102 protein-coding genes, 3 tRNA genes and 1 pseudogene (2 of these 106 cut by a window edge) are annotated in these 115,343 nt (G+C 61.9%); 75 read left to right on the forward strand and 31 right to left on the reverse strand.

Translation table 11 applies throughout. The features are described from left to right. Positions 1-493 carry the 3' portion of a phosphoribosylanthranilate isomerase gene (locus I6E60_RS02665; protein ID WP_197122760.1) on the forward strand. Its footprint begins 125 nt before the window's first position, so the window shows 493 of its 618 coding nt (coding positions 126-618); its start codon lies off the left edge, out of view; its stop codon occupies positions 491-493. Positions 494-536: 43 nt separating this feature from the next. Here I6E60_RS02665 and I6E60_RS02670 read toward each other — a convergent pair whose 3' ends face one another. Continuing rightward, on the reverse strand, positions 537-914 hold the full coding sequence (locus I6E60_RS02670) for a CrcB family protein (protein ID WP_197122762.1): 378 nt from the start codon (positions 912-914) through the stop codon (positions 537-539). Continuing rightward, the gene (locus I6E60_RS02675) at positions 911-1,306 is read right to left on the reverse strand and encodes a CrcB family protein (protein ID WP_197122764.1); all 396 of its coding nucleotides are present in this window, start codon (positions 1,304-1,306) and stop codon (positions 911-913) included. Before I6E60_RS02675 ends, I6E60_RS02670 begins: the two co-directional genes overlap by 4 nt. A gap of 105 nt (positions 1,307-1,411) precedes the next feature. Here I6E60_RS02675 and I6E60_RS02680 point away from each other — a divergent pair, with 105 nt between their 5' ends. Next, positions 1,412-2,053: a hypothetical protein gene (locus I6E60_RS02680; protein ID WP_197178748.1), complete on the forward strand. Its 642-nt coding sequence runs from the start codon at positions 1,412-1,414 to the stop codon at positions 2,051-2,053. 47 nt (positions 2,054-2,100) lie between these two features. Further along, a complete protein-coding gene (locus tag I6E60_RS02685) occupies positions 2,101-2,886 on the forward strand; it encodes a MerR family transcriptional regulator (RefSeq protein ID WP_197178750.1) in 786 nt (261 codons plus the stop codon). A 79-nt stretch (positions 2,887-2,965) separates the two neighbouring features. Here the strand turns inward: I6E60_RS02685 and I6E60_RS02690 are convergent, their stop codons facing one another. After that, positions 2,966-3,616: a YitT family protein gene (locus I6E60_RS02690; RefSeq protein WP_197122770.1), complete on the reverse strand. Its 651-nt coding sequence runs from the start codon at positions 3,614-3,616 to the stop codon at positions 2,966-2,968. A 61-nt stretch (positions 3,617-3,677) separates the two neighbouring features. On the opposite strand from I6E60_RS02690, the gene I6E60_RS02695 reads away from it, so the two are divergent. The 8 genes from I6E60_RS02695 (at position 3,678) to I6E60_RS02730 (ending at position 16,782) form a co-directional block, all read left to right on the forward strand. Continuing rightward, complete coding sequence (locus I6E60_RS02695; RefSeq protein ID WP_197122772.1) at positions 3,678-5,099, forward strand: PLP-dependent aminotransferase family protein; 1,422 nt, start codon at positions 3,678-3,680, stop codon at positions 5,097-5,099. A 158-nt stretch (positions 5,100-5,257) separates the two neighbouring features. Continuing rightward, complete coding sequence (locus I6E60_RS02700; RefSeq protein WP_197178752.1) at positions 5,258-8,413, forward strand: efflux RND transporter permease subunit; 3,156 nt, start codon at positions 5,258-5,260, stop codon at positions 8,411-8,413. A 103-nt stretch (positions 8,414-8,516) separates the two neighbouring features. After that, the gene (locus tag I6E60_RS02705) at positions 8,517-8,741 is read left to right on the forward strand and encodes a hypothetical protein (RefSeq protein WP_197178755.1); all 225 of its coding nucleotides are present in this window, start codon (positions 8,517-8,519) and stop codon (positions 8,739-8,741) included. Between the two features lie 356 nt (positions 8,742-9,097). Next, positions 9,098-11,482, forward strand: a complete 2,385-nt coding sequence (locus tag I6E60_RS02710; RefSeq protein ID WP_197178756.1) for a DEAD/DEAH box helicase — start codon at positions 9,098-9,100, stop codon at positions 11,480-11,482. A 321-nt stretch (positions 11,483-11,803) separates the two neighbouring features. Continuing rightward, positions 11,804-12,508, forward strand: coding sequence for a hypothetical protein (locus I6E60_RS02715; protein ID WP_197178757.1), 705 nt, complete (start codon positions 11,804-11,806; stop codon positions 12,506-12,508). A gap of 126 nt (positions 12,509-12,634) precedes the next feature. Further along, the gene (locus tag I6E60_RS02720) at positions 12,635-13,768 is read left to right on the forward strand and encodes a YbhN family protein (RefSeq protein WP_197178758.1); all 1,134 of its coding nucleotides are present in this window, start codon (positions 12,635-12,637) and stop codon (positions 13,766-13,768) included. Beyond that, entirely contained in the window at positions 13,765-16,329 is a 2,565-nt protein-coding gene (mgtA, locus tag I6E60_RS02725) for a magnesium-translocating P-type ATPase (protein WP_197178759.1), read from the forward strand. The genes I6E60_RS02720 and mgtA overlap by 4 nt, the downstream gene beginning before the upstream one ends. Positions 16,330-16,365: 36 nt before the next feature. Further along, entirely contained in the window at positions 16,366-16,782 is a 417-nt protein-coding gene (locus I6E60_RS02730; protein WP_197178760.1) for a PGPGW domain-containing protein, read from the forward strand. A gap of 101 nt (positions 16,783-16,883) precedes the next feature. Here the strand turns inward: I6E60_RS02730 and I6E60_RS02735 are convergent, their stop codons facing one another. After that, entirely contained in the window at positions 16,884-17,441 is a 558-nt protein-coding gene (locus tag I6E60_RS02735; protein WP_197122786.1) for an NUDIX hydrolase, read from the reverse strand. 152 nt (positions 17,442-17,593) lie between these two features. Between I6E60_RS02735 and kynA the strand changes: the two genes are divergently transcribed. The 5 genes from kynA (at position 17,594) to I6E60_RS02760 (ending at position 26,150) form a co-directional block, all read left to right on the forward strand. Beyond that, on the forward strand, positions 17,594-18,451 hold the full coding sequence (gene kynA, locus I6E60_RS02740; protein WP_197122787.1) for a tryptophan 2,3-dioxygenase: 858 nt from the start codon (positions 17,594-17,596) through the stop codon (positions 18,449-18,451). Further along, on the forward strand, positions 18,448-19,605 hold the full coding sequence (locus I6E60_RS02745; protein WP_197178761.1) for an amidohydrolase family protein: 1,158 nt from the start codon (positions 18,448-18,450) through the stop codon (positions 19,603-19,605). Before kynA ends, I6E60_RS02745 begins: the two co-directional genes overlap by 4 nt. Beyond that, positions 19,602-20,867, forward strand: a complete 1,266-nt coding sequence (locus I6E60_RS02750) for a kynureninase (RefSeq protein WP_197178763.1) — start codon at positions 19,602-19,604, stop codon at positions 20,865-20,867. The genes I6E60_RS02745 and I6E60_RS02750 overlap by 4 nt, the downstream gene beginning before the upstream one ends. Before the next feature lie 6 nt (positions 20,868-20,873). Next, positions 20,874-21,692, forward strand: coding sequence for a PaaX family transcriptional regulator C-terminal domain-containing protein (locus tag I6E60_RS02755; RefSeq protein WP_197178765.1), 819 nt, complete (start codon positions 20,874-20,876; stop codon positions 21,690-21,692). 198 nt (positions 21,693-21,890) lie between these two features. Then, positions 21,891-26,150: an ExeM/NucH family extracellular endonuclease gene (locus I6E60_RS02760; protein ID WP_197178766.1), complete on the forward strand. Its 4,260-nt coding sequence runs from the start codon at positions 21,891-21,893 to the stop codon at positions 26,148-26,150. A 137-nt stretch (positions 26,151-26,287) separates the two neighbouring features. Here the strand turns inward: I6E60_RS02760 and I6E60_RS02765 are convergent, their stop codons facing one another. Continuing rightward, positions 26,288-26,812, reverse strand: a complete 525-nt coding sequence (locus tag I6E60_RS02765; RefSeq protein ID WP_197178767.1) for a hypothetical protein — start codon at positions 26,810-26,812, stop codon at positions 26,288-26,290. Between the two features lie 230 nt (positions 26,813-27,042). On the opposite strand from I6E60_RS02765, the gene cysK reads away from it, so the two are divergent. The 5 genes from cysK (at position 27,043) to I6E60_RS02790 (ending at position 32,396) form a co-directional block, all read left to right on the forward strand. After that, entirely contained in the window at positions 27,043-27,981 is a 939-nt protein-coding gene (cysK, locus tag I6E60_RS02770) for a cysteine synthase A (protein ID WP_197122793.1), read from the forward strand. 70 nt (positions 27,982-28,051) lie between these two features. Then, a complete protein-coding gene (gene cysE, locus I6E60_RS02775; protein WP_197122795.1) occupies positions 28,052-28,621 on the forward strand; it encodes a serine O-acetyltransferase in 570 nt (189 codons plus the stop codon). A 200-nt stretch (positions 28,622-28,821) separates the two neighbouring features. Continuing rightward, positions 28,822-30,153 carry an ABC transporter substrate-binding protein gene (locus tag I6E60_RS02780; RefSeq protein ID WP_197178768.1) on the forward strand — a complete coding sequence of 444 codons (1,332 nt, stop codon included), beginning with the start codon at positions 28,822-28,824 and terminating at the stop codon, positions 30,151-30,153. Positions 30,154-30,300: 147 nt separating this feature from the next. Further along, complete coding sequence (locus I6E60_RS02785; RefSeq protein ID WP_197122800.1) at positions 30,301-31,434, forward strand: carbohydrate ABC transporter permease; 1,134 nt, start codon at positions 30,301-30,303, stop codon at positions 31,432-31,434. Then, the gene (locus I6E60_RS02790) at positions 31,431-32,396 is read left to right on the forward strand and encodes a carbohydrate ABC transporter permease (protein ID WP_197136983.1); all 966 of its coding nucleotides are present in this window, start codon (positions 31,431-31,433) and stop codon (positions 32,394-32,396) included. Before I6E60_RS02785 ends, I6E60_RS02790 begins: the two co-directional genes overlap by 4 nt. A 69-nt stretch (positions 32,397-32,465) precedes the next feature. Here I6E60_RS02790 and I6E60_RS02795 read toward each other — a convergent pair whose 3' ends face one another. Continuing rightward, positions 32,466-33,344, reverse strand: a complete 879-nt coding sequence (locus I6E60_RS02795; RefSeq protein ID WP_197122804.1) for a DMT family transporter — start codon at positions 33,342-33,344, stop codon at positions 32,466-32,468. A 62-nt stretch (positions 33,345-33,406) separates the two neighbouring features. On the opposite strand from I6E60_RS02795, the gene recQ reads away from it, so the two are divergent. Next, positions 33,407-35,482, forward strand: a complete 2,076-nt coding sequence (gene recQ, locus I6E60_RS02800) for a DNA helicase RecQ (RefSeq protein ID WP_197178769.1) — start codon at positions 33,407-33,409, stop codon at positions 35,480-35,482. On the opposite strand, the gene I6E60_RS02805 is transcribed toward recQ, so the two are convergent. Further along, positions 35,479-36,840: a cell wall metabolism sensor histidine kinase WalK gene (locus I6E60_RS02805; protein ID WP_197178771.1), complete on the reverse strand. Its 1,362-nt coding sequence runs from the start codon at positions 36,838-36,840 to the stop codon at positions 35,479-35,481. The genes recQ and I6E60_RS02805 overlap by 4 nt on opposite strands. Continuing rightward, entirely contained in the window at positions 36,837-37,529 is a 693-nt protein-coding gene (locus tag I6E60_RS02810; protein ID WP_197122810.1) for a response regulator transcription factor, read from the reverse strand. Before I6E60_RS02810 ends, I6E60_RS02805 begins: the two co-directional genes overlap by 4 nt. Before the next feature lie 118 nt (positions 37,530-37,647). On the opposite strand from I6E60_RS02810, the gene I6E60_RS02815 reads away from it, so the two are divergent. The 10 genes from I6E60_RS02815 to I6E60_RS02860 all read left to right on the forward strand — a co-directional run bounded on the left by I6E60_RS02815 (position 37,648) and on the right by I6E60_RS02860 (position 47,888). Continuing rightward, positions 37,648-38,334 carry a DUF2202 domain-containing protein gene (locus I6E60_RS02815; RefSeq protein WP_197178773.1) on the forward strand — a complete coding sequence of 229 codons (687 nt, stop codon included), beginning with the start codon at positions 37,648-37,650 and terminating at the stop codon, positions 38,332-38,334. Between the two features lie 96 nt (positions 38,335-38,430). Then, on the forward strand, positions 38,431-38,925 hold the full coding sequence (locus I6E60_RS02820) for a helix-turn-helix domain-containing protein (RefSeq protein WP_197178775.1): 495 nt from the start codon (positions 38,431-38,433) through the stop codon (positions 38,923-38,925). 37 nt (positions 38,926-38,962) lie between these two features. Beyond that, positions 38,963-39,916: a siderophore-interacting protein gene (locus I6E60_RS02825; RefSeq protein WP_197122813.1), complete on the forward strand. Its 954-nt coding sequence runs from the start codon at positions 38,963-38,965 to the stop codon at positions 39,914-39,916. 21 nt (positions 39,917-39,937) lie between these two features. Next, the gene (locus I6E60_RS02830) at positions 39,938-40,975 is read left to right on the forward strand and encodes an iron ABC transporter permease (protein ID WP_197178777.1); all 1,038 of its coding nucleotides are present in this window, start codon (positions 39,938-39,940) and stop codon (positions 40,973-40,975) included. Next, positions 40,972-41,964, forward strand: a complete 993-nt coding sequence (locus tag I6E60_RS02835) for an iron chelate uptake ABC transporter family permease subunit (protein WP_197178779.1) — start codon at positions 40,972-40,974, stop codon at positions 41,962-41,964. Before I6E60_RS02830 ends, I6E60_RS02835 begins: the two co-directional genes overlap by 4 nt. Continuing rightward, positions 41,961-42,773 (forward strand): ABC transporter ATP-binding protein, encoded by an 813-nt coding sequence (locus I6E60_RS02840; RefSeq protein WP_197178781.1) that lies wholly within the window; start codon positions 41,961-41,963, stop codon positions 42,771-42,773. The genes I6E60_RS02835 and I6E60_RS02840 overlap by 4 nt, the downstream gene beginning before the upstream one ends. Positions 42,774-42,849: 76 nt before the next feature. After that, positions 42,850-43,860, forward strand: a complete 1,011-nt coding sequence (locus I6E60_RS02845) for an iron-siderophore ABC transporter substrate-binding protein (RefSeq protein ID WP_197178783.1) — start codon at positions 42,850-42,852, stop codon at positions 43,858-43,860. Positions 43,861-44,117: 257 nt separating this feature from the next. Continuing rightward, the gene (locus I6E60_RS02850) at positions 44,118-45,149 is read left to right on the forward strand and encodes an ABC transporter substrate-binding protein (RefSeq protein ID WP_197178785.1); all 1,032 of its coding nucleotides are present in this window, start codon (positions 44,118-44,120) and stop codon (positions 45,147-45,149) included. Positions 45,150-45,585: 436 nt separating this feature from the next. Continuing rightward, positions 45,586-46,689 (forward strand): ABC transporter substrate-binding protein, encoded by a 1,104-nt coding sequence (locus I6E60_RS02855; RefSeq protein ID WP_197178787.1) that lies wholly within the window; start codon positions 45,586-45,588, stop codon positions 46,687-46,689. Positions 46,690-46,820: 131 nt separating this feature from the next. After that, entirely contained in the window at positions 46,821-47,888 is a 1,068-nt protein-coding gene (locus tag I6E60_RS02860; RefSeq protein WP_197122823.1) for an ABC transporter substrate-binding protein, read from the forward strand. Between the two features lie 80 nt (positions 47,889-47,968). Here the strand turns inward: I6E60_RS02860 and trxA are convergent, their stop codons facing one another. Further along, a complete protein-coding gene (gene trxA, locus I6E60_RS02865; protein WP_197122825.1) occupies positions 47,969-48,370 on the reverse strand; it encodes a thioredoxin in 402 nt (133 codons plus the stop codon). Between the two features lie 230 nt (positions 48,371-48,600). Between trxA and I6E60_RS02870 the strand changes: the two genes are divergently transcribed. Further along, positions 48,601-50,727: an acyl-CoA dehydrogenase gene (locus I6E60_RS02870; protein WP_197178789.1), complete on the forward strand. Its 2,127-nt coding sequence runs from the start codon at positions 48,601-48,603 to the stop codon at positions 50,725-50,727. A gap of 104 nt (positions 50,728-50,831) precedes the next feature. Here I6E60_RS02870 and I6E60_RS02875 read toward each other — a convergent pair. The 9 genes and pseudogenes from I6E60_RS02875 to I6E60_RS02910 all read right to left on the reverse strand — a co-directional run bounded on the left by I6E60_RS02875 (position 50,832) and on the right by I6E60_RS02910 (position 57,935). Further along, positions 50,832-51,737: pseudogene (locus tag I6E60_RS02875) on the reverse strand (formylglycine-generating enzyme family protein). Positions 51,738-51,952: 215 nt separating this feature from the next. Next, complete coding sequence (locus tag I6E60_RS02880; protein ID WP_197122829.1) at positions 51,953-52,411, reverse strand: hypothetical protein; 459 nt, start codon at positions 52,409-52,411, stop codon at positions 51,953-51,955. A gap of 93 nt (positions 52,412-52,504) precedes the next feature. Further along, a complete protein-coding gene (locus I6E60_RS02885; protein WP_197178791.1) occupies positions 52,505-53,248 on the reverse strand; it encodes a hypothetical protein in 744 nt (247 codons plus the stop codon). A 5-nt stretch (positions 53,249-53,253) separates the two neighbouring features. Continuing rightward, entirely contained in the window at positions 53,254-54,885 is a 1,632-nt protein-coding gene (locus tag I6E60_RS02890; protein WP_197122833.1) for an MFS transporter, read from the reverse strand. Further along, positions 54,885-55,679: a tryptophan-rich sensory protein gene (locus tag I6E60_RS02895; protein WP_197122835.1), complete on the reverse strand. Its 795-nt coding sequence runs from the start codon at positions 55,677-55,679 to the stop codon at positions 54,885-54,887. Before I6E60_RS02895 ends, I6E60_RS02890 begins: the two co-directional genes overlap by 1 nt. A 214-nt stretch (positions 55,680-55,893) precedes the next feature. Beyond that, positions 55,894-56,025, reverse strand: coding sequence for a hypothetical protein (locus tag I6E60_RS14515; RefSeq protein ID WP_255529110.1), 132 nt, complete (start codon positions 56,023-56,025; stop codon positions 55,894-55,896). A gap of 48 nt (positions 56,026-56,073) precedes the next feature. Next, a complete protein-coding gene (locus I6E60_RS02900; protein WP_231601107.1) occupies positions 56,074-57,105 on the reverse strand; it encodes a formylglycine-generating enzyme family protein in 1,032 nt (343 codons plus the stop codon). A gap of 39 nt (positions 57,106-57,144) precedes the next feature. Further along, a complete protein-coding gene (locus I6E60_RS02905; RefSeq protein ID WP_197178794.1) occupies positions 57,145-57,555 on the reverse strand; it encodes a hypothetical protein in 411 nt (136 codons plus the stop codon). Positions 57,556-57,722: 167 nt separating this feature from the next. Continuing rightward, complete coding sequence (locus tag I6E60_RS02910; protein ID WP_197178796.1) at positions 57,723-57,935, reverse strand: hypothetical protein; 213 nt, start codon at positions 57,933-57,935, stop codon at positions 57,723-57,725. Positions 57,936-58,049: 114 nt separating this feature from the next. Here I6E60_RS02910 and I6E60_RS02915 point away from each other — a divergent pair, with 114 nt between their 5' ends. After that, a complete protein-coding gene (locus I6E60_RS02915) occupies positions 58,050-58,349 on the forward strand; it encodes a hypothetical protein (RefSeq protein ID WP_197178798.1) in 300 nt (99 codons plus the stop codon). A gap of 129 nt (positions 58,350-58,478) precedes the next feature. On the opposite strand, the gene I6E60_RS02920 is transcribed toward I6E60_RS02915, so the two are convergent. Continuing rightward, positions 58,479-59,153 (reverse strand): LuxR C-terminal-related transcriptional regulator, encoded by a 675-nt coding sequence (locus tag I6E60_RS02920; protein WP_197178800.1) that lies wholly within the window; start codon positions 59,151-59,153, stop codon positions 58,479-58,481. A gap of 235 nt (positions 59,154-59,388) precedes the next feature. Between I6E60_RS02920 and I6E60_RS02925 the strand changes: the two genes are divergently transcribed. From I6E60_RS02925 to I6E60_RS02940, 4 genes are read left to right on the forward strand one after another with little or no spacing between them, the layout of a single operon-like run. Continuing rightward, positions 59,389-60,339, forward strand: coding sequence for a hypothetical protein (locus I6E60_RS02925; protein ID WP_197178802.1), 951 nt, complete (start codon positions 59,389-59,391; stop codon positions 60,337-60,339). Positions 60,340-60,393: 54 nt separating this feature from the next. After that, on the forward strand, positions 60,394-61,566 hold the full coding sequence (locus I6E60_RS02930) for a hypothetical protein (protein ID WP_197122845.1): 1,173 nt from the start codon (positions 60,394-60,396) through the stop codon (positions 61,564-61,566). Between the two features lie 10 nt (positions 61,567-61,576). After that, the gene (locus tag I6E60_RS02935) at positions 61,577-62,026 is read left to right on the forward strand and encodes a hypothetical protein (protein WP_197122847.1); all 450 of its coding nucleotides are present in this window, start codon (positions 61,577-61,579) and stop codon (positions 62,024-62,026) included. After that, positions 62,023-62,289 carry a hypothetical protein gene (locus tag I6E60_RS02940; RefSeq protein WP_197122849.1) on the forward strand — a complete coding sequence of 89 codons (267 nt, stop codon included), beginning with the start codon at positions 62,023-62,025 and terminating at the stop codon, positions 62,287-62,289. Before I6E60_RS02935 ends, I6E60_RS02940 begins: the two co-directional genes overlap by 4 nt. A gap of 342 nt (positions 62,290-62,631) precedes the next feature. On the opposite strand, the gene I6E60_RS14520 is transcribed toward I6E60_RS02940, so the two are convergent. After that, positions 62,632-62,760: a hypothetical protein gene (locus I6E60_RS14520; protein WP_255529111.1), complete on the reverse strand. Its 129-nt coding sequence runs from the start codon at positions 62,758-62,760 to the stop codon at positions 62,632-62,634. Positions 62,761-63,120: 360 nt separating this feature from the next. Here I6E60_RS14520 and I6E60_RS02945 point away from each other — a divergent pair, with 360 nt between their 5' ends. The 10 genes from I6E60_RS02945 to I6E60_RS02990 are packed head-to-tail and all read left to right on the forward strand — an operon-like array spanning position 63,121 to position 75,487. Then, complete coding sequence (locus I6E60_RS02945; protein WP_197178804.1) at positions 63,121-65,316, forward strand: hypothetical protein; 2,196 nt, start codon at positions 63,121-63,123, stop codon at positions 65,314-65,316. A gap of 59 nt (positions 65,317-65,375) precedes the next feature. Further along, entirely contained in the window at positions 65,376-66,779 is a 1,404-nt protein-coding gene (locus I6E60_RS14625; RefSeq protein WP_197122853.1) for a polymorphic toxin type 4 domain-containing protein, read from the forward strand. Then, positions 66,776-67,333, forward strand: a complete 558-nt coding sequence (locus I6E60_RS02955; protein WP_197122855.1) for a hypothetical protein — start codon at positions 66,776-66,778, stop codon at positions 67,331-67,333. The genes I6E60_RS14625 and I6E60_RS02955 overlap by 4 nt, the downstream gene beginning before the upstream one ends. Continuing rightward, a complete protein-coding gene (locus I6E60_RS02960; RefSeq protein WP_197178806.1) occupies positions 67,330-67,860 on the forward strand; it encodes a hypothetical protein in 531 nt (176 codons plus the stop codon). Before I6E60_RS02955 ends, I6E60_RS02960 begins: the two co-directional genes overlap by 4 nt. After that, the gene (locus tag I6E60_RS02965; RefSeq protein ID WP_197178808.1) at positions 67,844-69,724 is read left to right on the forward strand and encodes a hypothetical protein; all 1,881 of its coding nucleotides are present in this window, start codon (positions 67,844-67,846) and stop codon (positions 69,722-69,724) included. Before I6E60_RS02960 ends, I6E60_RS02965 begins: the two co-directional genes overlap by 17 nt. Beyond that, positions 69,724-70,089 (forward strand): hypothetical protein, encoded by a 366-nt coding sequence (locus I6E60_RS02970; protein WP_197122861.1) that lies wholly within the window; start codon positions 69,724-69,726, stop codon positions 70,087-70,089. The genes I6E60_RS02965 and I6E60_RS02970 overlap by 1 nt, the downstream gene beginning before the upstream one ends. A gap of 3 nt (positions 70,090-70,092) precedes the next feature. Beyond that, complete coding sequence (locus tag I6E60_RS02975) at positions 70,093-70,539, forward strand: hypothetical protein (protein WP_197178810.1); 447 nt, start codon at positions 70,093-70,095, stop codon at positions 70,537-70,539. After that, complete coding sequence (locus tag I6E60_RS02980; protein ID WP_197122865.1) at positions 70,532-71,920, forward strand: hypothetical protein; 1,389 nt, start codon at positions 70,532-70,534, stop codon at positions 71,918-71,920. The genes I6E60_RS02975 and I6E60_RS02980 overlap by 8 nt, the downstream gene beginning before the upstream one ends. Further along, on the forward strand, positions 71,920-74,208 hold the full coding sequence (locus I6E60_RS02985) for a hypothetical protein (RefSeq protein ID WP_197178812.1): 2,289 nt from the start codon (positions 71,920-71,922) through the stop codon (positions 74,206-74,208). The genes I6E60_RS02980 and I6E60_RS02985 overlap by 1 nt, the downstream gene beginning before the upstream one ends. A gap of 10 nt (positions 74,209-74,218) precedes the next feature. After that, positions 74,219-75,487, forward strand: coding sequence for a hypothetical protein (locus tag I6E60_RS02990; protein ID WP_197122869.1), 1,269 nt, complete (start codon positions 74,219-74,221; stop codon positions 75,485-75,487). A gap of 151 nt (positions 75,488-75,638) precedes the next feature. Here the strand turns inward: I6E60_RS02990 and I6E60_RS02995 are convergent. The 3 genes from I6E60_RS02995 to I6E60_RS03005 form a co-directional block, all read right to left on the reverse strand. After that, a tRNA-Phe gene (locus I6E60_RS02995) sits at positions 75,639-75,711 on the reverse strand. A gap of 79 nt (positions 75,712-75,790) precedes the next feature. Continuing rightward, positions 75,791-75,864, reverse strand: a tRNA-Asp gene (locus I6E60_RS03000). Positions 75,865-75,888: 24 nt separating this feature from the next. Next, positions 75,889-75,964, reverse strand: a tRNA-Glu gene (locus tag I6E60_RS03005). A 258-nt stretch (positions 75,965-76,222) separates the two neighbouring features. Between I6E60_RS03005 and I6E60_RS03010 the strand changes: the two genes are divergently transcribed. From I6E60_RS03010 to I6E60_RS03020, 3 genes are all read left to right on the forward strand, one after another. Then, a complete protein-coding gene (locus tag I6E60_RS03010) occupies positions 76,223-77,497 on the forward strand; it encodes a M23 family metallopeptidase (RefSeq protein ID WP_197122871.1) in 1,275 nt (424 codons plus the stop codon). Positions 77,498-77,658: 161 nt separating this feature from the next. Continuing rightward, a complete protein-coding gene (locus I6E60_RS03015) occupies positions 77,659-78,990 on the forward strand; it encodes a M23 family metallopeptidase (protein WP_231601108.1) in 1,332 nt (443 codons plus the stop codon). 51 nt (positions 78,991-79,041) lie between these two features. Next, positions 79,042-79,860, forward strand: a complete 819-nt coding sequence (locus I6E60_RS03020; RefSeq protein WP_197178814.1) for an SDR family NAD(P)-dependent oxidoreductase — start codon at positions 79,042-79,044, stop codon at positions 79,858-79,860. Between the two features lie 120 nt (positions 79,861-79,980). On the opposite strand, the gene I6E60_RS03025 is transcribed toward I6E60_RS03020, so the two are convergent. After that, positions 79,981-80,472, reverse strand: coding sequence for an inorganic diphosphatase (locus I6E60_RS03025; protein ID WP_197178816.1), 492 nt, complete (start codon positions 80,470-80,472; stop codon positions 79,981-79,983). A gap of 48 nt (positions 80,473-80,520) precedes the next feature. Here I6E60_RS03025 and tilS point away from each other — a divergent pair, with 48 nt between their 5' ends. From tilS to I6E60_RS03105, 16 genes are all read left to right on the forward strand, one after another. After that, complete coding sequence (gene tilS / locus I6E60_RS03030; RefSeq protein WP_197178818.1) at positions 80,521-81,564, forward strand: tRNA lysidine(34) synthetase TilS; 1,044 nt, start codon at positions 80,521-80,523, stop codon at positions 81,562-81,564. Then, positions 81,554-82,105 carry a hypoxanthine phosphoribosyltransferase gene (gene hpt / locus I6E60_RS03035; RefSeq protein ID WP_129072323.1) on the forward strand — a complete coding sequence of 184 codons (552 nt, stop codon included), beginning with the start codon at positions 81,554-81,556 and terminating at the stop codon, positions 82,103-82,105. The genes tilS and hpt overlap by 11 nt, the downstream gene beginning before the upstream one ends. Before the next feature lie 10 nt (positions 82,106-82,115). Beyond that, positions 82,116-83,549 carry a serine hydrolase gene (locus tag I6E60_RS03040; RefSeq protein WP_197178820.1) on the forward strand — a complete coding sequence of 478 codons (1,434 nt, stop codon included), beginning with the start codon at positions 82,116-82,118 and terminating at the stop codon, positions 83,547-83,549. A 127-nt stretch (positions 83,550-83,676) separates the two neighbouring features. Continuing rightward, positions 83,677-85,677, forward strand: a complete 2,001-nt coding sequence (ftsH, locus tag I6E60_RS03045) for an ATP-dependent zinc metalloprotease FtsH (protein WP_197122877.1) — start codon at positions 83,677-83,679, stop codon at positions 85,675-85,677. Positions 85,678-85,684: 7 nt separating this feature from the next. Then, positions 85,685-86,269: a GTP cyclohydrolase I FolE gene (folE, locus tag I6E60_RS03050; RefSeq protein WP_197122878.1), complete on the forward strand. Its 585-nt coding sequence runs from the start codon at positions 85,685-85,687 to the stop codon at positions 86,267-86,269. Between the two features lie 10 nt (positions 86,270-86,279). Then, on the forward strand, positions 86,280-87,089 hold the full coding sequence (folP, locus tag I6E60_RS03055; RefSeq protein WP_307784363.1) for a dihydropteroate synthase: 810 nt from the start codon (positions 86,280-86,282) through the stop codon (positions 87,087-87,089). Beyond that, positions 87,086-87,505, forward strand: a complete 420-nt coding sequence (gene folB, locus I6E60_RS03060; protein WP_231601109.1) for a dihydroneopterin aldolase — start codon at positions 87,086-87,088, stop codon at positions 87,503-87,505. Before folP ends, folB begins: the two co-directional genes overlap by 4 nt. Then, positions 87,502-88,032 (forward strand): 2-amino-4-hydroxy-6-hydroxymethyldihydropteridine diphosphokinase, encoded by a 531-nt coding sequence (folK, locus tag I6E60_RS03065; protein WP_197122879.1) that lies wholly within the window; start codon positions 87,502-87,504, stop codon positions 88,030-88,032. The genes folB and folK overlap by 4 nt, the downstream gene beginning before the upstream one ends. Next, on the forward strand, positions 88,026-88,514 hold the full coding sequence (locus I6E60_RS03070; RefSeq protein ID WP_197178822.1) for a DUF3180 domain-containing protein: 489 nt from the start codon (positions 88,026-88,028) through the stop codon (positions 88,512-88,514). The genes folK and I6E60_RS03070 overlap by 7 nt, the downstream gene beginning before the upstream one ends. After that, positions 88,511-88,996, forward strand: coding sequence for a PH domain-containing protein (locus I6E60_RS03075; protein WP_197122882.1), 486 nt, complete (start codon positions 88,511-88,513; stop codon positions 88,994-88,996). Before I6E60_RS03070 ends, I6E60_RS03075 begins: the two co-directional genes overlap by 4 nt. Next, the gene (locus I6E60_RS03080) at positions 88,993-90,660 is read left to right on the forward strand and encodes a PH domain-containing protein (RefSeq protein WP_307841773.1); all 1,668 of its coding nucleotides are present in this window, start codon (positions 88,993-88,995) and stop codon (positions 90,658-90,660) included. The genes I6E60_RS03075 and I6E60_RS03080 overlap by 4 nt, the downstream gene beginning before the upstream one ends. After that, positions 90,660-91,409 (forward strand): Rossmann-like and DUF2520 domain-containing protein, encoded by a 750-nt coding sequence (locus I6E60_RS03085; protein ID WP_197122884.1) that lies wholly within the window; start codon positions 90,660-90,662, stop codon positions 91,407-91,409. The genes I6E60_RS03080 and I6E60_RS03085 overlap by 1 nt, the downstream gene beginning before the upstream one ends. Next, on the forward strand, positions 91,406-92,275 hold the full coding sequence (gene panC, locus I6E60_RS03090; protein ID WP_197178824.1) for a pantoate--beta-alanine ligase: 870 nt from the start codon (positions 91,406-91,408) through the stop codon (positions 92,273-92,275). The genes I6E60_RS03085 and panC overlap by 4 nt, the downstream gene beginning before the upstream one ends. 58 nt (positions 92,276-92,333) lie before the next feature. Continuing rightward, entirely contained in the window at positions 92,334-93,833 is a 1,500-nt protein-coding gene (lysS, locus tag I6E60_RS03095) for a lysine--tRNA ligase (RefSeq protein WP_197122888.1), read from the forward strand. 8 nt (positions 93,834-93,841) lie between these two features. After that, on the forward strand, positions 93,842-94,000 hold the full coding sequence (locus I6E60_RS03100) for a hypothetical protein (RefSeq protein ID WP_197178826.1): 159 nt from the start codon (positions 93,842-93,844) through the stop codon (positions 93,998-94,000). A 98-nt stretch (positions 94,001-94,098) separates the two neighbouring features. Next, positions 94,099-94,287, forward strand: coding sequence for a hypothetical protein (locus tag I6E60_RS03105; RefSeq protein ID WP_197122892.1), 189 nt, complete (start codon positions 94,099-94,101; stop codon positions 94,285-94,287). 96 nt (positions 94,288-94,383) lie between these two features. Here I6E60_RS03105 and I6E60_RS03110 read toward each other — a convergent pair whose 3' ends face one another. Further along, positions 94,384-95,406: a LacI family DNA-binding transcriptional regulator gene (locus I6E60_RS03110; protein ID WP_197122894.1), complete on the reverse strand. Its 1,023-nt coding sequence runs from the start codon at positions 95,404-95,406 to the stop codon at positions 94,384-94,386. Between the two features lie 235 nt (positions 95,407-95,641). On the opposite strand from I6E60_RS03110, the gene I6E60_RS03115 reads away from it, so the two are divergent. The 5 genes from I6E60_RS03115 to I6E60_RS03135 all read left to right on the forward strand — a co-directional run bounded on the left by I6E60_RS03115 (position 95,642) and on the right by I6E60_RS03135 (position 103,062). Next, positions 95,642-97,681, forward strand: a complete 2,040-nt coding sequence (locus I6E60_RS03115) for a beta-galactosidase (RefSeq protein ID WP_197178828.1) — start codon at positions 95,642-95,644, stop codon at positions 97,679-97,681. After that, positions 97,678-98,610 (forward strand): carbohydrate ABC transporter permease, encoded by a 933-nt coding sequence (locus tag I6E60_RS03120; protein WP_197122897.1) that lies wholly within the window; start codon positions 97,678-97,680, stop codon positions 98,608-98,610. Before I6E60_RS03115 ends, I6E60_RS03120 begins: the two co-directional genes overlap by 4 nt. Beyond that, positions 98,610-99,488 carry a carbohydrate ABC transporter permease gene (locus I6E60_RS03125; RefSeq protein ID WP_197122899.1) on the forward strand — a complete coding sequence of 293 codons (879 nt, stop codon included), beginning with the start codon at positions 98,610-98,612 and terminating at the stop codon, positions 99,486-99,488. The genes I6E60_RS03120 and I6E60_RS03125 overlap by 1 nt, the downstream gene beginning before the upstream one ends. Positions 99,489-99,563: 75 nt before the next feature. Further along, positions 99,564-100,898, forward strand: a complete 1,335-nt coding sequence (locus I6E60_RS03130; protein WP_197178830.1) for an ABC transporter substrate-binding protein — start codon at positions 99,564-99,566, stop codon at positions 100,896-100,898. Continuing rightward, a complete protein-coding gene (locus I6E60_RS03135; protein WP_197178832.1) occupies positions 100,882-103,062 on the forward strand; it encodes an alpha-galactosidase in 2,181 nt (726 codons plus the stop codon). Before I6E60_RS03130 ends, I6E60_RS03135 begins: the two co-directional genes overlap by 17 nt. 5 nt (positions 103,063-103,067) lie before the next feature. On the opposite strand, the gene I6E60_RS03140 is transcribed toward I6E60_RS03135, so the two are convergent. Genes I6E60_RS03140 through I6E60_RS03165 form a run of 6 tightly spaced genes read right to left on the reverse strand, consistent with a single transcriptional unit; the run spans position 103,068 to position 111,419 of the window. Beyond that, positions 103,068-104,024 (reverse strand): pirin family protein, encoded by a 957-nt coding sequence (locus I6E60_RS03140; RefSeq protein ID WP_197122905.1) that lies wholly within the window; start codon positions 104,022-104,024, stop codon positions 103,068-103,070. Between the two features lie 24 nt (positions 104,025-104,048). Beyond that, on the reverse strand, positions 104,049-105,209 hold the full coding sequence (locus I6E60_RS14525; RefSeq protein WP_307841774.1) for a peptidase C39 family protein: 1,161 nt from the start codon (positions 105,207-105,209) through the stop codon (positions 104,049-104,051). Between the two features lie 41 nt (positions 105,210-105,250). Further along, positions 105,251-106,903, reverse strand: coding sequence for an ABC transporter ATP-binding protein (locus I6E60_RS03150; RefSeq protein WP_231601110.1), 1,653 nt, complete (start codon positions 106,901-106,903; stop codon positions 105,251-105,253). Continuing rightward, positions 106,900-107,757, reverse strand: a complete 858-nt coding sequence (locus I6E60_RS03155) for an ABC transporter permease (protein ID WP_197122907.1) — start codon at positions 107,755-107,757, stop codon at positions 106,900-106,902. The genes I6E60_RS03150 and I6E60_RS03155 overlap by 4 nt, the downstream gene beginning before the upstream one ends. Then, the gene (locus tag I6E60_RS03160) at positions 107,754-108,743 is read right to left on the reverse strand and encodes an ABC transporter permease (RefSeq protein WP_197178834.1); all 990 of its coding nucleotides are present in this window, start codon (positions 108,741-108,743) and stop codon (positions 107,754-107,756) included. Before I6E60_RS03160 ends, I6E60_RS03155 begins: the two co-directional genes overlap by 4 nt. A gap of 3 nt (positions 108,744-108,746) precedes the next feature. After that, the gene (locus I6E60_RS03165) at positions 108,747-111,419 is read right to left on the reverse strand and encodes an ABC transporter substrate-binding protein (RefSeq protein WP_197178836.1); all 2,673 of its coding nucleotides are present in this window, start codon (positions 111,417-111,419) and stop codon (positions 108,747-108,749) included. Positions 111,420-111,542: 123 nt separating this feature from the next. Here I6E60_RS03165 and I6E60_RS03170 point away from each other — a divergent pair, with 123 nt between their 5' ends. From I6E60_RS03170 to I6E60_RS03180, 3 genes are all read left to right on the forward strand, one after another. Further along, positions 111,543-112,610 (forward strand): hypothetical protein, encoded by a 1,068-nt coding sequence (locus I6E60_RS03170; RefSeq protein ID WP_197122913.1) that lies wholly within the window; start codon positions 111,543-111,545, stop codon positions 112,608-112,610. A gap of 52 nt (positions 112,611-112,662) precedes the next feature. Further along, positions 112,663-113,826 (forward strand): hypothetical protein, encoded by a 1,164-nt coding sequence (locus tag I6E60_RS03175; protein WP_231601111.1) that lies wholly within the window; start codon positions 112,663-112,665, stop codon positions 113,824-113,826. Positions 113,827-113,954: 128 nt separating this feature from the next. After that, positions 113,955-115,343 carry the 5' portion of an ATP-dependent Clp protease ATP-binding subunit gene (locus I6E60_RS03180; protein ID WP_197122917.1) on the forward strand. 1,089 nt of this gene lie beyond the right edge of the window, so only the first 1,389 of its 2,478 coding nucleotides appear in the window; its start codon is at positions 113,955-113,957; its stop codon lies off the right edge, out of view.

The raw sequence follows: 115,343 nt of genomic DNA on the forward strand, positions 1-115,343 counted from the left end.
CGAGCACGCGCGTTCTCTCATCGCGGGCTTACCGTCCACGCTCGAAACGGTGGGCGTCTTTCGCAACCAACCGATCGAGACGGTGCTCCGCACCGCGCAGGCGGCCGGTATCTCCACAGTGCAGTTGCACGGTGACGAAACTGAAGCAGAGTTTGACCGGCTGCGGGCAGAGGGCTTCGGCACCATCCGCGCCCTGTCTATCGATGATTATCGCCAGCTCAGCCGTGACGGAGTGCTGCGCGCCGACGACCGATTGCTGATCGACGCGGTGACGCCGGGCGGCGGAGCAGCGTTTGATCCCACGCTGCTGTCGGATGCTGCGCCTGACGGCTTCTGGATTCTGGCCGGTGGCCTCACCCCGCAGAATGTGGCCGAGCTTGTCGGCATCATGCAGCCGGGAGGCGTTGACGTGTCGAGCGGCGTCGAAGTGAGCCGAGGCGTGAAGGATCCCGCACTGATTCATGCTTTCGTGGCGGCTGTTCGCGCCGTCTGAACGGCGGGGTAAACCCCACTGGCGACGCAGCCGAGCGACGAGGCTAAGTCGCGAGCGCGATGAGGCCGAAGTAGGTCGCGGCGGCGACGCCGATGCCGAGGACGAGGTTGGCGGCAACGCTAGCGATGGCGGTCTGGAGCCGCTTCATGGTGGCGATCTGCATTGTTTCAACGCTGAGGGTGCTGAAGGTGGTGAGTCCGCCGCAGAGTCCGGTGAGCAGCACGAGCTCGAGGTTGGCGTCGATCGTGCCAATGTGCGCCATGCCAGCCAAGGTGCCGCCGAGGGCAGAGCCGATGATGTTGACGACGAGCACGGCCCACGGGAACCGCTTGTTCGGAACAAACGCGCGTGCGGTGAGGTAGCGCAAGACGGCCCCGGCGGCTCCGGCGCCCAGGATCGCAAACACCACGCCCGCGGTCATTCGTTCACCAAGTCAGGACGGCGTGCGCGAGCGAAACCGAGGCGCAGGCCCAGTGCGGCCGCGGCGAGTCCGAGCACCATGGTGGCGGCGAGGTAGATGAGGGCAGGGATGAGCTGGTCGGCACCAATGAGTTGCACGACGGCGACGGCAAGTGCGGAGAAGGTAGTGAAGGAACCGAGAAGACCGGCGCCTAAGCCGGCACGGGCCCAGACCGGGGCTGGTGTCCACAGCTCGGCAACGACGAGTGCCAGCACGAAACTGCCGACGATATTGGCGATCAGGGTGGAGAGGGGAAACAGCCCATCGTCGGTGGCAAAGGCAAGATCGAGGGCGAACCGCATTCCGGTGCCGATGGCACCGCCTACGGCAACAGCAGCGATTTCACGGATCATGCGCTGCCTTCCAAATGCCAGTTCTCGGGTCTGTACTGCCTATACAGTCACCCTATGGCAAGCGGGCGCTGCCCCGCGCCCCGCGCGCAGTCCTAGACTGAAGCCATGACCCGAACTGCTGCGCGCCGCCGCCGTTGGCCGTGGATCGTGCTCGCCGTAGTTGTGGTGTTGCTCGTGCCCATCGCTATCATCGTCGTGCCGATTCTCACGCACGAGAGCGCGGGTCAATCGAACCAAGAACTCACCGCCGGCGAATGGCCGCTCTCTGTCACCGCCGAGGGGGATGACGGGCGAACCCGCACGCTCAGCGTCGCCGGTGAAAACGGCGAACCCATCGACACCGAAGCACTCGTTCGTGACGAAAGGGTGGTCGTGACGGGAACCGGCTACGACGGCACGCAGGGTGTGTACGTTGCCGTGTGCGTCATCCCAGAAACGTCTGCCGACAAGCCGGGGCCGTGCATCGGTGGCGTGCCGAGCCAGCAGCAAGAGAACGTGGCCGAGGGCACTGTGCAGTGGGCTCCGAGCAACTGGATCAACGCGGATTGGGCGTGGCGACTCTTCGGCGCTCGCAGCTATGACGACACCGCGACCGGCACCTTTACGGCCTACCTTGAGCTCGGCGACCCGCAAGGCGAAGACGCTGACTGCATCACGAACGAGTGCGGCATCTTCACCCGCAACGACCACACGGCGCTCAATGACCGGGTGCAGGATGTCTACGTTCCGGTGAAATTCACCGAATAGCGCCGCGCGCTTGACATTGACGTAACGTCAACCTCTACCGTCGAGGTATGGCACACGACACCCCACCGCTCGCCGAGCGTTCGATCAACGGCGTCGCCCGCCTCACCGGCACGACATCGCGCACGCTGCGGCACTACGACGACATCGGGCTGCTCACACCAAGCCGGGTCGGCACCAATGGCTACCGCTATTACGGCGCGGATGCTCTCGCTCGCCTTCAGCGCATTCTGCTGTTGCGCGAACTGGGGCTCGGCCTTCCGGCCATTGCCGAGGTTCTCGCCGGGCAGCTGGACGACACGGCTGCGCTCAGAGACCATGTGCGCCTGCTCGAAGGCGAGAAGCAGCGAATCGATCGGCTCATTGCGTCGGTGAGCACCACCATCCATAAACTCACAGAAGGAGAGCCACTCATGGCGGAAGAAATGTTCGACGGATTCGACCACGCCGCCCATAAGGACGAAGTCGAGCAGCGCTGGGGCGCTGACTCGTATGCGGCGAGTAACACCTGGTGGAAGGCGATGAGTGCGGCCGACCAAACAGCGTTCGTTGCGGCACAGAAACAGTTGGCGGCCGACTGGGCCACTGCTGCCGAGCGCGGCGATGACCCCGAGAGCGACGCCGCTCAGGTGCTCGCGCAGCGTCAGTTCGACGCGCTTGTCGGTATCCCCGGCACTCCGAGCGAAGGAAAAGCGGGGCCGCCCCAGGAGTATTACCTCGGGCTTGCCGACCTGTATGTCGCTGATCCCCGCTTCGCTCGCAATTACGGCGGGCAGGCGGGTGCCGAGTTCGTGCGCGCGGCCATGGTTGCATTTGCGGCCGCACGCTGGAGCTAGTCCGCGCCGCTGATCTGTCGCACGCGGGTGGGTTGCGGGCGGGTTGCGGGGGTGCTCGCGCTGCGCGGGTGCGGCGCCGCTACGGAACGGTGACGTCGGGGATCGGCTCCGGCGTCTCGACGCTCTCGCCAGAGACGGCGGCCGGCACCATGAGGCGCGGAATCGTGAAGTGCACAATCGGCCCGATCAAGAGCGCGAACGCGAGCGTGCCCCAACCGAGGTTGCCGCCGAGGATCGCGCCGATCGTGAGCACGACAAGCTCGATGCTGCTGCGCACGATCCAAATTTTGCCGCCGTAGCGGTGGTGGATGCCGGTCATGAGGCCATCGCGCGGGCCGGGCCCAAAGCGTGCTCCGAGGTAGAGGCCCGTGGCAATGCCGAGCAAGAGCAAGCCCGCGACGAACACGAGGATGCGCAGGGCAAGTCCCTCAATCTCCGGCAGCATCCACAATCCGAGTTGGGCACTGGGGCCCACGAGCGCCACGTTGAAGACGGTGCCGATGCCGGGCTTCTGGCGGATCGGGATCCACAGCAGCAACACGATCAGGCCAATGATGTTGGTCACAAAGCCAAAGGGGATGCCGGTGCTGAGCGAGACGCCCTGCCCGAGGACGTCCCACGGGGCGACCCCGACCTCGGCGCGAATCATCAGCGCGATGGCGAAGCCGTAAAAGAAGAGGCCGGTGCCGAGCTGAACGATGCGTCGTGTCATGGTGAGGCGAGGAGTCATGTAAGTATCCAATTACGGAATTGGACTCGGAACAAGAGGCCAATCGCGGTATTGTGGCCTCATGAATAGCCTTTCTGCCCGCGCATTGGTTGTGATGATGGGCGAGTGGCGTGCGAGTGGATCGAACGCTGCCTATCTGGCCGTCTCTGACCGCATCCGCCTCCTCATCATGGATGGCCGCATTCTGACCTCGACGCGCCTGCCAGCCGAGCGCGAGTTGGCGCTCGCTCTCGGGGTGAGCCGCACCACGGTGACGGCGGCCTATTCGGCGCTCCGCGAGGGCGGTTACGTCGAGAGCACGCGTGGCTCAGGCAGTGTTGCTCAGTTGCCGCATCGCGCAAGCCTGATCCCTGATTCCGCTGCCCCGCAGATGCTCGATTTCAGCAAGTCGACCATTTCGGCCGCTCCCGAGGTGATTGAGGCATCCCGCCGTGCTGCCGAACAACTGCCGGCCTACCTGGGGGAGTCTGGCTTCGACCCGGTAGGGATCCCGGCGCTGCGTGAGGCCATTGCCCAACGCTATGCCGACCGCGGCCTGCCGACGAGCCCCGACCAGATCATGGTGACGCTCGGCGCACAGCACGCCATCGCGCTGATTTCGCGCACCCTCATGTCACGCGGTGACCGCGCCCTCATGGAAAACCCGAGCTACCCGCACGCCCTCGATGCGCTCCGGGCGGCTGGCGCGCGACTCGTGCCGGTCGGTGTTTCGACCGAAACCGGTTGGGATGCCATCGCCGTTGAGCAGGCTATCCAGCGCACGAGCCCCTCGCTTGCGTACCTCATGCCCGACTTTCACAACCCGACCGGTCAGTCGATGCCCGAAGAGCTGCGCGAAAAAATACTGACCCTCGCGGAACGCCACGGCACCGCAGTCATCGCCGACGAGACAATGGCCGAACTCGATCTGGATGGCAACGGCGTCCGGCTGCCCTTCGCCGCTCACGGCAACGCGATCTCGGTGGGTTCGGTCGGCAAGACAGTGTGGGGTGGGCTGCGCACAGGGTGGATCCGCGCCGACCACGCCACCATCCGCCAGCTCGTTCGTGCTCGCTCCGCCGGTGACCTTGGCACCCCGCTGCTCGAACAGCTCGTCGTCACCAACATTCTTGAGAGCTATCCGGCGATTCTGGATGCTCGGCGCACGTCTCTTCGGGCCGGCCGCGAGCACCTCTCCACCCTCCTCGCCGAGCAACTGCCGTCCTGGCAGGTGCCGCACACCCCCGGCGGAATGACCGCGTGGATCAATCTCGGCCAACCCGTCAGCTCGCAGCTCGTGCTCGCCGCCCGCAACGAAGGGCTCGTGATCGCGGCTGGTCCGCGGTTCGGCATGGATGGCGCCTTCGAACGCTTCCTGCGCATTCCGTTCAGCGGGGGCGCGGCCGACCTGGAACAGGGCGTCTCGGCGCTCGCCGCAGCGTGGTCGACGGTGATGCGGCATCCGTTCTCGCCAGCGAGCAGTGAATTCGCAAACGTCGTCTAAGTTGCACGACGGAGAGAGCGTCATTTCGGCTTCGCACCTTTAACGTAGATGTAATCTCGCGAGAGTACGCGGAATACTCAGCGTGCTGAGAGAATTGACCTAACCAAGAAGTGGTTTTTGCGACCGCGCCCGCGTTTAACAGCAACGAAAGTTCCCTCGTGCATCTGCTTTCTGTCTTCTCCCTGCGTAACCGCGCTCTCATCGCGCTCGTGACGATCGTTATCGGAATCTTCGGTGGCGTTGCTTTGACGTCGCTCAAGCAAGAGCTCATTCCGTCGCTGTCGTTGCCGCAGATCTTCATCGTCTCGACCTACCCGGGCGCATCTCCGGCGGTTGTTGATAAGGACTTGGCTGGCCCGCTTGAGGCCGCCATCCAGGGCGTCGAGGGGCTTGAGTCGACGACCGCAACCTCGAACTCGAACTTCGCCAACATTTCGGCATCCTTCGAATACGGCACCAACATCGCCACTGCTGAGCAGAAGATTCAGCTCGCCATCAACCGCATCTCCGGCCAGCTTCCTGACTCCGCCGACACTCAAGTTTTCACCTTCAACTTCACCGATCTTCCGGTCGTGCAGATCGCAGTCTCGAGCGATCTCGACCCTCTTGAGCTCTCCAGCAAGCTCGAAGCATCCACTCTGGTTGAACTCAATAAGTTGGATGGCGTCAGTGACGCAAGCCTGCTGGGTACGTCTACTCAGCGCCTGGTTATCACTCCCGACCAAGACGAACTGTTCCTCAACGGGCTGAACAATCAGGACATCATTTCTGCGCTCGACGACAACGGCGTGCTGTTGCCAGCCGGTGAGATCACCGAAGACGGTCAGACCCTCACGGTGCAGGCCGGTCAGCGCATCACGACGGCAGACGGCATTGCCGAACTGCCGTTGCTCGGCGGTTCAAACACCGACGTCGTCACCATCTCAGACGTAGCGAAAGTCGACGTCATCGACGATCCCGCCACCGGAATCTCGCGCGTTGACGGGGAGCCTTCGCTCACGATCGCGATCACGAAGAGCCCCGCGGGCAACACCGTGGCTGTGTCCCAAGCCGTTCTCGAAGCGATCCCCGACCTTGAGAGTGCCCTCGGCAACAACACCAAGTTCACGGTCGTCTTCGACCAGGCACCCTTCATCCAAGAATCGATCGACAGCCTCACCACCGAGGGATTGCTCGGTCTTGTCTTCGCCGTGATCGTGATTCTGGTGTTCTTGCTGTCGATCCGATCGACGCTGGTGACCGCGATCTCGATTCCGGCATCCGTTCTCATCACCTTCATCGGTATGCAGGTCTCGGGTTACACGCTCAACATCATCACCCTCGGAGCCCTCACGATCTCGATTGGTCGAGTGGTGGATGACTCGATTGTGGTCATCGAGAACATCAAGAGACACGTCTCGATGGGGGAGCCGAAGCTTCAGGCGATCCAGACGGCTGTGAAGGAAGTTGCGGGAGCCATCACGGCCTCCACCGTGACGACCATTGCCGTGTTCTTGCCTCTTGCTCTTGTCGGCGACATCACGGGAGAGCTGTTCCGCCCGTTCGCGTTGACGACCGCCATCGCGCTCGCCGCATCACTCTTCGTATCGCTCACCATCGTGCCGGTGCTCGCCTACTGGTTCCTCGGCAACAAGGCTGTACCGCGCCACACCGAAGACGCTGTCGAGCACGCGCACGCAGCGGGTATGCCTCAGGAAGAGAAGACCAACGCCCTGCAGCGTGGCTACCTGCCAGTAATCAAGTGGACGCTTAAGCGCCCCGTTGCCACACTCATGACGGCTGTTCTCCTGCTCGGTGGAACAGTGGCACTCGTGCCGTTCATGAAGACCAACTTCATTGGCGACAGCGGACAAAACACTCTGACGGTCAACCAAACCCTGCCGCTCGGTGCAAGCCTCGAAGCTCGCGACGAAGCCGCCAAGAAGGTTGAAGCGGTTCTCATGGACCTCGACGGCATCGAGACTGTGCAGCTCTCCATCGGTTCTAGTGGTGGATCCCTAAGGGCCGCGTTCTCCGGCAGCGGTGCCAACGCGTTCTCGCTCACGACAGACCCCGACCTCGATCAGACCGAGCTGCAAGAAGACGTGCGCGACGCTGTCGCCGACATCGAGGATGCCGGCGAGATCACCCTTGCTGCCGCATCCAGTGGTTTCGCATCGAGTGACATCGAGATCAACCTCACCGCCACGAGCGATTCTGAACTGCGCGAAGCATCGGATGCCCTACTCGAGCAGGTGCGCGACCTCGACATCGTTGCCGAAGCCACCAGCAACCTGTCGGAACAGCAGCCATTCATCTCGATCGTTGTTGACCGCGACAAGGCCGCCGAAGTCGGGCTGAGCGAGATCGCAGTCGGTGGAATTGTGACCGGTGCGATGAACCCGAATGCGGTCGGTAGCGCCGTCATCGACGAATCGACGCTCTCGATTTACATTCTCAATGACCTCGCGCCCACCACGATTGAAGAGTTGGAAGACTTCGAGATCCCGGGTGCCACCGGACTCATCCCGCTGACGGATGTCGCCACAGTGTCCGTTGACGACGGCCCCGCGAGCATCACCTCGGTGAAGGGCGTACGCAGTGCGACCCTGAGCGTGACGCCGAGCAGCGACGACGTGGGAACGGCATCCGCTCTGGTTGCTGCCGCTGTTGACGAAGCAGAATTGCCCGCGGGCGCTTCGGCTGAACTGGGCGGCGTCGCTACTGAGCAGACGGATGCGTTCCAGCAGCTTGGCCTCGCGCTCCTGGTCGCAATTCTCATCGTGTACGTCGTGATGGTGGCAACCTTCAAGAGCCTCCGCCAGCCGTTGCTGCTGCTGGTCTCGGTGCCCTTCGCGGCAACCGGTGCCATTGCGCTTCAGGTAATCTCGGGCATCCCACTCGGTGTCGCCTCGCTCATCGGTGTGCTCATGCTCATCGGTATCGTCGTGACGAACGCGATCGTGCTCGTTGACCTCATCAACCAGTACCGCGTGAAGGGCATGCGTGCTCGCGAAGCCATCATCGAGGGTGCATCGCGTCGACTTCGCCCCATCCTGATGACCGCTGCGGCGACAATCTTCGCGCTCCTTCCCCTCGGCATCGGTGTCACGGGTCAGGGAGGCTTCATTTCGCAACCGCTCGCCATCATCGTGATCGGTGGACTCGTCTCCTCGACGGTCCTCACCCTCGTGGTGCTTCCCGTTCTCTACTACCTCGTTGAGGGAGCCAAGGAGCGTCGCGAAGACAAGAAGGCTGCCGGCACCGATCGCAAGAGTCGTCGCGCGGCGAAGAAAGCCGGTCGCGAGACTCCGGTGGTTGCCACCGCAGAGTAATCCGTGAGTGGTCTAGTTTCCCCACGCCGGTTCAGCTGCCGTGGGGAAACAGAATTTCTGTCACTATTGCAACTGGCTTGCCGCGGATAGAAACGGATCACTCATGCTCGACAACATGTCATCGTTCACGACTCTCGCCATACTGCTACCCGTTGTGCTGCTTCTTGTGGGGGTGCTGCTGGGTTACGGCATTATTCGAGCCGCCGTAGTCGGAGCACTGCGCGATCACCACAAGTGGCTCGAGCGTCGCGAGTCGAAGGTGAATTCGCAACCGCAGCCTGTTCAGCAGACTGACCTCCGGGACTTCCCTTACAACCACAACGTTTAGTGAGCCGGCGAAGCGGCCAGTAGCGGCATCCGCTCGAACCTCGCTATTAGGGCCTCGATCGAGTAACGTAGTCAAGTCGGCTCAAGACAGCGCGAAATCTCGCGTATGGGTTTGTAAGTCTTGCGGGCCGGTTTGCCAGTCCATCCAACTGGTGACAATCACACGAATGTATGTGACGGCCTCGGTCAAAGACTGCCCGGGTTCAGTAGTGCAGCGTACGAATGCTCAAGCTAATTAGAAGACAGCCAATCGGTTTCTAACCAATCGGTGTCTCGCTAACTAAATGGTGAGTGTTGGCGTGCGCGCGTGCTCCACGCACTAGATGTGTTCCATCTAAGAACAACCCGGAAAGAACTATGCCTAATTTCAATAAGCCTGCCACTGGTCGTGGCAACAAAAACTTCAACTCTGGAGCGCCCAAACGTGGCGGTTCACGCAGCGAAGGTCACCGCGGATTCCGTGCCGATGAGGGCGATGCCCCCAAGCGTCGCTGGAGCGCGGATGACCGTGCCGCTCGCACCGGAGACCGCAAGCCAGGCGGAGCCCGTGGCGGACGCGACGAGCGTCGCCCCGACTGGACTCCTCGCGAAAAGCCTGCCCGTGGTGGACGCCCCGAGGCCGGCGGCCGCGGAGATCGCCCCTCCTACGGTGACCGCCCGCAGCGCAACGAACGTGGCGCCTATGGTGACCGTCCCCAGCGCAGCAATGACCGTCCTTCCTATGGTGACCGCCCCGAGCGCGGCGGACGCCCTTCGTATGGCGACCGCAACGAGCGCCCGCAGCGCAGCAACGATCGCCCGTCTTACGGCGACCGTCCCGACCGTGGCGGCAACGCCGGTCGCAGCGAGCGTCCGTCGTACAACGATCGCAACTCGAGCGGTCGCAGCGAGCGTCCGTCGTACAACGATCGCAACTCGAGCGGTCGCAGCGAGCGTCCGTCGTACAACGATCGCAACTCGAGCGGTCGCAGCGAGCGTCCGTCGTACAACGATCGCAACTCGAGCGGTCGCAGCGAGCGTCCGTCGTACAACGATCGCAACTCGAGCGGCCGTAACGAGCGCCCCTCGTACAATGACCGCAATGCTGGAGGCCGTTCAGAGCGTCCCTCCTACGGTGACCGCCCCGACCGCGGTGGCCGTCCCTCCTACAACGATCGCACCGAGCGTCCGTCCTATAACGATCGCAACGCTGGCCGCACTGAGCGTCCCTCGTATGGTGACCGTGGCGCATCCGCTGGTCGCACCGAGCGCCCGTCGTACAACGACCGTGCTCAGCGCACCGAGCGCCCCGCGTACGGTGACCGTCCCGACCGCGGTTCACGCCCCGAGCGTTCCGAGCGTCCCGCCTACAACGAGCGCCCGCAGCGTTCAGAGCGTCCCTCGTATGGCGACCGCCCTGACCGTGGTTCGCGCCCGTCGTACAGCGACCGCAACGATCGCAATGACCGCCCGCAGCGTTCCGAGCCGCGCGAAAGCGCCTACTACCCGGCCCGCGATGGCAAGTCGTCGCACTCGCAGCAGGAAGACGTTGTACTTGAGCGTCTCGTAGCCAAGACCGTTACCGCCAGTGATGTTGAAGGCAAGTCCTTCATCGACCTCGGTATTGGATCGAACATTTCGCGTCAGCTCGCCTCCATGGGTGCAGAGTCGCCGTTCCCCATCCAGGCAGCAACCATCCCCGACGTTCTCGCCGGCAAGGATGTTCTCGGCCGCGGAAAGACTGGATCGGGCAAGACCATCGCTTTCGGTGCGCCTCTCGTTGAGCGCCTCATGGAAAACAATGGTGGCAAGGATCGTCAGATGGGCCGCAAGCCGCGCGCCCTCATCCTCGCTCCGACCCGTGAGCTTGCTCAGCAGATCGACCGCACCATTCAGCCCATCGCTCGCAGCGTTGGCCTGTTCACCACGACCATCGTGGGTGGCGTTCCTCAGTACAAGCAGGTTGCAGCCCTCACCCGTGGTGTCGATGTCATCATCGCGACCCCAGGCCGTGTTGAAGACCTCATCGAGCAGGGTCGTCTCGACCTCAGCCAGGTGAAGGTCACTGTTCTCGACGAAGCAGACCACATGTGCGACCTCGGGTTCCTCGAGCCTGTTCAGCGCATTCTGCGTGAGACCAGCGAGGGCGGCCAGAAGCTGCTGTTCTCGGCAACCCTCGATAAGGGTGTCGCCACTCTCGTCAAGGAATTCTTGGTTGACCCGGCCGTGCACGAGGTTGCTGGTGAAGACCAGGCTTCTTCCACGATCGACCACAAGGTTCTGCTCATCGAACAGCGCGACAAGCGTGCGATCATCAAGCAGCTTTCCGCCGGCACGGGCAAGACTCTCGTCTTCACCCGCACGCGTGCATTCGCTGAAGAGATGGCCGAATTCTTGAGCATGGGTGGCACCCCCGCCACGAGCCTTCACGGTGACCTCAACCAGTCGCGCCGTACCCGCAACCTGCAGATGCTCACGAGCGGCAAGGTCAACGTGCTCGTCGCGACCGACGTTGCAGCCCGCGGCATCCACGTGGATGACATCAGCCTCGTTATTCAGGCTGACGCTCCCGAGGAGTACAAGACGTACCTGCACCGCGCCGGCCGCACCGGTCGCGCAGGCAAGGCCGGAACCGTTGTCACGCTCATCCCGCGCAACCGTCGTCGCAAGATGGACGAACTCCTCGGCCGCGCCGAGATCGATGCAGAGTCGGTCGACGTAGCGCCTGGCGATTCGTTCGTCGACAAGCTGGCTGCGCTCTAACAAGCACCCCGCTCACTCGAGCATAAGAAAGCCCCGGATGCCCCACTCACGTGGTCGGCATCCGGGGCTTTCTGCATGCGCCCGCTGTGGTTGACGGGCGTGGCATCCCGTGGTTCTATGGAGCGCACGCGCTGTTGCGATTAAATCTCAAATAATAAGATTGTTGGGTAACCACAGATGTTTATTCGATCGCAACACACTTCTCGGATCGCGACCCCGGCGGGCGTTCTGCTCATCGCTGCCAGTTTTCTACTGTCGTCATGCTCGACCGGCCCAGTCGGGTTGGCGTCTTCAAGCATCGACATCGAGCCCTATGCACACGTGACCGCCACGCTCGACTTCGAGGCGGGCACCGTTGTTCTGCCGGTGGATGCCATTGACCGGGATGCGCCGCAGGTCGATGAACTCCGGCGTGAAGCGTCGCAGGTATTGACTGACGCGTGCCTCGCCGAGAGTGGGCTGCCTGGCTACAGCCGGTCAGAGACGGTGTCGATCGAAGAGGATCGGCTCTTTGGGCTGTGGAGCGTCCCGCTCGCTCAGGAGTACGGTTTCGAGATTGCGGCCCTCATCGACCAAGTGCCCCCGACTCCGACCGATGACGAGTTACGCTGCCTCGATGAATCCAAAGAAGAAATGAAAACACGCTTCAATCTGGATGACGGCTACTCGTTCGATGCGCAGGTCGCGGACGCTGCCTACGATGCCGCCTTCGCTTCGGAGCCAGGCCAAGCAGCGCTCGCTGTGGCCAAGGAGTGCATGGTTGGGCAGGGGCTAGAGTTCAGTGCCGACTCACCGATGCCTCAGTTCGACTACGAGTCGGATGGCGACAGCGCCGAGAACCGACGAATCGCCGTGATTCAGGCCACCTGCAATGTTGAGACCGGCGCGATCCAGACGCTGTACGACCTCACTGCTCGCTACCAGTCGGCACTCATGGATGCCAGCGAAGCCGAGGCCAAGGAAGCTGCTGAGGTTGTCGCGACGCGCATCGCTGGTTTTGAGGGTGTGATCGCAGCTCGCGAGTAGGCAACCTGTCGCCAGATCGGCGGCTTTAAGGTCGCTGAAGCTGGTCAACAATTGACCTTCCCACTGCGGAGTAATGTAGCGACTGAAACGGGCCACGCCGTTTCTCGCTACCAGAAGAGGTCTTCTGTGAATCCGCAGTCTGAGGGGGAAATCACTCCGGGGGCGATTTCTTCGCATCGTCGCGGGCTTCCCACTCATCGGGTGCCGCTGTGGTTGCGAATTGTTCTGACGGTGGCCGTTCTGGTTCCGGTGCTCTGGTTCTTTGTGATCCCGCAGTTCTCTGATGCCGAAGAATCATTTGAGGCGGTGAAGGATGTGTCGCCGTGGCTGATCGCCGGCGCTCTGCTTCTGCAAATCCTTTCGCTGGTGTCGTATAGCTCGTTGAGCGGCACTGTGCTCGGATGGGGAAAACTGCGGTTTCGCACCCTGCTCCGCATCGACCTATCGGACCTCGCCCTCAACCACACTCTGCCCGGGGGAGGCGCTACAGCGGCCGTCGCTAGGTTCCGTTTTCTGACGGCGGAGGGCATCCCGGCCAAACGCGCGCTCAGTGTTGCTGCAGTGCAGGTCGCGATCTCTAACGTGGCGCTCACGATGGTCTTCGGTGCGGGCATCGTTCTTGCTCTCGCGCAAATTCAGGGCGATACGAGCAACTATGTGCTCGCCGGTGTCGTCGTCGTAGTTCTGGTGGGTTCGCTGGTGGGCGGAGCGTGGCTCCTGATGGCCCGCACCGAGGGCGTGGCGCGGTTCGCCACGGTGCTCGAACACCGCTTCCCGTTCGTGGGCAATCGCCTCTCGGGGCTCGTGAGGTCCATCGCTGGCGATCTCCGCACCCTCGGCCATGACCGGCGCAGGCTCGTGTTGGCGGTGCTTTTTGCGCTCGGCAATTGGCTCTTTGACGCCGCTTCGCTGTGGGTGATGCTTGCTGCGTTCGGGCATCAGCTAGCTCTCGGCCCACTCCTGACCGTGTACGGAGTGGCGAGCATCATTGCGCTGCTGCCGCTGACTCCGGGCGGGATTGGTTTGGTCGAGGGAATCACGGTGCCCGCGCTGGTCGGGTTCGGGGTGCCACAGGCTGCCGCCCTGCTCGGAGTAATCGGATGGCGCGTGTTCGAGTACTGGCTACCCATCCCGGTGGGAGCTGGCGCCTACCTCTCGTTGCGCTTGAGCCGCCACCGTCGGGCCGCCCTCAAACACCGCGCTGCCAACAGCAAACCGCCCCGCACCGAGCACGACCGTAGCCTCAGGAACCCTTCATGACTGCAGCGTCAAACCAGAGCGTTTCCGATGGCAACGCGAGTGCCGCTGAGCCTGAGTCGGCATCCCCGTTTTGGGCTTCTGATGCGGAGAGCCTGCAAGCCAGTCTCGGCAGCAGTCCGGTTGGCTTGAGCTCAGAAGCAGCCGCCAGCATCCTCGAACGCGTAGGCCCCAACCGTCTCAACACTCGCGCCGAGGACTCAGTGTGGCGTCTGCTGGGCAGGCAATTCATTAGCCCCATCGAACTCATCCTGATTGCGGCGACCATCCTTTCTGGTGCTCTCGGCGACTGGACGGATGCGGCGATCATCTTGGTCATTCTGTTGTTGTCGGGCTTGCTCGGTTTCTCTCAGGAGCGCAACGCTGGTCGGGCAATGAATGTGCTGTTGGCCACCGTCGAGGTCTCCGCTGTGATCACACGAGATGGCACGAACGCGGATATCCCGGTCGGCGAGGTCGTGCCCGGAGACATTGCGATCGTCTCGGCTGGCGATCTCATCCCAGGCGATTGTCTTGTGCTGAGTTCGAATTCGTTGACCGTGGATGAATCCGCGTTGACGGGCGAAACGTTCCCATCCGAAAAAGTGCCGGGTATTGTTCCAGCCGGAACACCGCTGACGGGGCGCAGCAATGCGGCGTTCCTCGGCACCCACGTCTCCAGCGGCATGGGGACGCTGCTGGTGGTGCGCACGGGCGGCGCGACAGAGATCGCATCGATTTCCGACCGGCTCAATTCTCGGCCGCCGCAGAATGGGTTCGAACGTGGGATGACGTCGTTCGGCGTTCTGCTGACCAGACTGATGGTCGTTCTCGTCATCGTGATCTTCGCCATCAACCTCATCTTGCAGCGCCCGATCATTGACTCGGCGCTGTTCTCCCTCGCGCTCGCGGTCGGGCTGACGCCACAACTGTTGCCGGCGATTGTCAGCATCAGCCTTGCTCAGGGCGCGAAGATGATGGCGCGCACTCGAGTGATCGTGCGTCGTCTTGACGCTATTGAGGACTTCGGTTCGATGACGGTGTTGTGTTCAGACAAAACCGGAACGATGACCGCGGGCGAGATTGAGCTTGATAGCGCGATGGACCTCGAGGGTGCGACCAGTGTCTCCGTGGCGGATTTGGCCAGCCTCAACGCGGGACTGCAACTCGGGTGGAAGAACCCGATCGATGCTGCGATCGTCGCTGCGCATTCGGTTCCGGCGACGGCGATAGCGCTCGATGAGATTCCCTACGATTTTCTGCGCAAACGTCTCAGCGTGCTGGTGCGTCGCGGGCCAGCTGAGCAATCGATCCTGATTTCCAAGGGTGCACTCGATCCGATCCTCGGGGTTTGCACACACGCCGCAGTGGCGGCGGGCACGGTACCGATCGCAGAAGTGCTCGCGGGCATCCAGCAGCGCTTCGCCGAGTTAAGCGCCCAAGGCTTCCGGGTGTTGGGCATCGCGACTCGCCAATTCTCCGACCACGAAAAAGCCACGCCCGGCGATGAATCGGGGATGACCCTCGTTGGACTGCTGACGTTTGCGGATCCCGTGAAGCCGGATGCCGCAAGCACCTTGGCGGACTTGGGCGCCAGCGGGGTGTCGGTGCGGATGGTGACCGGAGACAACCGACTCGTGGCATCCCATGTTGCGCACCAGGTCGGGCTCGATGTCACGACCGTATTCACGGGGCACGATATCGATGCCCTTGATGATGCTGCGTTGGCCACCGCCGTTGTTCCGGTGAAGGTCTTTAGCGAGCTGAACCCGGTGCAGAAAGAGCGCATTGTGCGTGCGTTCCGGGCCGCGGGAGAGGTCGTCGGCTATCTCGGTGACGGCATCAATGATTCGCCGCCGCTGCACGCTGCCGATGTCGGCATCTCGGTGAACACTGCTGTTCCCGTTGCAAAACAGTCTGCGGCGATTGTGCTGCTCGACAAAGATCTGCGCGTGATTCTCGATGGGGTTCTTCAGGGGCGTCGCACGTTTGCGAACACCATGAAGTACATCTTCATGACCACGAGCGCCAATTTTGGCAACATGCTGAGCATGGCGATCGCGGCTCTCGTGTTGCCATTCCTGCCATTGCTGGCTGGCCAGATCTTGCTCATCAACTTGCTGACGGACTTACCGGCGACGTTCATCGCTACAGACTCTGTGGACAAGGCGCAATTGCGTCGACCGCAACGGTGGAACGTGAAGCTCATCCGCAACTACATGTTCGTCTTCGGAGCCCTCAGCTCGGTGTTCGATCTGGCAACGTTTGCGATTCTGCGGTGGGGCTTTGATGCTGAGGCGCCGGAGTTTCGCAGTGCCTGGTTCCTCGCTTCCATCCTCACCGAGGTTGGCGTGTTGTTTGTGCTCCGAACGCGCGGGCGGTTCTATCGCAGCAGGCCAAGTCGCTGGCTCGTGCTCTCCAGCATCGCTGTCGTGATCGTGGCAATCGCGATTCCTTACTCGCCAGTCGCGACGCTGCTGCAGCTGGTGCCCATCCCGTTTGAACTGCTGGTGTTGGTGATCCTCGTCGCTATCGCGTATGTCGTGACGACCGAATTAGTGAAGCGGATTTTCTGGCGTCGCTGAACGAATGACAGCGGCAGCCACTCGTAGAATCAACCTATGAGCCAGAAACGAACAGTCGCCGCGCGTGCAGGCGTGGCGGTAGGGCACGCGGCAAGTTCCGCTGCTCATGGAACGCGCGAGGCGATCCGCAAGAACCCCAAGGCAGACCGTGTCTATCGCACGACTGTCGGTGTCGTCGGCGGCACGACGGTCGCTCTTGGTGTGGTGTTGATCCCGTTGCCCGGGCCAGGTTCGCTCGTGGCCATTGGCGGGTTGGCTCTTCTCGGTACCGAATTTGAGATGGCAAAGAAAGCGAGCGGCAAAGCGAATGCCCTCGCCCGCAAGGCACTTGCCGCGGCCAACGAGAAGCGTCAACGGCGGGCGGCTGTGCGGGCTGCCGCCGATTCCGATACCGATTCCGATTCCGCTGCTGCTGTTGTTGGCGTCGGCGACCACGAAGTTTCCGGAGACTGAGCGCTCTCGTTCAGTGACCGTGGTGGTGTGCTCGCAGCACCGCAGCACCGCAGCACCGCAGCACCGCAGTACCGCAGTACCGCAGTACCGAAGCACCAGCGCTAATCGGCGCTTGGCTCGTTGGAGGCTCTGCCAGCGATGCTGTTCACAACAGCGGCGATTCTCGCCGGGAAGCTGCTGGGAACATTCTCGGGGAGAGCGTTCGTGGTGAACCACCGCACGTCTTCGCTTTCGTCGCTGGCCGCGAAGTCGACATCCGCGGCGGCGATCGCGACGAATCCCACATCCCAGTGGGCAGCACACGCGAAGCCGCCGTGTAACTCATGACGGTCGAGGTCGACGATCGCCTCGGAGCGCAGAGCGAGCTCGGCGATTCCGGACTCCTCGCGCGCTTCGCGCAGTGCGGCATCCGCGATCGAGGCGTCCTGTGGTTCGATGTGGCCGCCGAATTGCACCCAAAATTGTCCCTTGCGGTGAAAGCACAGCAGCACGCGCTCAAAGTCGGGGGAAAACACGAAGCAGGATGCGGTCACATGTTCTGGCCCGCCATCACGCGCGAGCGCATCCGAGCCACCCGCCCTGACAAAGGAGAGGTAAGACTCGCGGGCGGGTGAAGCGGGGAGTGCTGCAAGGCTGGTCAGGAAGTCGTCGACTATCACTCGGTCATTATCCGATACGTAGGTCTCGGTCCCGGTTTCGACCTCGGGGCGGCAACCGTGGGAGACCTCATGTGCACTCCTGCAGGGCAGTTGTGCAGAAACACGCGAACATAAGTGTGGCGGCCGTCGTAAAAGTGCAATAGGGTGTCGGCATGTCTGATAACCACAGCGAGCGTGCCCTGGAAGACGAGATTGTCACCGACTTTAGTAAGCGGATGTCGTACGGCTCGTATCTGGAACTCGACACGCTGCTGAGCGCGCAGACTCCGCAAAGCACTCCTGAGCATCACGATGAGATGTTGTTCATCATCCAGCATCAGACCACCGAACTGTGGCTCAAGCTCGTGATCCACGAACTCACCTCGGCCCGCGATCTCATCGCGAGCGACAACCTCTCTATTGCGCTCAAGCGCATTGCACGCGTCAAGCACATCCAGCGAACCCTCACCGAGCAGTGGTCGGTGCTCGCGACTCTCACGCCGAGTGAGTATTCGCAGTTCCGCGACTACTTGGGCAGCTCATCCGGATTCCAGTCCTACCAGTACCGTGCTGTCGAGTTTTTGCTCGGCAACAAGAACGCCGGCATGCTCAAAGTGTTCGAATCGCAGCCTGAAGCCCACGCCCTGCTCAGCAAGCTGCTCGCCGAGCCCAGCGTCTACGACGAGTTCTTGCGCTACCTCTCCCGCCACGGCTACGACATTCCCGACGCCGTGCTGGGCCGTGACGTGACTCGCGGTTACGAGCAAAACGACGAGCTTATCGACACCTTCCGCCACATTTACGACAACGAAAGCGAACACTGGCTCGCCTATGAAGCCTGCGAAGAGTTCGTCGACCTCGAAGACAACTTCCAACTGTGGCGCTTCCGTCACATGAAAACCGTCATGCGCATCATCGGTACGAAACGCGGCACGGGCGGCTCGAGCGGCGTCGGCTTTCTCCAGAAAGCGCTCGATCTCACCTTCTTCCCCGAACTCTTTGCCGTGCGCACCGAGATTGGCCGCTCGTGAGCGAACAACCAACCCCGCACGAGACTCCGGAGTCGGCGCTCGCCGTGGATTACGCCGTCGACGGCTACTGGCTGCGGGAATGGCACGGCCCCGCCACCGTTCGAGTGAGCCCCCACGGCATCCGAGTGATTGCGGATACCGCAAGCCCGACCGCACACCGTCTTCCGGGAGTGCTTCTTCCGGGCTTTCGCGACGCGCACGTTCACCTCGGATTGACTGAGCCGCGCGCTCTCATCGCTGGCGGCCTCGCCGCCGTCGACGACTTGGGTGGGCACCCTGAGCGTCTTCAGGAGTGGGCCGCCGACGATACGGTTCCGGAGCTGCACCATGCGGGAGCTTTTATCACCGCGCCTCACACGTACCCGGCGAACCGGGCCTGGGCGGCGACCCTCGCTGTCGCTGAAGTGCAGACCGGTGAGGAGGCGATGGCGGCCGTCGCGCAACAACTGGCCGCAGGGGCCACCTTCGTGAAAGTCGCGCTCAATGCTGAAGAGGGGCCCGTGATCGACGATGACACCTTGAGCGCCCTCGTCGAGTACGCCCACAGTCGGGGAACCGAAGTGGTCGTGCACGTGCAGGGAACTGGCCAAGCCCGGCGAGCATTCGCTGCCGGGGCCGACCGCCTGGCGCACACGCCGTGGACCGAGAAACTCAGCGATTCCCTGATCGAGGAGATGGCGCAGCCGAACTCCCGCTTTCTTGCTGGACGTCACTCGTGGATCAGCACCCTCGACATCCACGGTTATGGTCAGCGCGGCCGTGACTTCGCCACCGCCAGCGACAACCTGCAGCGCTTTCATGCCGCCGGCGGCATCATCCGCTATGGCACCGATCTGGGAAACGGCGACCTCCCGCCCGGCCTTAACCGCCGCGAACTGACCGCACTGCAGGATGCCGGCGTGCGCTACGACGCACTGCTGCGGGCGCTGTGCTTGCCCGGTTTCGGCAGCACCGTGAGCTACCTCCCCACCGTGCCGCGCGCGGATGCCGACCTCGCGTCGTGGCTCATGACCGCCACCGTGGTCACTGCGCGCGAGCTGCTTCACCCCAGTTTTGCGGAGGCCGCAGCCGCTGCGCACTCTGCTCGGAACAGCGACGATGTCGTCCCTGCCGCAACAACCCCCATCCCGACCACATGGAGGATCGACCTATGACCGAGATCACCGCATCAACCAGTGCGCACCCCGATGCTGGCGCACCCATCGACACGAGCGCCGCGGGTGCCGCGGCGCTCGATGCCGCTGACCCGCTGAAGCAGTACCCGGCCAAGTTCGTGCGATCAGCCGAAGTGCGGGCCTACCTCGACGGAAACTCGCTCGGGCGACCCACCATCGCGAGCGCAGCGCGGCTCGCCGAGTTCGTCGACGAGCAATGGGGCGGCCGTCTCATCCGTGGTTGGGATGAAGCGTGGTACGAACTCCCGCTAACGCTCGGCGACCGTCTCGGCGCTGCCACTCTCGGCGCTGCCCCCGGCCAGACCTTCATCGGCGACTCGACCACTGTCGTGCTCTACAAGCTGATTCGCGCGGGGCTGAGCGCGCGCCCCGAGCGCAGCGAGATCGTGATCGACACCGGCAACTTTCCGACCGATCGCTATCTGGTCGAGGGGATCGCCGCCGAGCTCGGCAAAACGCTGCGCTGGATCGATCCCGCGAGCGACGGGGGAGTCACCGCCGCCGAAGTAAAGGACGCGCTCAACGAGAACACGGCCCTTGTCGTGATCAGCCACGTCGCCTACCGCTCCGGCCACCTCGCCGATATGCCCGGCATCACCGCCCTCGCGCACGACGCAGGTGCGCTCGTGCTCTGGGATCTCTGTCACTCCGCCGGCGTCGTCGAAACCGAACTCGACGCGTGGGGTGTCGACCTTGCAGCCGGCTGCACGTATAAATACCTCAACGGAGGCCCGGGTTCCCCCGCCTTCGGCTACGTGCGCGCCGAGCACATCGAGGCCATGACCCAGCCGATCCAGGGGTGGATGGGCAGCAACAGCCCGTTCGAAATGGGCCCCGGCTACGCGCCGCACGACGGCATCCGTCGCTTCATCAGTGGCACGCCCTCGATCGTCGGCTCGCTCGCGATGCAAGACATGCTCGGGCTCATTGAAGAGGCGGGCATCCCCGCGATCCGTGCCAAGTCAATCGCCCTCACCGAGTACGCGCTCGCCCTCGTCGATGAACTGCTCGTGCCGCTCGGCGTCACCCTCAGCTCGCCCCGGGATGCCGCTGAACGAGGCAGCCACGTCACGATCGACCACGAGAGCTTCGCCGCTGTGAATGCCGAACTCTGGAAGCAGGGAATCATTCCTGACTTCCGTCGGCCCCACGGAATCCGTCTCGGGCTCTCGCCGCTCAGCACGACCTTCGCTGAAGTGCAGCTGGGCATCGAGGCCATTCACGAGCAGCTCACCAAGTAGCCGCCCATGATTCTGGATGACTTCGACTCCCGCCCCGGAAGTGCAACGGCCCTACTCCGAACCTTTGTGGGCTCACAGTTGCGTCAGCTGGGTGGCTGGATCTCGTCGGCGCATCTCGTGCGCATCATGGAGGCGCTGGGAGTATCGGCCAATGGCGCCCGCAGCGCCATCGCCCGCGTTAAATCAAAGGGCCTTCTTGTGCCCGAAATGGTCGACGGCCAGCAGGGCTACCGAGTGAACGCGGATGCCGTGCCGATGCTCGAGAGCGGCGATCGCCGCGTCTTTAGCTTTCGGCAGCAACGCGAAGATGATCCGTGGTGTCTGATCTCGTTCTCGATACCGGAGTCACGCCGCGACGAACGCCACCAGCTTCGTCGCAGACTCGGTTGGATCGGGTGTGGCACCGTCGCCACCGGCCTCTGGATTTGCCCGGCCCACCTCAAGCCAGAAGTGTTGCGCATTCTGGAAAACCTCGAACTGAGCGAGTGCGCGACGCTGTTTATTGCGGGCCGGCCCGAGACGACTCAGTCGTTTGCGGATGCCGTAGCCCAGTGGTGGGACCTCGATCGTTTGCGTGAATTGCACGACAGTTTTCTCGCCCAGCACTCCGCTCTGGTGGGTCCGGCGTCGACCGATGCCGAGGCGTTCGCGTGCTACATCCATGCTCTCGATCAGTGGCGTGTGATCCCGTACGTCGATCCGGGGCTGCCGGATTCGGCGCTGCCGGAGGATTGGCCGGGGCGAGCAAGCATCGATCTCTTCGGTCGCCTTTCGCGCACTTTGGCGGCGCGGGCGCACGCTTTTGCGCGTAATAGCGCTCACTGACGACGGCGTCGGCGTGTGCTCCGTGCGAGCAAACCCCCGAAGTGTTGGTGCGCGCATTTCGCACAAGAACAACGGGTTACGCGCACATGAGCATTTCGTTTAAAACCTTGGAATGAGCTGTGGGCGGGGCTATCGTCTCAGATACCCCTGTTATGGGGTAGACCGTAGATTTCACAATTCATAAGGGGACTGCCCGCTATGTATCCACGAAGCAGCAGGCCAACGCGGCTGACGATCGGGGCTCTTGCCACGTCGTGCGCCATCGCGTTGACCGCGATCACCGCTCCGGCCGCCCTAGCCGCCGAAGCAACAGCAACTATTGCCGACGTTCAAGGCACTTCAGCCGCGAGCACCATGGTCGGCGACACCGTCACCGTCGAGGGTGTTGTCACCGCTGACTACCGGGGAGCTTCTGGTTACCGCGGCATCGTCATCCAGACTCCCGGATCGGGTGGCGAGATCGATGCCACACCAGGCGCCTCCGATGGAATCTTCGTCTACCTCGGCAGCGCGAACCCCGCCGTTTCTCTCGGCGACAAGGTCACCGCGACCGGCGCCGTCGATGAGTACTACGGTCTGACCCAGCTTGGTTCCGTCTCGGCCGTCGAGCTGGTCACCGCCGCCGCCGACCTCGACCCGGCAGACGCCGTGCAGGCCTCCGCTCTCGATGCCAGCGTTGTTGGCGCCGACCGCGAATCCCTCGAGTCGATGCTCGTCACCCCCACCGGCGACTACCTCGTCAGCTCGAGCCACCAGCTCTACAATTTCGGTACCCTCTGGCTCAGCCCAGAAGAGCTCGCCGTCAAGAGCACCGAGACTACGGATGCCGGAGCCGACGCCGACGCGATCGCCGCCGCTAACCGTGCCAGCCGCATCTTCCTCGATGATGGCTACAGCATCCAGATCTCCAATGGTTCTCACCCCGGTGAGCAGCCCTACTTCTCGGCCGACACCGTTGTGCGCAACGGCGACACCGTCGAGTTTCCGGCCAACCCCTACGTTCTGAGCTATGGGTTCGACGACTGGCGTTTGCAGCCGACCATCGCGATCAACGACGCGAGCCCGGCGGAATACCTGCCCACGTTCGAGTCCACGAACCCGCGTGAAGAGTCGGCTCCCGTTGTGGGTGGAGACTTCAAGGTTTCGGCCTTCAACGTCTACAACTACTTCACCACACTGACGAGTGAAGACTCGGACGCCCGCGGCGCAGACACCGCTGAAGAGTTCGCGATCCAGCAGTCGAAGATCGTCGCCGCCATTAACTCGCTCGATGCGGATGTTGTTGGTCTCATGGAGATCGAGAACTCCATCAAGTTGGGTGGCGACCTCGACGAAGCGCTCATGGATCTCGTCGGTGCGCTCAACGCTGCTGCCGGAGCCGGAACGTGGGACTACGTTCGCACGCCCGCAGCGCTTGATGATGCCGCTATCACCGACTTCATCACGAACGCGATCATCTTCAAGCCGGCCGCTGTTACGCCAGTAGGCGACAGCTTCACGCAGGTTGACGAGACCGTCTGGGACATCGCGCGCGAGCCGATCGCTCAAACCTTCGAGTCCAACGGTGAACTGATCACCGTTGTCGCTAACCACTTCAAGTCAAAGGGTGGATCGGGAACCGAGCCGACCGACGGTCAGGGCTTCTTCAACACGGAGCGTGTGGAGCAGGCCAATGCCGTCAAGGACCTCGTTGACTCGATCTCAGCTGATGAAGCCAAGAGCGACCAGGTTGTGCTCGTTGGTGACTTCAATGCCTACTCCGAGGAAGACCCCATTCAGGTCTTCACCGAGGCCGGCTTCGTTGACACTCTCGCCGCCGAAGGCGACAACGAGTACACCTACACCTTCGATGGTGAACTCGGATCGCTCGACCACATCATCGTCTCGCCGTCGCTTGCTGAGCACGTGACCGATGCTGCCGTCTGGAACATCAATTCGCCTGAGTGGTCTGACCGCGGTTACGCTTACGCGGCAGCCGAGGCTGGCACGGTGTTCCGTTCGAGTGACCACGACCCGATCAGCATTGGCCTCAGCACTGAGGCAGCGCCGGTCGAGATCGAGATTCTCACCACGAACGACTTCCACGGTCGTATCGAAGCGGGCAGCGGAATCCCAGGCGCAGCGATGCTCGCGGGCATGGTTCGCTCGTGGGAGTCGCAGAACCCCAACACCACGTTTGTCGGTGCCGGTGACTTCCTTGGAGCCACGACGTTCACCTCGTTCATCCAGAACGACCAGCCCACGATCGATGTGCTCAACGAAATCGGGCTCGACACGAGCTCGTTCGGTAACCACGAGTTCGACCAGGGCCGTGCCGATGTCGACGACCGCATCTTGGATGCCGCCGACTGGCCGTACCTGGCAGCGAACCTCTACGACCGGGACACCAACGCTCCCGCGTACGACGAGTACTTCCTGCAGGACTTCGAGGGTGTCAACGTTGGCTTCATCGGTGCTATCACCGAAGACCTCAACGAATTGGTCAGCCCCGAGGGAATCGCATCGCTCGAAGTTCGTGGAGTGGTCGAAGAAGTGAACCGCGTTGCGGACTACCTCACTGACGGAGACGACGCCAACGGCGAAGCAGACGTTCTCGTTCTCCTCATCCACGAGGGTGCGGCATCCACCGACATCGCTAGCTCGATGGACGACTCAGCGTTTGGCCAGATCGTCACCGACGTGAGCCCGAAGATTCAGGCAATTGTCTCGGGCCACACCCACCTGGCCTACGACCACGAGATCGCGGTCGACGGCATGGATGACCCGCGCTTGGTGATTTCTGCCGGCCAGTACGGTTCGTACTACGGTCACTTTGACCTCACCGTCGACCCGGCAACGAAGGAGATTATTGACTTCGAGGCTGAGGTTCTGCCAATTGAGGGCTTCGAGCCGGATGCTGCAGTGCAGGCAATTGTCGACGACGCTACGGCCGCGGCCGCTGAGCTCGGCAACGCTACCGTCGGAGAGATCTCCGAGAGCATGTACCGTGCGGTGCAGACTCCCACGGCGGCAGCGCCGTTCCCCGAGAACCGCGGTGGAGAATCGACCCTCGGCAACTTCGTGGCGGATGTTCAGCTCTGGGCAGTATCTGATTCAGGTGCAGAGATCGCATTCATGAACCCCGGTGGTTTGCGTACCGACTTGGTTTACGAAGCATCGGGTGCTGGCGACGCCGACGGCGAAGTCACCTACCGTGAGGCTGCGAACGTGCAGCCATTCGGTAACACCCTCACGACGATGTCGTTGACCGGTGCTCAGATCAAGTCAGTGCTCGAAGAGCAGTGGCAGCCTGAGGGTGCCCAGCGTCCGTTCCTCAAGCTCGGCGTTTCGGAAGGGTTGACGTACTCGTACGACCCCACCGCTGCCCAAGGCGAGCGAGTGACCGCGATGTACCTCAATGGCACTTCGGTCGATCTCGCGGCCAGCTACACGGTGGTTGCTAACTCCTTCCTCGCGGCCGGTGGCGACAACTTCGCTACTCTCGCCGAGGGAACCGACCGTGCCGATAGTGGCCGCGTCGACCTGCAGTCCATGGTCGAGTGGTTCGAAGAGAACACGATCGCTGACCCGCCGCTAGAACAGCGCGCCATTGGGGCTGTTGTTTCGGCTCCGGATGCTGACGGCTACAACCCCGGGGACGACGTCACGCTCGACCTCTCGTCGCTCACCTTCAGCCGCGGCGGCTCAGACGCCACCACGGTCGAGGTTTCGGTTGATGGAGACGTGCTCGGTTCGGCAACGATCGACCGCACCATCGTCGACACCACGGATGAGCAGGGTCGCGCTAGCGTGACCGTCACGATCCCCGCTGGCGTACCTTCGGGCACGCTCGCGCTGACCGTCACGGTTCCGGGAACGGATACCGCTGTTGTGGTTCCGATCGAGGTCGCGACCACTGCTGAGGTCATCGAGAACACGAAGGCCCCGGGCATCCGCGGCAACGTGCAGGTGGGCAAGACAGTCAAGGCCACCAACGGCAACTGGAGCGTGAAGTCGCCCGACTACAGCTACCAGTGGCTGCGGGACGGTGCGCCGATCGCTGATGCGACCGATAGCCGCTACCGCATCACGACCGACGACATCGGAACCGAGCTGAGCGTGCAAGTCACGGCCAGCAAGGACGGTTACTCGGATGGTGTTGCTGAATCGGACGCACAATCGGTGGAGAAGATCTCCTCGAGTGTTCGCTCGAGCCTCTCCTCCTGGTTCGTGTGGGGCAACCGCTCCGTCACGGCGGATGCCAGCGTCTCGGTCGGCAAGGATGGCACGACCGCGGGCGAGGTGACCTTCTATGACGGTCGCACCGCTGTCGGCACGAGCACGGTGGACAAGCGCGGAAATGCCTCGCTGACGCTGCCGAAGCTCAGCCGTGGCATCCACTGGATCTCGGCCGAGTACTCCGGTAATGACCTCGTGGAGTCCAGCACAAGTTGGCCGCGACTGGTGTTCGTCTTCTAGGCGAATATCGGTAGCTAACCGAAGAACGCGAAGAGGGCCCCGCACAGCGCGGGGCCCTCTTTCGTTTGAGTCCTGCGGCTACACGATCACGGAGTAAACCCGCGCGATGCTGCGGGGGCGCAAGCTCTGAGCATTGGCTAGAGAAGCGACCGGAGGTGATCTGCGCCAGGACGATTCGGGCAGAGCGAGAGAAAAGCGCGTACGTCCGTCTTCTGGTTCGGGGCGAGGGCGGTGAGATGGAGGTAGCCATTGTCTGTGATTGCGCACTGGGCATAGAGGGCACCAACCTGGTCGATTCCACTCGACAGCACTGGTCCGGCGATCTCGGCAGCATCGAGTTGCGCTTGCGTGTACACCGTGCCGTGTTTGATCTCCATACACGAGACGACGGCGGGGCGGTATTCCCACACTTCTTCGAAGCTCGTGAACTCCATGGGAAGTTCTGTGCGAATCCCGGATGATTCATCTTCTACATAGCAGCGGTAGCTGAAGCTAACTTCCTCGTCCGCCGCGTCGGAAGGGGACGGAGTGGCACTACTCGACGGTGATGCTTCCGCGGTGGCGGCAGCGGTCGACTGCTCGGCAGAAGGTGGGGAGTCAGTCGCGCATCCACCAACGGTAAAGAGCAGGGCGGTCATGGCGATAGCGGTAGTGGGGCGCATTTCTCAATTATAGCGAGATTCATTCACGTATAGGTGCGGTGTGGCGAGCAAACGGATTTCGTTGCCAGGAGCCTGATCGGTAGCTCTGCCGGAGTGCTCTGCGAGTGCTTTCACCTCATGCCTGTTACAGAATTATGCAGATCGATGAAATAAATTTGGCCTGCTGATTGCTACTAACTATGGTGAGCAAGCTCCCATCGATCTCCAACCTGCGAAGGAACCCCTGAATCATGGCTAGTCGTATCTATAAGAACATCACCGAACTCGTCGGTAACACCCCGTTGGTTCAGCTCAACTCCGTCACAGACGGTGCTGGCGCTACCGTGCTGGCAAAGCTCGAATTTCAGAACCCTTCGGCCAGTGTGAAGGACCGTATCGGTGTCGCAATTATTGATGCGGCCGAGAAAGCTGGCGCGTTGAAGCCTGGCGGAACCATCGTTGAGGGCACCAGTGGCAACACCGGTATCGCGCTCGCCATGGTTGGTGCCGCCCGCGGTTACCGCGTAGTGCTCACGATGCCCGAGAGCATGAGCAAGGAGCGCCGCATGCTGCTGCGCGCGTTCGGTGCAGAACTCGTGTTGACTCCCGCCGGCGAAGGTATGCGTGGCGCCGTTGAGAAGGCCGCTGAGATCGTGGCCAACACTGAGGGTGCAGTCGCCGCTCAGCAGTTCGCCAACGCTGCAAACCCGGCTATTCACCGTGCCACCACGGGCCCTGAGATCTGGAACGACACCGACGGTGCCGTCGACATCTTCGTTGCGGGAATCGGAACCGGCGGAACCATCACCGGTGCTGGTGGTTACCTCAAGGAACAGAACCCCGAGATCAAAGTTGTTGCGGTTGAGCCCGAAGAGTCGGCCATCCTCAATGGCGGAGCTCCCGGCCCCCACAAGATTCAGGGAATCGGCGCCAACTTCGTGCCCGAAATTCTCGACCGCGATGTTTATGACGAGGTACTCGACGTCAACATCACCCAGTCCGTCACGATGGCTCGTCGCCTTGCAGCCGAAGAGGGAATCCTCGCAGGCATCTCCTCGGGTGCGACCGTCTACGCCGCAATCGAGTTGGCCAAGCGCCCCGAGAACGCCGGCAAGACCATTGTTGTCATCATCGCGAGCTTTGGCGAGCGTTACCTGTCGACCCTTCTCTACGAAGACCTTGTCGACTAGGGGCTTGTCGACTAAGACCGAGTCACCTCAACTCAACGCCGCTAACCACCACTAACGACGGATCCCTCTATTGTTTGCTCGAACTCGTGAAGACATTGCTGCCGTGCGCGAACGCGACCCCGCAGCCCGTGGTGCCTTCGAGATTTGGCTGACCTATTCGGGGATGCACGCCGTGTGGGGTTACCGCTTGAGTCACTGGTTGTGGACTGCGCGGGCATTCTTTCTTGCCCGCGTAGTCTCCCAATTCGTTCGCTTCTTGACCGGCGTCGAGATTCATCCTGGCGCGCAGATCGGCCGCCGCGTCATCATCGATCACGGCTCCGGAGTCGTCATTGGTGAGACCGCCATTGTCGGCGATGACGTTTTGATCTATCACGGCGTCACGCTTGGCGGCACGAGCTCGCAGGGCGGCAAGCGCCACCCGACGCTCGGCAACGAGATTGTCGTGGGCGCCGGCGCTGCGATCCTCGGCGACATCACGATCGGCTCTGGCTCGGTCGTGGGCGCCGGTGCCGTAGTGGTGGCGGATGCTCCCGCTGATTCTCTTCTCGTTGGCGCTCCCGCCGTGGCGCGCCCCAAGGGCGGCACGAAAGCGCCCAAAGACGGCTTCAACTACATCGATCCCGCGATTTACATTTAGCCCCGTCGAGGCAGAAATGTCTCATTCGCGTTGCGGTAGACAGCTCTGTAGCGCAAGCGCTTGCACAAATCGTTGATCGTCGCCTAGCGTGAGTCATGAACACGCTCTCTTGAGCTGCACTGAGTGAGCGAGTTCAGAGCTGCAGTTGTTCCCCCGCATACTGCTCGGTCTGCGGGCAAACCTCGACGAGGAGGATTTGTATGATTTCTCACAACTTTCGACGGGCCCTGCTGCCCATCGCCACGCTCGGCGTCGCCAGCATGGTTCTCACGGGCTGCGCATCTGGCGCTGGCGGCACAGGCGGCCCCGGTGATGCTGGTGAAGCGGATGGCGTAGTCACCATCTATGGCACCATCGCCGACACTGAGGCTGAACTTCTCGAAGAATCCTGGGCTGACTGGGAAGAAGCGAATGACATCGACATTCAGTACGAATCGAGCAAAGAGTTCGAAGCGCAGATCAGCATCCGCGCTCAGGGTGGCAACGCCCCTGACATCGCGATCTTCCCGCAGCCAGGTCTTCTCGCTGACCTCGCTTCGCGCGATTACATTCAGCCAGCGCCCGACAGCGTCGCCTCCAACGTCGCAGAATATTGGTCAGAGGACTGGGCTGCGTACGCCACCACGGGCGACACTCTCTACGGTGCGCCGCTCATGGCTAGCGTCAAGGGCTTCGTCTGGTATTCGCCTTCGCAATTCGAGGAGTGGGGCGTCGAAGTTCCCGAAACCTGGGACGAACTGCTCACGCTCACCCAGACAATCGCCGACGAAACCGGAACCGCACCCTGGTGTGCTGGCTTCGGTTCGGATGCCGCAACCGGTTGGCCAGGAACGGACTGGGTAGAAGACCTCGTTCTGCGCGAAGCGGGACCAGACGTCTACGACCAGTGGGTTTCGCACGAGATCCCGTTCAGTGATCCTGCGATCGTCTCGGCGTTCGATTCGGTGGGCGACATCCTCCTGAACCCGGATTACGTGAATGCTGGATTCGGCGACGTGAAGTCGATCAACTCCACCCCGTTTGGTGACCCGGCTCGCGCCCTCGGCGACGGCACCTGTGCCCTCCACCACCAGGCATCCTTCTTCGACGGGTTCATTCAGGACCCCAAGAACGGTAACGCCACGGTTGGACCGGATGCTGACATTTGGGCCTTCGTCACGCCCTCCGCTGAAGCGGGTGGCAACGCAGTCACCGGTGGTGGCGAAATCGTCGGAGCCTTCTCCAATGACGAAGACACCATCGCAGTACAGGAATACCTGTCGAGCCCCGAGTGGGCAAACTCTCGCGTAGCTCTGGGCGGCGTCATTAGCGCTAACAATGGCCTTGACCCGGCAAGCGCGAGCAGCCCCATCCTGCAGGAAGCCATCACGATTCTGCAGGACCCCGACACCACGTTCCGCTTTGACGCTTCCGACCTCATGCCGGGTGTTGTCGGTGCTGGATCGTTCTGGACCGGAATGGTCGACTGGGTCAACGGCAAGTCAACCGAAGAAGTGCTCTCGACCATTGATGCGTCATGGCCGTCTGAGTAACACCCTTCAACGGTGAGCGTGGGTTGGACGATTGTGCTTCCAGCCCACGCTTACTTTTCTCCCACTCGTGCCGACGCCTCGGTAGAGTCGAATCAGCAGAAATGCCAGTGAAGTGAAGAGTCCAGTGATGCACTCGAAAGGTCGCTAATGTCAGCTTTTCTCGCGTGGATAGCCACGCTCCCCGCGCTCGCTCAGATTCCCCTCGTGCTTCTGGCATTTTTCGTGGTCATCGCACTGCTGATCTTCTTCATCGAGATCGCTCCGCGCAGTGGCCGCAAGTACACGATCATCCGTGCCGCGGCCTGCGTGCTCATCCCCACCTTCATCTTCTTGACACTGGGCTCGGTGTATTGGGCAGCGGGCGCAGCAGCTGTTTTCGGTGGGCTCTTCTTCATCCTCGACTACCGCTCCAAGCAGGGCGCTGGCTACCTCTTCCAGCTCGTCGGCTTCATGAGCCCGGCGATCTTCTTGCTCGCTATTGGTCTCATCTACCCGACGATCCAGACCACCATCCAAGCCTTCATGAACAGCCGCGGAACCCGTTTCGTCGGCCTCGAAAACTTCATCTGGATCTTCACTCAAGACACCGGCATCCGCACCGTTCTCAACACGGTCGTGTGGGTGCTGATTGTTCCCACGGTCTCCACCATCTTTGGCCTCGCCTACGCGGTCTTCATCGACAAGTCGCGCGGCGAGAAGATTTTCAAAGTGCTCGTCTTCATGCCGATGGCTATCTCGTTCGTGGGCGCGAGCATCATCTGGCGTTTCGTCTATGCCGTGCGCCCCGCTGGCCAAGAGCAGATTGGTTTGCTCAACCAGATTGTGGTCTGGATGGGCGGGCAACCGGTCGACTGGATCTCCAACTCTCCATGGAACACTTTCTTTCTCATCGTCGTGCTGATTTGGATCCAGACCGGTTTCGCAATGGTGATCCTGTCGGCCGCGATCAAGGGTGTTCCCGCCGAGCAACTTGAGGCCGCGGAGCTCGACGGAACGAACGCGTGGCAACGGTTCATCAACGTGACCGTGCCGGGCATCCGCAGCTCGCTCGTTGTGGTGTTGACGACGATCTCGATCGCCTCGTTGAAAGTCTTCGACATTGTGCGCACCATGACGGCCGGTGCCAACGAGACGAGCGTTATTGCCAACGAAATGTATTCGCAGTGGCAGGGCTTCGAGGTGGGCAGATCTGCCGCCTTCGCGGTCGTGCTGTTCATCATGGTGCTGCCGATCGTTGTGTACAACGCGAGACAGATTGCTAAGCAGAGGGAGATCCGATGACCGCGACAGTGCCCGCGAAGCTTCCGCTGAACAAGAAGACTAAGAAGCAACTGGCCCGTGGTGAAAACGGCGCCGCTAAGCGCACTAAGAAGCGCCTCACGAGTCGCGGAGCCACGATTGCCGCACTAGTGATCGCGGTGCTGTGGACGACGCCGACGTTCGGGCTCTTCGTCTCTTCGCTTCGCCCGCCCGAGGAGATTCTGCGTAACGGCTGGTGGACGATCTTCCAGAACCCCGGCTTCACTCTCAACAACTACACCGAGGTGCTGGCGGCCGGAAACAGCCAGCTCAATCTGGCTGGCGCATTCATCAACTCGATCGCCATCACTCTGCCGGCCACGATCTTCCCACTCGTTATCGCGAGCCTGGCAGCGTATGCCTTCGCGTGGATCAAGTTCCCCGGTCGCAACTGGATGTTCATCGGCGTCTTCGCGCTACAGATCGTTCCCCTGCAGATGGCACTTGTTCCGCTGCTGAGCCTGTTCTCTCGTGGGCTGTCCATCGGTGACATCGAAATCTTCTCCAGTCTCAATGCCTCCAACTCGTATTCGCAGGTCTGGATTGCGCACACGATCTTCGCGCTGCCACTGGCCATCTTCTTGCTGCACAACTTCGTCTCCGAGATTCCTTCCGAGCTCATCGAAGCTGCGAGAGTGGATGGCGCGGGCCACGGCCAGGTCTTCTTCCGCATCGTGCTTCCGCTCACGATGCCGGCCATTGCGTCGTTCGCGATCTTCCAGTTCCTCTGGGTCTGGAACGACCTGCTCGTGGCGTTGGTGTTTGCCGACGGACGAGTGGCGCCGATGACGAAACTGCTCGCGGAAATCACCGGTAGCCGTGGTCAAGACTGGAACCTGCTTACCGCCGGCGCCTTCATCTCGATTCTCGTGCCGCTCATCGTGTTCTTCGCTCTGCAGCGCTACTTCGTGCGCGGATTGCTCGCGGGTTCGACGAAGGGGTAGTCCGGTCGACGCACACGCGTTGCCAACCAGGCGACGTGTGGCTGGCGCGCTAGCCGTGATGGCTGAGCGCTAGCCGCCCACTACGAGCAGGATGCTCGCAGCGATGCCCAGCGCAATGCCCACGTATTGCACGGGGGCGATGCGCTCGCGCAACACGATTGCTGCGAGTAGCACCGTGCCAGCGGGGTACAGGGCGGTCAGTACGGCGATGACCGAAAGGTCGCCGATGCGCACGCCCGTGATGATCGCCATGTTGGCGATTACGTCGAGGGTGCCGCCGATCATTGCGAAATAGAGTCCGCGGCGCCACAGGGGCGAGCGGGCGGGGGCTGGTGCTCCGGCTCGGCGGCGCTGAGCTAACGCCGCCAGGACAAAGAACAGCGTAAACATGAGTGCCGCATTGACGACGCGGTTGGCGATAACAGTGATGATGCCCGAGTCATCGGGGGCGGCATCCAGAATCACAAAGAAAAGCCCAATCGCACTGCCAGCCCCGACCGCCATCACGAGTGCCTTGGCGCTCGGTCGCACGGCACCTTTCTCGGGAACGAATCCGACGAGCACCACGGCAATAAGCGCGACAGGAATGGCGATGAGACCGAACGAGCCGAGTGATTCTCCGCGCAATAGGCCGACTGTCACGGGCACGATCGCCGACATGACCGCGGTCACCGGAGAGAGGATGCTCATGGGCCCGATCGCGAGGCAGGCGTAAAGCAGGCCGATCGCTATCGCACTATTGACACCGGCGACGAGTCCGTAGAGAACTGCTTCGGTCGACCACACATTCGAGATGAACGGAAAGATGAGCAGGAGCACAGCGAGTCCAGCAACAGCGCCGATGGCGGTGGCCAAAATGGGGCTAATGCGTTTGGCGGCGATGCCCCCGAAAAAGTCTGCGGCACCAAATGTGAGCGCGCTAGAGAGCCCGAGAAATACGGTGAACATGGTGCCTGTCGCTATGGGGACGAATCATGCCAATGGTAGTGGCTGCGCCTAGACTTCTCGGCATGGTGTCTGCCCAGTCTGTTCTTGAGTCCACGTTCGGTTACGACTCGTTCCGGGGGCAGCAGGGCGAGATTATCGACACCATCGTGCAGGGCCGTGACGCCCTCGTGCTCATGCCTACCGGCGGCGGCAAGTCGCTGTGTTACCAAATTCCGGCGCTCGTTCGCGAGGGCACTGGCGTTGTCATTTCGCCCCTCATTGCCCTGATGCAAGATCAAGTGGATGCCCTCGCCGCCGTCGGCGCGCGTGCCGAGTTTCTCAACTCCACCCAGTCCGCCGACGAGCGCACTCGCGTCGAAAACGCGTACCGAGCTGGCGAGCTGGATTTGCTCTACCTCGCGCCCGAGCGCCTCCGCGTCTCGTCCACCGTGTCACTGCTCAAGCAGGGCCAGATCGGGCTCTTCGCCATCGACGAGGCGCACTGTGTGTCGCAGTGGGGCCACGACTTTCGCCCCGACTACCTGCAGCTCGATGTGTTGCATGACCTGTGGCCGAGCGTCCCGCGCATCGCGCTCACCGCGACCGCGACCGAAGCCACTCGCAAAGAGATCGCCCAGCGACTGAAGCTCACTGACGCAACGCAGTATGTTTCTAGTTTTGACCGGCCCAACATCCAGTACCGCATTGAAGCGAAGGCGCAGCCGCTGCAGCAATTGCTCACGCTGCTGAACACAGAACATTCGGGCGATGCTGGAATCGTGTACTGCCTGTCACGCGCCTCGGTTGAGAAGACGGCGCAGTTCTTGGTCGAGAATGGCATCCCCGCGCTGCCGTATCACGCGGGTCTCGACTCCAAGATTCGCGCCAGCAACCAGAGCCGCTTCTTGCGCGAAGAGGGCATGGTCATGGTGGCCACGATCGCCTTCGGCATGGGCATCGACAAGCCCGACGTGCGTTTCGTGGCGCACCTCGACCTGCCCAAGAGTGTCGAGGGTTATTACCAAGAGACTGGGCGTGCCGGTCGTGACGGTCTGCCTGCGACCGCGTGGTTGGCCTACGGCTTGCAGGATGTCATGCAGCAGCGCCGCATGATCGATCAGTCGGGTGGCGACCTGGCTCACCGCCGCAATCTGAGCGCTCACCTTGATGCGATGCTCGCCCTGTGCGAAACCGTCGAGTGCCGTCGTGTGCAGCTGCTCGGCTACTTCGGCCAAGAGTCCACAGCGTGTGGCAATTGCGATACCTGCCTGTCTCCGCCCGAGTCGTGGGATGGCACGGTCGCGGCCCAAAAGCTAATGTCCACGATTGTGCGACTGGAGCGCGAGCGCAACCAAAAGTTTGGCGCTGGGCACCTGGTCGATATCCTCATTGGCAAGACCACGCCGCGCGTTACGCAGCAACGTCACGACGACCTCGCGACCTTCGGTATCGGTTCGGATGTCTCGGAGCAAGACTGGCGCTCGGTCGTGCGGCAACTACTCGCGCAGTCTCTGTTGACGGTGCAGGGGGAGTACGGCACCCTCGCGATCACGCCCGAAAGCGCGTCGGTGTTGAGTGGCGACCGCACCGTGAAGCTGCGCAAGGAAGCGCCGCGCAAGGCCCGCGGTTCGGGTGCCAGCGGCGGTGCCGCTAAGCGAAAGGTCATGACCGACCTGCCCGCCTCGGCGACCGACCTGTTCGAGAACCTGCGGTCCTGGCGTGCTGGTGTTGCGCGCGACAACGGCGTTCCCGCCTACGTAGTGTTCGCGGATGCCACGCTGCGCGGCATTGCCGTCACCAAACCAGAGTCGTTGGCCGAGCTGTCGGAGATCAGCGGTGTTGGCGAGAAGAAGCTCGAGACGTACGGCGCTGCCGTGCTCGCGGTTGTTGCGGGGGAATCGCCCGAGGTTGCTGCTGCGGCGCCGCCGGCTGCCGCTTCGCCGGCCTTTGCTGCTGCGCCCGCTGCTGGCGCGTCGACTTCCGCGCCGTCACGCCAATCTCGCCCAGCGGCATCTCGGCCTGCCACATCCAAGTCGACTGCTTCTCGACCGGCCCAGCGCCAAACGCCCGCTCCGGCAGCATCCGTTCCCGGCGACGAGAACGACATCCCGTTCTACTCGGATGACGACGCTCCCTACGACGGGCCGCCTGAGTTTTAGGCCGTTGCGAGGGGGAGCCGGATGATGATCCGGGTTCCTTCTCCGACAGCAGACTCGACTTCGGCGCTGCCTCCGTGCTGTGCGACAACCTCGCGCACGACCGCGAGGCCGATACCGGAACCGGAAACGTCGCGGGCTGCGGTGCCCCGCCAGAGCCGATCAAAAACGTAGGGCAGATCGTCCACGGGGATGCCGGGGCCGGTATCAGAAATCGTGAGTACCGCCTCGTCATCCTGCATGGCCAGCGCAACCGTCAGTGAGTCGTCGTCGCGGCAATAGCGCACAGCATTGGCAATAACGTTGCCGATCGCCTGATGAAGCCGGTCGGCATCGCCCTGCACAAACACTGGCTCGGGAAGATTGGTGATGACGTGAAGCCCGGCCGCTCGAAGTTGGGCGTCATGCAAGGCCAACTCTTCTTGGGAAATCTGAGCCAGATCCACTCGGCTCTCGTGGGGCAGAGCCCCGGCGGTTTCGGCGGCAGATAATTCGGCAAGGTCCGCAACGATGCGTCCGAGCCTGAGCGATTGATCATGCAGCGCAGCAAGCCTTTCGGCATCGGGGGCAATCAATCCGTCGCGAAGTTCTTCGAGGCCCGCTTGGAGCGCAGCGAGGGGAGTTCGTAATTCGTGGGCGACATCGGCGGTGAGATTGCGACGGTCCCGTTCTGAGCGCGCGACTTCATTAGCCATCCCGTTGAACGCGACGGCGAGTTCGCCGAGCTCTCCCGGAGCGTTGCCCGCGACCCGCGACGTGCGGTTGCCTGCGGTGAACGCGCGTGCGGCATCCGTCACTGTGTGGAGCGGGCCGACAAGAAACCGGGTGACAAGCCAGCTGGCTGCGAACGCGATAGCGAGGGCCACTAGCCCGGCAATCACAATCCATTTCCACGCTATATCGAGCACGCGAGACGAGGTCGCAGCGGAGAGCGCAACGCGCACAGTGCCCACCGATGCGCCATCAACGGTGATCTCGGCGACGCTGGCAGAGGAGCTCAGCGCCCCACCTCCGCCTGGCGAATTCTCGTTGGGAACTCCGCTCGAGATCACCGTCGTTCCGGCCGCATCCAGGATCACGAGGCGAGCGGATGCCGCTTCGCCGGTTCGAACGGCGCGGGCGAGGTCGGCATCATCCCAGCTTCCCGCACGCTGGTACGCCTCGGCCGCAGTAGTGGCGATGGAGTCGGCGACCTCTTGCCGATCGGCCTGTTCGCCGGCTTGCACTCCACGGTCGACTCCGATGAGGGCTGCGGCCGCGAGCACCAGCACGGTGGAGATGGCAACGGCAACGAAGGCGAGGAGAATGCGAGTGCCGAGGGCGCCGAGTCCCAAGAGATTAAGACCGGAGCCGCGGGTCATCGTCGCACCTCATCCCGAGTGAACCCCAAACGATAACCAACACCGAGCACGGTTTCGACGACCTGTGCCCCGTCAGCTCCGAGCTTGCGGCGAAGGTTCTTAATGTGGGAATCGATAGTGCGTTCGTAGCCTTCGTATTCGTAGCCACGCACCCGATTCACCAACTCGTAGCGGGAATAGACTCGGCCAGCGGCTGCGGCGATCGCAGACAATAGCCCCCACTCGGTGGGAGTCAGATCGAGTTCCACGTCATCCAACCACGCTCGGTGGGAGCCTTCATCAATTCGTAGTCGGTTGCCGCCGAAGGTAGCAATGTCGTTGTCATCACTCGAGCCACCGCGGCGGTTCAGCACCGCCTGAACGCGCAAAACAACTTCATGGGGGCTGAACGGCTTCGTGACATAGTCATCGGCCCCGAGCTCCAGACCACGGATGCGTTCCTCGGTGCTGCTTCGGGCGGTCAAGACAATCACAGGCAGCTTGCCGAGAGCCTTAATCTCACGAAGCAGGTCGGTGCCCTCGATATCGGGCAGTCCGAGATCGAGCAGCACGAGATCAGCTGAGGCAAACAACTTGAGCGCTTCGGCACCCGAGCCCGTCGTGAGCACCGAAAATCCGGCGCGTTCAAGATAGCGGCGGAGCACCTCGCGGATGTCCCGTTCATCTTCGACGACCAGCACAGTTGGCATACCTCACCTTATTCCACGACGCGAAAATGCAGTCTCCACACCGTCTCCACACGACTGCATCGTGACCTGCACATCGTGAGCGCACTGTGTACCTCTACACAAGGAACAGGAGCACCACATGCGCAAGGCAACCATCATCACCACCTCGATCATCGGCGGCGTACTCGCCGTCACTCTCGTAGCCGGCGCCAGTTTTGCTGTCGGCACGAAAATGGGCCGCGTCGCGACATCCGCGGGGTCTGGTCAAAGCAGCCACTCTCTGGAACGGTCAGATCGCACCATGGGTGAAGGCGCGAACTCGTCGCGATCGGAACGTGGCGGCCAAAACGGCCACGGAGCCGACGGCGAAGAGATGGGCGAAAGCACCCTCGACAGTGGAACGCTCACGAGCGAACAGGAGGCGACGCTCTCGCTGATGGCTGAGGAAGAGAAGGTCGCCCACGATGTGTACATCGCGTTCGGGGATCTTTATGGCGACAAAGTCTTCGACAACATCGCTAATGCTGAGAGCAACCACCTGTCAGCAGTGCAAACGCTACTCGAACGCTATGAGCTGGCCGACCCCACCGTTGGGCAAGCCGTGGGCGAATTCAATTCGGAGAGCATGCAGGAGCTCTACGATTCCCTACTCGCGCAAGGTGCACAGAGTCGAGATGACGCCTACGAAGCGGCTCGCACGGTCGAAGAGACCGATATCCGAGACCTTGCAGCCGCAGCGGATGACGCAACAGCCCCTGACGTCATCGCCGTCTACGAACGACTGCTCGCGGCATCCGAAAAGCACCTGGCTGCGTTTGGCGGTTGATGTCGGGAGGCTGGCGGGCTGCCGGCGGCGAGATGGCGTGCCTTTGGCGCGTTACTGGCGTAGCCCGCATCCACCACATCGTGGAGTATTGGTCACATGAACGAGACACGCATAGTTGACCTGCGCCGAGAGCGCGCTTGGACCCAAGAGAAGCTCGCCACCGAGTGCGGTGTCGGCATCCGCACCATCCAACGTTTGGAAGCCGGAAACGACGCCAGCCTCGAAACGCTGTCGCTCGTCGCCGATGCACTCGGAGCGCCGGTTCGGGATCTCTTCGCCACCATCGAGAGCGATGAGTTGAGTGGCCGCGTCGATTCATTCGAGTCGCGGACTCAGGATCAGCAGTCGTCGCGCAACCGGATGCTGGGGGCCTGGGTGTGGTTGTTCATCGGCGTGGGCGTAGTGGTCAGCATGTTCAGTTTCGCGATCAATACGCAGTTGTCGAGCATGGGCTTCGTCGCCTACTGGCTCGGCGGCACCCTCATCTTCATGGCTCTGAAGCGTCTTGTTCTCGAGCCGTACCTCGAGCGCAGGTTTCCACTTTCGCGCAGCACACGCGCTCGAAAACTGCAGAAGAGCCGCGAAATATAACCTGTGTGTCTCAGGTTAGGTATGCCATACTTAGGTAATGCTTACCTTGGAGCGCGAGACTGCAAAGGATGCCCGACCGGGCTATCGACCATTCGCCGCCCGCGTTGAGCGCATCCGTGAGCTTTCGCCCCACTTTAGGCGCGTCACCTTCACGGGCGCTGAGTTCGAGACCTTCGGCACTGACGGCTTTGACCAGCGAATCAAGATCGTTTTTCCGCTGCCGGGCATTGGCCTGAGCGACATCGGCGCGCACGATCCGCAGACCATCGCCGAGGGCACCTGGTACGCCCGCTGGCGTGCGCTGCCTGATGAGGCCCGCAACCCGTTTCGCACTTATACAATCCGTGCCGTGCGTCCCGAGCTCCGCGAGATCGACGTCGACATGGTCTTCCACGGCGCCAACGGCCCCGCCGGACACTGGCTCGCGAACGCAACAGCCGGTGACGAGGTCGTCATCGTCGGGCCTGACGCGGCGAGCATCCATTCGGGCATCGGTATTGACTGGCACCCTGGCCCCGCCCGCACCGTGCTTCTGGCCGGCGATGAAACATCTGCGCCCGCCATCTGCAACATCCTTGAACGCCTCGACCCCAGCGTGCAGGCTCACGCCTTCATCGAGATCCCGGATGCCGCAGACCAGCCGCCCCTGAACCTCACGAGCAACTGCCACCTCACGTGGCTTCCGCGGGGAACGCAGCCCGCAGGCTCCGCGCTCGACCCCGCCGTTCGGGCGTGGACGAAAGCCAACGCCGCACTCGTGTTGCCCGCACTCTCGCCAGCCGCGCAACCACTCGGTGATATCGACGTGGATACCGAGCTTCTCTGGGATTCGCCGGGGGAGGCATCCGGAAAGCACTTCTATGCCTGGCTTGCCGCCGAAGCCTGCACCATCAAACTGTTGCGCCGCTTTCTCGTGAGCGAGACCGGTGTTGACCGCAAGCAGGTTGCGTTCATGGGGTACTGGCGTCTCGGCAAGTCCGAAGCTCAGTAGCTCGCAGCACCGCCCCCGACCATGACCCAGACCGCCTCGGATTCGCGCGCACGGCTGAGCCTCCGCACTCAGCGCTGGATCGCTCTCGGCTCGGCCCTCGGTTTGCTCGCGATTGTGCTTGTGCTGAGTCTCGCGCTCGGCGCTCGCGGCGTGGAGTTTTCGCAAATCTGGCAGGCGCTTTTCGACCCCGAGGCGGGCAACAACGACCAACTGGTGATCCGTGAACTGCGGTTACCTCGCACCATTGTTGGTCTTCTCGCGGGCCTCTCGCTCGGTGTGGCCGGAGCGGTTATGCAGGGGGTGACCCGCAACCCGCTCGCCGACCCCGGCCTTCTCGGCGTCAACGCGGGCGCCTCACTCGCGGTTGTCTTCGCGATCAGCGTGCTGTCGATCACCAACCCCACCGGCTACATCTGGTTCGCCTTTGCCGGAGCCGCGGGCGCTGCCGCCACCGTCTATGCGGTCGGCTCCCTCGGCAGAGAAGGCGCAACGCCGGTCAAGCTCGTTCTTGCCGGAACAGCGGTCACCGCCGGCATCACCTCCGTCATCTCTCTCGTGCTCATCTCCGACACCGACACCCTGAACACCTTCCGGTTCTGGTCGGTCGGATCCCTCGCTAGCCGAGACCTTGAGGCCGTGCGCCTCACGATCGGGTTCGTTGTGGCGGGTGCGCTCCTTGCGATCATTTCGGGGCGGATGCTCAACCTCGTCGCCCTCGGAGATGACCTCGCCCGGGGCCTCGGTCAACGGGTCTACGTTGCTCGGGCGGTCGCCGCCGGAGCCGTCGTTCTGCTCTGTGGATCCGCCACCGCGCTTGCCGGCCCTATCGTTTTCGTCGGTCTCGTTGTGCCCCACATCGTGCGCCCGTTCACGGGCCCCGACTATCGCTGGATTATCGCTGTCTCCGCCGTCGTCGGCCCGAGTCTGCTGCTCATCGCGGACATCGTGGGCCGTCTTGTGGTCGCACCTTCCGAGCTCGAAGCGGGTCTCGTCGTTGCCATCATCGGTGCGCCCGTCATGATCGCCCTCGTGCGCCGAGTGAAGTTGGCCGGGCTATGACCCGCACGTGGCGCGTCTCTATCGTTCTCGCGGTGATTGCTCTGACACTCATCCTCGTCAGTATTACGGTGGGAGCATATACGCTCACTCTGCCCAACCTGATCGCGACGCTATTTGGCGGCGGCACCTCATCCGACCAGTTCATTGTCTTCAAGTTGCGGCTGCCGCGAGTGCTCCTTGCCGTGCTGGTTGCTGTCGGGTTCGGCCTCGCCGGCGCCCTGTTCCAGAGCCTGCTGCGCAACCCACTTGCGAGCCCAGACATCATCGGCATCAGCGGGGGAGCGAGTGTCGCCGCCGTGCTCAGCCTGCTCGTCTTTGGAGCCACCGGACTCGTTGTGTCACTCTCCGCGCTCGGGGGCGCGCTGCTCGTGGCATTCACGATCTACCTGCTCTCGTGGCGCTCGGGCATGAACGGCATGCGCTTCGTACTCATTGGCGTCGGCATCGCTTTCATGGCGCAATCCGTGCTGGGTTATCTCATCACTCGCGGCGACGTGCGCGACGCGCAACAAGCTCTCGTGTGGATGGTCGGCGGGCTCGGCGGAGCCAGCTGGGACGACATCCTCATCATGGCTGTCAGCCTCGTCATCCTGCTGCCCGCGGTCCTCCTGCTGGCATCGAAGCTGCGGATGCTCCAGCTCGGCGATGATCTTGCTGCAGGTCTTGGGGTCTCCGTGCAACGCTCGCGGCTCGCCCTCATCGTTGTCGCGGTAGCTCTCGTCGCGATCGCCACCGCCCTAGTAGGACCGCTCGCGTTTGTCGCTTTCGTCTCCGCCCCGATCGCTCGGCGCTTGGTGCGCGGGGGAGGCCTCGCGCTCGTCCCCAGCGCTCTTGTCGCGATCGTGCTCGTTCTCGGCGCCGACTTTGTCGCCCAGCATTTCATCACCACCGGAACCCAAGTACCCACCGGAATCGTCACCGGCATCGTGGGTGCCCCGTACCTGTTGTGGCTTATCTCCACCACCAACCGCGAAGGACGTGCATCGTGACCCCAGCTGACACACCCCAGCGCCCACCGCACGAACTGCGCGCCGACAACGTGACCCTCAACTACGGCGGCCGCGACATTGTGTCGAACGTGAGTGTCACGATCCCCGACGGCACGGTGACCGTGATCGTGGGCGCCAATGCCTGCGGCAAGTCGACACTGCTGCGCGGGCTGTCGCGGTTGCTGCGACCGGCGTCGGGTCACGTGATGCTCGACGGCCGCGACATCCACTCGATGCCATCGAAAGAGGTTGCGCAAGTTGTGGGCATTTTGCCGCAGTCGCCGATTGCGCCGGAAGGAATCACGGTGCGTGACCTCGTGGCTCGTGGGCGCTACCCGCATCAGGGTTGGTTTCAGCAGTGGTCGGCGGCGGATGAGGCGGCTGTCGAGCACGCGCTCGAAGCGACCGACACCGCCCAGTTGGCATCGCGGCGCATCGAAGAGCTCTCGGGTGGGCAACGTCAACGCGTGTGGATCGCGATGGCGCTCAGCCAGGATCCCGACATTCTGCTGCTCGACGAACCCACCACATTCTTGGATGTGCGCCATCAGCTCGATGCGCTCGACGTGCTTGCCACTCTCAATCGTGAGCGAGGCACCACCATCGTGATGGTGCTGCATGAACTCAACTTGGCCGCGCGCTATGCCGATCACATGATCCTCATGTGCGAGGGGCAGATCATCGCGGAGGGCACCCCTGCCGAGGTAGTTACAGCAGAGCGGATGCGCGAGGCGTTCGGGCTCGAGGCTCAGATTATGGCCGATCCTGTTTCTGGCTCACCAATGGTGATCCCACTGGGGCGTCAGTAGCTTGCGTTATCGCTTGCGCAACGCTATTAGGTAAGCCTATCCTTACTCTGTACCTATGGTTCGATCGAGGAGATCAATGTCACGCCGTTCCCGCCTTGCAGCTTTCGCTGCGGCCACTGCCGCCCTCATCGCGTTGAGCGGTTGTGCCGCTTCAACGTCCGAAGATGAAACGGATGCGCCCGCAGCCTCCGACGCATTCCCCGTCACGATCGAGCACGCCTTCGGTGAAACGATCATCGAGAGCGAACCGCAGCGCGTGCTCACTCTCGGCTGGGGCAGCGGCGACGCCGTTCTCGCTCTCGGCGTCGTTCCGGTTGGCATGGAAGCGCAAAACTACGGTGGCGATGAGAACGGCGTGCTGCCGTGGGCGGCGGATGCTCTCGCCGAACTCGGTGGCGACGACCCCATCATTGTCCCTGCGACCACGGATGCTCCCGCCTACGAGCAGATCGCGGAAGCTGCTCCCGACCTGATCCTCGCGACCTACTCGGGCATCACCGAGGAGCAGTACGACCTGCTCAGCGAGATCGCCCCCGTTGTTGCTTACCCCGAGCTGCCGTGGGCTACCCCGTGGCGCGACGTGATCAGCACTACGGGCATCGCCCTCGGCAAGACTGCTGCCGCGGATGACGTGCTCGCCAACATCGACGCTCTCGTCGCCGAGAAGGCGGCCGAGCATCCCGAGTTTGAGGGCAAGACCGTTGCGGCGACCTTCGACGTCGGTGGAACCTTCTACGTCTACAAGCCGGCAGACCCCCGCGTGGAGTTCTTAATCGACCTCGGTCTTGAGAGCGCTCCCGCCGTTGACGCCCTCTCGAACGGTGACTCCACCTTCTTCTACACGCTCAGCTACGAGAAGCTCGATGAACTCGATAGCGACCTGCTGATTGCGTACGCGGAGACGGATGAAGTTGGCGATACTTTCGCCAGCCAGCCTTACGCGGAGAGCATCCCGGCCGTTGCCAACGGTGGTCTCGTTGCGGTCAACGGTGCGTCGCTCGTGGCCTCGGTGTCGCCTCCCACGGCGCTCTCGCTGCCCTGGGGAATCGACAGCTTCGTGGATGCGATTGCTGGCGCTCTGAACTAACGCATCATCACGCACAATCTCTTGCATAGAGGCCACTGACAGAAACCTCAGTGGCCTCTTGTGCGTTGCTCGCGGTGCGGGTGGCGGATGTTTGGCGAACTGTTGATAACGATCAGGCCAAACTCTGCAGCCAGAACGGGAGGGTAGACACTTCAGCGGCTACGATAAAGTGAAAAATCGCTCACTTATGGGATTGGGGAACTCTGGTGTCCGCTGCTTTCAGAAGAACAACGTCCGTCGCTGCGCTGGGGGTCGCTATGGCTGTCTTGCTCGGCGCTTGCGGCGCGCCCGCGGCGCCCGAACCCACGGTGGCACCAGAGGCAGAGCCTGCTCCCACAGAGACTGCTGAGCCTCAGTTTCCCACAACAGTCGTGCACTCCGGGGGCGAAACCACGCTCGAGTCGGCTCCCGACAGGGTGTTTACGTTCGGACAAGATCAAACGGACGCATTCATCGCGCTGGGAGTTGTCCCGATTGCAACGGAGGAGGCGTTCGGAAAGCCGTGGCGAGACGATGCTCTGGCTGCCCTCGGAGTGGCCACTCCGCCGGAGTTTTACCCGCGGAGCCCTGACGAAGTTGCCGACGTCGCTGCGCTTTCGCCTGACATCAACGTGACGAGTCTTATTTTCTCTCCGTACGACTATAATGCAACTGGGTGGATTGGGTTCTATGACGGGCTGACCGACATTGCGCCGACTGTTCGCCCATCGGATGCGGCGATCATCTTCTCCGCGGAAGCCGACTCCGCCGCGAGAGTCGACTCCTCCGTAGCGTGGCGTGAGGCGGTCACGCAAGCGGGGCAAATTATGGGCATCAGCGATGAAGCCGCGGCACACCTCGCCTCTATTGACGACTCGTTGGCCGCACAGGCGGCAGCCCATCCCGAGTTCGAGGGGAAAACGATTGGGCTCATGACGGGTGAAGCTGGTTGGGGTTATGGATTCAAGGCTGATACCGAAGCCGGAGTGCTGATGGAACAGCTCGGATTCGACTACGTGGATGTTTCTACGATGGCTAACCAAGGTGACTCTTACAACAGCAATTTTGTCACTCTGTCGCTCGAAGATTTGTCGCTCGTCGACGTGGACGTTCTCGTTGTGCCCGGCGAGTACAACCCCAATTACGAGTGGCATCGCGCGCTCGATCTCAGCCCGACGGCGAGTGACGGAGTGATCATCTATCTCGGCGGAACCGTCACCTTGTTCAATTCAATGGCTTACCCGTCAGCACTCTCCGTGCCGTGGGGAGTGGATGACTTTGTTGCAGCGCTAGCCGCAGAGATCTCGTAGCCGCGAAGAGCGCGTGGCCACAGCGAAAAGGCCCCGCCGACATGATGTCGGCGGGGCCTTTGTGGTTTGCGTGGTGTTTCTTGGCTAACTAGTTAGCGGGTTCAGACGGCCTCGTTGCCGTCAATGGCGCATCGCTCGTCGCCTCGGTATCGCCTCCCACGGCGCTCTCGCTGCCCTGGGGAATCGACAGCTTCGTGGATGCGATTGCTGGCGCTCTGAAGTAGCACACGACATCCCGCACCACGCCTCGAGGCGGCCACTGACGAAAACGTCGGTGTCCGCTTCTCCGTGGTGGCTGCCGGTAACTGCGGCGGGTTGCCGCCGAACAGACATTTGATAACGATGCGGTGTACGGGGCCGGATCGAGTGGCGTGAATGGTAGGCGTGACATAATCTCAGATCACTATTCATCTAATTCCGTCGGGGGAAATCGCACATGGTTGTACGCCGTGCAAGAAGCATCACGCTCGTGTCTGTGGGTCTCACTTTCTCGCTGCTGCTCGCGGGCTGCGCGCCCGCCTCCGAGCCTGAAACGAATGCCTCGAGTGTTCCCAGCGCGACTGAGGCTCCACGCGCGACTGAGGCTCCAGCTTTTCCGACAACGCTCGTTTTCGAGGGCGGCGAAGTAACTCTCGATTCACTTCCTGAGCGTGTAGTGACAATCGGTGCGCACTACACGGATGCGGCGCTCGCGCTAGGTGCGCTGCCGGTCGGGATCGAGATTGGCTTCGTCCCTCCGTGGCGTGAAGAGGGCATCACGGCTGCGGGTGGGGAGGCTCCTGTCTTCCTGACGCCGAATAGCTACGGCAGTGCGAATAGCGACGGCGGTGGCCTCGCGGGAAGCACCGCTGCCGATGTCGAAGCGTTGACCCCCGATCTCATTCTGGCCGGACTGATGTATTGCGTCTATGACTGCAATCCTGAGGAGACCGGCGCGTTCTACGACTCCCTCGATGGTGTTGCGCCGACCGTCCGCCCGACTTCTGGCGCAATCGCTCCCGAAGGCTACGAGTCGGCAACGGCCTGGCGCGAAGCATTGATGCAGGCCGGTCAGGCCCTGGGCCAGACCAACGAGGCACAAGCGCAACTCGATTCGATCGACGAGTCGCTGGCCGCGCAGGCTGCGGCGCATCCGGAGTTCGCAGGAAAGACCATTGCGGTTGTCTGGGTGCGAGAGGGCTCTATTGCCTACGGCAAATCGAACACGGCGATCGCTGCTCTGCTTGAGCAACTTGGGTTTACCTATGCCGAGGACTCCGGTGTCGTGTACAACGCAGAATCAGCAAACGGCAAGGAGTATTACTTGTGGGGGGAGACCATCGCGCAGCTTGACCCTGATGTGCTGATCTATCTAGGGGACACGGTAGCCGACCCCTACTGGGTGACGTTCGTCGAGGATAGTGTCACGGGAGCGGAGGGGACGATTCACTATCCCGGCTCCCTCGACGGGGCATGGGGCATGTTCGCACCCACTGCGCTTTCGGTGCCGTGGGCCTTAGACGTCTTCGTCGACAACGTCGCTGACGCTCTCAAGGGATAGCTCGAGATGCGGCTCTAACCGTGCACCACTAGGTAACGATCAGGCCAAATTTTGTAACCAGAACAGGAGGGTAGACAATCCGGTCACTACCGTGAAGTGAGAACTTGCTCACTTTTCGTTAGGGGATGCAGATGTCTACAGTGTTGAGAAGAACCGTGTCCATCGCGGCGGTAGGAGTAACGGCGCTCATGCTGCTCGGCGCCTGCAGCCCGCCCGCAGAGCCCGAACCTACGGCCGCACCAGCGGGTGGACCCGCTCCCACGGAGACGGCTGCGCCCGCGTTCCCCACTACGGTCGTGCACTCTGGGGGTGAAACTACGCTCGAAGTTGCCCCAGAACACATCTTCACTTTCGGTGCTCAGCAGACGGATTCGCTTCTAGCGCTGGGTATTGCGCCGGTCGCCTCCGGCGGCGGCTCGCTTGGTCCTTGGCAGGAGGAAGCGATCGGCTCGCTCGGCGCCGGTGCGGTGCCGACCATCGATCCTCTCGACGGTGACACTCTTGCCGATGTGGAAGCAGTCTCGCCAGACGTTATCGTCACGGCGCTGCCTTTTCATCCGTTCGACATGGATCCGACGTCATGGCTTGCCTTTTATGATGCTCTCCCTGACGTAGCGCCCACTATCCGCCCAGCGCTGTCAGCCCTCGACTCTCCCGAATTCAGCTCCTCGAACTCGTGGCGCGAAACCCTCCTCCAGATGGGGCAGATTGTTGGTCAAGTGCCTGAGGCGGAGGCTCACCTAGCGTCTATCGACGATTCGTTGGCGGCGCACGCTGCGGCGCATCCTGAGTTCGCAGGAAAGACCATCGCGGTCGTCTCGCCCCAAGGAGGCTCTGTTGCCTACAGTAAATCGAACACTGCGGTCGCGGCTCTCCTCGAGCAACTCGGTTTCACTTACGCCGATGACTCAACTGTCGCCTACAACTCAGAATCGGACAACGGCAAGGTGTACTACTTATGGGCCGACGATGTCGAACAGCTCGACACCGATGTGCTGATTTATATCGGGGACCCGGTCGGTGCGCCCTATTGGGTAACGTTCGTTGAAGCGAGTGCTACGGGGGCTGACGGGGTCATTCACTATCCGGGATTCCTCAATGAGCCGACTCTGGGCATGATCGCGCCCACTGCGCTCTCCGTGCCGTGGGCAGTTGATACTTTCGTGGCAGATCTGGCTGCCTCAATTGGTGCTCCGTAGGCGGCCTTAGTTCACGCACAGAAAAGGCCCCGCCGACGTGACGTCGGCGGGGCCTTTGTGGTCTGCGGTGGGGCTAGTGGTTAGTGCGAGTGCTCAGTAGGCGCTTCGCCTGATGCTGCTGCAGCCTGCTGCTCAGCAACCTGCTTGTGAACCTCGACCATGTCGAGGTTCTTGGCGCCTTCAATAACCTGCTCGAGAGCGGGAGCGGGGAGCGCTCCGGGCTGTGAGAAGACGAGTACGCCTTCACGGAAAACCATGAGCGTCGGAATCGACGTGATTCCTGCTGCGCCAGCGAGTTCCTGCTGGTCTTCGGTGTCTACCTTGCCGAACGTGATGTCCGGGTGGGCTTCGCTTGCGGCTTCATAAATGGGCCCGAACTGCTTACAGGGGCCACACCATTCGGCCCAGAAATCCACGAGGAGGATTCCGTCTTTAGTGACCGCCTGGCCAAAGTCTTCTGAGGTGAGAGTGATTGTCGACATAGTTACATCCTTTCATGCAGCCCAACAACGGTGCCTGAAGAAAGATTCCCGAAGCCTGACGAACAAGTTTCGCACTACATCCCACAACGCTACGGCGGCTGTTTTGCGGTTTCGCACAAACGGATGCGGTGGGTCCGGCATTCGCTTCATTGATGGTGCACGAGGCACTTTGAGCCCGCGCGCGGCAGTCGTAGCGTGTGATTACCGAACTTTTGAGAATCGAGATAGCCATGACCCAGGTTCACGACCACACGGCGACCGAGTCGGCGCCGGAGTCATCCACCCCCGCCAACGACGCCGCAACTTCCCCCGCTGCAGCGACGACCGATATTGCCGCCACGGCCCCCGCCATCAACGTCGAGTGGTTGGGCGAGTACCTTCTCGGCAAGTGGGCGAAGGAGCGCAAAGAGTCGCGCACGCTCATGTCGAACCCCGAGTTTCACCGCGTTGACGGCCTCTCGATGGAAGATCACCGCGAACGTGTTCTTCACCAACTTTCTCTGCTTGTCGATAACAAAGCAGTTCACCGGGCGTTCCCGGTCGAGCTCGGCGGCGACGACAACCACGGCGGCAACATCGCTGCGTTCGAAGAGACCGTTCTGGCCGACCCGTCGCTGCAGATCAAGTCTGGCGTGCAGTGGGGCCTCTTTGGTTCTGCCGTCGTTCACCTCGGCACGAAGGAGCACCACGACAAGTGGCTGCCCGACATCATGAGCCTCAAGACTCCCGGCGCGTTCGCGATGACCGAAATCGGCCACGGTTCGGATGTCGCGAGCATCGCCACGACCGCGACCTACGACCCCGACACCGACGAGTTCGTCATCAACACCCCTTTCCGCGCGGCGTGGAAGGAATACCTCGGCAACGCAGCACTTCACGGCAAGGCAGCAACGGTCTTCGCCCAGCTCATCACCAAGGACGTCAACCACGGCGTTCACGCGTTCTACGTTCCGCTGCGCGACGATAACGGACCGCTCCCCGGAGTCTCGACCGAAGATGATGGCCTCAAGGGTGGTCTGAACGGAATCGACAACGGTCGTCTTCACTTCGACCACGTTCGCGTTCCTCGCACAAACCTCCTCAACCGCTACGGCAACGTTGACGAGAACGGCGAATACACCTCCGACATCGACAGCCCCGGCCGTCGCTTCTTCACGATGCTCGGCACGCTCGTGCAGGGCCGTGTTTCGCTCGATGGCGCCGCGGTGCTCGCGAGCAAGCTGGCCTTGAACATCGCTATCAAGTACGGCTCGGAACGCCGCCAGTTCACGGCATCCAGCAGCACGAACGAAGAAGTGATTCTGGACTACCAGCGTCACCAGCGTCGCCTGCTGCCGCGCCTGGCTCAGACCTACGCGATGTCGTTCGCGCACGAGGAGTTCCTCGACAAGTTCGATGGCGTTTTCTCGGGCCGCACCGACACCGATGCTGACCGTCAGGATCTCGAAACGATCGCGGCGGCGCTCAAGCCGCTCAGCACGTGGGCGGCCCTCGACACTCTGCAGGAGGCTCGCGAGGCTTGCGGCGGTTCGGGCTTTATGGCCGAGAACCGTCTCACGCAGATGCGCGCTGACCTCGACGTTTATGCCACCTTCGAGGGCGATAACAACGTGCTGCTTCAGCTCGTGGCTAAGCGCCTGCTCACCGATTACTCGCGCAAATTTGCGGGAGCGGATGCTGGCGCGATGGCCCACTACGTTGCCGACCAGGTCAACGAGGCCGCCGTCAACCGCACGGGTCTTCGCCGCTTCGCTCAGAACGTGGTGGACTTCGGTTCCACCGCCCGCTCGATCGGCTACGTTCGCGACACAGACTCCCAGCGCCAGCTGCTCACCGACCGCGTCGAAACGATGGTGGCGGATGTCGCGGGCAAGTTGCGTCCGGCCAGCAAGCTTCCGAAGGCTGAGGCTGCCGCTCTCTTCAACAGCCACCAGAACCAGCTCATCTTGACCGCGTACGCGCACGGTGAGCTGCTGCAGTGGGAAGCGTTCACTCGCGCTATTGAGAAGATCGAAGACAAGGACACCGCTCAGGTCATGACGTGGCTGCGCGACCTCTTCGGCTTCACGCTCATCGAGAAGAACCTCGCGTGGTACCTCATGCACGGTCGCATCTCCACTAACCGTGCTCAAGCCATCACCGACTACATCGATGACCGTCTGTTGCCGCGTTTGCGTCCGCAAGCTCTGGATCTCGTGGCCGCATTCGGCCTCACCGACGAGCTGGTGCGCGCACCGATCGCCTCGGGCATCGAAGCCAAGCGCCAGAACGAGGCTCGCGACTACTACGCCGCGCGCCGGGAGTCGGGCGAAGAGCCCGTGCACGAGAAGGACCTGAAGCAGAAGAAGCGCCGCTAACAGCGCTGCTTGGCAGAAAAGGCTGCCGTCCCACAGCAGGTGTGGGGCGGCAGCCTTTTCTCGTGCTCCGTCTCACGGCTATTCGTGTCTTTCAGCCGCTCGAGTTACAGCGAGACGGTGCGAAACCCGGCGTTACCCATCGAAGAATCTGGCGTGTTCTGCGAGCGAGCCGAGTTGCGGTACCGGTTGCAGTAGGAGATGTGACACAGGTAGCTGCCGCCGCGCAGCACTCGTACGGTGCCCACACGGGGGCCGACCGGGTTCTCGGTGGGGGAGTCGACAGCGAGCGTCGCGTAATAGCGAGCGTCGTATCAGTCGGCGCACCATTCCCAAACATTGCCGACCGTTTGGAAAAGTCCCTAGCCGTTGGGCTCGAAGCTGCGCACGGGCGCGGTAGTGAGGTATCCGTCGTCGAGGGTATTGGTGCGGGGGAAATCACCCTGGAAGATGTTGGTGCGCCAGCCGCCAGCATCCATTTCGTCATCGCCCCACGGGTGCTTGGCTTGATCGAGCCCACCGCGGGAAGCATAATCCCATTCCGCTTCGGTAGGCAGGCGTCGGCCAGCCCAGGCGCAATAGGCTTCGGCGTCATTGAAGCTGACGTGAGTTACCGGATGATCGCCTAAACCATCGATGGAGCTGTTGCGCCCGCCGGGGTGCTTCCAGCCGGCACCGTTGACGCCGAACCACCACGGTGCCCCTGCGGCCTGCCCCATAATGTCTTCTGCGGGGGCATCGACCGCGAGGTGGAACACCGCGGAGTAACCAAAAGTTTCTGCCTCGGTGAGGTAGCCGGTGGCATCCACGAAACGGGCGAAGTCATCATTGGTGACGCTCGTGACATCGATCGAAAAAGCGTCGACGGTCACCGGATGTTGCGGCACTTCGCCATCGGCTTCGTTACGGTCACCCGACGAATCGCCCATCACAAAAGTTCCGGCGGGGACGGTAGCTTGCTCGATGAGGTGTGCACGTGCAGTTGTCTCCGCAGCTTGAACTCGTTGTATCATCCACCCTTCCGGCATATTGCTGCGGTGGAGGGTGCGGTACCGCGCGACGGTGTTCTTGAATATTTTGTTTTCAGTCGTGCCCATCGAGCGAAATCGGTATCCCTAGAGTGCCGGAGTAAACATTCCTGACGGCGTTTCGGGCACGTCGCAACTGCTTAGTGCCATTGTGCTGAGGCAGAGCAGCGGTACCGAAATTTCAGTGCACGCTCACACGGCTAGGATGCCGGGGTGAAGAGGGACGCAGGGGGAACGGGAACGGAGCCCGGCCATGCTCCATACAGCGATTCCAGATCGCGTGCACTTGCGCCTATCCAGGGAGAGTCTCCATTGGGGATGGTCGTAAGCTTTCGGTCCAATCCCACAGCTTCATATGCGCCCTCGTAGTCCCATTCAACCGGCGCTCCGGACGCAGAAACTAGGCGAACATAGACTCCGGTTGGGTCATGGTCGTTGACTGACCACCCCAACTGCCAGGCCCATTGCAGCACAGCCTCGTCTGCGGCATCTGCCACGACAACATCATCGGCGATCTCAATTTGCACCTCAAGGAAGTAGCTGCGGGTGAAACCGCTGAGCGAAGAAGAATATGTTGCGGAAGCATCTACTACGCCATCGGGGAGATCGGTGATGTTGCTGAGTTGTTCGGCGGACTGGCCTAGTTTCGGTGGAGTCACTGTGCAGCCTCCTAATGACGCTGTTCCGAGTATGAGCACGAGGGTTGCCGCGAAATAGCGTTTCAACATCCAGAGACCATCTCGTGCATATCCTTATTTTCTCGCATGGTAATCCTCAATGACGCTATTGGAATCAAAGAACTGGTCAAACGATGCGCTAATCTTCGGGGGTAGGTCGTCGGCCATGCCGGCATAGAGAACAGCCTTGTGCGAGGTAATCGTCCCGCCGCCGTTGTCGGCCTCGATGGTCTCCCACTCTGCCGGGTTTCGAGCTCCGCCAAGTTTAGGAACCAGATCGCCCGTTGCCTCGTACGCCACCACATTGACATCTAAATCGATATCGAATCGGCCGATTTCTGCTCCGACGGTCAGGACCTGCTTCACGTTCAAATCTTCGCCGTAGAGCTCGGCAAAAGCACCCGCAGTGATGCCGCCTTGGCTAAATCCCGCCACCATCACCGCTGGGGGGCGAGGAGCATCCGGGTTCTCCAAGTAGTACGCGTCGATGCTGGCGGTGAGAGCCTTATAGGATGCGTCCAATAAGTGGCTTTGGCCAGTCATGATGTTGAGGTTACCCATGGCATCGTTGGGGATTAAGCTTCCCAGAGGGTTCCATTCTTGGGTGCTGGGGATCACTAATGTGAATGCTGGCGGGACAGATGTTGTGTGCGCCACTCGAATCACGGCTTCATCTGCGCCACCCCGCGAATCAATCTGGCCCATCGTCAGAATCGTATTGCGCACACTGTCCAACTTGATGTCGCCATTTTCTGACACATCGCCTTCGTTGACGTCAACACCGACGACCATCTGCTGCCGGGGTTGCGTCCGCGTCACGCAGGTTAGGCCTCGCCGGATTTTTCGGGCGACGTCTCGGCTCGGGCCTCGCCGTCGCCCTCAGCATCGTCGTCGCCTCGACGTCCACTGTCGAGGCGGAGGCTCGCGAGGAACCCGAACGCCAGGAAGCCGGCAGCCGCGAATGCGGAATACCGTGTCGAGTCGGTGAAGGCCTGGCGGGCGTCGGCTGCGGCATCCGGAGACTGAGCATCGAGCGCGCTGATGCCGGTGCCCGCGGAGTCGACGACGAGATCAACAATCTGAGTGCGGGCTTCGGCGGGGATGTCGGCGCGGTCGGCGAGCTTGGCGTCGAGCCCCGTGCCGAGGCTCGAGAAGAGCACGGTTCCGAGAATCGCGATGCCCAGCGCGGAGCCGATTTGCCGGGCGGTGCTTTGGGTTCCCGAACCCTGGCCCGACTGGCTGAGCGGCACGTCCTTGAGCACCACGCTCGTGAGCTGGGCTGTAGCGAGACCGACGCCGAAACCGTAGATGAACAGGCCGGGGGCGATGTGCCACCACACGGCATCGGGACTCAGCGCGAAAGCAACAATCAGCACGCCCACAATCTCGGCGCCGATGCCCACGCGCACGATCGTGACGGGGGTGACCTTGTTGCCGAACGCGCCTGCGAAACCGCTCGCGACGAACGATCCAATGGCGAGAGCGAGGATGACGAGGCCCGTCTGGAGGGCGTCGTAGCCGAGGACGTTTTGTAACCACAGCGGCAGCGAGAGGATGATGCCGAACTCGCCGAGCGCGACGATCATCGCGGCAATGTTTCCGTTGCGGAATGACGGGATCTTCAGCAGCCCGAACGCGAGCATCGTGGACTTGCCGGCACGTTCGCGAGCGAAACCCCAGCGCACAAACACGACGCCGCTCACGAGAGCGAGCGCGAAAGCGAACGGGATGGGGGAGACATCCAACGTCCAGAAATCGGGAGGGGTGTCGCTGAAGAACCAGCCGTAGCTGCGGCCCTCAATGAGAGCGAAGACGAGCGACGCGAACAGCACGACGGAGAGAAGCGCGCCCACGACATCCACTCGTCGCTGGGCAGACGGCTCTTTCGATTCGGTCGCATAGATCAGAACGCCGATGACGATGATGATGCCGAGGGGCACGTTGATGCCGAAGGCCCAGCGCCACGAGTAATAGGTCGTGAGCCAGCCGCCGAGGAGCGGGCCAACAGCGGCCATTCCGCCGATCGTGGAACCCCAGACGGCAAAGGCGATGGCACGTTCCCGACCGCGGAAGGTGGCGTTGATGATCGACAGCGACGAGGGGAGGATCATCGCCCCGCCGATGCCCTGCACGAGGCGGGAGGCAATCAAGTACTCGCCGGTCGTCGCCGTCGCCGCCAAGATCGACGAGAGCGCGAAGATGACGACGCCGATGAGAAGAACGCGGCGGCGACCGTAGCGATCAGCGAGCGTGCCGAACACGAGCAGTAGGGCAGCAAAGACGAGCGTGTAGCTCTCTTGCACCCACTGCACCTGCGTGGAGTTGAGATCGAGATCTTCGACGACCGAGGGGATCGCCACGTTGACGATCGTCGAGTCGACGATGATCAGCGCCACCGCAATGCTGATGAAAAGAAGCCCTAGCCAGCGCTTGCGGGAGGCGCGAACGTCGTTCACTAGATGTTCTGTTCAGCGCGAAGTCGTGTAATCGCAAACACTGCGGAACTCACGAGAATTGCCGCAACAGCCACTATCGCGGCAATAGCGGTGGGCTGTGAGATCAGGTCGCCGGTGAGACGTGCCACGGCAACCCACGCGAGACCCCAGCTGAGCGAGAGTGACGGGGCGAAGTGCGCGCGACCACGAGCGGCGAGCGCGATTCCGACGGCGCCAGCCACGAAGACAACGGCAACGCCCCAGACGTCTTGGGAGATGCCAAAGCCATCGAAGCCGATCGCGTTGAGCCACGCGGCAATGTTGGCCGCTGTCGCGACGCACACCCAACCTAGGTAAAGACCGACGGTGCCATCGGTGATGATCGCATCCACTGCGCCTGCCGCCGGTAGCTTCACGGTGATCAGGTAGGCGCGAATCAGGACGATCAGCAGCAGAATGATCACGGGAACGCTGAGCGCGAGCATGTCGAACTGGATCGACAGAATCCACGCGGCATTGAGTACGAGGGATGCGGCCACCCAGTAGCCAACGCGGCGGTGAAGTTCGGTGCTGGTCTGCTTGGGGAGCATCTGCCACACTGCATAGGCTACGAGCCCAAAGTAGATGACGCTCCAGATCGTGAAAGCGGAGCCGGCGGGCGCAATTACCGTCGCATCAGCACTGAGTGCTCCACCCGCGACTTCCTGTACGGGAGTTCCACCATATGCTCCGGAGCCAACAAACGCTCCGATAAGGGCAAAGGTCGCGCTCGCCGCCACCGTAATTTGCCGGACTACATCTCTGGATTCGCGCATGACGTTCTCCTTCAGTTGGCTCTAAGCCTAGAACTCCTGAGGCGGAGTCAACCGAAGAATCGCTGAAATGTGGGTGTCACTCAGGTGCCGGTGCGCGATGAAGATGGCAAGTCATGCAGGGTGCGCACAGCAATCGCGCGTGCGAAAGTGGCGCGTGCGCACGTCGGACATCGGACGTTCCACAATCGCGCTTGGTGCGCGGTAGTGGTGCGTTTTAGTTGAAGCCGGCGAGCAGGCTAGGCACAGCAAGGTTCACGAGCAGAAGGACACCGGTCAGGGCAACAATTACGCCCGTCACAATGAGCACTGCCTTACCCAGAACGGTGATGGTGGAGATAAAAGTCATGCTCTAAGGATATCGGAGCGGATGGCTCGGCGGTAAAGCGATCGCGAGCTAGAGCGCCACAGTGCGGAACCCCGCGTTGCCCATCGATGAGTCAGGCGTGTTCTGCGAGCGCGCTGAGTTGCGGTAGCGGTTGCAGTACGAGATGTGGCACAGGTAGCTGCCGCCGCGCAGCACACGCACGGAGCCTTCGCTGGGGCCGGCAGGATTGAGAGTGGGGGCGTCGACAGGCAGCGTCGCGTAGTAGTTCGCGTCGTACCAGTCTGAGCACCATTCCCAGACGTTGCCCACCGTTTGGAAGAGTCCGTAGCCGTTGGGCTCGAAGCTGCGCACTGGGGCAGTCGTGAGGTAACCATCATCGAGAGTGTTAGTGCGGGGAAAATCGCCCTGGAAGATGTTGGTGCGCCAGCCGCCGGCATCCATCTCTTCGTCACCCCACGGGTATTTGGCCTGGTCGAGGCCGCCGCGTGAGGCGTACTCCCACTCGGCCTCGGTGGGCAGGCGTCGGCCCGCCCAGGCGCAATACGCTTCGGCGTCGTTGAAACTGATGTGAACGGCGGGATGATCGCCCAAGCCCTCGATCGAAGAGTTGCGCCCGCCGGGATGCTTCCAGTCGGCACCCGTCACGCCGAACCACCACGGAGCTCCGGCGGCCCGCCCCATAATGTCTCCCTCAGGGGCGTCGACAGCGAGATGGAAAACCGCTGAATTGTCAAAAGTTTCGGCTTCGGTGAGGTAGCCCGTGGCCTCTACGAATCGTGCGAAGTCGTCGTTGGTGACGCTCGTGACATCGATTGAGAAAGCGCTCAGGGTGACCGGATGCTGCGGCACTTCGCCATCGGCGGCGTTGCGGTCGCCCGAGGAGTCGCCCATCACGAAGGTGCCGGCGGGTATTGCGGCCTGCTTGATGAGGTGGTTGCCGGCTTCGGGAGTCAGTGGCGCGGATGCGGCGGGCGGGTCGGCAGTTACTGCTGAGGATGACGCGGGCGGTGCTGCCAGCGGCATACCGAGAGGTGCTGCGGAACTACGCTGGGGAGTGCAGGTGCAGCTGTCTCCGCAGCCTGAGTTTGAAGCGTCATCCATCGTTCCAGCCTACGCCCGTGGGGTTTCGTCGCCTGCGAGTTATTCCGGGGCGGGAGCGGGAGCCGCTGGGCGAGCCGCCGGGGTTCGCCGCGGAAGCTTGAGAATCGCGTAGACCGCAACGACGCTCAGAATCATATTCACCCAGTTGATCTCGTATTCTGCCTTCGGAAAGTACTGCGCTGCGAAGGCGACAAGCCCCCGAAGTGCGAGCGCCCATATATTGATAGCCAGAAAACCCTTGCGGGCCCATTCGTTCCCGCGGCCCACTTGAATAAGCAGCAAAAGCCCGATCACGCCGGAGGTGATCAATCCGGCTTCCGGATCGTTGAGAGGGAAGAACCCCCACACGATTGCTAGTACTTGAGTGGCGATAGCGACGCGCAACCAGGGGAATGAGCCCTCGTCATCCGCCGCTATTTCCGACGTCGGTTCGGGAGTCGTGTCTGTCACGTTCGAATCTTTCCATGTGCCAACCGCGGGTGCTATCTCCGGCGTCGCCCCAAGTCGAGGGGTAGACAATCTACTGATGGTGCGTTGATGCGTTCAGCCAGCCCATAGACATGCCCCATAGACATGCCCCATAGACATGCCCCATAGACATGCCCCATAGACATGCCTCATAGCGTCGAAGACTCGCCCTTCGAGGTTTGGATGTCATCATGCGCCTCACTGCTCGCTCGCTCGCTCACCTTCGCCGCTACCGTCGCGGTCAGTGTTCTGGCACTGGCCTCGTGTTCCGGCAGCTCGGCATCGGACACCGCCACAACCACGGTCGAATCGGCGGCGCCGGCCGAAACGGCGGAGTCATCTGGCGAACTGCAGGAGTTCACTGCCGATGTCTGGGCCGATAACTGGTTTGAGATGTATGTGAATGTGAGCTCGTTGGCGAAGACTCGGTTCCGATTACCACTGAGCGTTCTTTCAACAAGGAGACGTTCACCTTCATGGCGAGCTATTCGTTGACGATCGTGATTGAGGCGAAAGACTTCAAGGAGACCGACTCCGGTATTGAGTACATCGGTCTCGCTAATCAGCAGATGGGCGATGGTGGTCTGATTGCCCAAGTGACGGATGTCGCAGACGACTGGTTCGCGACTGACTTCGATTCCCGCTCCTGGAACTCCGCGGGTGTTTTCAGCGCAGCCGAGGTCAGCCCCAAGGATGGCTATAACGAGGTCTCTTGGGATTCCTCAGCAGAACTCATCGGGGGAACAAGCCTCACGCAAGACAACACGAAGATCTAATCCCCACGCCTAGTGACCGACTAGTAGCGAACAGCCAGCCATCAATTGGATTTCCGCGACGTTGATTTTGCCTTGACGTCTGAAATCAATTGGTGCTGCTGCCGAAGCGGCCTGCTCTGGGCGTGACTCTTACTCGCTGGAGATTCGATTAGACGACGGCTTCGAAGAATGAACTGTGCTGGAGCTGTGCTGCCCCAAGCTAGTGAGCAACCCGAACCTCGCGAGATGCGTGATTGCTTGCGTGCGCGTGCGCACGCCGAGCTTGGCATAAATCGACCCAAGTCGGCGGTAGGCAGAGCGCTCTGATAGACAGATATCCGAGGCGAGCGACTGTACGCTATCTCCTCCGGCGAGCCGCCGAAGCCAAGAGAGTTCCTCGGCCGTGATTCCGTATTCTTCCAAGTCGGGGCCATTGCGGGCGAGGTCACGAGCGATTGCGGTCGGAAGTAGGCACATGTCCTCAAGTGAGGCGGTCACGCACCGAGTGATCGCGGCAGCGCTCGACATGCGCCTTACAGGGTAGACCCGACCGCGTCGCAGTAGCTCGGCGAATATATCGACGGATGCAGAGTCGACGAGCACCACGATCGGAGCTGCGAGGTTACCGCGCCGGACTCGGTCAAGATCAGACAAACCGAAGGTGCCGGTCAGGGAGACTACGAGCGCTCGGTCGCTACTGCCGCGGAGAAATGAAGCAGGGTCAGGCGGGCTGTCGATCACATCGAAGCCTTCCGCCTCCAGCGAAACTTCCAGCTCTCGCCGCACCATTGTCAGCGGGTCAATCACGCCAACAACAGTCCGCATGAGCCCAACTCCCCCTGATTTCGGTGGCGTCCCTCGTCTTGTGGACTTCCCCCACGGTGCGAGTTTAGCTCGTGTCGGTATTCCGATGTAAGGACTGAACTCTAATCTGTTGTGGGCCTTCATCGCGGTCATGTCTCTGAGGATGTCAATTTTGGCGCCTACGAGTCACCACATGGCGGCTGGTTGACAGGGTTTGTCATAGACCCGCGCGAACGGTCACGCTCACAATGAACGCGTGGACTTCTACGGAAAACAAGTGCTTGCGCTCGCCTCTCCCGCAAGCGCCGAAAGCCTGTTCACGGCGGAGCGGGCACGATCAATCTTGCACGCGGCATACTCGCTGAGGAGTGTAGCCGTCTCATCCGTGGATCTCGTGCGTGTGAAACGAGCAAGCGTTCTGGGAGCGACGCCATTGGGTGCGCAGGGTCAATTCTCGGTGACGGTCCCGGGCCAGGGTGGGTCGTGGGAGGGTCAACTGCGGATACTGCGCGACGAGTCGGCGCCAGCATTCGATTCAGAACTGAGAGTGGTGATCTCCGCTTCCGCTCGAACAGCAACAACCGCGGTCACGGATGTGCGCACGACCAACTTGTCCGCAGATCTCACTATGGGAGCGGTCGATTCAAGAATCATGGCAGATGATGGCGCGCTGCCGACCGACCCGGGTGCCCTTGAAGAACGTCGCCGTGTGGCGCTCGTGTCTGTGCTTCTCGACCGTTTCGAACGCCCCGAAGACTGGGACGCCGAACACTTTTGGAGGGAACAATCTGGGCGTGACCTAACTGAAGTGGTCGAGCGCTACAGTTCTCCGCGAGCCACTCTCGCGGCAGCTATCGATCTTGTTGTGGAGCCGGATGCCGCGCCGAGGTCGATTGACTTCACCTTAGATCTGAGTGTGCTCGTTGTTCCATCGCCCTTCGAAGATTTGCGGAGCACCATCGATACGATTCGCCGCTGTCGCGGCGCGCTCGCCGCTAGTGCCAGCCAGTCGGAACCTGTCGCGGGCGCAGTATTGCGCGGACCCGTTCCTGTTGCAGTTGTATTCGAAAGCGGCGCTCTTGATGACGCTGATTTGCCGATTCTCGCCGGGGCGAACCCGACGAATGCGGCTGGGCGGAGAACTGCCCGACTAGAGGCGCTCAACGACCGTCTGGCATCCGCAGGCGTGGCTTTCGTACCCGTCTAACCAGTCACCCCCGAAAAGCGCAACCAACGAAGAAGACATCAAAGGAGAAGTCACATGGTCCTGGCGGCCTACCCCTATATCAAGGTAACGATCGATACCCGTGGGCTCCAACCGCGGGCCACGCGGGCAGTCGGCAATATCGGTATCGTCGGCAGCACCGGCGGCGCTGGATCGGCGACGCCCAACCTGCCACTTCTGGTGACATCTGAACAGGACGCTCGAGTTGCTTTTGCAACTACGAATCCTGCGGGCGCGATTGCGGCGTCTGGGCGTTTGTATAAGTCGGTTGCGACGCTTCTGCGTCAGGATCCGGCGCCCAGTCGTGTTTACGCAGTTCCGACCGATGATTCCGGAGGCACCCCCGATTACTCATCCGCCCTCGTTGCACTTGAGGCAGCCGACGTGCAATTCGTGCTTCTCGCGGGAGAGTACGACGTTGATGCGTTGGGAGCTCTAGCTGATCACGTCGAGAACGTAAGCAACTCAGGAAAACGACGGATCGCTGTTGCTGCAGTTGACCCCGAGCTCGATACCTCAGGCGCTGATAACTACGCCGCGGGGGTCGAAGCGGAGTACGGCTCGATCAAGTCGGATTCGTCTCGCATGTTGCTCGTAGCTGCGCGCACAGGAACAGATGCGGACGGAGTGCACGGTGACGCGGCCGCCGCAGCCTGTGGCACGGTGGCGGGGTACGCCCCTCACATCAGCATCCTTATGAAGCAAGTGCGCGGGCTCGATATTGCGCTTCAAGACCAATTCTCCGCTTCTGATATCTCGCAGTTATCGGAAGGATTCATTGTGCCGATCATCGACCCGGAACTCATCGTCGGGGATGGCCTCTATCTCGGAGCGGGGCGAGCGTACACCTCCAACACGGAGCAGCTCTATATCGACATCGTGCGGGTTCTCGACGACATCGAGTACCGACTCAAAGCGGGGCTAATCGGCGCGATCGGCAATGTCCGCATCGACCGCCTTGGTATTCAGACGCTCACGAGTCGGCTGGACGGCATCCTTGCGCCGCTCAAGTCAGGCCGAGTTATCGACGACTACTCGATCTACATTCCGATAGTCCCCACACTCGCCAAAGAAGAAGCAGATCGTTCCCCTGGAGAAGCGACGGTACTCACCGACACGCGTCTTAATCGAACCGTGGAGGTCTTGTTGTCAGTGACCTACGCCGGCTCCATCCACACGCTCGACGTCCAGCTCGCACTCAAGGCCTGAGGAGGTCATCATGGAATCCACTTGGAAGAACACTCGTCTTGCCGTATTCGTCGGCACCACAATGATCACGCCGGTAGATACTTTTACACCGTCGTTCTCGCTGAACACCGAGACGATACATAGCCTCGAAGCCACGCATGTCGGCTACGTCGCGAACCCAGAGTCGTTCACTTTCTCCGTATCGGTCAAAGCGATTGGTGGGGGTGCGGCGCATCTGATGAACCTAGCGATGACAGGCACGGAGTTCTCGGTCGGGCTTTACCGTCAAGCAGATTCTTCTCCTGATGAATGGGACTTCGAGCAAATTTTGCTGGAAAAGTGCATCATTACTTCGGCAAATCCGTCGAACGCGACAACGAACGGAGCGCCCAACGCAACCTTCTCGGGTGTGGCGCGTAAGGCCGGCGCAACGCTAGTCGGAGAGTCGGATGCCGTGTCGCTGCCGGTGTTTGAGCCGTGATCAATATTCTGAACGGCGATGTTGGTGAGAGCAGGCCGGCGCTATATGTCGATTCCACCGGACTCGCTGTCGTGCACGAGGGGGAGTGGGTGCTGCCCGCTGAAGGTGCCGCAGCAAAGCTCTCCGCTGCAGAGCCCGGCATCGTCGTAGAAGTACCGATCGAGATAATTATCTCGATGCCCGTTAGCGATGCAGATCGTCGGGCGATTGCGGATCTGGTGCTCGGCGAACTGCGAGATGCCCTCGATGCGGAGGTTCGCTGAAAAATGCTCGCCCGCATGCCCATTCTGCTCCGTATCCCGGCGCATCCTGACGATGAACAGGTTGCGGCAATCGAGGACGGTATAGCGAAGGCTGCCACGACTGCACTTCGGCAGTTGCAGAAGCGAGGCGGTGCAAGAGATCGCGTGATTTTCAGGCCGGCCTTTTCGACGAGGCCGGAAGCCCCAGTGGAATCTGCTGTTCGCAGCGGGCTTGCTCGGCACGGTGATATCGCCCACTCAGTTGCGGCAAAGCTCGAGATCGTGTCCTCGACACAGGGCGGTAGTGGGCCTGTGCGCGAAAAACGCCGTGAAGACAGAGTCCAGAACGATGGAAGCTCCTATCTAATCCCGTTCTACGACGACGGTGAAGACGGCGAGGTAGAAGCGGTCGAGCGGAGCACGAGCGATTTTCCAACTCGGGCAGAAGTCCGTCAGGCTCTGCGTCAAAGAGTGGCGGACGGGGTTGCGCACCCGGGTTACTACGGTGGCGTGGTTACCCCGAATGGAATCGTATTGATGCTGACATGGTATTGCGGCACGACGGGAATCGAGCAGTTCTGGGAAGGGCAGACCGATTTTTTAGACCTGAATTGGACGGGAGATTCCCTCAGTGTTCGCGATTCCTCTAAGCGCGCCAGTTGGAGCCCGGGAGACACCGTGACTATGGAGTCGCGGGGCCCGATCGATGCAGAAGCTCTTGTTGACGCCGCGATCTCGAGAGGCATTGTTGGTTTCCGTGCGGAAGACCGAGAGCGGCTGACAGCTGAAGCTTTCGCGGACCGTCGGCGACTGCTTATCGCAGAGATATCAGAGCGGACGCAAGGAAGCGTATTGGTTCGTGTGACCAGTTCCGCTGGTTCGTCAAATTTTGTTGGTGGCGCCATCTTTTCGTCCCGTTATATCCACGTCGCAGTAGGGAACACTGAAATTCCCGAGAACGAAGGCGAAGGGACAGGCTCTGGTGGTGCGGCTGAGACGGCAAACGGCGACGAGGTCAACGGCGGCTTTGCGGGTACCGGCGACGGAACAGACGGTGGCAGACGCGGTGGTCCGCTTGGCGACGCAAGCAACCCAGAGGAAGAGAGAACACGGTGGCCTCGGCGGGGTAGCGCGGAGAGCCAGCGATGCGAGCCCTACGAAGAAGAGAAGTCGCTAGAACAAATAGCGGCGACGCGGCCGGAAATCAGTGCGCGCCTCGCTGAACGCATTGTCGCCATCGCCAGCGCGCTCGAGATTGACCAGTGCAACTATGCCGGGCATTTCGCGATATCTGCCGCGCGTGCGATCGGAGCGATTGCTCACAGTATCGGGCTGGCTGCCAGACAGAATGCGGGCACAGCTACCGTCATTGCACGGCCTAACGGCGGAGGTAATAACGGCGTTATCGATATCGAAGTCGAGGTGACCCCAGGGCTGTTGTACCTCAAGGCGCTCGCCGATCTGGTCGCTGAAGTAGAAGCGTTCTACCAGCTTGTGCACTCGCTGTATACAGGGATGGGAGATCGAGGGGCTGTGCAGTACGCGACCAGCTGGGGTATCGACTTTCTAATCGAAGCGAGCGACAGTCTTGAGGCGAGCTGCGCGCATCTCTTCGCTGAAACCTGCCGAGTGGTGCTCATGCAGCAACTCGAGTCGACGAGGGAGACCTTGGCCAACCGGAGCGGTTCTGGCCTCGATGACACCGTTCGGCACTTCGATTCTGCACTTGGCATCCTTGGTGAACGTATCGTCGCAACTGAGCTTCTCCAGCGAGCCCTGCGCCGAAGCGGCCAGCTGGGGAGAACCGGAAGTGCGTCGGACATTCTGAGTGCTCCTGTGCCTCCAACGCCACGAGACCACTACTCCGAGATCGGTTATTCGCCGCCGCGTCCCTACGTGCTTGCTCCAATAACCGAAGCAGAGCGACTCGCGCTGGTCGATGGTGCGCACGTTGTTCAGCAGACCGAAGGCCGTCGGATCCAATGGCGCGATCGGCTGTGGACTCACGCCGACCTCGACGAGCACAAGCAGCGCCAGCGCGCATTCCTCAATCAAATAGACCCCCTCTTCTTTCAAGTGGATGATCTGGTGGCTGTGCATGCGCGAGTGCTTCGCGATGGCAGTGCCCGTCCGTACCTCGTCGAATTGCTTCGACGGCTCGTTCGCGCGAACGCGAATATTGCGGCTGAAGTTCGCGATGCGGACGATGGAATGTGGTTTGCCGTGGAGACGTCTCAATATGTAGAGGCGCAGGGAGGCTATAGCGAGCTCGGTACTCGCTACGCGATGCACGGCATTCACGGCCTTGCGGATTCTGAATTACGCCTACACATCGGCAGAGCGCGCTACATCTATAACCGCGGGGTTGACTTGGCCGTGGGGCGGAAAGCGCGGCACGATCTTGCAGGAACGATTCTCGAGACCGGCTTCATCATCGTGCTTGCTGTGGTGTGTGCCCCTCTCGGAGCGGTGGCCGCAGGCGCAATTGTGGGAATGGCGAGCCTCGGCTTTGCTGCGCGCGACGTACTTAATGCTGCCGACCGCGAAGAGCTCTATCGATCGCTGGAAGACCCCGAGGCGGTTCTGTCGTGGCAGGAGGTGCAGCTCGAATGGATGATGGCGACGCTCAGCGTAGCCTTCTCAATTTTTGACGTTGCAGCCGTCGGCAGGGCAGTGCGTGCGGGAGTCGTGCCGTTGAAAAGTGCCGTGCGGGGAGGGACTCGAGAGACCATTCGGCTCGAGTACCAGAAGGTCTTGCGGAATCTCGCAGAAGGGGCTCTCGAACATGCGATTCGTCAAGCAGCAACCGATGTCGTGATGCAGGTCATCATGTCTGAGCTCATGCCCGTGGTACTGGCCCCCGTAATCGCCGAAGTTGGACAACGCGCGGCGGTTGAACACGGTCTCGACGTCGACGTTTCAGGAATTCTTGAGACTTCCGGGATCGATGTTTCGATGATCTCCGCAGATCCTGACTCGCGCGAGGCGATTGACTCGATGCGCGAGGCGGATACAGCGTTCGCGGCCGAGGAAAGCGGGACGCGATGACTAGGCCGCGCTTTGCTCCCCTTGATATTCCTAGATTGCGTGGGCGCGCAGCTCCTCTGGTGAATTCTCTCATTGACCGCAGCCCGGAGTGGCGAGCGCTCTCTGATGCCCTCGATGGGATGCTTGCTCCGCCGAGGGGTGAGGGGCGAGCTGCACTCGGAGATATCGCAGATAACGCTATCGGCGCTGTGATTCGCGACTACCGCGAAACGATGAACGGGACGATGTCGATCATTGACTCAAGCTTGGGGAAGCTTCTTGGCGACGTCGCGGCTCTCCGGCGTCGCAGGGAAGGAGGAGGGCGTGCACCCGAAGCCGTTGCGGCAGACATGCAAGCACTCTCGACCGCACTTTCTGATGTTCGGACCCTTCGGCAGCACGTCACTGAGGCGTTGGCTGATACCAATGGCCCCCTCGTGGCTAGCCTCAGACATGAGATCGCTGATGCACTGGGGATTGCGGTCGCGCAAGGTAACCCCGTAAACCTTGCCGGCTCGCCAGCAGCCAGAGCGAGCGCTCGTCGATCGCGTGATCTCGCAGCCTCGGTTACGGCCCGTGGCGGCGTCATCATGTCTGGCCAGACCGCGGGCACCAACGGGATCTCGAATATCCATGGCGCACGTGACGCCAATGGCGCGACTGTTTACGTCGTAGAGGGGGAAATTTTCAAATCGGTTCCACGCGCGGAAGCTCCGAACTACCAAAATCGTCTCGAATCAGCGCGACGAGTTGGTTTGCCTGGTTATGAGCGAGCGCATCTGTGGGGCCCAGGATTCGGAGATGAAGCGGCAGACGGCATTATGTATGCGCCGCGTGGAGTCAACCAGATCTTGCAAAATCTCGGTGTCGAAGGAGTTATCCGCCAGAGCGCCGAGCAGGCGAGAGCGATGGGCGGCCGGCTGCTCGTCGAAGCGCGCGCGGTATCGCATCCACCAGGAGCCCGAGGGCTTCCGCCAGGATTCGTCGGTGATGCCTTGGCGCGTGTCGAGTACCACGTTGTATTGGAGTTCCCCGATGGCACACGGCAACCGCAATACACCGTAGGAATCGATGTCGACACTCAGGGCCGGTTTACAGTCGATGCTCCCTCACATGACCACCACATGGTCGGGCCCGACAGCAGATTTGAAGTGGAAGGAGTGGAGCTTCCGCCACGTCCTGACGCGTCTTTCGGGCGTTTCGACCCATCCACTGGGCGTTATGATCCAGCCTTTGCCCATCCCGTCGACATTAACCAGTGGGATCTTGACGTGCGGGAGGTTAAGCGACTTCCCGGTATTGGGGATGCATTAGCTGAACGTATCGTCGCTTTCGTTCGCCGTGAGCGCCCCATTACCTCGCTGGATCGACTTTTAGAGATTCCGGGTATTGGGCCAAGCACAATCGCGGGATTTGAACCTCCGCAAGGATCCGGCCTCCCTGGTCTTATTGACTTCAGGCCAGCGAATGGAGATGCACGATGAGCAACCGTACGCGGATTGACGATTTCATTTCCGGTGTCGCTTCCCCCGATGTGCTGAACCAAAATTGGGAGGATTTCTGGGCAGACCACCCGGTACCGCCCTCTGCCATTCTCACGGATCTGGTCGTCTGGGTGCCTCTGTTTGCGGTCGAGAGGATGAGTCTTACTGAGACGTACCGGATGCCGCCGGTGGGCAGCGCGGGTCTTCGCGCCGCAGTGGGAAACTCGGATGACAAGGTGCTGCTGTCGGGCTTGCTCATTGGCGAGCTGCGGTTTGCGTGGAAGCAAAGGCTTGAACTGCTGGCGGATTTTTCTCGACGCGGTGGCTCATTCGGCATGCTTTCGGGGGGTGCAACCAACGGGCTCTTCCTCGTGACGAAAATGGCGGTGAAGCTCGATATGCAAGTAACGAGCCTGACGTTCACTGCTTCCGCACAACGGCGCGACGCGCTCGAAGTCTCCATCGGTTTACAACACGTGCCGCGACCGGGAATGCAGCATCTCCTAGTCGACGCGGGGGCGGCTGCAGCAAGCACAACATTGGAGTTCCTATGAATGCGACGCTGCCTGAGGGTTTTACTCGGCTCGCCATCGATGCGCGTCGGCCGCTACCGCTGTCCGCTACCGTACGCGTCAACGCAGGCTCGTTTCGCCTCATCCTCGTTGCGACACCCGATGATGTTGCCGGGATTGTGGCCCGGCCGTTGGACTCGCCATGGTTCGACGGAGCCGAGCGCCGAGTGCCGAGCGCCCTAAGAAGTTCCACTATTGCCTCGGCATTGCATGCGGGAGCCGCATCGATGCCAGAAGGGATACGCCCCACAGCTGTGGTCGTGTCGGCGACCGGAGTGCTCTGGGCCAGACCTGTCGTCATGGGGCGTATCCAGCACGTTGTTGAGAGCGCGGGCGCAGGGCATCTGTTTGACATTGCCATCGCGGCTTGCGAACTCCGCAGCGCTTCTCTCGTCGCTCCGGCCAACGTCGGAGCCGAGATCAATATCGGTGTGCGTGATGTGTCTGTCGGCAGTATCTCTCCCACGTCGGAGGGCGCACGGAAGGACCCTTATGACAGCCTTCGCTAGTGGAACGGATCGGTCGCTAATCGGTTTTGATGCAGGGTGGCGGGCGGTGTTCTTCAAGGATCTCTCTGGCCGCCCCGATCGCACTGAAGCTGAACCGCTAACGCTGACACGAAGTGGATATGACGCTCAGGTGAGGGTCGCTCGCACCTCGGCGTTGCGTGCAGCGACATTCGAGTTGACCGTGGACGGCCTCTCCCGCGAAGTCTTCGGAAGGATCATCTCTGAAGAGCGGATGTTCGTTGAGATCTCTCTAGGGTGGCGTGACGTTGCGGATACGGCGGGAGGGGCATTCGGGGCCGCTATCGAATCGATGTTCAACAGTGGCGATGGAACGCTGCGCACTGTCGTTGTCGGCAGGATTCTTGATGTTTCTAAAAGCGCGGGCGACTTCCTCGACCGAACGACGTTCCGGGGGATCGGTGAAGGCTTTCATCGACTAGCGGGAGCCGGAGCATTCAACGTCGAGTTGCGTAGCGGCTGGACGGCAGTCGAAGCGATCAACGCGATAGCGGCACCGTTGCTCGACAGGGTGGTTACGCACGGCGACGGAGACCTTCCGGCGCTCGTTCAACTGCAAGCTCCTGCGGTGGATGCCAGTGCCTTGAATGCCGTCGCCGATTTGGCCTCCCGCGGACATGCGGATGGAGACGACCGCACGGTGCCGGTGTTCTTCCGGCTGGACTCGGATGATGATCCCGCTGTAGAGATCCTCCACGTCGGGCATTGGGCGGAACCTTTCGCGGAAGCGCACCACCTCGAACCGGGAAATGGTCTCGCCGAGGTCTCCCCAGTTCTCGCTCAGCGTGCGCCAGGAAACCAAGGGAGCCCATTCGCCGCTCAGGATGCCGCTGCGCTCGAGTATGACCTAGTTCTCCTCGGCCGTGCGGATATTGATGTCGCAGACGTAGTGTCCTTCGAAATTGACGAGCTCACGGGCGGAGGGGGTGTCGATTCCGTTATCGAGTCCGTTGGTTTTTCTTTGCCGGGGGGAGATTCGGAACCTGTGTTCGATGTCGTCTCGGTCGAACATACTCTCGGGCCAGACTCTGGCTTTGTTACACGGTTGCACGTTGCGCCGCATCCGACGGAACCGACGAGGAGTCAGCACGATCAAACGAGCGCCGCGCGTGCGATCGCCTCGAGGATGTCGGCTGAGCGGCGCTCTATCGAATTGCGGATGTGGGAAATCGGAGTTGTGTCCAAGCAGTTTGCCAAGACCGAGGAATCGGACGGGCGGACTTATCACGCACAACGGCGCAACATCGAGGCTGGGCTGGAACCGAGCGTGTCAGACAATCGCATCGTCGATGCGCCCCTTCACCGCGACGCGACTCCGTTGCTCGCGCGGCCGTACTTGACCCCGTTCGCCTGGAAGAAGGCCGGGCTAGTTATGCCGCACTACCCAGGCACTCGTGTTGTCGACCTGCACTACCGTGGCCTTACTCAAGTGGGGGCAATCGCCGGTTGCCTGTGGCCAGAAGGATATGAGCCTCCAGCCCACAACGGTGATTGGTGGCTTTGCCTGCCTACCGGAGTCAGCGAGATCGACTCGACTGACGATGCGAGTCGGGTCGCGGATCCGCCAGACACAATGCGAGGGTCGCATGACCTCATCGACGCCGACGGTGCGCGGGCGATCCACGTAGCGGGCTTTCGGATCACCATCGGTGAAAGCTCGATGCCACCGCTGGGGGAACGCCCAACGGATCCGCCGCAGGGCCGGCTTGAGATCACGCACGACCAAGGAAACGCTCGAATAATCATCGATGAGAGCGGAAATATAGAGATTGCAACTGACGCAAAACTCACTTTTCGAGCGGACACTATCGAGGCTCACGTCGCAACGAAGTTCGAGGTGATCTGATGGGCAAGTTGGTCCTCACGAAGAGTTCGCTGCTCGTGTGCTCCCACCCGACACCGGGGGTGGGTATCGCGAACAACGGTTTAGCGTCGTCTCTTATCGTCGGTGGATCTCCCGCTCTCCTGGTGGGAGACCTCGTTGGGGCCAGCGTGGCAGGGTGCACCCAAGCGACCTCAAACACGACAAAGCCTTGCACGATAGTTGTGACAGTCGCGGCAGGGAGCGCAGCCACCAAGCTGACCGTGGGAGGGCTTGCTGTGCTGTTTGATTCCGCCGCAGGAATCACCGATGGCCTGCCCGTCGTCGTTCCTCCCGCCACCAATTTCTCAGTGAGTGACGCCAAGCAATCCAAGCTCAGGACGGTATAGATCATGGACTCCACCCAGCAAGCCCGAGTGCTCGGAAGAACGTTCGGTCTCGAAGAGGTAGCGCCCGGAGCGCGAATAGGACTCGATCTCGCTCTCGATTCGACAGCCGGCGGACGCGACCTCAGGATCGAAACGGGCGCCGACGCTCTGGCCCAAGACCTCAAAGTTGCCTTGCTCACGCCGCTTGGCGGCGATGTGCTTCATCGGCGGTTTGGTTTTGAGGGGCTAACAGCCCTCACACGAGGTGGCGGGGCACGGCTCAGCGAAGAGTTGTTGCGCCTAGCGACCATGCGAGTGATAGCCGCAGACTCACGTATTGCGGCCGTGCTCAATGTTCGGGTTGTCCGTGACGACCCTGGGCGGCGGTTGTGGCGGATCGAAGTGCAAGCGCGGACTGTGACTGATCAAGTGATCGATGTGACGTGGGAAGAGGTGGGTTCTGATGGCTGATTTAGCTACCGATCTGGAGGCATTAGTCCGTTCAAGCGAGCGGGGTAAGGAGTTCGGGATTACGGCGAATGGTTTCGTGCCGAAACCCCTCGGGAGACTCGTTGACGAGAAGCTCGCGGCCGCTCGGGTCCTCTTCGGAGATGACATCGACCTCACAGCCGGGTCAGCGGTCCGAAAGGTTCTTGAGCTGATGTGTGTCGAGGAACTGAGGTGCTGGGAGCATCTCGACTCCTATTCCGGAAACACGAGTGTTGTCACAGCCGAGGGCAGCTTCCTCAGCGGGCTGGGGGAGGAATTGGGCATTTCTCGGCCGTACCGGCGTGCAGTCGGCACCGTCACCATCTCACTCGCAACCGACTTACCTAGCTCCGATCCTGAGTTGGTGCTCGAGCGCGGCACTCGACTGCTTAGCGGCGGGGGGCACGACTATTTCATCGGGGAACGTGTGGAGCTAGTGAATACCCGTCGTTCCGCGCTGGTCCCCGTTATTGCCTTCGTCCCGGGTCCGGCGCAGAATCTCAATGCTTCGAGTCCTGATCAACTTATTGCGCAGTTCAACCAATACGATCATCGGAGCGACAGAGTCCGTTCCATCGAGTCGAGGCTTGGTGAGCCGATCGTGGAGATTGATCATGGCGAACCAACAACGGGTGGCGAGCTCGTGTGGTCCGATGAGGAATATCGTGATCTCCTTCTGGCCTACCCCCGCAACATCTGGAGCCCGGACGCGATTAGGATCGCTGTCTCGCTTGTTCCCGGCGTACGTCAGGTACTTGTCAAAGACCTCTACGGAGGGCTGGACATCAACCAGTCAATCTTCGGCAATTTCAGTTTTGTTGAGCGACTCTTCTCGCAGGAGAGGTCACTGGCTTCACCGTACTTCTTTACCATCGTCGTGGCGCCGGGGGATGGAGCGATTTGGCTAGGACCGAGCCAGTTGAAAGCTCGCGTTGAGGCAGCTGTCGATGAAATTCGACCCATCGGCATCTTCCCCCGGGTCGAGGAAGCGAGCCAGATTGCTGTGTCGCTGACCTGCGACTTGGCTGTCGAGGGACTTCCTGTGCCTTCGGGCGATCCTGCAGCCGTCAACGAGAGTGAGCAGGCTAAGGCGCTCAAACAGCGCATACTCAACCGAATCCGACGCTACGTCTCAGGGCTGCAAATAGCGGAGGCAGTGCGCTTCGCCGAAGTCTTGTGGGCAATCATGGAGGAGCCCGGCGTCACGAACTGTACCAACCTGCGGCTGCGGCGCTTCCCTGCCAGCGTCGGCTCCACCACTGCTGAGACATTCGATATCGCGGCATGCGGGAGTGACTTGTCAATCGGCGAGTCTGAAGTTGCGGTTCTCGTCGAGGACCTTGATCCACTGCGGATTCTCTGATGACGCGGCTACTCGATGCAGACGTTTTCGCGTCGGCGAAAGCGGCACTTCCTGTGCCCTACAACGGCGGCGTCGGCGGCGATGCGATCGCCATCGTTGACGGGACCCTTGCCGTTACCGCGTCGCATCGCCACCCCACATTGTTGCTCTGCCTTCGTCGACCGCTTGTTGACGAACGCCTTGTCGTCTCTATCGTGGTGGGTGAACAGCGTCACCCAGATGTTGTATTCGGCGCTTATAGCCACGAGGGAACCGCTTTGCCGGCCGTGGCCCCTACTACGACTGCGGATCTCTCGGGACCTTTCACCGTTCATGTAACCGTGAGATATCAGGGCGGCGATGCGGCTTTCTCGGGTACCTCGCCGGAGGAGCCCGCACTGCAATCTCCGGATGTCGAGGAGCTTCTTGAGGGACGTTTAGTCACGGGAGTGCTTGGCAAGCTCGCTGTGATTGGTGCATTAGAGAAACAGCGGCTCATTGCGCAGGCCCGCGAAGTCGCTGCGAGCCGTTCGCTGGATCTTGCTCGGCGCCATTCCCTCGATGTGCTTGGCGTGGAACTCGGAGTTCCCAGGCGGACCGACATCGATGAAGCGGATGACGCTTACCGCGCCCGTCTGGCGATCTTTAGAGCATTCCGGCTTTCGACTCCCGGCGGTTTCGCGAATGCGCTCAATGGTCCTGGAGATCCTGAAGGTGCCAACCGAGGGCTTCCTGCGTTAGCTGGCGTCAAGCACCGGTTTGACATTATTGAGCAGATCAACCCGCTCAGCGTTGCCCTCAAACTCGTTGAGGTCGGCGATGGCTCGTCGCTCAACGACTTTCATAAGAAATTGCGCCGGAACCATCTCGTCGACCTTCTGCATCGGGCGCCAACGCAACTTCCTCCCGCGCGACGGGTTGAATGGGAAGCGGATCGCGCAACTATTCGCTCTGAAGTTATCGTTCCCGCGGGGGATTCCGCTCGATACCTTCATCCGGGTGCGGCTCGTTGTCTCGCTATTGCTGTGCGGTTGATGCGAGGAGTCGGCATTTCGGATCAGATTTCGCTCAACAAAGCTCATGATCCTCAGGCGGGGTCCGAGTTCGAGCTCGGGCTAGGAATCGTCGCAGGGAAGTTGACGCAAGAGCAGCTCAAGACGCTTGTCGAAAGAATTCCCGAAGTCGCACGATCCGAACGTGTCGAGGACCCCAATGTTGCCCTTGCAGCAGATATGCACCCTCGGCCGGTCGAGGACGATCCCCTAGGGGCATGGTTCTTCAATGCGTGTGGATTCGTTACTGTCGTCGAGCATTCCACGAAGGAAGTCCTCTTGTCTCCGTTCCCGATGCATGGATTGAGCATCGAGGGGCCCGGCAGGCTCGACCCCGGCGACTCGGTGAGGCTTCGAGCTCGCTATGTCAGTGCGTCTAGCGGAGGCGTCCACGTTTTGGCGGCACAGGCTCGACAGCGGGTCGAAGGTGCTTTCGCGGTCGGCGAGCAGCTGCGTCTGATGTCGATCGTCGACGGGGCACAACTGACAGAGATCGTCGAGTCAATCGCTGGTGATGCTCCTGATGCTCCTGTTGCTTTCGCGCCCTTGGTCAAGGCCGGAATCGTAGCTAGGGACAGCGCCGCTCAGGCAACGAGCCTCTTAGGCGCGGCGGACCTCGACCTTGCCGTTGCGTTTCTCTGGAAGCGCGAAGAGGTCGTGGGCACACGAGGTGACGACAGCCTTGTGAAACACGTCTCGGAGCTGTCTCGGGTGCTGACCGACGGTGGCTTTTCCTCGGTCGTTGGGTTGTCGAGTGCCTCGAGTGATTCGCTTGTCTTGGTTGCTTCCGTCGCCCAGCTACCTGGGTCGCTTTCGGTCCCTGGCGAACCGCCAGCTGCTGCGTACTGGTGGACAGAGACAGCGATTATCTCGGGTCCACACTCTGTACAGCGACATCCGTGTGGAATATCCGCTGACGGATCTACTTCTGTGCGGGTTCGCGCACGCGCTGAGGGGATCGGTCTCGTCGCTGTCGTTGGCTACCATCGGGTCGGTTTGGCAGATCCCTATGGGGTGCGAATCACCCTCGCGGACCCCGAAGCGCTGCTCACCGCAGAGCAGTACGGCTACGTCATGAACCTGTTGGGGGCGTTTTGCCCCATAGGAATAGAGATCAACACATTCGACCTGCGGCGTGCGCACGTCGACGCGGATGGCGACGGCGAGTCCGAGTGGCTTACTTCTCGCGCCTCCCGCAGTTACCACCAATACCGCCAAGTCCGTTGGTCGCGCCGTTCGGCCGATCGCACACCATAAGGAGAACCTGATGGCCATCGAGATAAACAAAGAAGCAATTTTCGTCGACGGCGTATCGACCGTCGCTATCGCCGATGGGCTAATCGCGGCGGGGATGCAGAACACCGAGGTCATGAACCTCATCGGGCACATGCTCGTGGGCTACGTCGGGGGCAAAGGGAAACCCGCGTTTCGGTTCACCACGGAGGTCGAGGCCACCGATGAGCGCTGCAGGGCTACGTTCGAGCGGTCATTTGAACACACCGATTGGGTAGATGGCGTCAGCCGGGTCCAAGCGGGACTCACCCCTGAGGAACTCGGCTTCAACGCTCGTTTTCATGCCCTTGAGGCCGACCTCGATGGAGTGTCCGAACAATTCTCTGCACTGTCAGGGTGCGTTCGGGCGCTACGAGCCGATTTGGTCGGAGTCGTGGGTGAGCTTGAAGCCAAAATCACTGACATGGATCGTCAGATCCAGGACCTCAAGTCTGGATCCAGCACAGGTAACACCGCGACGATTCGACCGGGCGCGTGGGAGTACCTGGGCAGTGCAAATATCGGAGAACAATCCGTCATCGTTTCCCGGCTTGGAGACGAGATCATGATGTCCGAGGTGCAAAAGGAGATGATCACGGGGGGAAAAGTGTTCAAAGGGGGGTCGGCGACGGTTGTTGCGGGAACAGAGCCATTCCCGGTCGATCCGGGTCGTCTCGGCAGCTTCGTTATAGATACGGATGGGCGCGAAGTTGTCATGCCTGCGGACAGTCTTGTCATCAATGCCGATCGTCTCGCCACATCATCAGGTCGTCCCCTCGCGGTTGAGGATCTCAATCGCTTTACATCCATTGTCGAAGAACGGCTGGGCGGTGTGGCTGGTGAACGTACGGTTGGTTCCGTTCGGGCCAACGGCGACGCCTTGGTCGTCGCCCTCACCGACGGGGTCTCGGAAAGTGAAAGTCTCACCGACGCGGGCCTCGTCAACCTAGTGACGGAACGGGTGTTGGCGGGCGCGAGCGCTTCCGAGAGGGACTCGCTGCGCGACTCTGTATTGCGGGCGGATGTCGCCGATCGTAGCGGAGGCGCGCTTATGTCGAGTGGCGTGGTCGGGCTGGCATCCGTATCGGAGACGGATGCCGATGTTTTAGGCGCGGCAGGCTTCGGGCGGATAGGAACCCTCGCAGGCGCCACAGTCAAAGATGTGATTAATGCCGTGGAAGCTTCCGGCGGTCAACTCGACGAGAGTCGTGTGCGTGCTGCTGTTACGGGAGCCAGAGTGGCCCGCGCTCTCCGCAGTCGTTAGAGCGAAAGGGATTGGCGTCGAATTACACCTTCGTCGAGTTCGTGCGCGACCAAAACTTTTCGTAATGCACGACAAGCTCTGACGAAGGCTGGCCTGAGCGCTCGAAAACGAAAATGACCCTCGCCCGGTAGAAGCCCGGGAAAGGGTCAAGTGGCTCCGACGGGCGTCGATCCCGTGACCTCACGATTTTCAGTCGTGCGCTCTACCAACTGAGCTACAGAGCCGTAAGAGTTTCCTCCTACGCGCAAGAGTTGCCCCTTGCTACAGAAAAAGCCCCTCCTTGCGAAGAGGCTTTCTGTTTTGCGACCCTGACCGGACTTGAACCGGCGACCTCCGCCGTGACAGGGCGGCGCGCTAACCAACTGCGCTACAGGGCCAAGCTATTAAATTCTGTGTGTGTCTGGTGACCCCAACGGGATTCGAACCCGTGCTGCCGCCGTGAAAGGGCGGTGTCCTAGGCCACTAAACGATGGGGCCTCGAAGTCACAGAACTTCTTAGCTACCGAGGGAAAAGCATACGGTGCGTTTCGTGATTTACCAAACTGAGAAGCAAACTATTTTGTATCTCGCGAAACGCTTTTTCCCAACAGGCTTAAATGTACCTGACTCTGAGGCGTTCAGATACTACGTTCATTAAATGGTTGAGACTTTTGGGCCAGGTGTCGTTAGCGCGGGTGCACTTTCCCCGTGTGGCTACGGGCTCTCAACCCACGACCGATAACGCTGAGGGGAATAATGAAGGTCATGCATGCGAGTCGGGGAACCACGGCAACGCGAGCGTTTCGCTCGATAGCGTTCCGCGTCGTTGGTTTTACTGCCGCGCTTAGCCTCGTTGTCGGCGTGAGCGTCGTTGCCGGCACGAGCCAGGCTGCCTTCGCCGATGACTACCCCACCTGGAGCGATGTCACCGAGGCCCGCGATGATGAAGCCGCAACCAAAAAGGTTGTAGAGCGCATCGAGGCGGCACTCGTTCAACTCGAGGCTGACGCTGCAGCTGCCCAGAAAGATGCCGAAGAAAAGGGCAACATCTGGCAAGAGGCCGATACGAAGTACCAGGCCAAGGCAGCCCAGACCGCAACTTTGCAAGAGCAAGCGGATGCCGCAAGCGCCGAAGCTGACGAAGCTGAGACGCGCATCGGTGAGCTTGCGTCGCGGCTCGTGCGTGCCGGTGGTGGCGACGTGACCACTAGCCTTTTGGCCAATTCGCAGGACGCGGATGCGCTGCTCTACAACCTGGGGATGTCGTCGAAGATCTCGCAGCAGACATCCGCTCTATTTGAGCGTGCCGTTCAGGCTCGCAACACAGCGCAGTCGCTGACGGATGCTGCTGAGGTTGCTCGCGCTGAGCTCGAGATCCTCAAGATCGCTGCTGAAGAGGCTTTTGCTGAGGCTCAAGCCGCCGCTCAGGCCGCCGAGGAAGCTCTCGCCGAGCAGCAGGAGCGCAAGATTGAGTTTGACGCTCAACTCGCCGCGCTGACTTCTGCGCGCAAGTCAACTGAAGACAGCTATCTAGAGGGCGTGCGTGAGCGCGAAGCTGCCCGTGCTGCTGCAGCAGCTGCTGCACAGGTTCCGAACTTGGACGCGGGTGAAATCAGTCTGAGCGGTTGGGCTCGCCCCGCCGGCGGATACATCACGTCGGTGTATGGCTACAGCTCGAATTACGGGTCCAAATTCCATAAGGGAACCGATATCGGTGCTGCTTGTGGTGCTGGCATTTACGCGGCGTCGAGCGGAACCGTTGTCTATGCCGGTTATGGCTGGAATGGCGGGTACGGAAACTACATCATCATTGAGCACGCTGGTGGAGTGCGCACCGCGTATGGCCACATCGTCGACGGCGGCATTCAGGTTTCTTCTGGGCAGAGTGTGGCCGTCGGAACGAAGATCGCCAGCGTGGGCTCGACCGGAAACTCCACCGGATGCCACCTTCACTTTGAGGTGCGCCCCAACGGCTGGGATACGACGAACCCGGTGCCGTTCATGGCCGGGCAAGGCATCCAACTCGGCTAAAGCCTCAGAACGCGCTCCCGCTGAGGAAAACCTTGCGAAGCGCGCATTCAACAAAAGGTTGAGACTTTTGGGTCGCATGTTGTTAGTGTGGTCAATGTTATTCGTGTGACTAATGGCCATTAGTCGGCGCTCAATAATGTTTAGGGGAACAATTGAAGGTCATGCATGCGAGTCGGGGGACCGCAGCAAAGCGTACGCTTCGCTCACAATCTTTTCGGGTAATCAGTTTCGTCGCGGCGCTCAGCCTTGTCGTCGGTGTCAGCGTTGTTGCGGGAAGTAGCCAGGCTGCTTTCGCCGATGACTACCCCACGTGGAGCGAAGTCACTGAGGCCCGAAACAACGAAGCGGCGACTCAAAAGGTCGTCGACCGCATCAAGGCCGCACTGATTGAACTCGAAGCTCACGCCGTCGCCACTCAAAAGGATGCCGAAGAAAAAGGCAACATTTGGCAAGAGGCAGACACGAAGTACCAAGCGAAGGCCGCACAGACCGAAACTCTGCAAGAGCAAGCGGATGACGCAAGCGCCGAAGCCGATGACGCTGAGCAGCGCATCGGTGAGCTTGCTGCGCGGCTCGTGCGTGCCGGTGGCGGAGACGTCACCACGAACCTCCTCGCCAACTCGCAGGACGCAGACGCGCTGCTCTACAACCTGGGGATGTCGTCGAAGATCTCGCAGCAGACATCCGCTCTGTTTGATCGTGCCGTTCAAGCTCGTAACACGGCGCAGTCGCTGAGCGATGCTGCCGAAGTGGCTCGCGCCGAACTCGAAGTTCTGAAGATCGCCGCCGAGAAAGCGTTTGAGGAAGCTCAAGCTGCAGCAGCTGCAGCGGAAACCGCAGTAGCTGAGCAGCAGGAACGCAAGGCTGAGTTCGACGCCCAGCTTGCTGCGCTCACTGCCGAGCGCGTAGTAACCGAAGCCGACTACCAGGCTGGCGTCAAGAAACGCGAAGAAGAACGCATCGCCGCCGAGAAGGCAGCTGCTGCGAAGGCTGCTGCTGCCGCCGCGGCTGCTGCTGCTGCAGCCGCTCAGAGCGGTGGCTCTACCGGTGGTGCAAGTTCAGGTTCAGGCTCCTCGAGCGCCAACGGCTGGACTAAGCCCGCTTATGGCTACATCACGTCGGTGTACGGCTACAGCTCGAACTACGGTTCGAGCTTCCACAAGGGAACCGATATCGGTGCCAGTTGTGGCTCACCGATCTACGCCGCATCAAGCGGGACTGTCGTCTATGCCGGTTATGGCTGGAATGGCGGCTACGGCAACTACATCATCATCGAACACGCTGGTGGAGTGCGCACTGCCTACGGTCACATTGTTGCTGGCGGAATCAACGTCTCGTACGGTCAGAGTGTGGCCGTCGGAACGAAGATCGCCAGCGTGGGCTCGACCGGAAACTCCACCGGTTGCCACCTCCACTTTGAGGTTCGTCCCAACGGCTGGGACACTACGAACCCCGTCACATTCATGTCAGGTAAGGGCGTTAGCCTCGGCTAAAGTCTGACCACACGCGTGAGGCAACGAGGTCTCTCGCAGAGGGAGCACGCCATGCACTCAGTCGCCGGACTCGTTGTTGTGATTACGGGCGCTGCCCGCGGAATGGGCGAGATCTATGCGCAGCGCGCTGTCGCTGAGGGTGCTGCGAAAGTAGTGCTGCTCGACGTCGATGCCACGGCTCTGGATGTCGCGGCGGCCGCTCTGCGCGCTGCGGGCGGTTCCGTCAGCAGTTACGTTGTCGATCTCTCGTCCCGCACCGCAATCGAGTCCGTCGCCGACCGTATCCGCGCCGAAGTGGGAACCCCACACGTGCTCATCAACAACGCGGGCATCGTACGCAGCGGTTACTTCTGGGAGCACGACGCTGTTCGCGATATCGAAGCGACCATGCAGATCAATACCCTCGCGGCGATGTACCTCTCGCGCGAACTGCTGCCGGCGATGATCGAGGGTGGAGAGCCAAGCCGCATCCTCAACATTGCGTCGGCGGCCGGAACTCTCTCGAATCCGAACATGAGTGTCTACGCGGCATCCAAGTGGGCGATGATCGGCTGGAGCGATTCGCTGCGCCTTGAACTGACCAAGGCGGGCCACGCGCAGATCGCCGTAACAACGTTCGCGCCCAGCTACATCAGCACCGGGATGTTTGCCGGCGTCCGAGGCCCGCTGTGGACCCCCATCATGACTCCCGAGAAAGCCACCGCCGCAGCGTGGTCGGCGATGCTCCGCGGCAAACCACTGCTCATGAAGCCGTGGACGGTCGGACTCGCTCGCGGGCTCAAAGGGCTGCTGCCGACGCGCGCTTGGGATTTCGTGGCCGGTCGCGTCTTCAAGGTCTATAACTCGATGGACGAGTTCACCGGGCGCTGAGCGAGCCGGGCGCTGAGCCGCCCTACTCGGTTAAACGCCGATGGCGAATGCCTGAGCATCCGCCATCGGGGTGACGCGCGCGATACGTAAGCACCGTGCGCGAGGAGTGCTTGGTGCTGCCTAGTGGCCTTCGGCCTTGAGCTTCTCGAAGCCAGCGAGAACGATCGCCTCAGCTTCTGCGGCGTCGCCCCAACCGTCGATCTTGACCCACTTGCCGGGCTCGAGGTCTTTGTAGTGCTCGAAGAAGTGCTCGATCTCTTTGCGCGTGAACTCAGGCACATCGTTCAGGTCCTGAATGTGCGACCAGCGCGGGTCTTTCGCCTGAACGCAAATGACCTTGGAGTCGATGCCGCCATCGTCGCTCATGTTGAGCACAGCGACCGGGCGAACCGAAATGCCCACACCGGGGAAGGTGGGGGCATCGAGAAGAATCAGGGCGTCTACGGGGTCACCGTCGAGGCCGAGAGTGTTCTCGAAGAAGCCATAGTCGGTGGGGTATGCGAAGGTCGTGAACAGGTAACGGTCAAGAAAAACGCGACCAGTTACGTGGTCAACTTCGTACTTGTTCCGGCTTCCGCGCGGAATCTCAACGACAACGTCGTATGCGGCCATCTAGGTGCTCCTAAGAAAATTATGGGGTTGCTGCAATAACGTTACTGGATGCACTCCGAACGGCGCCCCCGTCTTACGCCCGCAATTGCTGATGTTCGGCGTGCTGTGCGCACTGCGCTTGGCGCGTTACCGGTCTCCGCAGACTCAGCGGCGGGCACTGCGGGCTCAGAACCGCTCGTTCTTGTCGCCCTCAGCGGCGGCCCCGACTCGCTCGCGCTGGCGGCGGCGACGGCCTTCGAAGCGTCCAAGGCCGGCATGCGAGCCGGTGCCGTGATCGTCAATCACAACCTCCAAGACGGGGCTGCGGATGTTGCAGCCGCCGCCGCACAGCAGGCTCGCGACCTCGGGCTCGACCCCGTTGACATCCGCTCGGTACTCGTTGGTGACGCGGGAGGCCCCGAATCTGCCGCCCGTGACGCGCGCTACGCGGCGCTCGCCGCTGCCGCCGCCGAGCACGGCGCCATTCGCGTGCTGCTCGGCCACACCCTCGACGACCAGGCCGAAACCGTGCTGCTGGGCCTCGCCCGCGGCAGCGGAGCGGGCAGCCTCAAAGGCATGGCAATCGACACCGGCCAGTACCTGCGGCCACTGCTGGCTGTGCCGCGAACCACGACCGTTCAGTGCTGCGAAGACTCTGGAATCGTGGCGTGGAATGACCCGCACAACCTCGATACCTCGTACACGCGAGTGCGGGTTCGGCAGACTGTTTTGCCGCTGCTGGAAAGTGAACTGGGGCCCGGCATCCGCGACGCCTTAGTGCGCACGGCCGACCAAGCGCGCGAAGATGCCGAAGCACTCGACCATTTTGCCGAAGAAATGGCCGAAGATTTGGCCGAGATTTCGGAGGCCGGAATCTCGCTGCCGGTGCGCGCGCTTGCGGCCAATCCTGCCGCGCTACGCCAGCGTTTGATTAGGTTGGCGGTGGCTAGCGACTTTCATGTGTCGCTCAGCCGCACCCACACTCTGGAGATCGCGCGCCTTGTCACCGACTGGAAGGGGCAGGGACCGATCGACGTTCCCGGCGTTAGGGTTGAACGACGAGAGAACCTTCTCCACTTTTCGGCCCACAGTGAGGAACGCGATGCAGTTTAGCGATGTCGAAGGAGACCTCAGCGAGGTCCTTCTGACCCAGGAAGAGATCCACGAGAAGATCGCCGTGATGGCGCGTCAGATCGAGATCGACTACGCCGGCGAGAAGGTGCTGCTGGTTGGCGTGCTTCGCGGTGCCGTCATGGTGATGGCCGACCTGGCTCGCGAATTGGCTCTGCCCATCGAGATGGACTGGATGGCCGTCTCCTCGTACGGCGCCGGCACGCAGTCCTCGGGTGTCGTTCGCATCCTCAAAGACCTCGACAGCGACCTCGAGGGCCGCAAGGTTCTTATCGTCGAAGACATCATCGACTCGGGCCTTACGCTCTCGTGGTTGCTCGGCAACCTCCGCAGCCGCGGCGCTGCCTCGGTAGAGATCTGCACCCTGCTGCGTAAGCCGGATGCCGCCAAGGTCGAAGTTGACGTCAAGTACGTAGGCTTCGACATCCCGAACGCCTTCGTGGTGGGGTACGGCCTCGACTTTGCCGAGAAGTACCGCAACCTTCGCGGAATCGCAGTGCTCGCTCCCCACGTGTACGCGTAGGGCCGGCTGAATGCGGGCGAAGGCAGCAATTGATCAGGCGTCCGACGAGATCGTTGGGCTGTTCGAGAATCGGGTAGCCGAGCAGAAGGCTCCAGCATCATTCTTCGCGGTCTTTGGACCCGATGGCATCGGGTTGGAGGGCGGCTACGGCGAGAAGGTTCTCGGCGAGGGCAACGCTCCCGACCGCGACACGGTGTTCCGTATCGCGTCGTGCACCAAGAGCTTCACTTGCACGATGTTGCTGATGCTGCGCGACCGCGGCCAGCTCACCCTTGATGCGCCGATCACTGACTTTGTTCCGACGTTCACTCCGCTTGAGCCAGCGGCTGCTCCCGTGACGCCCAGCATCCGTCAGCTCATGACGATGTCGGCGGGGTTCCCGACCGATAACCCGTGGGGCGACCGCGTGGAGGAAATGACGCGGGCCGAACTCGACGAGTTCATGGCGACGGGCATCCGCTATTCCAGCTTGCCCGGCACTCGCTTTGAGTACTCGAACCTCGGCTACGCCCTGCTCGGTGAAGTCATTGCCGAGATCACGGGGCGCCCGTACATCGAGGCGATCGCGGCCGAAATTCTCGCGCCGCTCGGTCTCACCTCGACGACCTTTGCCGAAGACCCGGATGCCGATACCGCCCGCGGTTACCGGCTCGCGAATGGGCAGTGGCAGGTTCAGCCGTTCACCGGACCCGGAGTCTTCTCCTCCATGGGTGGTTTGTTTTCCAGCGCGACCGACCTAGTTCGCTGGTCGCTGTGGCTCGCCGGTGCCCTCGATCCCGAAGACGCCTCCGACGGACCGCTGTCTGCGGCCAGTCGCCGCGAACTTCAGCAGATTCAGCGTGCCGTGCCGACGGGCCTGTCGAAAACCGCCGAGTTCTCGGAGCCGACAGCGCACGGGTACGGCTACGGGCTGTTCATCGATGAGGGCACGACGAAGATCGTGTCGCACTCAGGCGGCTACCCGGGCGTGAGCGCCCATATGCGCTGGCATGCGCCAACCGGGCTCGGCATCGTGGCGTTCGAGAATGGCACGTTTGCGGCATCCTCGATCCCGGCAACTCAGGCTTTGCAGGCTGCGTTGAATGCGTACGGCGAGCTGACGACGCCAGCTCCGGCCTGGCCCGAAACTCTGGCCGCTCGCGACGTGTTCGATGGGCTCATTCGCGAGTGGGATACCCCGACCGCGAATGCGCTTGCGGCAGTAAACCTCGCGCTCGATGTTCCGTGGGAAGAGCGCATCGCTGGCATTGCGAAAGCGATTGCTGAGGTGGGGCCGCTCACCGGTGCGCCGCTCACTGAATTGCCCCGCACCCTCAGCGACACCCCTGCCGTGGCCAACTGGACGATCGATGGCGAACGCGGTCGCATCAAGTGCCACATCTTGATGAGCCCCGAACTGCCACCCCGCGTGCAGACCTTCGCAGTCACCACCGAAACCGACTAACCGCCGAGACCTCGCGCGGACCGCATTACGCCGAGGGCAAACATGCAGTGGTCTTGCAGCGCGATAACGGTAACCTTGCAGCACGTTTCTTCAGAGAGAGGCACTGGGTCGCCCGACCCGGAACATCATGGATTTTAAGCGCATCTTCCGCGGCCCCATTCCGTACATCATCATCGGTATCGCCGCCGTCTCCATCGCCGCGAGCCTTCTCCTCGGCGAGGGCTACAAAGAGATCACCACGCAAGAGGGTCTCGACCTTCTTCAGGGATCGACGGTGTCCTCCGCCACGATCATCGACGGCGAGCAGCGCGTCGACCTCGAGCTTTCCAAAGCCGACGGCGACAACGGCACGAAGGTGCAGTTCTACTACGTAGCGCCCCGGGGCACCGAGATCGTCTCGGCGATCAACGGTGCTGACGTCTCCGAGTTCAACGACCAAGTTCCTCAAGAGAACTTCTTCGTCTCCTTCCTCTCGATCATGCTGCCGTTCCTCATCATCGGCATCATCTTCTTCTTCATCTTCAGCCGCATGCAGGGTGGCGGCGGCAAGGTCATGCAGTTCGGCAAGTCGAAGGCCAAGCTCGTCGGTAAAGACAGCCCGCAGGCCACTTTTGCGGATGTCGCTGGTGCTGACGAGGCCATCGAAGAACTCGAAGAAATCAAAGACTTCCTGAAGGAACCGGCCAAGTTCTTGGCTGTTGGCGCCCGCATTCCGAAGGGCGTACTGCTGTACGGCCCTCCCGGAACCGGTAAGACCCTGCTGGCCAAGGCCACCGCGGGGGAAGCTGGCGTGCCGTTCTACACAATCTCTGGTTCTGACTTCGTTGAAATGTTCGTGGGTGTCGGTGCAAGCCGTGTTCGTGACCTCTTCGAACAGGCCAAACAGAATGCTCCCGCAATCATCTTCATCGACGAGATCGATGCTGTCGGTCGTCACCGTGGTGCCGGAATCGGTGGCGGCAACGATGAGCGCGAGCAGACTCTCAACCAGTTGCTGGTTGAGATGGATGGCTTCGACGTGAACGCCAACGTGATCCTCATCGCTGCAACGAACCGTCCGGACGTACTCGACCCCGCGCTTCTGCGCCCCGGTCGTTTCGACCGCCAGATCGGTGTGGATGCTCCCGACAAGATCGGCCGCAAACAGATTCTCGAAGTGCACGCCAAGGGCAAGCCCATGGCCGAGGGCGTTGACCTCGAAGTGCTCGCTCGTAAGACGCCAGGCTTCACCGGTGCTGACCTCGCGAACGTGCTCAACGAAGCAGCCTTGCTGACTGCGCGCTCCAACGCGCAGCTCATCGACAACCGTGCCCTCGACGAGGCAGTTGACCGTGTCATGGCTGGCCCTCAGCGTCGTTCGCGACTCATGAACGACAAAGAGAAGCTCGTCACGGCGTACCACGAGGGTGGTCACGCGGTTGCTGCCGCCTCGATGCGCAACACCGACCCCGTCACGAAGATCACCATTCTTCCTCGCGGCCGTGCCCTCGGCTACACGATGGTCATGCCGCTCGAAGACAAGTACTCCGTCTCGCGTAACGAGTTGCTCGATCAGCTCGCCTACGCGATGGGTGGCCGGGTTGCGGAAGAAATCGTGTTCCACGACCCGACGACCGGTGCATCCAACGACATTGAGAAGGCCACGTCAATTGCTCGCCGTATGGTCACCGAATACGGCATGAGTGCCCGAGTCGGTTCCGTGAAGCTGGGCAGTGCATCGAGTGAACCCTTCATGGGTCGCGACATGAGTTCGAGCCGCGAATACTCCGACGAGCTCGCCAAGATCATTGACGAAGAAGTTCGCCTGCTGATCGAGAAAGCTCACGACGAGGCATGGCAGATGCTCAACGAGAACCGCAAGGTGCTCGACAAGATCGCGCTTGAGCTGATGGAGAAAGAGACTCTCGACCACGTCGAGCTGGACAAGATCTTCAAGGGAATCGCCAAGCTTCCCGAGCGCCCCCAGTGGCTCTCGAGTGACGCGCGTCCGGTGTCGCAGTTGCCTCCCATCAAGGTCCCCAAGAAGAAGGTGGCGAAGGCTGACGCTAGCGACAGCGACGAAAGCACCCCCTCGAAGCCGGCACGCACCCCACGGCCACGTAAGTCGCCCGGGGTAGCAACGGCCTAGGGACACCATGTCGATCGACCTCGCACGCATTGAAGCTGCGGTAGCCGAGATTTTGGCTGCAGTCGGCGAAGACCCTGCCCGGGCAGGCCTCACCGCCACCCCGCGAAGGGTCGCCGAGGCGTACTCCGAGTTCTTTGCGGGCAACGCGATCGACCCGCTTGTGCACCTCTCCGACAGCATCGAGTTCACTGCCAAGGCAGACCAGACCGGCGAATTGGTGCTCGTGCGCGACATCGAGTTCCGGTCAATGTGCGAACACCACTTGTTGCCGTTTCTGGGCGTCGCGCATGTCGCCTACGTTCCGGATGAACGAATCATCGGGTTGGGCAATATCGCTCGGGTCGTGGAGACCATTGCCGCGCGTGCCCAACTGCAAGAGCGGTTAACCGAGGAGATCACTGACGCGATCAACGAGGGCTTGTCGCCGCGGGGTGTGCTGGTCGTGATCGACGCTGTTCACGGTTGTGTGTCTGCTCGCGGACCACGCCAAACGGCAAGCTCCACGGTCACGTTGGCCTCTCGCGGTGTGCTCAGCGATCCCGTGGAGCGCGCAGAAGTGATGGCGCTCATCGGCCGAGGTGGCGATGCGTAGAAACCCTCGCGTGGCGGTTCCCCAAGTTATGGGCATCCTGAATGTCACGCCTGATTCTTTTAGCGACGGCGGCCAGTTCGAACACGTTGACGCCGCAATCGCGCGTGGCATCGAACTGCGCAATCAGGGCGCGGATGTCGTCGATGTCGGCGGCGAATCGACTCGCCCTGGTGCGGAGCGGGTGTCTGCCGCGGCGGAACAGCAGCGCGTAATCCCGGTGATCAAGGCCCTCACGGCTGAAGGCGTGACCGTGAGCGTTGACACCATGAATGCCGAGACTGCACTGGCCGCGGCGACAGCGGGAGCATCCATTATCAACGATGTTTCCGGTGGGCTTGCTGACCCGGAAATGTACCGCACGGTTGCCGAAACGGATCTGCTTTATATCGCGATGCACTGGCGGGGGCACAGCACCACGATGGGGCAACTCGCGCACTATGACGATGTCGTCGCGGATGTGCGCAGCGAGCTAAAGGCTCGACTGGCCGAGATGATGGTGTGGGGAGTGAAGCCCACACGGGTCGTGCTCGATCCGGGTCTCGGTTTTGCGAAAGACGCGCGCCACAACTGGGCGCTGCTAGCGCGCATCGACGAGATTGCATCACTCGGGCATCCGGTGCTCATTGGGGCATCACGCAAGCGCTTTCTCGCCAAAATGCTCCCCGCCGATGCGCCACCGGCCGACCGCGATCTTGCTACCGCGGTAATCAGCAACGTTGCCGCCGAAGCGGGGATGTGGGCCGTGCGCGTGCACGATGTCCCGTCAACGCAGGTGGCTCTTTCCGTCTATCGAGCGATGCAGAAGGGCAAGAAACGATGAATCCCGCACTGGACGAAATCACTCTCACCGGCCTGCGCGCCACGGCCTTCCATGGCGTCTTCGACCACGAACGTCGTGACGGCCAAGTCTTCGTGATTGACGCGACCGTGTATCTCGACTTCGCAGCTGCTGCGCGCACCGACGACCTCGACCGCACGATTCACTACGGTGTCTTGGCCGAAGAGATCGTCGCCGCCGTCGAGAGCAATCCCGTTGATCTCATCGAGACGGTTGCTGAACGCATCGCCGCCGTGGTGCTCGCGCATGAGGCCGCAGTGAGCACCAAGATCACGCTGCACAAACCAGAAGCGCCCATCACGGTGCCGTTCACTGATGTCTCGGTCACGATAACGCGCCAGCGTGCAGCTCGCGCCCAGACCGCCGGCTTCAGCGCAGAACCGCAGCCACTGCGATGATGCGCCAGCAACGACTCCACGTCGAGTTGCCGGTGATGCTTGCCATTGGCAGCAATCTGGGCGACCGCGAAACTACTCTGCGCGATGCGGTGCACGCCATCAACCGCATCGACGGTGTGACCGTGGATGCCGCCTCCAGCATTGTGCAGACGCCGGCTCTGAAACTCTCGGGCATCGACCACTCTGCGCCCGCGTATCTCAATGCGGTGGTGTTAGCGCGCAGTTCGCTTGAGCCCCACGCCCTCCTCGCCGAACTGCAGCACGTCGAAGCCGCGCATGGCCGTGTGCGCGATGAACGCTGGGGCGACCGCACCCTCGATATCGACATCATTTCTTTCGCGCACCTGCAGGTGGATGACGAACTGTTGACGATTCCGCATCCGCGGGCCGCCGAACGATCGTTCGTGCTTGTGCCGCTGCTTCAGCTTGACCCGCACGCGCAGCTCGCCGGAATCGGAAGCGCGGCAGACGCCCTCGCGGGCATCGAGAACGACGCCACCGAGTTTGAGGCAGCGCCCCTGTGGTAGCCCGCACGTCAGCCGTGCACTTGGTGACCATAGCCGCGGCGGGAGCCGTCGTCGGCTGGTTGCTCGAAGTCGTGCTCACCGCATCCGGAAATCCGATTGTGACCCCCTCGGTCGCGTTGGCGGTCTCGCTGTTCTTGATCGCCGTGATCGTGGTCGTGCTGGCAGTACCGATCTACCGCTCATCACGCGGACTGCGTAAAGAACGTGTGAATCCCTTCTTCGCGCTGCGTGTTGTCGTGCTCGCGAAAGCATCGAGCTTCGCCGGGGCTCTGCTCGGGGGAACCGCCCTCGGCATCGCGGTCTACCTGCTGAGTCGCACCGTTTCTCCCGAAACTGGCGCCATCGCCACGAGCTTTGTCGTTTCGGCTGGCGCGATAGTGTTGCTGATCGCAGGATTGGTTGCCGAATATTTGTGCACCATCCCGCCAGATGATGACGACCCGTCATTGCGGAACCCGATGGACCCCCAAGGAGCAGCGTGACCGAGCGACTCGATCTCCCCGGCGCCGAGTGGCGCGGCGTCTCCCGCAAGTACACGATCGTGGAAGCGGTCGGGTTGCTGATTACGGGCATCGTGCTGACCGTCGCCACCTCGATCCCCACCGTCCTGACCGGGATTCAGTGGCTTGCCGTGATTCCCGTTTCGCTTGGCATCATCTTCATCATCAACATCGCGCTCACACCGCGACGCGTGCGGGCAATCGGGTACATGCTGCGCGAAGATGACCTAGTCTTTCGGCGCGGACTGATGTTCCGCCGCGTGGTTGCTGTGCCCTACGGCCGCATGCAGCTCGTCGACATCAACCGCGGACCCCTCGATCGCGCCGTTGGCCTCAGCGAACTCAAGTTCGTGACGGCAGCGGCATCCACCGGGGTTGTCATCCCCGGCCTGCCCGAGCAGGACGCTGAGGAGTTGAGAGACAGGCTCGTCGCCCTGGCTGAAAGCCGCAGGGCCGGACTGTGAGCGACCCGCGCGATCCCTTCGACCCCGGCGAGCCCGGCGTCCCTCTGGAGCCAGGCGTCCCTCTGGAGCCAGGCGAACCGCTCGGCCCCGTTGAGCTGAACGTGCCCGAGAGCGCCCGTCGCCTCGCCGATGGCGAATGGCATCGCCTGCACCCGGCCACTCCGTTCTTGCGCGGTGGCATCGCCTTCGTGGCCATTATCGGTGTCATCGTCGTGAACGCTCGCGATGTCTTTCTCGACGTCATTTTTGGTGGCGGCAGCCGTGAGCTGCGGTTCTTTGAACGTTTTGCCGAGTCCAGCCTCCTCATCTTGGCCATCCTCGCCGTAGTCGTCATCTTGCTTCTGAGCGTTGGCGGCTTCTATCTGTCGTGGCGGATGCACACCTTCCGCATCACCGATGAGCTTGTGGAGGTGCGCAGCGGCATCCTCTTCCGCACCAACCGTCGCGGTCGACTCGACCGCATCCAGGGCATCAATATTTCGCGGCCGTTCTTGGCCCGCCTGTTCGGCGCAGCCAAACTTGAAGTGAATGTGGCCGGTCAAGACGCGAACGTTGAGTTGGCCTATCTGGGGTCCAAGGGCGCGGATGATTTACGCCTCGCGATACTGCAGCTTGCCTCGGGCACGCGAGCGGCCGAAGCGGCCGCAATTGCAGGACCAGCCGCACTCCCCGGCGTCGGTGGCCTCGTCGAATCCCGGGTCAACGAACTTCTGGCCCCCGAGCTCGACCCGAACACGGCACCGCCCGAGTCGATCGTGCGCATCGGCATTCCGCGGCTCATCGGTTCGCTTCTGCTGAGCGGACCGACAGTCTTCGCGATTCTGGCGGCTATCGGCATCATCACCACTGTTATCACCACGGGCGATGTCGGCTGGATCTTCATTATTCTTCCCGGTTTTCTGGGGCTCGCCGGTTACCTCGGATCGCGGCTCACGCGGTCGTTGCGATATTCCATCGCGTCGACTGCAGACGGCATCCGAGTTGGGTACGGCCTCCTCTCGACTACCAACGAGACGCTGCCACCCGGCCGCATTCACGCCGTTGAAGTCTCGCAGCCACTGATGTGGCGCCCCGCCGGCTGGTGGGAAATCAAGATCAACACCGCCTCGCAAGCGGCAAGCTCAAGCAGCGCAACCGCGAAAACCACACTGCTCCCGGTCGGAGATATGGCCGACGTGCACCGCGTGCTGCAACTCATTCTGCCGAGCCTCGCTGACGCCAAGTCGCGTGAACTGCTCGAGTGCGGGCTCGCCGCTGGAGCCCACGACGACGACTACGTCACCTCGCCCAAGCGGGCGGCCTGGTTGCGCTGGTTCTCTTGGCGCCGCAACGGTTTCGTACTGATTTCGGATGCCGTAGCGCTGCGCAAGGGAGCCATCTGGCGTTCCCTCGTGCTTGTGCCGCAAGCCCGCATGCAGAGCGTCAGCATGAATGAGGGTCCGCTGCTGCGCCGGATGGGGCTCGCCGAGTTGCGGATTCACACGGTCGCTGGGCCGATTTCGGCCACCATCGGTGCGCTCGACCGCGACGATGTTGTGCGCTTCTTCGATGAGGTTGAGCACGCAGCCGTGCATGCCGCTGGAGTAGACACGAGTCATCGCTGGCGCAGTACCGGTGCGAACACCGAGTCCCCGGCACCAACAACCCCTGAGGGACAGGCGTAATGGCGCAGGCGGCGGGCCGGCTCGGAATCGGCATCATTGGCGCGGGCAAAGTCGGCCCCATTCTTGGCGCAGCGCTCGCGGGCGCTGGCCACGCGATTGTGGGCATCGCCGCGACGTCTGAGCGCAACCTTGAGCGCGCTAGCGCGATCCTCCCCGACGTTCCGGTGCTCGATATCCCCACTCTTGTGGAACGCAGCGAGCTCGTGATTCTGGCGATTCCTGAGGCCGAGATCGAGTCCTTTGCGAAGGGTCTCGCCGATGCTGGAGTGTGGCAGCCGGGGCAACTTGTGCTGCACACCGCGCCTGGGCTCGGCTATCAGGCCTTGGCGTCGGTGCTGGCAGTGGGAGCGATTCCCCTGGCGCTGCATCCGGCCATGGTTTTCACGGGAACGAGTCTCGATCTCACGCGCTTGCACGAAGCGTATTGCGCTGTCAGCGCGCCAACCCCGGTGTTGCCGATCGCGCAAGCGCTTGTCGTGGAGATGGGTGCCGAGCCGATTGTGATCGCTGAAAACGAGCGAGCTTCGTGGGCAGAAGCGGTGAGTACCGCCACCAGCTTCTCAGCAGCGATTGTCGGCCAATCCTTAGATTTGCTCGGCAGTGTTGGGGTGGATGACCCCGCTCGCGTCTTAGGGCCGCTGCTGCGTTCCTCGGTCGAGAGTGCGCTCACTCGCGCAACTGCGACTAGCATCGATGTTTCCTTGCTCGACCCCGAGCCGAGGCCCCATTCACAGGAGGACCCCTCGTGAGTTCACACCCCCGCCCGCAAGTTATTGAGACCGTCGCCGGAATGCGCGACGTAGTAGCGCACGAGCGTGCCGCCGGCCGCAGCATTGCTCTGACGCCGACGTTGGGTGCCCTCCACCAGGGTCATCTCGCTCACGTTGAGCGTGCCGCAGAGCTCGCTGACGTGCGCATTGTGTCGATCTTTGTGAACCCCACCCAGTTCGGTGCCGATGAAGATCTCGACAAGTATCCGCGCACCATGGATGCAGACCTCGACCTGCTCGGCGAACTGGGGGTGCCCTATGTCTTCGCCCCCAGCGTGGAGGAGATGTACCCGAAGGGGCCGTCTGCTCCCACTACGACCATTTCTGCCGGTCAGATCGGCGCGATGTTTGAGGGCAAGAGTCGCGCCGGCCACTTCGATGGAGTGCTCACGGTGGTCGCCAAGCTGCTCGCGATTACGACTCCCCAGTTCGTGACCTTCGGCCAGAAGGATGCCCAGCAGCTCTTTCTCGTTCGCCGTATGATCACCGACCTGAACATCCCGGTTCAGTTGGAAATCATCGAAACTGTGCGCGAAGAAGATGGCCTCGCGCTGTCGAGCCGTAACCAGTTCTTGGATGCCAGCCAGCGCCACGCAGCCGTCATTCTGTCGACGGCGTTGAAGGCTGCAAGCTCGGCCGCCGATAGCGGCCTCGATGCCGTCATCGCCGCAGCGCAGGGAGCTCTCATGGGGGAGTCCGGGGTCGAACTCGACTACTTCACGATTGTCGACACTGAGACCTTCATGCCGGTGCCCGATGGCTACCGTGGTCCGGCCAGCGCACTCATCGCAGCGCGGGTGGGAGACACCCGCTTGATCGACAACTGGACCCTTTACGTCGGCTAGTTTTCGCCTGCAATTTGGGGCGCTACAGCGTGGCGTTATCCCGGCTACGATTGAGGGCGTGAATGACGCCGCTAACACTCCAGACCCTACCGAGGCCGAAGTTTCTGAACAGAAAGCTGTTCGGTTAGAGAAGCGTCAGCGACTCATCGATTCGGGCGCTGAGGCGTACCCGGTTGGGGTTGCCATCACCACGAGCATTCCGGCGGTTCGCGAGAAGTATCCGTCGCTTGAAGCGGATGACACCACGGGCGATGTTGTCGGCCTTGCTGGTCGCATCGTGCACCTCCGCAACACCGGCAAGCTGTGCTTTGCGTCGTTGCAGTCGGGCGACGGCCAGCGCATCCAGGTCATGGTTTCTCTCGGCGAAGTGGGCGACGAGTCGCTCGCTCTCTGGAAAGAACTTGTTGACCTCGGCGACCACCTCTTCGTGAGCGGCGAGATCATCTCGAGCCGTCGCGGTGAGCTGTCGGTCATGGTCAAGGAATGGAAGATCGCCGCCAAGGCCGTCTTGCCCCTCCCGAACCTCCACAAAGACTTGAGCGACGAACAGCGCGTTCGTAGCCGCTACCTCGACCTCATTGTTCGCGAACAGGCCCGCTTCACGGTGCGTGCCCGCGCCAAGGTCAACTCGAGCCTGCGCGCAACGTTCGCCGCGCACGACTACCTCGAAGTCGAAACGCCGATGCTGCAGACGATGCACGGTGGGGCATCCGCTCGTCCGTTCATCACGAACTCGAACGCGTTCGACACCGACCTCTACCTGCGTATCGCGCCGGAACTGTTCTTGAAGCGTGCCGTCGTCGGTGGCATTGAGCGCGTGTTTGAGATCAACCGCAACTTCCGCAACGAGGGCGCGGACTCCACGCACTCGCCCGAGTTCGCCATGGTCGAGGCCTACCAGGCCTACGGCGATTACAACCAAATGGCCGACCTCACGCAGGAGCTTGTTCAGAACTCGGCGGTTGCCGTCACCGGTTCCACGCTCGTTACGCTTTCCGATGGCACCGAGTACGACCTCGGCGGCGATTGGGCGCGCATCTCCATGTACGACTCTCTCAACGAGACAGCCGGGCTCAGCATTACCCCACAGACGCCCGCCGCCGAGCTAAAGGTGCTGGCGGATGCCGTCGACATCGAGGTCACGCAGCCCACCCACGGCAAGTACGTTGAAGAGCTGTGGGAGCACTACGTGAAGCCGGGCCTCGACCGCCCCACGTTCGTCATGGATTTCCCCGTCGACACGAGCCCGCTCGTGCGCGACCACCGCACCATCGAAGGTGTTGTGGAGAAGTGGGACCTCTACATTCGTGGGTTCGAACTGGCCACCGGCTACTCCGAACTCGTCGACCCGGTTATCCAGCGTGAACGCTTCGTTGAGCAAGCACTCTTGGCTAGCCAAGGCGACGTCGAAGCGATGCGACTCGACGAAGACTTCATCCGCGCCCTCGAGCACGGCATGCCGCCGAGCGGTGGAATCGGTGTTGGCGTCGACCGTTTGCTGATGGCCATCACTGGTCTCGGCATCCGCGAAACCATCCTTTTTCCGTTGGTTAAGTAAGTACGGCAATGACTGATCCTGTTCCCGGCGAGACTTCGGACGCCTCTGAGGCGCCAAAGAAGTCGACGATCACCCCGATGCGCATCGCGCTGTGGGTGCTCGTGGCGGGCGCAGGGCTCTTCATGGTGCTTACCGGCCTCGTCGGCGTACTCGTAAAGGCTCAGTAGTGGATCGTAAATCTTCACGGCTCATCATGACTGTGACTCTCGTGGGACTTGTGGTTCTCATCGCTATTGTCACCTTCGTGAACGGTTAGGCTAGAGAGGTGCCTCAAGAATATTGGTCGAACGCCCTCTTCTCCGTCATCCCGACGATTGCTATTGGCGCCATTTTCTGGATCGTCATGTCGGCCATTATTCGTTCTGACCGCACCGAACGTGACAGCTACGCCAAGATCGAAGCCGAAGAGCGCGCCAAAGTAGCCGCTCAGGCAACGACAACCCCTTCGGCGTAAACCTCAGCGGCTGACCGCAGGGGTTCTCTGCGTCGGACGGAAGAGGCCCCTGAGTCCGCGAGAAGAAGTTCTGCGTCCGCGAGAAGAAACTCTGCTTTAGGCTGAGCCGCGCAGCTTGATTTCGGTCGGCAGAATGCGACCGGGAGACTCGGGCGTGATGCCGTTCACAAGCTCCAACACCATGGATGCCGCTTCGCGCCCCAGGAGGTCGGCTGGCTGGCGCACCGTCGTGAGTTGGGGCTGGCACCGCATCGCCCAGTCGCTGTCGTCGAAGCCGACAATGCCGATGTCGCCTGGCACTGAGCGCCCGCGTTCGCGCAGCACATCCATGGCGCCAGCAGCGAGAGCATCGGATGCCGCGAAAACTCCGTCGATATCGCCGGCGCGGTCGAGGAGGGCTTTCATTCCCTCAACGCCACTGGTGCGCGAGTAGAGCGGAAAATCGACAACCAGATTCTCGTCGAACTGGTCGCCCAGGGCATCCCGAAAGCCGGCTAGTCGTTCGCTACCGGAGTCGCGGTCGAGGGCTGCGGCAATCATGCCGATTTTCTTGCGGCCGGTGGAGAGCAGTTCGCGAGTGATGTCGCGGGCGGCACCGCGGTTGTCGATGCCGACGTAGGGCATTTCTGGTGCGCTCATGGGGTGGCCGACGAAGACGGCGGGGAGGCCGATGTGGGCGATGGCGTCGGCGATGGGGTCGTGTTCGCGGGCGGAGACGATGACGGCGCCGTCGACGAAGCCACCGCGCAGGTAGTCAGCAATGCGGGCGCTGTCGCGGTCGGAGCCGATGATGAGGCAAACGAGTTGGTAGTCGTCTTCAGAGAGACGATCGTTGGTGCCGAGAAGAATCGCGCCGATGTTGGGATCTTCGAGAAAGACGGAGTGGGGCTCATGCACGATGAGCGCAATTGCTTTGGAACGCTGGGTGGCAAGGTTGCGGGCCGCCATATTGCGAACGTAGCCGACCTTGGCGATGGCTTTCTCGATGGCCTCTCGCGCGGAGTCAGAAACGTAAGGTTCGCCGTTGAGCATGCGGGAGACGGTGCCACGGGAGACGTTGGCCTCGGCCGCGACGTCGAAGATTGTCGCGCGGCGTGGTCGTGCCCCAGGTGTTGCCATAACCCCATGCTAGCGCTCTCACGGGTGCGGCACTGGCCCCGTTTCGCGGGACTGTTCACGCTCACAGACACGCCGACCGCTTGACACAACGAATAAGGCTCGCTTAGTGTGTGAACGCTCCCAGAGATTGTCGCCAATTTTTGTGGGTGAGGTTCTGTGCACGTTCACAGAACTCGGACAATTGTGAGTAGAACTGCTGACCCAGCAGCTGCACCCATCGCCAAAGGAGGCACGCGTGACCATACCCCGCGCAGATCGCGTCGCGAGCTGGTCACCCGAATCCCTCGTGCTCGGTTGTGACTACAACCCCGAGCAGTGGTCCGAAGAAGTGTGGCAGCACGACGTCGCCCTCATGCAGCAGGCTGGGGTCACCCTCGTCGCGATCAACATCTTCGGCTGGGCCGAGATTGAGCCGCGAGCGGGAGAGTACAACTTCACTCGCCTCGACGCGATCATGGATCTGCTGCACTCTGCCGGCATCCGGGTGAACCTGGGCACTGGCACCTCATCGCCGCCCGCGTGGCTTACGACGGCGCACCCCGATATTCTGCCCACCGCCGCCGATGGCACCCGTCGCTGGCAGGGCGGCCGCCAAGGGTGGTGCCCGAGTTCTCCCGAGTTCCGTACTGCGGCACTCGGTCTCGTTGCGAAGGTCGCCGAGCGCTACAGCGACCACCCTGCGCTCGCGATGTGGCACGTCTCGAACGAACTCGGATGCCACAACGCGCACTGCTACTGCGACACTTCTGCTGCCGCGTTCCGCGTCTGGTTGCAGTCGCGCTACGACACCATCGATGGGCTCAACGCCGCCTGGGGCACGACCTTCTGGAGCCAGCGCTACAGCGACTGGAACGAAGTGTTGCCGCCCCGCGCCACGCTCTCGTCGGCGAACCCTGCGCAACGCCTCGACTTCAACCGCTTCAGCTCCGACGAGCTCCTCGGCTACTACAAGGCCGAGGCGACACTGCTGCGCTCGCAGAGCAGCATCCCGGTGACCACGAACTTCATGGTGACCGCGCACATCCGCAGCCAAAACTACTGGCAGTGGGCGAGCGAAATGGATGTCATCGCTAACGATCACTACCTCGATCACCGGCTGCCGCATCCGAACAATGAACTCTCGTTTGCTGCCGACCTCACTCGTGGGCTCGCCCAGGGCGAGCCGTGGATGCTCATGGAGCAGGCCAGCAGCGCGGTGAGCTGGCAGCCATACAACTTGGCGAAGCAGCCGGGTGAAATGCTTCGCAACACGTTGACGCACGTTGCTCGGGGAGCAGACACCGTCTGCTTTTTCCAGTGGCGAGCGTCACGACAAGGCGCCGAGAAATTTCATTCGGCTCTGCTCCCTCACGCTGGTACTGACACTGCTGTGTGGCGCGAGACCCTCGACCTGGGTGAGAAACTCCACTCCCTCGAGACTCTCGCGGGCACTCGGGTCGAGGCGTCCGTTGCCCTCGTCTTCAGCTGGGAATCCTGGTGGGCGGCCGAGGGCGACTCGCAGCCATCGTCTGCCGTGCGCTACCTCGAGCAGGTTCACGCGGCGTACAACGCTGCTAGCGCGAACGGCGTCACGGTCGACATCGTCGCCCCGGGTGCTGCGCTCGACGCCTACAAGCTCGTCATTGTTCCTAGCCTCTACCTCGTCGACGACGCGAGTGCGGCCGTCATCAGCGATTACGTTGCGGGCGGTGGCAACGCCGTTGTTACGTTCTTCTCCGGCATCGTGGACGAAACCGACGGCATCCGCCTCGATGCCACTGGCGATACCCCTCCCGGTGCCTTCAGCCACGTGCTTGGCGCCTGGACCGAACAGTTCATGCCTGTGAAGCCCGAAACGCGCCTCATGCTGAACGACGGCGGTAACGCGAGCATCTGGGCCGAGCACGTCCGCCCCACCACAGCGGATGTCGTTGCCGAGTTCGCGTCCGGCCCCATTCCTGGTGGCCCGGCCATCACTCGCAACCGTTTCGGTTCGGGAACTGCGTGGTACGTGGCTACCGCGCTCGACGCCCCGAGCTTTGCCGACCTGATGGGCCGCGCACTCAACGAGGCCGGTGTCGAACAACTCGAACTCCCCGCCGGCGTCGAAGTGGTGACGCGATCAAACGCCACCGACCGCTTCCGTTTTGTGATTAACCACAGCGCGCATGAGATTTCTTTCCCCGCCGACGGCGCAGAATTGTTGACGGAAACTGCAGTCACAGGTTCGGTGGCTGTTCCCGCTGGTGGCGTTCGCGTCATCCGCCTGACTGTCGAAGAAGGAGCAACGCGATGACTACAGACATTGCCACGCCCGCCACACCAAAAAAGGCGGTGACGAAGAAGATCCGGGTGAAGACTAAGGCCACGAATAACCGTGCAGCGGTGCTGTTCTTCATCGCGCCGTTCTCCATACTGTTCAGCCTGTTCTACATTTTGCCGATTCTGGTGGCGATCTATCAGTCGTTGCTGACGGTCGAGCGTGAAGGCACCTTCGGTAAGCCAACGGAGGTGTTCGGCGGTTTCGTGCAGTACGCACGAGTCTTCCAAGACTCCTCGTTCTGGGATTCCATTCTTCGGGTTCTCGGCTTCGGCATCGTTCAGGTGCCGGTCATGCTGGGGCTGGCGCTGCTGCTGGCGCTTCTGCTGGACTCGCCGCTGGTCAAGGGCAAGCGGTTCTTCCGTCTCGCCTTCTTCGCACCGTATGCCGTGCCGGGTGTTATCGCCGCTGTCATGTGGGGCTTCCTTTACTCGCCCAACCTGTCGCCGTTCACCGCGATCACGAAAGAGATCAACTTCTTGGGCGCCGACCTTGTGCTCTGGTCGATCGCGAACGTTGTCACGTGGGTCTTCGTCGGCTACAACATGATCATCATCTACTCGGCGCTGCTGGCGATTCCGAGCGAGATTTACGAAGCAGCCCGCCTCGATGGGGCGTCGCAAGCTCGAATCGCGTGGTCGATCAAGATCCCGTTGATCACTCCGGCGATTACCCTCACCGCAATCTTCTCCATCATCGGAACTCTGCAGCTGCTCGCCGAGCCACAAGTGTTCAAGAGCTTCACGTCTGCTGTGACGAGCACCTACACCCCTAACTTGCTCATCTACTCGACAGCGTCGGTGCCGAACGTGAACCTCGCCGCAGCCTTCTCGGTGGTTCTCGCGCTCTTCACCTTCGCGCTCTCATTCACCGTGCTCAAGTTCACCCAGCGAAAGGCTGACTGATGAGTGCCACCAAAGCTCCCGTGAAGAAGCACAACGGTCCTCGCGAAAGCCTCTTCTCGCGTTCGGGTGCCATGCTCGTGATGGCAATCTGCACGTTCTACTTCCTGATTCCGATCTGGTGGCTTTTCGTCGCAGCGACGAAAGACCGTGGCGACTTCACCTCGTCTGCGCCGCTGTGGTTCGCTGACTTCAACCTGGTTGAGAACATCGTCAATCTGGCGAACTACCGCGATGGACTCTTCTTCCAGTGGATGCTCAACAGCATCCTTTACGCCGGAGCTGGTGCCGCCGTCGCGACGCTCTTCGCCACGATGATGGGTTATGCGCTAGCGAAGTACAGCTTCCGCGGCCGCGAAACGCTCTTCAACGTGGTGCTGGGTGGCGTGCTGGTTCCCGCAACGGCGCTCGCGCTTCCGTTGTTCTTGGTCTTCAGCCAGGTGGGCGCCACCAACACATTCTGGTCGGTGTTCTTGCCGAGTATCGTGAGCCCGTTCGGCGTCTACCTCGCTCGTATTTATGCGACCTCGAGTGTGCCAGACGAACTGGTCGAAGCTGCGCGCATCGATGGTTCCGGAGAAGTACGCACCTTCTTTACCGTTGCCACCCGACTCATGACGCCGGCAATGGTCACGATCTTCCTCTTCCAGTTCGTCACGATCTGGAACAACTTCTTCCTACCGCTCATCATGCTGCGCGACGAGAAGCTGTTCCCCGTGACGCTTGGTCTTTACATCTGGAATAGCCAAGTGAACCAGATCCCCGAAATTCGGGCATACGTGATCATCGGCGCACTGCTGTCGATCATCCCGCTCATCATTGCTTTCCTCAGCCTGCAGCGCTTCTGGCGCAGCGGACTAGGAACCGGCGCACTCAAGTAGTCGCCCGCTCGACCACTCGGACTACCCCCGAGGGAAACCCCGCATCACAATCACAATCACTAGGAAGGTAATCGCATGGCTAATCGCATAGCTCGCGCTGGAGGAGCATTGGTGCTCGTCTCCGCGCTCGCACTCTCAGCATGCTCCACCGGTGCAGGCACAGACGGTGGCACTGACGCCGCTGACGCGTGCACCCCGTCAGACGGACCCGTAACGCTCAGCTTCACCACATGGCTGCCCGGCATGGAAGATGCCGCAGCAATCTGGAACGAGCAGAACCCCGACATCCAAGTTGAGGTTCAGACGGGACCCAACGGTCTTGGCGGAACGTACAACAACTTCTTCAACCAGATCGAAGCCGGCAACGCGCCCGACCTTGGTCAGATTGAATACGACGCCCTGCCCAACTTCCGCGTACAAGACGGCGTTGTCAACATCGCCTCGTGTGAGGGAGTAATGGACGCTCAGGACGAGTTCATCGACTGGACCTGGAGCCAGGTCACCTTCGGTGAAGAAGACTCGGTCTACGCAATTCCGCAGGACACCGGCCCCGAGGCTCTGTTCTACCGTGCCGACCTGTTCGAAGCCGCTGGCATCGACATCCCCACCACGTGGGACGAATACGCAGAGGCTGCCGCGCAGATTCGTGAAGAGGGTGGCTACATCACCAACTTCTCACAGAGCGACATCAACGCCTTCGCCGGACTCGTCTGGCAGGCAGATGGCCAGTGGTTCGAAAACGACGGCGAAGCCTGGGACGTAACCCTTGACTCGCCCGAGTCGCTCAAGGTTGCTGACTACTGGCAGGGACTGCTTGACGATGACCTCGTTGCCACCCTCCCGGCCTGGACCGACGAGTGGAACAACGGCTACAACTCCGGTGACGTCTGGAGCTGGGTTTCTGCAGTATGGGGTGCAAACTCCATCACGAGTGGTGCACCTGACACCGCAGGCAACTGGGCTGTAGCTCCGATGCCGCAGTGGAACGAAGGCGACTCTGCAGCCGGCAACTGGGGCGGATCGAGCACTGCTGTTCTCAAGGGAAGCGAACACCCCTACGAGGCGGCACAGTTCGCTCTCTGGTTGAACACCGACCCTGAGGCACTCGCCAGCATGAACGCAACGGCGAACATCTACCCCGCAACGAAGACCGGTGGCGACCTGCCGGCCTTCTCCGAAGGTCTCGACTTCTTCGGCGGACAGAACATCTACGACGTCTTCGCCGCTGCCGGCGCAGAAGTTAACCCTGACTTCACGTGGGGCCCGACTATGACGCAGGTGTACACGGATGTTGCTGACGGATTCTCTGGCGCCATCTCTGGCTCAGGCACCCTCACGGATGCGTTGACCATCGGTCAGCAGAAGACAATCGACGCCATGAAGGCTGCCGCGATTGCTGTCAACGAATAACACGAACGACATCGTTCACCTCCGTGCCGCGGGCACCAGCTTCGTGCTGGATGCTCGCGGCACGGGCGTGCCGTCGATCACGCACTGGGGTGCAGACCTCGGAGAACTTGACCACGACCAGCTCGCGGCGCTCGCAGATTCGCGCGAGCGTGCCCTGGGGCCGAGTTCCATCGACGAACCTTTCCGGCTGAGCATCGTTCCCTTGCTCGCCGAGGGCTGGACCGGGTTGCCCGGTCTTGAGGGCCGCCACGATCGGGCTGCCGGAGCAAGCGGTGGGCGTGTGCGTCGGCCGTCTCTGCAGGCCGCGAGCATCGAGCATCCGACCCCCGACCGTATCTCGGTCACGCTGGTCGACGACGAGGCCCTCAGCCTCACCATTGACTTTGAACTGTCTGCCGCCGGAGTGCTGCGCAGCCGGTCACGATTGACCAACACCGCCGCCGAGGCTTTCGAGCTTTCATCGTTGGCCACTGTTTTTCCGCTCCCACCGGTTGCGCGCGAGCGACTCGACTTCAGTGGAATTTGGGCGGCAGAACGCCAACCCCAGCGCTCCGCCATCGACTACGGAACCTGGCTGCGCGAGTCGCGCCACGGTCGCCGCGGTCACAACGATTCCTTCCTCACCGTGTCGGGAACACCCGGCTTTGGTTTCCGCCACGGTGAGGTTTGGGCAGTACACGCCGGAACGAGCGGCGATACCCGCGTGTGGACTGATCGCCTTGCGCTCGGCTACACCACAGTGGGCATCGCCGAGCTGCTGGCTCCCGGCGAAGTTCGCCTCGCGACGGGCGACACCCACGAAACTCCGTGGGCCTACGCCGCGTGGTCGGATTCCGGCCTCGACGGGCTGAGCAACCGTTTTCATCACTGGTTCCGCAGCCTCCCCGCGCATCCCTCGACACCGCGCCCGCTCACCCTCAACACGTGGGAGGCCGTGTACTTCGACCACAACTTTGACCAGCTCGCAGCACTTGCGGATGCCGCAGCCGACGTCGGCGTTGAGCGTTTCGTTCTCGACGACGGCTGGATGACCGGCCGCACCGACGACAAGCGCGCGCTCGGCGACTGGACGGTGGATGCCACGTCATGGCCCGAGGGTCTCGCTCCACTCGTTGACCGAGTGACAGCCAGCGGTATGCAATTCGGGTTGTGGGTCGAGCCCGAGATGGTGTCGCTCGACTCCGATCTTGCGCGCGAGCATCCGGAATGGATTCTGCGCGACGACGACCGGCCGCTGCCGAAGTCGTGGCGCAACCAGCACGTGCTCGATCTCGATAACCCTGCTGCGCGTGAGCATGTGCGCGATGCAATTGCGGCGCTGCTCGACGAGTACGCGATCAGCTACCTCAAGTGGGATATGAACCGTGATCTGCTCGGTGGCTCGGTGCACCGCCATGTCGCCGCAACGTATCTCCTCATGGACGAACTGCGCGAGCGTTACCCGCACGTCGAAATTGAGTCCTGCGCTTCGGGCGGTGCGCGAGTGGATGCTGGCGTGCTCGAGCGCGTGCAGCGAGTGTGGCCCTCCGACACCAATGATGCGCACGACCGTTTCTCGATCATGCGCTGGACCAACCTGCTCGTGCCCTTCGAATACCTCGGATCGCATGTTGGCTCGTCGCCCGCGCACACCTCGGGGCGTTCACTGTCTCTGAGCTTCCGGCTCGCGACTGCGCTTATGGGCCACTCGGGCATCGAGTGGGACCTCACCGCCGCGACTTGCGAAGAGCGAGATGCGCTGCGCACGTGGGCGGGCGTCTACCGTTCACTGCGCGGACTCATCCATTCGGGGCGCGTTGTGCGCAGCGAACTCAGCGCCGACCCGATCGTCACCGGAATTGTGGCGGATGACGCTACCGGTTCAACAGCTGATGCCGTGTTCTGGGTGACCAACCTCGTGACCCCCACCGACTCTGTACCCACCGCCCGGCGATTGCCCGGACTTGACCCGCACCGTCTGTACCGCATCACCCCCGTCGATGTGGGTGCGGAAGCGGCAACCTACCCGGGCACTGCGCCAGCGTGGTGGCACGACGGCGAGCTCACGCTGTCGGGCGCAGCGCTCGGGTCGGTTGGTCTCACTCTGCCGATTCTGCATCCTGATGAGGCGCTCGTATTGCGGGTGACTGCGGTCGGCGGAGAAAACGCGAGCGGTGCACTCTAGCCGGTCTAGAGGCGCGGCCTCAGCCTGATCGTGGGCAGTTCCGGGGCGGGCAGCGGATGCCCATCACAGCTGGCCACGGTTCCGAAGCGGCCAGAGGGATTGCCGGCCTCGATCACGTCGGCCTGCCACTGCGCGCGGAACATCACGATCTCGTCGTGACTGCGCCCGATGAAGTTCCACCACATGATGATGGCCTCGCCGAGCGGTTCGCCGCCGAGTAGCAGGAGCCGAGTATCCGTCGCCGCCGTGATCGAGAGTTCGGTGAGGCCGGGAGCGAGATACGCGAGGTGATCTTCGGGCGTCTCGACATCAGCGATGGTCACGTCGCCGGCATCCACGAGCACGCCGTGCTCGAAGGTGGCGTCGAGCGTGAGGGTGATGCTGGTGTCGGCGGGTACGTCGAGCTGCGCGCCGAGAAGCGGGGAGAAGACGCGGGCGGGAGATGAGACGCCGGCGAGTTCTCCGATGAAGACGCTCACGGTCGCGCCCTGATGCTCAAACGGCGTCGGCACGAAGTTCTCGAACGCGGGCGCGGTGTCGCGGTGGGCGTTCGGCAGGGCGACCCAGAGCTGCGCACCATGGAGCAGCGTCGGCTCGGCGGGGGAGACCTCGGAGTGCGAAATGCCGCGCCCGGCCGTCATGAGATTCAACTCTCCGGGCCGCACGGTTGCGAGACTGCCGACGCTATCGCTGTGCTCGATGTCGCCCGCGAAAAGCCAGCTGACGGTTTGCAGGCCGGTATGCGGATGCGGCGGCACGTGCATCCGCGTCGTCTCAGGGCCGTAGTGGTCGACGAAGCACCACCCGCCGATGAGCGAGCGGGACCGCTGCGGCAGCGTGCGCCTCACGTTCATCGCGCGTGGGCCGCCAAGGGGAACCTCGCGAGGCGAGAGCAACTGCACGCCAGTGCCGAGCTCGTTTTCACACAGCACTTCGGCCGGGTTCTTCTCGGTGTTACTCACGGCGGCTCCTGACCTCAGTGAGAGCTAGCGTGCCACAAAAATGACCCCGCGATAAGTGGGGTCGCCGAACGCGACCATCTGGTCGAGCACCGCGATCGAGACGGGCAGATCGTGGGAGTCGACCCAGGTCTCGCCCTGCTCGGCCGTGATCCACGGATCGTTGAGCAGAATGGTGTCGCCCTTCACCGAGTGAGCGACGACCCAGTGCGGGGTCGAGGCATCGTGCATGGGTTCTTCTTCGATCAACAGGATGGCGAGTTCGCCACCGGCAACGCGTTCGCTGATCTGCTGAATCGACAACGGAGCCGTGTGCTGCTGGATGCCGCGGCTCGCCGCTTCGGCCCGCGACTGCTCCTGCAGCTGCTCCCGGAACGTGCGCTCTTCGCCCTCATAGGTCTCGAGCAGTGTCGGTGCGGTCGTGTCGAGGTGCAGTTCGAGACTGATGGCAGAAGCCGACTGGGCGATCACATCGTGCACGGCGACGGCGAGACCGAGGGGTTCGCACGCCGGGAAATTGGTGGCCGAACGCCAGAACGCGAGTTCGCGTTCGCGGGCATCATCGTCTTCGGTGTCGGCAAAGGGCTCAAGGCCGAGGTGGCTGAGCGCTGTCATGGCGGCAACCGCGCCACACGTGAACAGCGTGGTCTGGCCGTAGTAGCGCAGCTGCTCGTGCGGCCAACCGCCGTGCCACAGCACGAATCCGCGCACGCCCTGCGTGCCGTCGGCCGAGGAGATCGGGGTGCGGAGTTCGGTAAAACCGAAGTCGGCGGCGAAAGCGGGGAGCTCGGCCTCAAGAGGGAGCTGCCATTTGAGGGCGGCATCGCCACGCTCCGCGGAAGCCGCGATCAGTTCGCCGAGAAGGCTCTGGGCAGCAGCATCGCTGTCGGCCCAGAGGTCAACGAGCTTCGTGTAGCGCGTGTTCGGGCGACCCGAGGTGAGGGCCGCTGCGCTGCCGGTGGGGGAGGCGAGCATCCATACCCGAGGGCTATAGGGCTCGCGATCGCGCTGCCATTCGGCGGCACGCTCGGTGCCGAGAGCCTCTGCGAGGTGCGTGGGAAGCTCGGCGGGCGCGAGCTGAACAACGGCAGTGCCGATCGTTGCATCAACAGCAGCGGTGGTGGTGTTCGAGGCGGCGGCGTCGGTCGTGTGTGTGGCGGCGGAGTCAGCAGGAGTGGAGGTGTCCACGGGGTCCTTTCGGGGCGAGTCGGGCGCTTGTGGCGCCGAGCTCAGTGAGTGGGTGCTTCGTGAATGGACGCTGCGACGAGCGCCTGAGTGTAGGGATGAGTCGGCGCGTTGAGCACGTCGTGGCACTGACCTGACTCGACGACTTCGCCGTACCGCAGCACGTACACGCGGTCGGCGAGCTGGCGCACCACGGCGAGGTCGTGCGAGATGAACAGGATCGAAAGGCCGAGTTCGACGCGCAGCTTCGCCAGCAGATCGAGAATCTGTTTCTGCACCGACACATCGAGCGCCGACACTGATTCGTCGCAGATCAGCAACTCTGGCTGAACAGCCAGAGCACGGGCAATGGCGACTCGTTGGCGTTGGCCGCCCGACAGCTCTGCTGGTCGCTTACTCGCGAAGTCGGTGGGCAGTTCAACCAACTGCAGCAGGCCATTGAGGTCGGATGCCGGACGACCCGCCACCCTCAACGCCAACTTCAGCGACCGTCCGACACTGATCATCGGGTTGAGCGAGGAGTACGGATCCTGGAACACGATCTGCATCTGCTTCGGCGTGCGTGAAGCGCGGCCGGCGGCGAGGGCGACACCGTCGAACTCGATCACTCCGCTGGTCTCGTGCTCGAGCCCGGCAATGCACCGCGCGATTGTGGTCTTGCCCGAACCGCTCTCGCCGACGATGCCGACGGTCTCGCCGCGGCCCACGGTGACGCTCACACCGTGCAGAACGGTCTTATCGCCGAAGCTCTTGGTGATGTCGGTGGCGGTGACGAGGTCGCCGATTGCTGAGTCGGCGTCTGCTACCGCAGCGGTCATGCCGACACCGGATGCCATACGCACGACCCCGGCCGAGCGATCGGTGAGTGAGGGGTCGGCTTCGATCAGCGCCCGAGTGTAGGGGTGGCTTGGCGCATTGAGCACGGAGCTCGTGACACCGCGCTCCACGATCTCGCCGTGGCGCATGACGAGCACGTGCTCGGCACGTCCGCGCACCATCCCGAGGTCGTGCGAGATGAGAAGGGCAGCCATGCCGCGCTTCTCTTGCAGGCCCCGAAGGAGGTCGAGAATCTCGCCCTGGTTGCTCGCGTCGAGAGCGGTGGTTGGCTCGTCGGCAATGAGCAGTTCGGGGTCGGTGGCGAGGGCCGCCGCGATGGCCACCCGTTGACGCATTCCCCCGGAGAGTTCGTGGGGGTAGGCGCGCGCGACATCCGCGGGCAGGTTCACTTCGGCCAGGCTCTGCGTGATGCGGGCGGTGCGTTCCTCACGGCTGAGGCGGGTCGCGCTCGCGGCATCGATCGTCATCCCGATTTGGGTGCCGCAGCGGTGCACGGGGCTCAGGCTCGTGAACGGATCCTGCAGCAGCAGTGAAATGCGGCGACCTCGGGTCGCACGCCACACGGCATCCGTAGCGGGCAGTTCGATCGTTGCACTCGCAAGCTCGATGGTGCCGCGCGCGGTGAAGCCGGCAGGCAACAGCCCGGCGATGGCTTTGGCTGAGAGCGTCTTGCCGGAGCCCGATTCGCCGATGAGGGCGAGGGTTTCACCTGGCGCAATGGAGAAGTCGAAGGGGGCGACAACAACGCCAGCCGGCCCGTCGATCGTGAGTCCGGTAACGGCCACCTGAGCGGTCGAGTCGATGCCGGAGCCCAAGCCGTCACCCGACGCGGGCACGTTTGTCATGCTGGTCTCGGTCATGAGCGTCCCGTTCTGGTCAAGTTTTGGCCGAGCCAGTCGCCCACAAGGTTTGCTGCCGAAGCGACGCCGATGATGAGCAGGGCTGGCACAAGAACCGCTGCCGGGTTGTCGATCATGATGGCGCGACCGTCGGTGAGCTGGCGCCCCCAATCGGCCGTGCCGGGGGCAACGCCGACGCCCAAGAACGACAGCGACGAGAAGGCTACGAGTGCGAACGCCACATTGAGCATCGAGTTGGTGATGATCAGCGACCACACGTTGGGCAGCACCTGCGTGAACATGATGCGGGTCTTGGAGAGCGACAGCATTTGGGCTGCCTCCACGAAGGGGCGCGCGGCCTGCTCCATAACTCCGGCGCGCACAATGCGGATGTCCGAGGGCGAGAACAGCAGGATCAGCAGCAGCACGGTCATCCAATAGCCAGCGCCGAAGACGCCCGCGACGACGATGGCGGCCAGCAAGAGCGGCAGCGAGAACAGCAGGTCGGTCCAGCGGCCAATGATGAAGTCGATCGGTCCACGGAGGTAGCCCGCAACCGTGCCGAGCAGAATGCCGAGCAGCATCGACCCGAGGGCGACACACACCGGACCAACGAGGGCGGATGCCGCTCCCGCGATCGTCAGAGCAAGCACGTCACGACCGAGTTCGTCGGTGCCGAGAAGGTGACCAGGGCTGCCCGGGGGCAGCAACGAATCGAGAATCGACTGGGCTGTGGCATCCGGGGCAATCAGGTTGCCGAAGAGCACTAGGAAGGCGACGACGCCGAGCAGGGCGAGCGACAACCAGACGGCCACCGGATGCCGGCGGCGCGACCGCGGAAGTTTAGCCAGAACGATGGCTTCGGTGCTGCTCACTGAGCACTCTCCTTGGCGCGGATGCGGGGGTCGAGGAAGATGTAGGCAAGGTCGGCCAGCAGGGCGATGATCGCAATTGTCACGGCCACCAGCAGGGTGAGCGCTTGCACGACGGCGATGTCCTTGAACAGCACGGAGCCTTGCAGCAGAGTGCCGAGGCCGGGCAGCGCGAACGTCGTTTCGGCGAGCACGGTGCCGCCGACCAAGAAAGTCAATACGAGGCTTGCGCCGGTGACGATCGGGATGGCGGCGTTGCGCAGGGCGATCAGATGCACTTGGCGGTCGGGCAGGCCCCGCGCGCGACCAAAGGTCACGTAGTCGCTTTCGAGTTCGCGCAGCATGGCGGTGCGGGTGAGTTTGAGGATGATGGCGCCGAGTCCCAAGGCCAGAGTGATGGCGGGCAGTATGAGGTGCCAGAGGGTGTCGAGGCCACCGTCGCCCGATCCGTAGACCGGAAAGATCGGCAGATAGAACGCGAAAGTATAGAGAAGGAGGAGGCCTACGGCAAAGGTGGGGGCGCTGAGGCCGACGATTCCGAAGCCGGTAGCGAAGCGGTCGATCCAGCTTCCCGAACGAACGGCGCTCTGCACTCCGAGCGGAACGGCGACGATCACGGCAAGGAGGAACGCGAGTCCGCTGAGGGCGGCAGTGATGCCCAGGCGCGAGCCGATGACATTCGAGACCGAATCTTGCAGCCGAATGGACTGCCCAAAATCACCGGTGAGGGTGTTGCCCAACCAGATCAGGTACTGCATATACAGCGGCTGATCGAGATTGTATTGCGCACGGATCGCGGCGATGGCTTCCGGCGATGATGCCCGGTTGCCGAGCAGGTTCTTGACGATGTCACCGGGAGCGAGGTGCAGCATCGAGAACACAATGATGGACAGCACCAGCAGGATTCCGATGGTGCCGAGCACGCGCACCACAAGCATGCGGCCCAAGGACCGTGCTTGTGATGCGCGTGCGATCGGGGTGGTTGTCACAAATTATCCAGCCGGAGTGAGCAGGGTCGGCCAGGACGAGATGAACGCGAATGAGCTGTAGCTGCTCATGTCAATGTCGTTCGAGAACGCGGTGGCGGATTGTCCCCACCAGAGCGGAACGCTGATGATGTCTTCTGCCTGCAGCGTTTCGGCCTCGATGAGGAGGTCGATGCGAGCAGAGGGGTCAGTCTCGGCGCCAATGCGCTCGAATAGCGAGAGAACTTCGGGGTTCTCGTAGTTCGAGATGTTGTAGTCGCCGAGCATGTAGGTCGAGACTTCAGCGGGGTCGCCCAGGGTGGAGAAGTACCACATGAGGCCAACGCCGTAGCTGCTGTCTTGTTCGAGGCTCGCGAGCCATTCCTCGACGGGAACTTCGCGCACGTTCAGCGTGATGCCGATCTTGGAGAGGTTCTCGGCGAGCGACTGAGCCGCGGTGCCGAGCTGCGGTCCCGTGGAGGGGAACAGAATGTCGGTCTCGAAGCCATCCGGGTGATCGGAGGCTGCCAGTGCTGCCGCAGCCGCATCAAGGTCGAAGTCGTACTGCGGGATGGTCGCGAGCAGGTCGCGGGCATCATCGGCACTGTAGACACTTCCGAGGGATTCGGGGGTCGCGATGGCAGTAGCTACTTCGCCGTGGCCGCGCAGCAGCTTGTCGACGATCGTGGTGCGGTCAACACTGTGGGCGAAGGCTTCGCGCACCTTCGGGTCGTTGAACGGCTCGAGGGCGGTATTGAAGTACATGCCGACGTACGAGAGGTCGTTGACGTAGTCGACACGCATGTTGTCGAGGTCTTCCCACTGGGTCGACTGGGCGAGCGGCACGTTGAACGCCACATCGATGTCGCCAGACTGGGCAGCAAGAAGGCGGGTGCCCTCATCCGGGATGAACTTCACGTTGATGTTCTTCACCTCGGGAAGGTCGCCCCACCAGGTGTCAACGCGTTCGAAGTTCACGTGCGAGTCGGGAACAAACTCGGTGACCTTGTACGGGCCCGAGCCCAGAAGCAGGGCGCTGCTGGTACCGACTTCGCCGTTGTTCTCTTCCCAGAACTTTTGCGAAGTGATGAAGGCCGCGCCACCCGTGCTCATGTTGGCGGCGAATGCTGCATCAGGGGCAGAGAGGGTCACGGTGACTTCGAGGTCGCCGGTCTTCTCGACGCTCTCCACGCCACCCAAGTAGTACGAGAGGCCGGGCGAGCTGGTCTCGTCGCGCGCCTGCTCGAGGCTGAACACGACGTCGTCTGCGGTCACCGGGGTGCCGTCTTGGAACATCGCATCGTCGCGCAGCTCGTAGACGTAGGTCACGTCATCCGGCTGGTCCCACGATTCGGCAAGGCCGGGCTGCAGGGCGCCGTCGGCGTCGATCGAGACAAGACCTTCTTGAGTGATGGAGGCAATGTAGTAGTTGAGGATGCCGCTTTCGGCACCCACATAGAGGCTCGAGAGTGAGCCGGGCAGAGCCACCGTGATGGTGTCGATGTTGCCGTCGCCGGTGGGAGTGCTCGATGTGGCACAGCCCGCGAGCAGCAGGGCCGAGGCGGCGACGGCGACCGTGGAGGCCCGTGCCCCCTTTGCCAGGGTGGAATTAGTCGATCTCATGCGAAGTTCGTGCCTTTCGGTGAGCGTTACAGGAGGTGTAAAGGGAGGGGATGCAAATTTCGCGCGTTGGAGGTGCGAGTGCTGTGACAGTGCCGCGCGGTCACTGTTGGTTTTCCGGGCCACCTCTCGCATGGCCAATAGCCGGAGGGCTACGGCGATGCTTGGAGTGTCGGCTGAGTCGTCGAGAGTGGTCGCATAGATGCGTCGACGAAGTTTGGGCTGCAGCTCGAGGGCCACGACGCCATCGGGCAGGGTGGTGGTGGCGAGAGCAAGTTCGGAGAGAAAGGTGACGCCGATCCCGGATGCCACGAGCGCAAGGGCTGCGCCGGTGGTCGTCACATCGTGCCGCAGCGTGGGCTTCTCGCCGAGGGGGGTCGCGACGGCAACAAGCTGCTCGGTGCAGGTAGCCGGGCCGCCGATCCACGTGAACGGAAGAAGCCCCGCGACACTCGCTGACGCGCCGAGCTGATCGGCGGCGGCTTGAGGCACGATTGCGAGCACGTTTTCGGAGAGCAGGAAGCGCGAGCGCAGTCCCTCCGGGCTTGTGTGCGAGCTCGATGCGATGGTGTGGTCGCTTGCGTAGCGGTAGTCGAGGGCGATATCGGCGCGACCTTCGGCGACGGCGCTGAGGGCGGCATCCGGTGCTGCTTCGCTGAATTCGACGTGGATGCCCGGAAACTCGCGATCGAGGCGAGAGAGTAGCGGTGCGATGATGCTGGCGACGGCGGCGGGGAACGCGGCAAGCCGCACGGCGCCCCGGTCGAGACCGAGGTGCGCGGTGAGGTCGCTTGCGGCGGCGGTAACGGCGGCATCGATGCGGGGCGCGTGGCGGGCAAGCAGGGCGCCGGCTTCGGTGAGTTCCATGCCACGCGGCGTGCGGGCGACGAGGGCGATGTTCAGCCGGGCTTCGCTGCGCTTGAGGTGCTGGGTGATGGCGGGCTGGCTGAAACCAAGTCGGCGAGCGGCTGCCGAAACGCTACCGGTCTCTTGGATGGCAACGAGGATGCGCAGCATGTGGAGGTCGAGCGCACGCGTCAGTTCGTCAAGGGTGGCGGTGTCGTGCGGTGCGTCCTTCATAACGACACCTTATGGGTAAACAGCACCTGCATAACGTTACAGAATGATTAACTTTGGCTATGGGGCGCGACGCAGCCCTTTCGGGGGCGGGCCGAATCGCGACCGGAAAAGTACTCTTAAATCATGACAAGTTCTCGACGCCTGCCCGCACTCCTCTCGGGCGCCGTAGCTCTTTCCCTCGTTTTGAGCGGTTGCTCACTGATCGAGCAGGCCGTGACCTCAGCAGGGGAGGGGGTAATTGCTCACGCTGCGCTGTCTCGGATGGTTTCAGAGCTGGCGGAACTAGAGGGTGTGAACGAGGCGTCGTACGACTACACGAGCGATTCCGCGTCAAGGAATGTGGGGGACGTCAGCGTGATAGCGACGCCGGAGGTCCACAGCGCCCAGCTGGAGCGAATTGCTGAACAATTTCGCGGGGGCTATACCGGTGTCGAGCAAGCCGCGTTCTTGCCGCGCTTCACACTGGAGCTCGCCGACAATCCGGCCGGAGCTCTAGAGACACAGGGTCTTCCTGAGTCTGCTGAAGCCTTTGTGGCAAATTTTGAGTTCTGGCGAGCGGTGTCCACCGCAGCGGGGACCGAGCTCAGCGTAAACGTGCAGACCGTCGACGGCTTCGGCGGGAATTCACGCTCAGTTTTCGTTCCAGATGAATCAGATTTCGATGCGGCGGCAGACCGTGTCGTGGAAAATTACGCAGCGCTACAACAGCTCGCGAGCGAATCTGAGCCGAACCGCACGAGCTGGTTTGTGGCCGGCATTTATTCGCCAGAGGAACTCGCTCCGCTTGAGTTTGTGGAACTCGTTACCGATCTTCGCGCAGTGATCCCGTTGCGGGATAACTCGAAGGTTGGTGACTCAAGCTTTGGCGACGCGGACTATCCGGAAGGGTTCACGGCCACATGGGCAACCCCCGGAGTGCTTGACGGGATCTCCGAGATTTCTGTTTCGAGCAACGAGTATTCCGATGAGGCGTGGCAGAAGGCACTTGCAGCTGCGACTCGCACTGGGCAGTTCGAGAACGTCAACTTTCTCTTTCGCGCGGGCGACCGCGGCTTCAGCTTCCATACCTCCGCGTGTAGCGGATTAGTGGAGGCTGCTGCCAACGACGACATTTTCTTCCAGGCTGTTTCCTCCTCCGGAGCACAGCTTGCTCTCGGCGCTGGCCCCGGCGTGTGCTTCCCCGAGCAGTGACGCCGATAGCGGTCCGGGGTGGCTTCGCGACGGCAAAAGAAGAGGATGAGCATTGAGTTTTCAGCGGCGGATTGTGAGCGCACTGGCGGCGCTGTCGTTACTTGTTCCCGCGCTGGCGGGGTGCTCGTTCATGAACGATGACGCAACCGATCTTGACAGTGCCGGGCTGGTCGCGTCGTACGAGGAGTTCCTTGCCGAGAGTGCCACTCAACTAAGGGAAATTGAGGGCATCGGGGAAGTCTCGCAAGCCCCGATCTCGGGTGCGTTGTGGGATAGCTCCGTCATGATCGATGTCGAGGTGAGTGAGGAGTTCGCTGAGGCCCAAACGGTTGCCGTCGTCGAAACGCTGCGCCGGGTATCCGACAGCTATCCCTTGTACGGCATCCCGGTAGCGTTCACGATTCGGGTGGCGGGAGAATCCAGCGGTCGTTTTCGGGTGGCCGGCCTCGGACTTCACCCAGACTTCGTCATCAGCAACTTCAACTATTGGCGAGCGCTCGAGCAAGCGCTCGGCGCTGAGCTGACGATGGTGCTGTTAACCGACGACTACGACGAGGTTTCGTACGCGCGAATCATAGGCCCAGGCAACGGCGCGGTCTCGCGAGAAGCTATCGCTCAGGTGGTGATCAATTATGACGCGCTCGCGACAGTGTCTTCGGCACAGGGCAGCGGTGGCACCGGCGTGGCTGCAGCGCAGGGTAACGAGTACGAGACGTGGGCGCTCCCAGGGCTCAATGCCTCTGGCCACCTACCGCCGAGGGATGTCATCGAACTCGTTGCCGCTCTCGGCCGCTCTTTTCCGTTGCAAGAGAATGCGTGGCTCGGCCTCGACTACGACTACGACTATCCGGCCGCTCTCGCCGCGGCTGGCGCGCTGGTGCAGTGGACGGACAACGAAGCTGCACTGCACGGCCGAGAGGTCGCAGTCAACAGCGCTGAGTACCGCGATGACGAGTGGCCGGCAATCGTCGCCGCTGCCGCAGATGCTGCCCAGGTCGCGGGCTTTGACTTCGGCTACGTGTCGCCCGAACGCGAGTTCCGTTTTCACACTTCCCCCTGCGAGGGCACGATCGAGCAGACAGCCGACGACGAACTGCTCTTCGCTACGCTGCGTGAAGATGGTGTCGCCTCGCTCGAAAGGCTAGCGCCGGGGCGCTGTGTCCCCGAGTATCCGCAGTCGTGGGGTGGCGGTTCTGCGTCTGGCGACGGGTCGTGACGTTTGTGTCTCCCAGCAGTAACCCAGCACAGTCACGCCTAGGGCGAACAGCGGACTATTTCGCGATTTCTCTGGTTAGTCTCTTTACATCGGTACCGAATCTGTAGCGGTATCTAAGGAGTGAAGAGATGTTTGAGAGATTTACCGACCGCGCCCGTCGTGTAGTCGTTTTGGCCCAAGAAGAGGCCAAGATGCTCAACCACAACTACATCGGCACAGAGCACATTTTGCTTGGCCTCATCCACGAGGGTGAAGGCGTTGCCGCAAAGGCGCTTGAGTCTTTGGGTATTTCGCTCGACTCCGTGCGCGAGCAAGTGCAAGACATTATTGGTCAGGGTCAGCAGCAGCCGACCGGCCACATCCCCTTTACGCCGCGTGCCAAGAAGGTACTTGAACTGAGCCTGCGCGAAGCGCTGCAGCTCGGTCACAACTACATCGGCACCGAGCACATCCTGTTGGGTCTCATCCGCGAGGGTGAAGGCGTTGCCGCTCAGGTTCTCGTGAAGCTTGGCGCTGACCTCAACAAGGTTCGCCAGCAGGTCATCCAGCTCCTCGGTAGCTTCCAGGGCAAGGAAGCCGTTGCCGTTGGTGGCAACGAATCTGCGCCCGACAAGGGATCGCAGGTTCTTGACCAGTTCGGCCGCAACCTCACTCAGGCGGCTCGCGATGGCAAGCTCGACCCCGTCATCGGTCGCGAGAAGGAGATGGAACGCGTTATGCAGATCCTCTCCCGCCGCACCAAGAACAACCCCGTGCTCATCGGTGAACCCGGTGTCGGTAAGACGGCTGTTGTTGAAGGCCTCGCCAACGCGATCGTTGCTGGTGACGTTCCCGAGACGCTGAAAGACAAGCAGCTCTACTCGCTCGACCTCGGAAGCCTCATCGCTGGCAGCCGTTACCGCGGTGACTTCGAAGAGCGCCTCAAGAAGGTCACCAAGGAGATCCGCACCCGCGGCGACATCATCGTCTTCATCGACGAGATCCACAGCCTCGTGGGTGCCGGTGCTGCTGAAGGTGCCATCGACGCAGCATCCATCCTCAAGCCGCTTCTGGCTCGTGGCGAGCTCCAGACCATTGGTGCAACGACCCTCGACGAATACCGCAAGCACTTTGAGAAGGATGCCGCGCTTGAGCGCCGCTTCCAGTCCGTGCAGGTGCACGAACCTAACCTTCCGCACACCATCAACATCCTCAAGGGACTGCGCGACAAGTACGAGTCGTTCCACAAGGTATCCATCACCGACGGAGCCATTGTTGCCGCAGCGAACCTCGCCGACCGTTACGTCGCCGATCGTTTCCTGCCTGACAAGGCCATCGACCTGCTCGACGAAGCCGGCGCACGCCTGCGTCTGTCGATCCTGTCGGCACCTCCTGAGCTGCGCGAATTCGACGACAAGATCGCCGACGTCCGCTCGCGCAAGGAAGGCGCCATCGAAGACCAAGACTTCGAGAAGGCTGCAAGCCTGCGCGACGAAGAGAAGAAGCTGCTCGGAGAGCGCCTGCGCCTCGAGAAGCAG

The organism is Salinibacterium sp. SWN167 (assembly GCF_015864665.1).
In the GTDB taxonomy this organism is placed as follows: domain Bacteria; phylum Actinomycetota; class Actinomycetes; order Actinomycetales; family Microbacteriaceae; genus Rhodoglobus.

Coding starts and splice junctions, on each gene's coding strand:
- I6E60_RS02825 (WP_197122813.1), top strand. CDS start 38,963: ATGCTTACCTTGGAGCGCGAGACTGCAAAGGATGCCCGACCGGGCTAT.
- I6E60_RS02970 (WP_197122861.1), top strand. CDS start 69,724: ATGGGCAAGTTGGTCCTCACGAAGAGTTCGCTGCTCGTGTGCTCCCAC.
- I6E60_RS02685 (WP_197178750.1), top strand. CDS start 2,101: ATGGCACACGACACCCCACCGCTCGCCGAGCGTTCGATCAACGGCGTC.
- I6E60_RS02765 (WP_197178767.1), bottom strand. CDS start 26,812: ATGCGCCCCACTACCGCTATCGCCATGACCGCCCTGCTCTTTACCGTT.
- I6E60_RS03015 (WP_231601108.1), top strand. CDS start 77,659: ATGCATGCGAGTCGGGGGACCGCAGCAAAGCGTACGCTTCGCTCACAA.
- I6E60_RS02675 (WP_197122764.1), bottom strand. CDS start 1,306: ATGATCCGTGAAATCGCTGCTGTTGCCGTAGGCGGTGCCATCGGCACC.
- I6E60_RS02975 (WP_197178810.1), top strand. CDS start 70,093: ATGGACTCCACCCAGCAAGCCCGAGTGCTCGGAAGAACGTTCGGTCTC.
- I6E60_RS02750 (WP_197178763.1), top strand. CDS start 19,602: ATGACCGAGATCACCGCATCAACCAGTGCGCACCCCGATGCTGGCGCA.
- I6E60_RS02760 (WP_197178766.1), top strand. CDS start 21,891: ATGTATCCACGAAGCAGCAGGCCAACGCGGCTGACGATCGGGGCTCTT.
- cysK (WP_197122793.1), top strand. CDS start 27,043: ATGGCTAGTCGTATCTATAAGAACATCACCGAACTCGTCGGTAACACC.
- recQ (WP_197178769.1), top strand. CDS start 33,407: ATGGTGTCTGCCCAGTCTGTTCTTGAGTCCACGTTCGGTTACGACTCG.
- I6E60_RS02845 (WP_197178783.1), top strand. CDS start 42,850: ATGTCACGCCGTTCCCGCCTTGCAGCTTTCGCTGCGGCCACTGCCGCC.
- I6E60_RS02705 (WP_197178755.1), top strand. CDS start 8,517: ATGCTCGACAACATGTCATCGTTCACGACTCTCGCCATACTGCTACCC.
- I6E60_RS03085 (WP_197122884.1), top strand. CDS start 90,660: ATGGCGCAGGCGGCGGGCCGGCTCGGAATCGGCATCATTGGCGCGGGC.
- trxA (WP_197122825.1), bottom strand. CDS start 48,370: ATGTCGACAATCACTCTCACCTCAGAAGACTTTGGCCAGGCGGTCACT.
- I6E60_RS02985 (WP_197178812.1), top strand. CDS start 71,920: ATGACGCGGCTACTCGATGCAGACGTTTTCGCGTCGGCGAAAGCGGCA.
- I6E60_RS02915 (WP_197178798.1), top strand. CDS start 58,050: ATGGCGAGCTATTCGTTGACGATCGTGATTGAGGCGAAAGACTTCAAG.
- I6E60_RS02755 (WP_197178765.1), top strand. CDS start 20,874: ATGATTCTGGATGACTTCGACTCCCGCCCCGGAAGTGCAACGGCCCTA.
- I6E60_RS02980 (WP_197122865.1), top strand. CDS start 70,532: ATGGCTGATTTAGCTACCGATCTGGAGGCATTAGTCCGTTCAAGCGAG.
- I6E60_RS02695 (WP_197122772.1), top strand. CDS start 3,678: ATGAATAGCCTTTCTGCCCGCGCATTGGTTGTGATGATGGGCGAGTGG.
- I6E60_RS02815 (WP_197178773.1), top strand. CDS start 37,648: ATGCGCAAGGCAACCATCATCACCACCTCGATCATCGGCGGCGTACTC.
- I6E60_RS03165 (WP_197178836.1), bottom strand. CDS start 111,419: ATGAAGGACGCACCGCACGACACCGCCACCCTTGACGAACTGACGCGT.
- I6E60_RS02670 (WP_197122762.1), bottom strand. CDS start 914: ATGACCGCGGGCGTGGTGTTTGCGATCCTGGGCGCCGGAGCCGCCGGG.
- folK (WP_197122879.1), top strand. CDS start 87,502: ATGATGCGCCAGCAACGACTCCACGTCGAGTTGCCGGTGATGCTTGCC.
- I6E60_RS02710 (WP_197178756.1), top strand. CDS start 9,098: ATGCCTAATTTCAATAAGCCTGCCACTGGTCGTGGCAACAAAAACTTC.
- I6E60_RS02955 (WP_197122855.1), top strand. CDS start 66,776: ATGAGCAACCGTACGCGGATTGACGATTTCATTTCCGGTGTCGCTTCC.
- I6E60_RS02680 (WP_197178748.1), top strand. CDS start 1,412: ATGACCCGAACTGCTGCGCGCCGCCGCCGTTGGCCGTGGATCGTGCTC.
- I6E60_RS03110 (WP_197122894.1), bottom strand. CDS start 95,406: ATGGCAACACCTGGGGCACGACCACGCCGCGCGACAATCTTCGACGTC.
- I6E60_RS03025 (WP_197178816.1), bottom strand. CDS start 80,472: ATGGCCGCATACGACGTTGTCGTTGAGATTCCGCGCGGAAGCCGGAAC.
- I6E60_RS02795 (WP_197122804.1), bottom strand. CDS start 33,344: ATGTTCACCGTATTTCTCGGGCTCTCTAGCGCGCTCACATTTGGTGCC.
- I6E60_RS03130 (WP_197178830.1), top strand. CDS start 99,564: ATGGCTAATCGCATAGCTCGCGCTGGAGGAGCATTGGTGCTCGTCTCC.
- I6E60_RS02855 (WP_197178787.1), top strand. CDS start 45,586: ATGGTTGTACGCCGTGCAAGAAGCATCACGCTCGTGTCTGTGGGTCTC.
- I6E60_RS02730 (WP_197178760.1), top strand. CDS start 16,366: ATGAGCCAGAAACGAACAGTCGCCGCGCGTGCAGGCGTGGCGGTAGGG.
- I6E60_RS02835 (WP_197178779.1), top strand. CDS start 40,972: ATGACCCGCACGTGGCGCGTCTCTATCGTTCTCGCGGTGATTGCTCTG.
- I6E60_RS02960 (WP_197178806.1), top strand. CDS start 67,330: ATGAATGCGACGCTGCCTGAGGGTTTTACTCGGCTCGCCATCGATGCG.
- I6E60_RS03150 (WP_231601110.1), bottom strand. CDS start 106,903: ATGACCGAGACCAGCATGACAAACGTGCCCGCGTCGGGTGACGGCTTG.
- hpt (WP_129072323.1), top strand. CDS start 81,554: ATGCAGTTTAGCGATGTCGAAGGAGACCTCAGCGAGGTCCTTCTGACC.
- I6E60_RS02790 (WP_197136983.1), top strand. CDS start 31,431: ATGACCGCGACAGTGCCCGCGAAGCTTCCGCTGAACAAGAAGACTAAG.
- I6E60_RS14515 (WP_255529110.1), bottom strand. CDS start 56,025: ATGACTTTTATCTCCACCATCACCGTTCTGGGTAAGGCAGTGCTCATT.
- I6E60_RS03010 (WP_197122871.1), top strand. CDS start 76,223: ATGAAGGTCATGCATGCGAGTCGGGGAACCACGGCAACGCGAGCGTTT.
- I6E60_RS03020 (WP_197178814.1), top strand. CDS start 79,042: ATGCACTCAGTCGCCGGACTCGTTGTTGTGATTACGGGCGCTGCCCGC.
- ftsH (WP_197122877.1), top strand. CDS start 83,677: ATGGATTTTAAGCGCATCTTCCGCGGCCCCATTCCGTACATCATCATC.
- I6E60_RS02785 (WP_197122800.1), top strand. CDS start 30,301: ATGTCAGCTTTTCTCGCGTGGATAGCCACGCTCCCCGCGCTCGCTCAG.
- I6E60_RS02965 (WP_197178808.1), top strand. CDS start 67,844: ATGACAGCCTTCGCTAGTGGAACGGATCGGTCGCTAATCGGTTTTGAT.
- folE (WP_197122878.1), top strand. CDS start 85,685: ATGTCGATCGACCTCGCACGCATTGAAGCTGCGGTAGCCGAGATTTTG.
- I6E60_RS02810 (WP_197122810.1), bottom strand. CDS start 37,529: ATGCCAACTGTGCTGGTCGTCGAAGATGAACGGGACATCCGCGAGGTG.
- I6E60_RS02850 (WP_197178785.1), top strand. CDS start 44,118: ATGGCTGTCTTGCTCGGCGCTTGCGGCGCGCCCGCGGCGCCCGAACCC.
- I6E60_RS02860 (WP_197122823.1), top strand. CDS start 46,821: ATGTCTACAGTGTTGAGAAGAACCGTGTCCATCGCGGCGGTAGGAGTA.
- I6E60_RS03170 (WP_197122913.1), top strand. CDS start 111,543: ATGACAAGTTCTCGACGCCTGCCCGCACTCCTCTCGGGCGCCGTAGCT.
- I6E60_RS02920 (WP_197178800.1), bottom strand. CDS start 59,153: ATGCGGACTGTTGTTGGCGTGATTGACCCGCTGACAATGGTGCGGCGA.
- I6E60_RS02780 (WP_197178768.1), top strand. CDS start 28,822: ATGATTTCTCACAACTTTCGACGGGCCCTGCTGCCCATCGCCACGCTC.
- tilS (WP_197178818.1), top strand. CDS start 80,521: ATGCACTCCGAACGGCGCCCCCGTCTTACGCCCGCAATTGCTGATGTT.
- I6E60_RS02820 (WP_197178775.1), top strand. CDS start 38,431: ATGAACGAGACACGCATAGTTGACCTGCGCCGAGAGCGCGCTTGGACC.
- I6E60_RS02900 (WP_231601107.1), bottom strand. CDS start 57,105: ATGGATGACGCTTCAAACTCAGGCTGCGGAGACAGCTGCACCTGCACT.
- I6E60_RS02930 (WP_197122845.1), top strand. CDS start 60,394: ATGGTCCTGGCGGCCTACCCCTATATCAAGGTAACGATCGATACCCGT.
- I6E60_RS03040 (WP_197178820.1), top strand. CDS start 82,116: ATGCGGGCGAAGGCAGCAATTGATCAGGCGTCCGACGAGATCGTTGGG.
- I6E60_RS02895 (WP_197122835.1), bottom strand. CDS start 55,679: ATGCGCGAATCCAGAGATGTAGTCCGGCAAATTACGGTGGCGGCGAGC.
- I6E60_RS02805 (WP_197178771.1), bottom strand. CDS start 36,840: ATGACCCGCGGCTCCGGTCTTAATCTCTTGGGACTCGGCGCCCTCGGC.
- kynA (WP_197122787.1), top strand. CDS start 17,594: ATGTCTGATAACCACAGCGAGCGTGCCCTGGAAGACGAGATTGTCACC.
- I6E60_RS02990 (WP_197122869.1), top strand. CDS start 74,219: ATGGCCATCGAGATAAACAAAGAAGCAATTTTCGTCGACGGCGTATCG.
- I6E60_RS02830 (WP_197178777.1), top strand. CDS start 39,938: ATGACCCAGACCGCCTCGGATTCGCGCGCACGGCTGAGCCTCCGCACT.
- I6E60_RS02690 (WP_197122770.1), bottom strand. CDS start 3,616: ATGACTCCTCGCCTCACCATGACACGACGCATCGTTCAGCTCGGCACC.
- mgtA (WP_197178759.1), top strand. CDS start 13,765: ATGACTGCAGCGTCAAACCAGAGCGTTTCCGATGGCAACGCGAGTGCC.
- I6E60_RS02935 (WP_197122847.1), top strand. CDS start 61,577: ATGGAATCCACTTGGAAGAACACTCGTCTTGCCGTATTCGTCGGCACC.
- folB (WP_231601109.1), top strand. CDS start 87,086: ATGAATCCCGCACTGGACGAAATCACTCTCACCGGCCTGCGCGCCACG.
- I6E60_RS03125 (WP_197122899.1), top strand. CDS start 98,610: ATGAGTGCCACCAAAGCTCCCGTGAAGAAGCACAACGGTCCTCGCGAA.
- I6E60_RS02870 (WP_197178789.1), top strand. CDS start 48,601: ATGACCCAGGTTCACGACCACACGGCGACCGAGTCGGCGCCGGAGTCA.
- I6E60_RS03100 (WP_197178826.1), top strand. CDS start 93,842: ATGACTGATCCTGTTCCCGGCGAGACTTCGGACGCCTCTGAGGCGCCA.
- I6E60_RS03120 (WP_197122897.1), top strand. CDS start 97,678: ATGACTACAGACATTGCCACGCCCGCCACACCAAAAAAGGCGGTGACG.